The organism is Echinicola arenosa, from assembly GCF_014841125.1.
Taxonomy (GTDB): Bacteria; Bacteroidota; Bacteroidia; order Cytophagales; family Cyclobacteriaceae; genus Echinicola; species Echinicola arenosa.
This window is the reverse complement of the sequence record NZ_JACYTQ010000001.1, coordinates 980,415-1,095,757: the sequence shown is the minus strand read 5'-3', so window position 1 is coordinate 1,095,757 and position 115,343 is coordinate 980,415. Positions and strand designations below refer to the sequence as shown.

Annotated in this window: 84 protein-coding genes and 1 tRNA gene (1 of these 85 only partly in view); 57 read left to right on the top strand and 28 right to left on the bottom strand. The window is 40.1% G+C overall.

What is annotated here, in order from left to right:
• Positions 1-130: 130 nt before the first annotated feature.
• Complete coding sequence (locus IFO69_RS04090; RefSeq protein ID WP_192008577.1) at positions 131-2,299, top strand: bifunctional alpha,alpha-trehalose-phosphate synthase (UDP-forming)/trehalose-phosphatase; 2,169 nt, start codon at positions 131-133, stop codon at positions 2,297-2,299.
• A gap of 130 nt (positions 2,300-2,429) precedes the next feature.
• Positions 2,430-3,518, top strand: a complete 1,089-nt coding sequence (locus IFO69_RS04085) for a 6-bladed beta-propeller (protein ID WP_192008575.1) — start codon at positions 2,430-2,432, stop codon at positions 3,516-3,518.
• Positions 3,519-3,525: 7 nt separating this feature from the next.
• Here the strand turns inward: IFO69_RS04085 and IFO69_RS04080 are convergent, their stop codons facing one another.
• From IFO69_RS04080 to IFO69_RS04050, 7 genes are all read right to left on the bottom strand, one after another.
• Positions 3,526-7,662 (bottom strand): AAA family ATPase, encoded by a 4,137-nt coding sequence (locus IFO69_RS04080; protein WP_192008573.1) that lies wholly within the window; start codon positions 7,660-7,662, stop codon positions 3,526-3,528.
• A gap of 74 nt (positions 7,663-7,736) precedes the next feature.
• The gene (locus IFO69_RS04075; RefSeq protein ID WP_192008571.1) at positions 7,737-9,179 is read right to left on the bottom strand and encodes a sodium:solute symporter; all 1,443 of its coding nucleotides are present in this window, start codon (positions 9,177-9,179) and stop codon (positions 7,737-7,739) included.
• A gap of 2 nt (positions 9,180-9,181) precedes the next feature.
• Entirely contained in the window at positions 9,182-10,729 is a 1,548-nt protein-coding gene (locus tag IFO69_RS04070; RefSeq protein ID WP_192008569.1) for a glycoside hydrolase family 10 protein, read from the bottom strand.
• A 16-nt stretch (positions 10,730-10,745) separates the two neighbouring features.
• Entirely contained in the window at positions 10,746-11,570 is an 825-nt protein-coding gene (gene murQ / locus IFO69_RS04065) for an N-acetylmuramic acid 6-phosphate etherase (RefSeq protein ID WP_192008564.1), read from the bottom strand.
• Positions 11,571-11,577: 7 nt separating this feature from the next.
• The gene (locus IFO69_RS04060; RefSeq protein WP_192008559.1) at positions 11,578-12,438 is read right to left on the bottom strand and encodes an N-acetylglucosamine kinase; all 861 of its coding nucleotides are present in this window, start codon (positions 12,436-12,438) and stop codon (positions 11,578-11,580) included.
• Positions 12,439-12,568: 130 nt separating this feature from the next.
• Positions 12,569-13,453, bottom strand: coding sequence for an N-acetylmuramoyl-L-alanine amidase (locus tag IFO69_RS04055; protein WP_192008974.1), 885 nt, complete (start codon positions 13,451-13,453; stop codon positions 12,569-12,571).
• A 289-nt stretch (positions 13,454-13,742) separates the two neighbouring features.
• Entirely contained in the window at positions 13,743-14,378 is a 636-nt protein-coding gene (locus IFO69_RS04050) for a response regulator (RefSeq protein ID WP_192008557.1), read from the bottom strand.
• A 324-nt stretch (positions 14,379-14,702) separates the two neighbouring features.
• On the opposite strand from IFO69_RS04050, the gene IFO69_RS04045 reads away from it, so the two are divergent.
• The 9 genes from IFO69_RS04045 (at position 14,703) to IFO69_RS04005 (ending at position 32,177) form a co-directional block, all read left to right on the top strand.
• On the top strand, positions 14,703-15,374 hold the full coding sequence (locus tag IFO69_RS04045; RefSeq protein ID WP_192008555.1) for an N-acetylmuramoyl-L-alanine amidase: 672 nt from the start codon (positions 14,703-14,705) through the stop codon (positions 15,372-15,374).
• A gap of 288 nt (positions 15,375-15,662) precedes the next feature.
• Positions 15,663-18,911, top strand: a complete 3,249-nt coding sequence (locus IFO69_RS04040; protein ID WP_225443973.1) for a SusC/RagA family TonB-linked outer membrane protein — start codon at positions 15,663-15,665, stop codon at positions 18,909-18,911.
• Between the two features lie 11 nt (positions 18,912-18,922).
• On the top strand, positions 18,923-20,629 hold the full coding sequence (locus IFO69_RS04035) for a RagB/SusD family nutrient uptake outer membrane protein (protein ID WP_192008551.1): 1,707 nt from the start codon (positions 18,923-18,925) through the stop codon (positions 20,627-20,629).
• A 167-nt stretch (positions 20,630-20,796) separates the two neighbouring features.
• Positions 20,797-21,519: a polysaccharide deacetylase family protein gene (locus IFO69_RS04030; protein WP_192008549.1), complete on the top strand. Its 723-nt coding sequence runs from the start codon at positions 20,797-20,799 to the stop codon at positions 21,517-21,519.
• A gap of 8 nt (positions 21,520-21,527) precedes the next feature.
• A complete protein-coding gene (locus IFO69_RS04025; RefSeq protein ID WP_192008547.1) occupies positions 21,528-23,315 on the top strand; it encodes a glycoside hydrolase family 9 protein in 1,788 nt (595 codons plus the stop codon).
• 109 nt (positions 23,316-23,424) lie between these two features.
• Positions 23,425-26,379: a glycoside hydrolase family 3 N-terminal domain-containing protein gene (locus IFO69_RS04020; protein WP_192008545.1), complete on the top strand. Its 2,955-nt coding sequence runs from the start codon at positions 23,425-23,427 to the stop codon at positions 26,377-26,379.
• Positions 26,380-26,410: 31 nt separating this feature from the next.
• Positions 26,411-28,246, top strand: a complete 1,836-nt coding sequence (locus IFO69_RS04015) for an outer membrane protein assembly factor BamB family protein (protein ID WP_192008543.1) — start codon at positions 26,411-26,413, stop codon at positions 28,244-28,246.
• A 22-nt stretch (positions 28,247-28,268) separates the two neighbouring features.
• Positions 28,269-29,585: an exo-beta-N-acetylmuramidase NamZ family protein gene (locus IFO69_RS04010; protein WP_192008542.1), complete on the top strand. Its 1,317-nt coding sequence runs from the start codon at positions 28,269-28,271 to the stop codon at positions 29,583-29,585.
• A 366-nt stretch (positions 29,586-29,951) separates the two neighbouring features.
• A complete protein-coding gene (locus IFO69_RS04005; RefSeq protein WP_192008541.1) occupies positions 29,952-32,177 on the top strand; it encodes a heparin lyase I family protein in 2,226 nt (741 codons plus the stop codon).
• 60 nt (positions 32,178-32,237) lie between these two features.
• Here IFO69_RS04005 and IFO69_RS04000 read toward each other — a convergent pair whose 3' ends face one another.
• The 4 genes from IFO69_RS04000 to IFO69_RS03985 form a co-directional block, all read right to left on the bottom strand.
• Entirely contained in the window at positions 32,238-34,028 is a 1,791-nt protein-coding gene (locus IFO69_RS04000) for a glycoside hydrolase family 15 protein (RefSeq protein WP_192008537.1), read from the bottom strand.
• 196 nt (positions 34,029-34,224) lie between these two features.
• Positions 34,225-34,869 carry a 16S rRNA (guanine(527)-N(7))-methyltransferase RsmG gene (gene rsmG / locus IFO69_RS03995; protein WP_192008535.1) on the bottom strand — a complete coding sequence of 215 codons (645 nt, stop codon included), beginning with the start codon at positions 34,867-34,869 and terminating at the stop codon, positions 34,225-34,227.
• Between the two features lie 280 nt (positions 34,870-35,149).
• A complete protein-coding gene (locus IFO69_RS03990) occupies positions 35,150-35,761 on the bottom strand; it encodes an RNA polymerase sigma factor (protein WP_192008533.1) in 612 nt (203 codons plus the stop codon).
• Positions 35,752-36,882 (bottom strand): glycosyltransferase, encoded by a 1,131-nt coding sequence (locus IFO69_RS03985; RefSeq protein WP_192008531.1) that lies wholly within the window; start codon positions 36,880-36,882, stop codon positions 35,752-35,754. The genes IFO69_RS03990 and IFO69_RS03985 overlap by 10 nt, the downstream gene beginning before the upstream one ends.
• A 132-nt stretch (positions 36,883-37,014) precedes the next feature.
• Here IFO69_RS03985 and tgt point away from each other — a divergent pair, with 132 nt between their 5' ends.
• From tgt to IFO69_RS03970, 3 genes are read left to right on the top strand one after another with little or no spacing between them, the layout of a single operon-like run.
• Positions 37,015-38,145 carry a tRNA guanosine(34) transglycosylase Tgt gene (gene tgt / locus IFO69_RS03980; protein WP_192008529.1) on the top strand — a complete coding sequence of 377 codons (1,131 nt, stop codon included), beginning with the start codon at positions 37,015-37,017 and terminating at the stop codon, positions 38,143-38,145.
• Positions 38,145-39,218: an LptF/LptG family permease gene (locus IFO69_RS03975; protein WP_192008527.1), complete on the top strand. Its 1,074-nt coding sequence runs from the start codon at positions 38,145-38,147 to the stop codon at positions 39,216-39,218. The genes tgt and IFO69_RS03975 overlap by 1 nt, the downstream gene beginning before the upstream one ends.
• 5 nt (positions 39,219-39,223) lie before the next feature.
• Positions 39,224-40,144, top strand: a complete 921-nt coding sequence (locus IFO69_RS03970; protein WP_192008525.1) for a DMT family transporter — start codon at positions 39,224-39,226, stop codon at positions 40,142-40,144.
• A gap of 72 nt (positions 40,145-40,216) precedes the next feature.
• Here IFO69_RS03970 and IFO69_RS03965 read toward each other — a convergent pair whose 3' ends face one another.
• Both IFO69_RS03965 and ispE read right to left on the bottom strand, forming a co-directional pair.
• Positions 40,217-41,359, bottom strand: a complete 1,143-nt coding sequence (locus IFO69_RS03965; RefSeq protein ID WP_192008523.1) for a hypothetical protein — start codon at positions 41,357-41,359, stop codon at positions 40,217-40,219.
• Positions 41,360-41,811: 452 nt separating this feature from the next.
• Entirely contained in the window at positions 41,812-42,618 is an 807-nt protein-coding gene (gene ispE, locus IFO69_RS03960) for a 4-(cytidine 5'-diphospho)-2-C-methyl-D-erythritol kinase (protein ID WP_192008973.1), read from the bottom strand.
• 559 nt (positions 42,619-43,177) lie between these two features.
• Between ispE and ilvD the strand changes: the two genes are divergently transcribed.
• From ilvD to IFO69_RS21575, 9 genes are all read left to right on the top strand, one after another.
• The gene (gene ilvD, locus IFO69_RS03955) at positions 43,178-44,860 is read left to right on the top strand and encodes a dihydroxy-acid dehydratase (RefSeq protein WP_192008521.1); all 1,683 of its coding nucleotides are present in this window, start codon (positions 43,178-43,180) and stop codon (positions 44,858-44,860) included.
• 55 nt (positions 44,861-44,915) lie between these two features.
• Positions 44,916-46,610 (top strand): biosynthetic-type acetolactate synthase large subunit, encoded by a 1,695-nt coding sequence (gene ilvB / locus IFO69_RS03950; RefSeq protein ID WP_192008519.1) that lies wholly within the window; start codon positions 44,916-44,918, stop codon positions 46,608-46,610.
• A 10-nt stretch (positions 46,611-46,620) separates the two neighbouring features.
• Positions 46,621-47,124, top strand: a complete 504-nt coding sequence (ilvN, locus tag IFO69_RS03945; protein WP_192008513.1) for an acetolactate synthase small subunit — start codon at positions 46,621-46,623, stop codon at positions 47,122-47,124.
• A gap of 11 nt (positions 47,125-47,135) precedes the next feature.
• Complete coding sequence (ilvC, locus tag IFO69_RS03940) at positions 47,136-48,179, top strand: ketol-acid reductoisomerase (protein ID WP_192008508.1); 1,044 nt, start codon at positions 47,136-47,138, stop codon at positions 48,177-48,179.
• 169 nt (positions 48,180-48,348) lie between these two features.
• Positions 48,349-49,746, top strand: coding sequence for a 3-isopropylmalate dehydratase large subunit (gene leuC, locus IFO69_RS03935; protein WP_192008506.1), 1,398 nt, complete (start codon positions 48,349-48,351; stop codon positions 49,744-49,746).
• Between the two features lie 20 nt (positions 49,747-49,766).
• Positions 49,767-50,357: a 3-isopropylmalate dehydratase small subunit gene (gene leuD / locus IFO69_RS03930; RefSeq protein ID WP_192008504.1), complete on the top strand. Its 591-nt coding sequence runs from the start codon at positions 49,767-49,769 to the stop codon at positions 50,355-50,357.
• A 13-nt stretch (positions 50,358-50,370) separates the two neighbouring features.
• Entirely contained in the window at positions 50,371-51,954 is a 1,584-nt protein-coding gene (locus tag IFO69_RS03925) for an alpha-isopropylmalate synthase regulatory domain-containing protein (protein WP_192008502.1), read from the top strand.
• Positions 51,923-52,990 (top strand): 3-isopropylmalate dehydrogenase, encoded by a 1,068-nt coding sequence (leuB, locus tag IFO69_RS03920; RefSeq protein WP_192008500.1) that lies wholly within the window; start codon positions 51,923-51,925, stop codon positions 52,988-52,990. The genes IFO69_RS03925 and leuB overlap by 32 nt, the downstream gene beginning before the upstream one ends.
• Before the next feature lie 247 nt (positions 52,991-53,237).
• On the top strand, positions 53,238-53,546 hold the full coding sequence (locus tag IFO69_RS21575; protein ID WP_225443972.1) for a dihydrofolate reductase family protein: 309 nt from the start codon (positions 53,238-53,240) through the stop codon (positions 53,544-53,546).
• 209 nt (positions 53,547-53,755) lie between these two features.
• On the opposite strand, the gene IFO69_RS03910 is transcribed toward IFO69_RS21575, so the two are convergent.
• From IFO69_RS03910 to IFO69_RS03875, 8 genes are all read right to left on the bottom strand, one after another.
• Positions 53,756-54,574 carry an enoyl-ACP reductase FabI gene (locus IFO69_RS03910; protein WP_192008498.1) on the bottom strand — a complete coding sequence of 273 codons (819 nt, stop codon included), beginning with the start codon at positions 54,572-54,574 and terminating at the stop codon, positions 53,756-53,758.
• A 123-nt stretch (positions 54,575-54,697) separates the two neighbouring features.
• Entirely contained in the window at positions 54,698-56,347 is a 1,650-nt protein-coding gene (gene recN / locus IFO69_RS03905) for a DNA repair protein RecN (protein WP_192008496.1), read from the bottom strand.
• A 50-nt stretch (positions 56,348-56,397) separates the two neighbouring features.
• Positions 56,398-57,300 carry a type IX secretion system protein PorD gene (porD, locus tag IFO69_RS03900; RefSeq protein WP_192008494.1) on the bottom strand — a complete coding sequence of 301 codons (903 nt, stop codon included), beginning with the start codon at positions 57,298-57,300 and terminating at the stop codon, positions 56,398-56,400.
• 42 nt (positions 57,301-57,342) lie between these two features.
• Positions 57,343-58,557, bottom strand: coding sequence for a bifunctional phosphopantothenoylcysteine decarboxylase/phosphopantothenate--cysteine ligase CoaBC (gene coaBC, locus IFO69_RS03895; protein ID WP_192008492.1), 1,215 nt, complete (start codon positions 58,555-58,557; stop codon positions 57,343-57,345).
• Between the two features lie 9 nt (positions 58,558-58,566).
• A complete protein-coding gene (locus IFO69_RS03890) occupies positions 58,567-58,887 on the bottom strand; it encodes a DNA-directed RNA polymerase subunit omega (RefSeq protein ID WP_192008490.1) in 321 nt (106 codons plus the stop codon).
• A gap of 31 nt (positions 58,888-58,918) precedes the next feature.
• Positions 58,919-59,863 carry an outer membrane protein assembly factor BamD gene (locus IFO69_RS03885; protein ID WP_192008972.1) on the bottom strand — a complete coding sequence of 315 codons (945 nt, stop codon included), beginning with the start codon at positions 59,861-59,863 and terminating at the stop codon, positions 58,919-58,921.
• 70 nt (positions 59,864-59,933) lie between these two features.
• Positions 59,934-60,650: a T9SS type A sorting domain-containing protein gene (locus tag IFO69_RS03880; protein ID WP_192008488.1), complete on the bottom strand. Its 717-nt coding sequence runs from the start codon at positions 60,648-60,650 to the stop codon at positions 59,934-59,936.
• Between the two features lie 170 nt (positions 60,651-60,820).
• Positions 60,821-62,476, bottom strand: a complete 1,656-nt coding sequence (locus tag IFO69_RS03875; protein ID WP_192008486.1) for an OstA-like protein — start codon at positions 62,474-62,476, stop codon at positions 60,821-60,823.
• Positions 62,477-62,525: 49 nt separating this feature from the next.
• On the opposite strand from IFO69_RS03875, the gene tilS reads away from it, so the two are divergent.
• From tilS to IFO69_RS03850, 5 genes are all read left to right on the top strand, one after another.
• Positions 62,526-63,848, top strand: a complete 1,323-nt coding sequence (tilS, locus tag IFO69_RS03870) for a tRNA lysidine(34) synthetase TilS (RefSeq protein ID WP_192008484.1) — start codon at positions 62,526-62,528, stop codon at positions 63,846-63,848.
• Between the two features lie 6 nt (positions 63,849-63,854).
• Positions 63,855-64,370 (top strand): Crp/Fnr family transcriptional regulator, encoded by a 516-nt coding sequence (locus IFO69_RS03865; protein ID WP_192008479.1) that lies wholly within the window; start codon positions 63,855-63,857, stop codon positions 64,368-64,370.
• Between the two features lie 184 nt (positions 64,371-64,554).
• On the top strand, positions 64,555-65,493 hold the full coding sequence (mdh, locus tag IFO69_RS03860) for a malate dehydrogenase (protein ID WP_192008478.1): 939 nt from the start codon (positions 64,555-64,557) through the stop codon (positions 65,491-65,493).
• Positions 65,494-65,631: 138 nt separating this feature from the next.
• Positions 65,632-68,355, top strand: coding sequence for a hypothetical protein (locus IFO69_RS03855; protein ID WP_192008477.1), 2,724 nt, complete (start codon positions 65,632-65,634; stop codon positions 68,353-68,355).
• 77 nt (positions 68,356-68,432) lie between these two features.
• Positions 68,433-70,088: a mechanosensitive ion channel family protein gene (locus IFO69_RS03850; protein WP_225443971.1), complete on the top strand. Its 1,656-nt coding sequence runs from the start codon at positions 68,433-68,435 to the stop codon at positions 70,086-70,088.
• Position 70,089: 1 nt separating this feature from the next.
• Here IFO69_RS03850 and IFO69_RS03845 read toward each other — a convergent pair whose 3' ends face one another.
• On the bottom strand, positions 70,090-70,800 hold the full coding sequence (locus IFO69_RS03845; protein WP_192008474.1) for a VTT domain-containing protein: 711 nt from the start codon (positions 70,798-70,800) through the stop codon (positions 70,090-70,092).
• Positions 70,801-70,941: 141 nt separating this feature from the next.
• Here IFO69_RS03845 and IFO69_RS03840 point away from each other — a divergent pair, with 141 nt between their 5' ends.
• Together IFO69_RS03840 and IFO69_RS03835 are read left to right on the top strand one after the other, a co-directional pair.
• A complete protein-coding gene (locus IFO69_RS03840) occupies positions 70,942-71,493 on the top strand; it encodes a hypothetical protein (RefSeq protein ID WP_192008472.1) in 552 nt (183 codons plus the stop codon).
• Between the two features lie 127 nt (positions 71,494-71,620).
• On the top strand, positions 71,621-72,766 hold the full coding sequence (locus tag IFO69_RS03835; RefSeq protein ID WP_192008470.1) for a trans-sulfuration enzyme family protein: 1,146 nt from the start codon (positions 71,621-71,623) through the stop codon (positions 72,764-72,766).
• On the opposite strand, the gene IFO69_RS03830 is transcribed toward IFO69_RS03835, so the two are convergent.
• The 4 genes from IFO69_RS03830 to IFO69_RS03815 are packed head-to-tail and all read right to left on the bottom strand — an operon-like array spanning position 72,763 to position 80,522.
• Positions 72,763-73,602, bottom strand: coding sequence for a hypothetical protein (locus IFO69_RS03830; protein WP_192008468.1), 840 nt, complete (start codon positions 73,600-73,602; stop codon positions 72,763-72,765). The two genes, IFO69_RS03835 and IFO69_RS03830, sit on opposite strands and share 4 nt — an antisense overlap.
• Positions 73,603-73,608: 6 nt before the next feature.
• A complete protein-coding gene (locus IFO69_RS03825; RefSeq protein WP_192008466.1) occupies positions 73,609-74,565 on the bottom strand; it encodes a Smr/MutS family protein in 957 nt (318 codons plus the stop codon).
• Complete coding sequence (locus IFO69_RS03820) at positions 74,562-75,860, bottom strand: cryptochrome/photolyase family protein (protein ID WP_192008465.1); 1,299 nt, start codon at positions 75,858-75,860, stop codon at positions 74,562-74,564. The genes IFO69_RS03825 and IFO69_RS03820 overlap by 4 nt, the downstream gene beginning before the upstream one ends.
• A gap of 36 nt (positions 75,861-75,896) precedes the next feature.
• Positions 75,897-80,522, bottom strand: a complete 4,626-nt coding sequence (locus IFO69_RS03815) for a translocation/assembly module TamB domain-containing protein (RefSeq protein WP_192008463.1) — start codon at positions 80,520-80,522, stop codon at positions 75,897-75,899.
• Positions 80,523-80,528: 6 nt separating this feature from the next.
• On the opposite strand from IFO69_RS03815, the gene tsaD reads away from it, so the two are divergent.
• From tsaD to rpsA, 9 genes are all read left to right on the top strand, one after another.
• Positions 80,529-81,542 carry a tRNA (adenosine(37)-N6)-threonylcarbamoyltransferase complex transferase subunit TsaD gene (tsaD, locus tag IFO69_RS03810; RefSeq protein WP_192008461.1) on the top strand — a complete coding sequence of 338 codons (1,014 nt, stop codon included), beginning with the start codon at positions 80,529-80,531 and terminating at the stop codon, positions 81,540-81,542.
• 10 nt (positions 81,543-81,552) lie between these two features.
• Entirely contained in the window at positions 81,553-82,017 is a 465-nt protein-coding gene (gene smpB, locus IFO69_RS03805) for an SsrA-binding protein SmpB (protein WP_192008457.1), read from the top strand.
• A complete protein-coding gene (locus IFO69_RS03800; RefSeq protein ID WP_192008452.1) occupies positions 81,983-82,795 on the top strand; it encodes a C40 family peptidase in 813 nt (270 codons plus the stop codon). The genes smpB and IFO69_RS03800 overlap by 35 nt, the downstream gene beginning before the upstream one ends.
• A gap of 1 nt (position 82,796) precedes the next feature.
• Positions 82,797-83,312, top strand: a complete 516-nt coding sequence (locus IFO69_RS03795; protein ID WP_192008450.1) for an HNH endonuclease — start codon at positions 82,797-82,799, stop codon at positions 83,310-83,312.
• A gap of 96 nt (positions 83,313-83,408) precedes the next feature.
• Positions 83,409-84,725, top strand: a complete 1,317-nt coding sequence (locus IFO69_RS03790) for a gluconate:H+ symporter (RefSeq protein WP_192008448.1) — start codon at positions 83,409-83,411, stop codon at positions 84,723-84,725.
• Positions 84,726-84,788: 63 nt separating this feature from the next.
• Positions 84,789-85,250, top strand: coding sequence for a RidA family protein (locus IFO69_RS03785; protein WP_192008446.1), 462 nt, complete (start codon positions 84,789-84,791; stop codon positions 85,248-85,250).
• Entirely contained in the window at positions 85,250-86,371 is a 1,122-nt protein-coding gene (locus IFO69_RS03780; RefSeq protein WP_225443970.1) for a D-TA family PLP-dependent enzyme, read from the top strand. The genes IFO69_RS03785 and IFO69_RS03780 overlap by 1 nt, the downstream gene beginning before the upstream one ends.
• A gap of 82 nt (positions 86,372-86,453) precedes the next feature.
• Complete coding sequence (locus IFO69_RS03775) at positions 86,454-87,524, top strand: dipeptidase (protein WP_192008444.1); 1,071 nt, start codon at positions 86,454-86,456, stop codon at positions 87,522-87,524.
• 619 nt (positions 87,525-88,143) lie between these two features.
• On the top strand, positions 88,144-89,919 hold the full coding sequence (gene rpsA, locus IFO69_RS03770) for a 30S ribosomal protein S1 (RefSeq protein WP_192008442.1): 1,776 nt from the start codon (positions 88,144-88,146) through the stop codon (positions 89,917-89,919).
• 108 nt (positions 89,920-90,027) lie between these two features.
• On the opposite strand, the gene IFO69_RS03765 is transcribed toward rpsA, so the two are convergent.
• Positions 90,028-90,900: a DUF72 domain-containing protein gene (locus IFO69_RS03765; protein WP_192008440.1), complete on the bottom strand. Its 873-nt coding sequence runs from the start codon at positions 90,898-90,900 to the stop codon at positions 90,028-90,030.
• A 181-nt stretch (positions 90,901-91,081) separates the two neighbouring features.
• Positions 91,082-91,152: transfer RNA gene (locus tag IFO69_RS03760), tRNA-Cys, on the bottom strand.
• 370 nt (positions 91,153-91,522) lie between these two features.
• Here IFO69_RS03760 and IFO69_RS03755 point away from each other — a divergent pair.
• From IFO69_RS03755 to IFO69_RS03670, 18 genes are all read left to right on the top strand, one after another.
• Entirely contained in the window at positions 91,523-92,785 is a 1,263-nt protein-coding gene (locus IFO69_RS03755) for a c-type cytochrome (RefSeq protein WP_192008438.1), read from the top strand.
• Positions 92,786-92,824: 39 nt separating this feature from the next.
• Positions 92,825-95,914 (top strand): TAT-variant-translocated molybdopterin oxidoreductase, encoded by a 3,090-nt coding sequence (locus tag IFO69_RS03750; protein ID WP_192008436.1) that lies wholly within the window; start codon positions 92,825-92,827, stop codon positions 95,912-95,914.
• A gap of 18 nt (positions 95,915-95,932) precedes the next feature.
• Positions 95,933-97,297, top strand: coding sequence for an NrfD/PsrC family molybdoenzyme membrane anchor subunit (nrfD, locus tag IFO69_RS03745; RefSeq protein ID WP_192008428.1), 1,365 nt, complete (start codon positions 95,933-95,935; stop codon positions 97,295-97,297).
• On the top strand, positions 97,297-97,827 hold the full coding sequence (locus IFO69_RS03740) for a DUF3341 domain-containing protein (RefSeq protein WP_192008420.1): 531 nt from the start codon (positions 97,297-97,299) through the stop codon (positions 97,825-97,827). Before nrfD ends, IFO69_RS03740 begins: the two co-directional genes overlap by 1 nt.
• A 14-nt stretch (positions 97,828-97,841) precedes the next feature.
• Positions 97,842-98,468, top strand: a complete 627-nt coding sequence (locus tag IFO69_RS03735) for a c-type cytochrome (RefSeq protein ID WP_192008416.1) — start codon at positions 97,842-97,844, stop codon at positions 98,466-98,468.
• 2 nt (positions 98,469-98,470) lie between these two features.
• A complete protein-coding gene (locus IFO69_RS03730) occupies positions 98,471-99,868 on the top strand; it encodes a quinol:cytochrome C oxidoreductase (RefSeq protein ID WP_192008414.1) in 1,398 nt (465 codons plus the stop codon).
• Positions 99,869-99,889: 21 nt separating this feature from the next.
• On the top strand, positions 99,890-100,918 hold the full coding sequence (locus tag IFO69_RS03725) for a cytochrome c oxidase subunit II (protein ID WP_192008970.1): 1,029 nt from the start codon (positions 99,890-99,892) through the stop codon (positions 100,916-100,918).
• 27 nt (positions 100,919-100,945) lie between these two features.
• Positions 100,946-102,841 (top strand): cytochrome c oxidase subunit I, encoded by a 1,896-nt coding sequence (locus IFO69_RS03720; RefSeq protein WP_192008412.1) that lies wholly within the window; start codon positions 100,946-100,948, stop codon positions 102,839-102,841.
• On the top strand, positions 102,822-103,904 hold the full coding sequence (locus tag IFO69_RS03715) for a COX15/CtaA family protein (RefSeq protein WP_192008410.1): 1,083 nt from the start codon (positions 102,822-102,824) through the stop codon (positions 103,902-103,904). The genes IFO69_RS03720 and IFO69_RS03715 overlap by 20 nt, the downstream gene beginning before the upstream one ends.
• On the top strand, positions 103,901-104,806 hold the full coding sequence (gene cyoE / locus IFO69_RS03710) for a heme o synthase (RefSeq protein ID WP_192008408.1): 906 nt from the start codon (positions 103,901-103,903) through the stop codon (positions 104,804-104,806). Before IFO69_RS03715 ends, cyoE begins: the two co-directional genes overlap by 4 nt.
• Positions 104,806-105,387, top strand: a complete 582-nt coding sequence (locus IFO69_RS03705) for a cytochrome c oxidase subunit 3 (RefSeq protein WP_192008399.1) — start codon at positions 104,806-104,808, stop codon at positions 105,385-105,387. The genes cyoE and IFO69_RS03705 overlap by 1 nt, the downstream gene beginning before the upstream one ends.
• Before the next feature lie 26 nt (positions 105,388-105,413).
• A complete protein-coding gene (locus tag IFO69_RS03700) occupies positions 105,414-106,184 on the top strand; it encodes a cytochrome c oxidase subunit 3 (RefSeq protein ID WP_192008397.1) in 771 nt (256 codons plus the stop codon).
• A gap of 22 nt (positions 106,185-106,206) precedes the next feature.
• Positions 106,207-106,536: a cytochrome C oxidase subunit IV family protein gene (locus tag IFO69_RS03695; protein ID WP_192008396.1), complete on the top strand. Its 330-nt coding sequence runs from the start codon at positions 106,207-106,209 to the stop codon at positions 106,534-106,536.
• A 77-nt stretch (positions 106,537-106,613) separates the two neighbouring features.
• A complete protein-coding gene (locus IFO69_RS03690) occupies positions 106,614-107,282 on the top strand; it encodes an SCO family protein (protein WP_192008969.1) in 669 nt (222 codons plus the stop codon).
• Positions 107,269-107,823: a DUF420 domain-containing protein gene (locus tag IFO69_RS03685; protein ID WP_192008394.1), complete on the top strand. Its 555-nt coding sequence runs from the start codon at positions 107,269-107,271 to the stop codon at positions 107,821-107,823. Before IFO69_RS03690 ends, IFO69_RS03685 begins: the two co-directional genes overlap by 14 nt.
• Before the next feature lie 31 nt (positions 107,824-107,854).
• Positions 107,855-108,103: a hypothetical protein gene (locus IFO69_RS03680; protein WP_192008392.1), complete on the top strand. Its 249-nt coding sequence runs from the start codon at positions 107,855-107,857 to the stop codon at positions 108,101-108,103.
• 119 nt (positions 108,104-108,222) lie between these two features.
• A complete protein-coding gene (locus IFO69_RS03675) occupies positions 108,223-111,915 on the top strand; it encodes a sensor histidine kinase (protein ID WP_225443968.1) in 3,693 nt (1,230 codons plus the stop codon).
• A 75-nt stretch (positions 111,916-111,990) separates the two neighbouring features.
• Positions 111,991-115,343, top strand: the 5' portion of a protein-coding gene (locus IFO69_RS03670; protein ID WP_225443967.1) for a hypothetical protein. It continues 88 nt past the right edge of the window; 3,353 of the gene's 3,441 nt are visible here — the first part of the coding sequence; its start codon is at positions 111,991-111,993; its stop codon lies off the right edge, out of view.

Genomic DNA, 115,343 nt, shown 5'->3' with positions numbered 1-115,343 from the left:
GGATCTTAATCTTTTTTATTTGCTGAATTTTTAGTAGATTAGGATATAAAATTTTAGACAGATATTTTGTCAAATTCACACCGAAATACAGTTTGTCTTCTCTTCTTTTTAAGAAAATCAATAAATAATTATGGGAAAAACAATTATTGTGTCGAACAGGCTGCCTGTTAGTTTAAGGCATAAGAATGGAAAATTTGAATTTAAACCCAGTGCTGGAGGCCTCGCAACAGGCTTAGGGTCAATCTATAAGGAAGGAGAGAATATTTGGATAGGTTGGCCAGGAAATGATGTGGAAGATCCTGAGCAGAGAGCTGAAATAATCATTGAACTTCATGAGTTGAAAATGGCTCCGGTATTTCTCACCAGTGAGGATATAGAGCAGTTTTATGAAGGGTTCAGCAATGAGACACTTTGGCCCGCATTTCACTATTTTACCCAAAATATCAATTATGATGAGGAACATTGGGATGCTTATGTGCGGGTAAATGAAAAATTTTGTGATGCAATTTTGAAAAAGGCTAATCCTGATGATACCATTTGGGTGCACGATTATCAGTTGCTGCTTTTGCCCCAAATGTTAAGGGAGAAATTGCCACAAGCAACGATAGCATTTTTCCAACATATTCCGTTTCCTTCCTATGAGGTCATCAGAATGTTGCCTTGGAGACACCAGATCCTTTCAGGGATGTGTGGGGCAGATTTGATTGGCTTCCATACCTATGACGATATGCGTCACTTTCTCAGTGCCGTGGGAAGGATCATGGGACTTTCCAATGAAAGCGGCTATATCCAAGCAGAAAACAGGTTGATCAATGTGGATTCCTTTCCAATGGGGATTGATTATGAAAAATTTGCACAGTCAGCCAAATCCAGAAAGACGAAAAATATAGCGAAGAAATTCCTCGGTGTTTTGGATGAGCAGAAGTTGTTGCTTTCGATAGATCGCTTGGACTATTCCAAAGGGATTCCGCAAAGGATCAAGGCATTTGATCGGTTTTTGGAAGAGAATCCTGATTATCACGGTAAAGTATCCATGATCATGATAGTGGTTCCATCTCGGGCAAAGGTGAAATCTTACATGGAGCTCAAGGAAGAAATCGATACCCTGGTGGGACGAATCAACAGTGATTATTCTACCCTCAATTGGGTTCCTATTCATTATTTCTATAGAAGTTTTCCATTTGAAGAATTGAGTGCTTTTTACAGCATGTCCGATATTGGTCTGGTTACTCCTTTGCGTGATGGCATGAACTTGGTCTGCAAAGAGTTTGTCGCCAGCAAGGTCAACAATAAAGGGGTGCTGATATTATCAGAGATGGCCGGTGCCAGCAAGGAGCTGCAAGATGCCATCTTGGTTAACCCTAATAATAACAAAGGGGTTTCTGATGCGATCAAGCAGGCATTGACCATGGATGATAAAGAGCAAAAAGCCCGCATTTTGTCCATGCAGGACACCATTAAAAGGTATGATGTCTTTCAATGGGTAAAAGTATTCATGGACAGGCTTCAACACGTAAAGCAGAAACAATTTGACCTGCAATCCAAAGAAGTAGATGCGGAAGTGATGAGCGAGCTACATGGTTATTTTCAGGAGGCCAAGAAGCCCATATTGTTCCTGGACTATGACGGCACCTTAGTGGGCTTTAAAAGCAGGCCAGAGGATGCATTTCCGGACGATGAGTTAAAGCAGTTGATAACCAAGCTGACCAAGAAATCGCAGGTAGTAGTGATCAGTGGGAGAGACAAGGAAACTCTAGGGAAGTGGTTTAAAGGCCAAAAGGTAGACTTAATTGCGGAACATGGGGTTTGGTTGAAGAAAAATGGAGCCAAAGACTGGGCACCATATGCTGAGGTGGATAATCACTGGAAACCAGATATTCGCTCTGTCATGGAATATTATGTCCAACGTACTCCGGGCGCTTTTATAGAGGAAAAACACCATTCGTTGGTTTGGCATTATAGAAAAGTAGAAAGCGGATTGGGAGACTTAAGGATGCGGGAGCTTTTCAGTCACCTCAAATATATGGCCAGGGGGCATAACCTACAGGTATTGGAAGGGAACATGGTTTTGGAAATCAAACGCCCTGATATCAATAAAGGGCGTGCAGCCACCACTTTTATGAAGGGGCAAGAGTATGATTTTATTTTGGCCATCGGTGATGATTGGACTGATGAAGATACATTTAAGGCAATGCCTGATGGGGCTTACAGCATCCGGGTGGGATATAGCTACACCCAAGCCAATTACAATATCAAAGGGCCACGTGAAGTAAGGTATTTGCTGAATAAACTAACCTGATTTAATAAGTTTTAAATTTCAAAATAAGTTGACCTGAAAACAAATCTTCGTTTTTAGATCAACTTATTTTTTCGTTATACGGTCGGGTAGTTAATAATGATTTAGCGATCCTACTTTTAAATGTTTACCTATGAAATATAATGTGATCTTACTTTTAGTATCCTCAGTATTTTTATTTCAATGTCAACAGGAAACAAAAACAGAACAGGATATACCTGTAATCATCATTGATCATGATGAGAAAAAGGAACTGTCTCTGGAAGACTTTGCCGGTGATTACCGGGAAATTCCTTTGGAAATGACCGAAATGAGCTTCATCAAATACATCAATGATATTGCTGTATCCGATGAGCATCTTTATATTGATGATGTCAAAATTGGAATTTTACAGTTCAATAAAGAAGGGGAGTTTATAAAAGTCATTGGTAAAAAGGCTGAAGAGGGGCCTGAAACTTATGCATACCCCACCTCTATAGCCTTTGATGAAGAAGAAAAGGCTGTAATAATTGCGGATACTTATCGCTTTAAAGTATACAAATTCAATCTGGAGGGAAGGCTGATTGGAGAGACAGAAAAATTACCTGCTGAACCTATTTTTGTCAAAACTGCTCAGGATGGTTATTGGGCAGTAGCGGAAAAGTTTGTTACTGATGGTAGTGGTAACAGTAGATTTTATCGTGAAGCTGAAATTTACAGATTTGGTAATGATCTTGAAATCCTTCAAGAGTTTACGGTTGATCATTTAAGCTTGAAAAGTGCCTGGGGAGCGATGAGACGTCAGCCATCCTTAATAACTTATTCGGAATACGATTCTCTCAATTACTTTTATAATCCTATTTTACTCCCTTCTCGTGCCTATGTTGGGAAATTTGACCGTGACACCTTGTACCAAGCACAGGAAGATCGTCTTTTACCAAAAGTAAGGTTTGAGTTCTCCAGAGAGATTTGGGATGGAGAAATGAAAATTTTCCACATTAGAAATGCAATGGCTTATAAGCAGTATTATCTGGTCAGTTATGAATATAGAAGCACTCCCTACTTGTTTATTTATGACAGGTCCACCAAGGAAGGTAAAGTGGTGCAGGAGGGATTAAGTATACCTGGTCTGGAAGAGAAATACATGCCTCATTCAAAATCCAATGGCCAAATGTACTTGATTGTGCAAAGACCACCAAAACCCGGTGAGGCAGAACCCAATCCTTCAATCTTTCTATTTTGAGGCTTTCTTATGGCGTATTGATAGGAATATCGATCACAGCCAAAAAGCCTTTGCCCGGTTGACTTTCTATATCGAATTGGCCATTGAGCATTTGTACCTTCGCTTCTATACCATGAAGACCAAGGCCGGTCGCTACTTTTTCTTTATCCATACCTAGTCCATTGTCCTCAACAGTAATGTTCAAGCTGTCTTCGTGGTTGATCAGTTGCAAATAGAGGTTGCTGGCATGGGCATGCTTGACGGTGTTGTGAACCAACTCTTGGCAGATCCGATAAATGGTCAGTTCTATTTGCTCTGGAAGCCGGTCTTCCAAGCCTAAAATTTGTAAATGACCTTCCAATTTCCCTCCTAAATTGACCTGCTCCACAAGTGTCTGCAAGGCAGACGCTAAGCCAAACCTCCTGAGGGAAACTGGAGACATATTGTGTGCTATCCTTCTCACCTCATCAATAGCCTCGTCCATTTTATCCATGGTTTCTCTATAAAGCAATTGGGGAGTGTTAGTAGAAAGGTCCTCCTGGATACGGTTAAGACGCATTTTAATGGTGGACAGTAAAGAACCCAAACTATCGTGAAGATCACCGGCAATCCGCTTTCTTTCATCCTCTTGGGTTTGGATAAGGTCTTTGAGGTGGTTGTTTTTTTGCGCTTCTATCAGGGAAGATAGCCTTTGCTTTTCCTCCATTTCCTTTCGGATTTCCTCATTCAAGCGGAGGGTTTTTTCATGTGTCCGGGCATTTTCGATGATCATTCCTCCTTGATTGGCTACGATCCTGATCCATTTGATCAATTGGTCCTGGTACAGGTTTTTGACAAAATTGTTTTCCAAATAAACAACCATCGATAAATAGCCATTGATATTGATGGGGAGTATCATCAAGGATTGCACACCTTGTTTTCTCAGTGTGTTTATTTCGGAAAAACTGTTTTCCTTTTCTAGGTCATTGATGATGACAGAAGATTGGGACCTATGGGCCATTAGCATCAGCCCCGAAGGAACAAGGTGGTTTTCATTCAATGCCCCATTTCTCGGAAGTAGAGAGAGTTTAGCTACTTCAATGACTTCTCCATTGTTTTCAATCCACTCAATGGCCGTTTGGGTTGACCCGGAAATCCGTAAGAGCATGACCATTAATTTTTGGGTAAGCGGCTGGGATTCCAGATCACCACTTAATTCCCTTAATAAAGTCTCAACATCCGGAGTGACGGGAGTGAAAGAGTCATCCTGAAAAAGAAATTGATATTGCTGGATGATTTGGTTGGCCTTGGTTACTCCTTCCCAATTCCTAAAGGCCAATATAGCCTTTTCTAATTGTGATTTACCGTTGACTAAATCACTTTGTTCAAGGCAAAATTTGGCATAAAGTTCATGAGATAGTGCACTTTCATAAAAATTACCTTGTGCAGATGCAATGGCTTGGTGGAAATTCTCCTTGATAGCACTTTGTGGGGAATTATTAATCCTTGACCATTCTGCTTGCATTAGCAGATAGGTGGATTTATAGTTGTCAGGGGCGTGCGTTTGCCATTGATCCATCAAGTCTAAAATTGATTGGAGCTCTTCAAGTAAATAATTTCGAGATTCCTCGTTTTGTGGATTCCAGCTTTGACTGATAGATAAAAAGAGTAAGGTTAGATTAGCAGGAACCAAGGGAGAGCCTTCTTGCAATTTTCTATTTTGATGGGCTTCTCGAGCACATCTTAAGGAGTGTTCAAAATGACCAAACATAAAATAAAACCTGGCCCAAACATGATTTCTATAAAATCTTTCTTCCTGAATCGTGAGCTTGGCTGCAAGCCAGCTTGGCTGTTGTCTGGGTATAGAGAAAAATGGACTATCTCCAGTTAAGTATTTGATGAGACTTTTTTGGTAATGAGTAATATAGTAAGTCAATTCCATCCCTGGATAAGACTCTTCAAATTCAAAATTCAGCAAGGCTTTGATAGGTTGTCCGGAGATCAAATGCAGGTTGAAAAGGTGGGTTTTCAGAATGTAAAGGCCAATTAAATCACCGGAAGTCCTTCCTGCTTTCATGCCTTCATGGAGCAGTGGAGTACTGGCTTTGAATTCTTTTTTCCAAGGTTGGATATAAAAGGCGAAAACCCCATAAACCCTACATCGATATTGAAGGTCATTGAGCTCTTGATTGACTTGAAGGCCTTGAATACCTAATTCATAGCCTTTTTTTATATGGCCAGAGATTATGCTCATCCTACCGTAACTCACATAACCAATCGCTTTTACACCAGGTTCTTGGCTGCCCTTTGACCGGTAAATGATTTGTAATGCTGCCCAAGTCATCATGATGTCTGAAGTATGATGCAGCGCCATTCCTCCTACATATAAGAGTCTAAGTATGACGTTTTGGATGTTGGGCGGAGTATTGATAATCGCAGGAGAATCCATTAAGTCAGTTTGATCGATCAGTTGCGATAATCGGTCAATTTCCAATTGGAAGGCGAGTTCATCATGTGGCAAGTCTAGTCCCAACTCAGAAAGGATTTCCCGGAGGATAGTGACTACTTTTCTGTATCTTCCTAAATGGTTGTTAATGGTTATTTTAGGAATAAAGGTTTCAGCTCTTTTGATAGGATCAAGTAACCTTTCCAGAAGATTATCCAGATGAATTTCAGCAAGGTCGTATTCTCCTAAATGGTACTCGACCTTTGCCCGCTCCATAAAAGTTTCCCACATACGGTCTTTGACCATTTCTCGGGGAAGTTCACCAAAGAGATCTGCGCTTGTTTTTAGAAAATGCCGTGCCTGCTCAAAGGCTTGATCTTTTAGCTGGATCTTTCCGGCTTCCAGGTTAAGTTCTGCACATTTCAGGCTGTCTTCATTTTGTTTGACCAATTCTATCGCCTGATTAAAATGCTGGGCAGCTATTACTTTTTGGGTGGAATTTATATTGCCAGTAGAATCTGAAATGATTTGTTTACCTAATTTATAATGGATTTCCTTTTTTTGGCCTAAAGGAATTCCTTCATAAATTACCTCACCGATATGGGTTTCTGCAAATCGGAAGGTGTTTTCATGAATTTCTATCAATCCAGCGTCCAATGCTTCCTGAATGGCTTGTTCTAGACTGTGTTCGTTTTGAGAGAAAAGGGAAAGTAAGATATCATTTTTGAAATTCCCCATGCATGACACAATAGACAGCATCTGTAAGCTTGGTTCTGAAAGTTTTTCCAGTTTGGACCAGAGTATGTTCTGAGAATCTCTGCCTTGGTATTGCTGTTTGATCTTTTCCAGTTTTCCCTTCCAATGCTGATTTTCAAAGTAAATTAAATCGGTATTTTTCAGACTTTCCACCAGTACCTGTAAGTAGGACGGGTTTCCTTCGCTTAACTCGTAACAAATTTGGGTCAGCTCCCGAGTAGTGCTGTTACCAAGGATTTCTTCTAAGAAATACTCCGTTTGATTTTGATCAAGGCCTTTTAAAGAAACGATCTCCAAATGCTTCTTGTCATAGTTGAGAGACTCAATCAATTGATTGACCCGAAACATGTTTTCAGCGGATTCCCTACTCGCTCCTATCCACAAAAACTTGTGGGAAGGAAGGTGAAGGATCAAATAGTAAAGCAAATTCATGCCAGAACCATCAGCCCATTGGAGGTCATCACTGAAAAGCAATACAGGCTTTTGAAAGAAGTCACTTAGAAATTCAAAGAATATTCTAAAAAGGGTATAGAGCTGGTTTTCAACCTTTGGAACTGGAGAAGCGTTTGGTTCCGGAGATTTTCCAGCCAGAAGGCTTAATTCGGGTATATAGTCAAAGAGCAAGGGCAAATGTGCCCCTAGCTGGGTTTTCAATTCTTTGGAGAATTCCGAAAAGGCTGCCTTGTCCATTTGTTTATAGATTTTCCTGAGAAAATCTGCAATGCCCATCTTAAAGCCGACGTATGGGATATTACTTTGTTGTTGGTTATGCTTTAAATCCAAGACGAGGTAATTGGGCCTGTTTTGATGGAGAAACTGCTCCACAAGGTACGTTTTACCAGTACCTATTGGTCCTTTCAAGAGAATACCGCATAGGCGCTCATCTTTTCCAGACAGGATACGTTCAGCGTATCCATTCAGCTGAGAGATGAATTTTTTATTGCTGGGAGAAATATAATTTGATATTGGGGAAGCGTCTTTCATAAATCGTAATCACAAACGGGTAGGGTGATATTATTAAATATTCCCCAATACTCCTAACGCTTTACCCTAGGTCTTTAATTCTGTTTTCTTACCAACAGAAGTAGACCAAGAAAAGTCAAAGCACCATTTACCAACAAGATTTCAAATCCAAATTGGTATCCTCCAAACCATACACTAGAATAGCTGTCTAAAATATAGCTGATGATTGGGGCAGCAATGCAGACCCAAGGTACCCAATGGTCCTTTACCTTTAGCTTAGTTGTCAGGCCGAAAGCAAATAGTCCCAGTAGAGGGCCATAGGTAAATCCAGCAGCTTTGAATACGGCACTTACCACGCTGCTATTGTTAAGCATGTCGAAGAGGACAATGATAACAAAAATGAGAAAGGTAAAGCCAATATGAACCCCTAATCGAGTTGATTTTTGACTTTTTCCCTTTTTGGAGGGAAGGTTTAAAATGTCTACACAAAAGGATGTGGTGAGTGCAGTTAGGGCAGAATCAGCACTAGAAAATGCTGCCGCAATGATGCCCAAAAGGAAAGTGACTCCAGCTAAAATCCCAAAATGATTCAAAGCCAAAATTGGATAAAGCTCATCAGTGCTTTCAGGTATACTGATCCCATTTTTAGCTGCAAAATAATAAAGTAAAACACCCAGTGAAAGGAAAAACAGATTGGAAATAAAAAAGCTGACAGAGAACCAAAAGATGTTTTTCTGGGCTTCTTTTTGGTCCTTGCAGGTCAGGTTTTTCTGCATGACGTTTTGATCCAGACCATTCATCGTGATGGTAATGAATACTCCCGCCAAGAACATTTTAAAGAAGTTTTTGCTGGAAAGAGGATCCCACTCAAAGACGGTAGAAAGTGGGTTTTCTTTGATTACTCCTAAGAGCTCTCCGGCATTTAATTCCAATTGTTGACTAATGATGATGATGCTGATGATGACCGCCAATAATAAAAAGGTGGTTTGCAAGGTATCTGTCCAGACAATGGTTTTGATGCCCCCTTTGTAAGTGTAAAGCCAAATCAGTAAGGCTGTGGTAAAGACGGTGACGAAAAAAGGAATATTGAAAGCATCAAAAAAAGCAATTTGTAATACAGTAGCTGCTAAAAAAAGTCTAAAAGAAGCCCCAATGGTCTGGGAGACCAGAAAGATGACTGATCCAGAAATATACGCTTTTGGACCAAAACGGCTTTTGAGGTATTCATAAATGGAAATAAGTCTAAGCTTGTAGAATAAAGGGATTAAAATGATCGCAATGACGGCATATCCCACCATATTGCCCATTACAAACTGCAGGTAGTTCCAAGAAGAATTACCCACTTCCCCCGGGACAGAAATGAAAGTCACTCCTGATAGGGAAGCACCGACCATCCCAAATGCTACCAAGTACCACGGAGACTGGCGGTTGGCGGTGTAAAAAGTCAATTCATCGGTCTTTCTAGAGGTCAGGTAACTGATCAAAAGTAAGAGAAGAAAGTAGGAGGTGATTACTATAAAGACCAGACTTTGACTCATTTTTACTGGGTTTTGATAACTTTTCTTTTTCCTTTAGTGACAATCTTAATGGGACGGGAAGGTTCACTTTCATTATGAAGTCGATCTACTGCTGTAATGCAGTAAGTGTAGTTACTGCGCTTATTTACCAGATTATCCTTCCATTCTTGCAAAGCATAAGGCCCTTTTTGCACTGTACGATAAATCTTATTGGGATTTGAAGTGTCCACTTTTTCGTCCTCTTCGAATCTGTAAATTACAAAATAGGAAGCATCTCCATCGAGGTTTGCTTCCCAATTAAGCGTAATACCACTGGCAGGACTTCCTTTTGCCTTAACTGTTTGAACGGATTGTGGGGCTTGCTGGTCGATCCAAGGCATTTCTGGAGGAAGCGCTGGGTTTGGATAGGCTTTGGTCAATTGTGAATTGACATTTTCTTTGTTTCCTGCTATGGTTTTAGCACTGAAAAACATGCTGCCCTTGACTTCGGGAAAGGTTCTATTATATTGGATTTGATTGACCACTTCGTTTTTGTCTTCCCAGCCTTTTTGTCCTACTCTATAAACTCCTTGACCAATGTAGACATGGCGTCCATAGCTGTTTTCTGCCCACCATTTTACCAAAGTTTTGTATTCCGCCAATTCAAATCCAATATGCCAATATATTTGTGGAGTGACATAATCTATCCAGCCTTCTCTTAACCATTTGAGTACATCGGCATACAGGTCATCATAATTGGTTTGGCCCGCTCGGGTAGCTGATCCCAAGGGGTCTTTGTCTTGGTTTCTCCAGACTCCAAATGGACTGATCCCAAATTTCATCAATGGCTTTTCTGCTTTGATCCTTTTGGAAAGTTCTTCTACAAAATAATCTACATTGTACCTTCTCCAGTCTTCCAGGTCATCAAACCGCTTTCCGAAGTTGGCATAGGAGCTACTGTCAGGAAATGCTTCATTGGCAATTTTGTAGGGGTAAAAATAATCATCAAAGTGCACAGCATCCATATCATAGTGCTTAACCACTTCAATGATAGACTGCAACACAAACTCTTGGGCAGCTGGAATACCCGGATCATAATACCATTTGCCACCATATTGAACAAACCATTCAGGGTGTTGGACAAGGGGATGGTCAGCCGAAGGAATAAATTCTTTGTTATTGGATGCCCTATAGGGATTGAACCAACCATGAAACTCCATTCCTCTTTTTCTGGCTTCATTGATCATAAATTCCAGTGGGTTGTAATAAGGAGAAGGGGCTTCGCCCTGCTTGCCTGTAAGGTAGGCAGACCAAGGTTCATAACTGGAAGGATAGAAGGCATCCGCTGTTGGGCGGATCTGCATGATCACAGCATTCATTCCAGCAGCCTTAAGCGTATCCAACAATGCAACATACTCTGCTTGTTGCTGGGCTGCAGGCAAACCCTTTTGGCTAGGCCAATCAATGTTCTCTACAGTAGCGATCCATGCGGCGCGAAGTTCTCTTTTGGGAGCATCTTGGCTGATCACGGCATGGCTTATACCTAGGAATAGAAAGATTAGGGAAATAAGACTTTTGTGAAAATGAAGCATTGAGAAAGGATTCGTTTTATTTACTTTGATAAGCTTCTACAGCTTTTTTGACAGAACCATAAAGTGTCAAAAGCTTTAAGGCTGCTTGATAGTCCAGCTCTGGGATTTCTTCCATGACCATTCGTACACCTCTATCTACCAACTTGTTATTGCTGAGCTGCATATTGACCATTTTATTGCCTTTAACCTTGCCCAGTTTAATCATAAGACTGGTGCTGATCATGTTAAGCACCAGCTTTTGGGCAGTGCCTGCTTTCATTCGGGTACTTCCGGTGACGAACTCCGGGCCAACTTCTACTTCAATGGGGAAATCAGCAACCGATGAAATCAGGGCATCTTTATTACAACTGATACTTCCAGTAAGCACTCCGTTTTCTTGGGCTACTTGTAGGCCACCAAAAACATAAGGGGTTTTACCTGATGCTGCAATTCCGATCAAGGTGTCCTTTTCGTTAATCCCGAATTGTTTTAAGTCTTTCCATGCTTGGTTAGGATCATCTTCTGCTCCTTCCACAGCCGTCCTGATTGCGCTGTCCCCACCGGCAATTAGCCCTACGACCAGATTAGGGGAGGCGCCGTAAGTGGGAGGTATTTCAGATGCATCTAAAATTCCTAAGCGACCGGAGGTTCCTGCTCCGATATAGAATAACCTTCCCCCGGACTGCATTTTTTTACTTGAAGCATCAACCAGTTTTTTGATGTGGGGAATAATTTTTTGAACAGCCTTTGCAACTTTCTGATCTTCTTGGTTGATGTTTTTTAATAAGTCTACTGTTGACATTTCCTCCAAATTAGTATAGAGAGAGGAGGACTCAGTGGTGGGAATAACTTGGCTTGACATATTACGTTTACTTTATAGCTGGAACGGTTTGACAATGGTATTTGACCAGGCCGCTCATGGGATGTTGTACAATGCTTTTGATTTTGATTCCAAATTCAGCCGCCACTTCTTCTAGAAAATCACAGAAATGGTAAGCAATGGAACCTGTAAAGCTAATGGGTAAGTCCATGCTTTGTGGCCCGTAAGGAATTACATAATAGTCGAAAAACTTTCTGAAATTATCTTTAATGATGGCTTGGCAGGAGGGATTGTCTGCATGCTTTAACAAAAAAGGTGTGAATGATGCCAGAAAGCGGTTAGCTTGGGGTTTGTTATAAATTTTATCCAAGATCTGTCTGGTATCCATATCAAAGGTGGCATGGAAATCAGCGATGATCTCTGGATCCAGTTTTTGTTGAAGGATCAATGCGATCAGGTCTTTGCATAAAACAGTGCCACTGCCCCAGTCTGCCAAAATATATCCTAGGGAAGGGACATTGTTGATGATTTCATGGCCATCATATACGCAAGAATTGGCACCCGTACCCAAAATGCAGGTTATTCCTTTTTGATCTTGGAGAAGGCTTCTTGCTGCTCCTAAGATGTCACCATAAACTTCTGTAGGATATTTGACAGATATGACAGACTCGATTGCTGATTTGACTTGTTCTACCTTTACAGGAAGACCACACCCAGCTCCATAAAAGATGACTTTATCAACCTCCGAAGCAATGGGAGTAACTTCGTTTTTAATGATTTTAGCGATTTCTGCTTCCGTCAAAAAATAAGGGTTCAAGCCCTTGCATTGCACAGAGTTGATGGTTTTTCCCTCTTCATCTACTAACCTCCAGTCTGTTTTGGTAGATCCACTATCCGCAATTAATAGCATATTATCGAATTTATTTGGCAAAATGGGTGATTACACTACACTTCAGTATCACTTACGATACAAAGATGTTTCTAAATGATCCTTCAAGCATCCCTGAAAATAGGGATTTGATACAATCACTGTATTGTCTTTATAAGTACTTTTTATACAAATTATGGAGTATTCTTATATCGTTTTCTTTTAGTTCCCCACTTGTATCTGTTTGGATAAAGTGAATCTTAAAAGCCCTTATTGCTGAGCCCAGGTCACTGGTGTCATAGCCGATGATGCGTAAGGCTTCCTTAGGGTCAAAATGATCTGGAACAGTCTCCAGCATCACTGTTTCTGTGGTATAGGTTCCAGGTGCTGTAGGTACATCTATTTCCATCATTAGGTAATCATCATACCAAAGACCATATCCTTCTTCAGCCAATTTTTTCCATGGAAAATAAGCACTGGGATCCACTTTTCTGGCGGGAGCAATGTCGGCATGGCCAATGAAGTTGGCTGTAGGGATATTGTAATCCTCTTTGAGTCGCTTTAACAATCGAAGCAAGCTTTCAATTTGAGCTTCTGTAAATGGTTCTGAACCATTGTTATCCAACTCGATCCCTATGGACGAACTGTTTAGGTCAGTATCATGACCCCATTTGCCACGACCAGCATGCCACGAACGAAGATAGTCATTGAGCATCTGAACAATCTCTCCATCTTTGCTGACCACATAATGTGAACTAACTTGGGTACGGCTTAAGGTAAAAGTCTTAATGGTTTGTTCCAGGGAATCCTGGGCGGTGTGATGGATGATAACAAAATTGGGTTTTCGGATGCTGAAATTGGTAGTGCCTACCCAAAGGTCAGTAACATTGGTAGTGTCTCCTTCCTGCCTAACTTCAGGAATTTCAGCTATTTTTTGAGTTTGGGCTTTTACTTGTTTTTTGTGCTGCTTGTTTATGGCCCGATAGGGGTTCGGGGAGCAAGCATAGATGAAAACTGCTAAAGTCAAGACAAGACTTGGAAAGGAGATTCTGCGCATCACTGAAAAGGGGTTTGGGTGCGATTTACCATTGAAAAGATTTTTCAACTTAAATCGATCAATTAATATACAAATATCAAAAGATATTTGATGTCCTAAATCCCTGAAAATAGGGATTTAGCCATGAAGGGAATAGGTAGCGAGAGCTATAACGATTATAAAAAGTATAATAATATTTAGATACCAAGGAAAAGGATATTGTTCTAAAATAAAACAATATCACTGGGGCTGGTAGATTTATCCTATAATATCTGACTGAATTTCAATCACTAATGTTAGCTAGGATTAATTACCTGATTAATCCTTTTTTGTAGGCATTGTTAACCAGTTCGGCGGTGTTTTTTGCTTGGAGTTTATAGAGCAGATTTTTACGATGGGTTTCCACAGTGTTCTTACTGATGAAAAGTTGTTCGCCAATTTCCTGCGTGGTTAGACCATTGGCAATGCAGTTCAATACTTCCATTTCACGATCAGACAGTTTTTCATTGACTTGCATCTTCCCTGGCTTTTTCATAAAGCTGCTCAACAAAGTTTTGCTGACTTCCTCTCCTAGGTAAGTTCCCCCATTGTGAAGGGTTTGAATGGCTTCGATCAGATCTTTTTTTCCGGTATTTTTTAAGATATAACCTTGGGCACCAGTTTTAAGCATATCCGAAATAAAATGGCGGTCATTGTGCATGGATAAGCCAAGTACTTTTAAGGTTTTGTGTGATTTTAAGAGTTTTTTGGTGGCTTCCACACCATCCATAATAGGCATATTGATATCCATGATCACCAGATCAACAGGGCTGAGCTCACAATAGTCAATGGCCTCTTTTCCATTCATAGCTTCTCCGACTACTTTGATGCCAGGGATATCATATAACATGGCTTTGAGCCCGTCGATAAACATTTGGTGGTCGTCTGCAATTAAAACATTGATCATGGTGAGCGGGGTTAGGGTCAGTGCTGTATAGGATTAAATCGATATAATGATCTTTTGTGTTTGAATAAACTCCAATTTACTGGTTTTTAGAATAAAAATTACATCAATGGTGATTCTTTCAATAGATTAGTTAAGTGCTTTATTACGGATGAATGGAGGTTTAATGTAAAATAAAGCAGATTTTCGGATATTATACTGAAAACAATGAAACATTAAAATCACTGTTTTCAGGGATACAGAGAATTAAATTAATTTATCAGATTGACTTGGGAATAGAAAGCATATTGATGCTTTGGATAATTGTATAATTGTTAGCTTCACTAAATGGATAGTATTCACTTGAAAGTAGTATTGATTTTATTGAGCCTGATGTTTTTGGGTGCTTGCTCCAAAGCAACCTATCGGGTTTTTGATAAATCCATTCAGTATGATGCTGAGCGGAGAGCGCTTTCTTTAAAATATATGGAGGAGCATTATGGGATGGTTCAGGAAGAACCTACCATTGAACCAAAAATGATTGTATTGCATTGGACGGCAATTCCTGATTTAGAGAGGTCTTTTGATGCAATGAATCCAGTGCATCTGCCTGGGAGCAGAACCGGCATTGCAGCAGCCAGTGCCCTGAATGTTTCTTCCCACTATTTAGTTGATCGTGACGGAACGATTTTTCGCCAACTTCCAGATACTATTCTGGCGAGACATGTGATTGGTCTGAATCACTGTGCGATTGGGGTAGAGAATGTAGGGGGCGGAGATGCTCCATTGACGAATGCCCAGCTTAAGGCCAATGAACAGTTGGTCCGACACCTGAAAAGGAAATATGATATCCAATATGTAATAGGGCATTATGAATACACCACTTTTGAGGGGCATGAATTGTGGAAGGAAATAGATGAAGGCTATAGGACGGTAAAGACAGACCCTGGTGAAAAGTTTATGAAAAAGATCAGAAAGAGACTGGAAGATCTGGAGCTGAAAACACCTCCTTCCAAATAAGTTTGATGAAACGTGTTATCGAGCACAAAGGTCACAGAAGGTAATTTTTGTGGCCTGTTTTTTTATGTAACCCATTGGTATTTAGGCTTAAGGGTTTAATGGTGATTTGATAATATCCCTGTTTTCAGGGATGGAATCGCAGTATTTTTTAGAAAAATTTGACCATACAATAAAAGCGGAGTGCTTTGGGTGATTAGCAATAAGCCCAAAATCATTTCGAAAATCCAATGTCATTTTGCTTTTGTTGAGACAAATAATTCACTTAACTAATTATCTAAAATGTTAAACATGAAAAAACTTTTACGCTGTGTATTAGGAGCGATTTGTTTTCTCCTGTTCCATTTTCAAGTAGTGGCCCAGTCGGTAAATGTTTCCGGTACGGTCACCAGTGCAGAAGATGGAGCTACTTTACCTGGAGTAAGCATCTTGGTCAAAGGAACTACCAGAGGCGTTACGACCGACATTGATGGAGTCTATCACATCAATGTAGAGCAAGATGATGTGTTGGTTTTCAGTTTTATTGGGATGATTCCTCAGGAAGTCACTGTGGGATCAGCAAATACGATCGATGTGGCATTGGAGGCTGAAGCCAAGTCGCTTGAAGAGGTAGTGGTGGTAGGTTATGGTACACAAAAGCGGAGCGATTTGACCGGAGCAGTATCTACGGTTGACACAAAAGTACTTGAATCAAGACCGATTACGGATGTGGGTCGTGGACTTCAGGGAACCACTCCGGGCTTGACCATTACCACTCCTAGTGGGCAGATCGGGCAAAACCCATCTATCCGTTTGAGAGGAACTACAGGTACACTTAGTAATTCTGGAGGTGCCCAGCCTCTTATTTTGGTGGACAACGTGGAAGTTCCGAACCTACAATTGATCAACCCGGAGGATATAGAGTCAATCTCTGTATTGAAGGACGCTGCATCTGCTTCTATTTATGGTTCCAGAGGTGCTTGGGGGGTAATTTTGATCACCACCAAGACGGGTAAAAAGGGAGAAGCTCCTAAAGTGAGCTATTCCAATAACTTTTCTTGGGCTACACCCACTACTACACCAGAAGTGGCTTCCGCTGCTGATGGTGCTGAAATGGCGCTTACTGCCATTTCTAGAAGAAACCCTTCACAAGATTATATTTCCGCTGTGGGAATGAGAATAGACAGAGAGTCTATTGATCGGATTAGAGATTGGGATGCACAGTATGGCGGAATGAATCTAGGAAATGAAATGGTTTACGGAAGAGATTTTGAGGAGAGAGACGGAGCCCTTTACTTTTATAGGTCTTGGGATGCAGGAGACATGTTTATGAGAGATTGGACACCACAGCAAAAACATGATGTCTCCGTGTCTGGAGGAAGTGAAAAGACGAGCTATAGGCTTGGAGTAGGCTACTTGGGACAAAACGGTGTGCTCAAGGTGAATCCTGATGAATTTAATAGGTATTCTGTTGATCTAAGTGTAAATACTGCGGTCACTGATTGGATGGATATCAGGGGGAAAGTGCTCTACAGCAAAACGCAACTGACAAAGCCATTTTATTTTTCAAGTGATACTTACGATCCATGGTATTACCTGTTCAGATGGCAGAAAATATATCCCTATGGAACCTATGAAGGAGAACCTTTCAGAAGTGCACTTACTGAAGTGCAACAGGCTAAAATGAATGAAGAAAATACCTCTCTGAGCAGGATCAACCTAGGTACCACTATCCGTCCAATAAAAGGTTTAAGCATAGATGCCAACTATACTTATGATGGTAACAATTATCATGAACATCGTACGGGTGGTGTGGTATCTGGATATAATTTTTGGGCAGGACCTACCTTAGAAGCAGGTCCCTATACTAGTGCTTCCTATAACAGGGTAGAATACAGGTCCTCATGGAGCAATCGAAACGTAGGTAAGCTTTTTGGTACCTATGAGAAACAATTAGGCGATCATGCACTAAAGTTTATGGTAGGTGGAGATATAGAAGCTTATGAATATTGGTACCAAAGTTCTCAAAGAAGAGACCTAATGGACTTGGATAAGGGAGAACTGGCACTGGCTACCGGTGATCAGTTTGTTAGTGGGGATCGAAATCAATGGTCAACCGTGGGTGGCTTCGCAAGGGCTAACTACAATTATTTGGGTAAGTATTTCCTAGAGCTAAATGGTCGATATGACGGTTCCTCTAGACTTTCTCCGGCCAAACAATGGGCGTTTTTCCCTTCCATGTCTGCAGGTTATGTGATTACAGAGGAACCTTTCATGGAACCAGTCACAGATGTGATGTCATTTTTGAAGCTCAGGGCCTCATGGGGAGCTATTGGTAATCAAAATGCCTACCTAAGTGATATCTATAGGATCATGAGTTCCTATTCATCCGGATGGTTGGTAGGTAGTAATAATCAATTGACCACTGGAACACCTGGAGCGATCCCTACTTCATTAACTTGGGAAACGGTGACCACTTTGGATTTTGGTTTCGATACTCGTTTTTTCCAAGATAAGCTAGGGCTCACCTTTGACTGGTACCGCAGAACGACCAGTGACATGCATAGTGCCGGTGAGGTTTTGCCCTCAAGTTATGGTACCAGCGCTCCAAAGCAGAATTTTGGGGAGTTGCAAACCACGGGATGGGAATTGGCAATCGATTATAACCACTCCTTTTCAAATGGATTAAACCTATTTGCAACAGCCGTACTTTCTGATTTCAAAGAAAAAATCACTGAATATGCTGACAACACCAGTGTTTACTCTAACAGACCGGGAAGGGTAATAGGAGAGATCTGGGGCTATGAAACAGATCGATTGTTTACCGAAGACGATTTTCTGAAAGATGCCAATGGGGAATTTGTACTGGATAATGGTAAATATATTATGCAGGAAGGTATCGCAAACCAAGATATTTTTGAGGAAGGATGGTTCTTCTTTGGTCCAGGGGATGTGAAATACAAAGACCTCAATGGTGACGGAGAGATTAATTATGGCGCTAATACCGTGGATGATCATGGGGACTTGAAAGTGATCGGAAACACTACTCCTAGGTACCAATACGGCTTTAGGTTAGGTGGCGATTACAAGGGGATAGATTTCAGCTTCTTTGTTCAAGGCGTTGGAAAGAGAGATTTTTGGGCCAATGGTCCCATATTTATCCCCGGGTACAGACCTGGTGAAGCGTGGTACCAGCACCAATTGGATTACTGGACACCCGATAATCCAGATGCGTTTTATCCAACACCTTCGGATGCAGGACAGCAAGTTTCTCCAACAAACTTTCGACCTCAGACAAGGTATTTGCTAGACTTATCATACACCAGGTTGAAAAACGTGACTATTGGATACTCTTTGCCAAGCTCATTGATCAGCAGATTGAAGATAGATAAAGTAAGGGTGTATTTCAGTGGTGAAAACCTCTTTGAAATCGATAATCTGGACTTGCCGATCGATCCAGAGGTAGATTATACCAATGCTGGATTAAATGACCCAAACACGTTTGGTAGGGTTTATCCATATAGCAGAACCTTATCGTTCGGTTTACAGCTAACCTTATAATTGACTGAATTATGAAAACTAAAATATTAGCAATAGCAATAAGCTTGGTCACTTTGGTGGGATGCGATGAATTTCTTGAGAAGCCACCATTGGATCAGTTGACAGATGAGACGTATTGGATCAGTGAAAATAATGTACGGACATTTTCTTGGGGATTTTATACGGCTTATTTTGGAGGGTATGGTTCAGGCTATGCTTGGGGGAAATTTTTCTCCGGCCAAAGCCTGAATGATGACTTTGCACCAACCAATCCAGCCCAATTTCGACAAAATGTGCCAGCGACTTTTGGAAGTTGGTCATTTGCCTGGGTAAGAAAAGCCAATATCTACCTTCAAAGAATACAGACCGTTCCGATGGGTGAAGAAGCCATCAACCATTGGTCAGGAGTGGCTCGTTTTTTCAGGGCCATGGAGTACCATGATCTGGTGAATCAGTTTGGTGATGTGCCTTGGTACGATCATGAACTTGATGAAAACAACGAGGAAGATCTTTATAGACCTCGAGATCCCCGTGATTTTGTGATGGACAGGGTACTGGAAGATCTACAATTTGCTGCGGATAATGTTCGCCAAGAAGATGGAGAGCCAGGATTGACGGTCAACCGAGATGTGGTACTGGCCCTTATGTCCAGGATCATGCTTTACGAAGGTACTTGGCAAAAATACCATGAGAACAATTCAGAAAAGGCTAAAACCTATCTGGAAGCTGCAAAATGGGCAGCAAATGAATTGATCAATACAGGGAATTATTCCTTAGGAGATTATCGGACTGTTTTTAATTCTCTTAATCTGGCGGGAAATCCTGAAGTAATCCTATACAGACACTATGAGCCAGGTTTGATCACTCATGCACTGAATAGCTACAATAACAAAGAACCTCAAACAGGGGTTTCAAAAGATGCGGTAGAAAGTTATTTGGCCAGTGATGGGCTTCCTATTGGCTTATCTCCACTGTACCAAGGAGATCGAGGGATAGATAACGTGATGGCTAACCGAGATGGAAGGATTTACGGTACCTTGGTTAATGATGAATTGCGATTAAACGGAGTGATCTCCTATTACTCTACATCTGGTTATTCAACCCACAAATTCCTTAACGAAGAGATCAAAGATCTGCCAGAAGGTAGCTCTAACTTGAACTATACCGATTCTCCTGTATTGCGTTTTGGAGAAGTGTTGATGAATTATGCGGAAGCGGTTGCAGAATTGGCCACGGTAGGTGGACCTGCCATGACCCAAGGAGATTTGGATATGTCCATCAATGTTCTAAGGGATAGACCGGGAGTAAACTTACCTCACTTGACATTGGTTGGGAGTGAGCCTGGTGTCAATGGTGTGGCTTATGACGATCCAGAGAGAGATCCAAGTGTTCCTTCCTTGATTTGGGAAATCAGAAGAGAACGTAGAATTGAACTGATGATGGAAGGCTTTAGACTGGATGACTTGAAGCGTTGGGAGAAATTGGAGTATACGGATACAGAGGAGAATGTGGACATCAATAGAGGAGCTTGGATTGACAAAGCTGATTATCCTAACTTGCAAAGCAGTGTGACACTTTCGGATGGGGAGACAGGATATATCATTCCAGCCACTGCCGCAGCGTCACAGAGGAGATTTGAAGATCCTAAAGTTTATTTGGATCCTTTGCCACTTGACCAGATCACGCTCTATCAACAACACGGCGTGACCTTGGAGCAAAATCCAGGTTGGGAGCAATAAGAAATTCATTTAGTTGAATGTTTGTTAGGTATGCCCTTCTTTTCATTATGAAAAGAGGGGCATTTTTCAGATTTTTACTCAAAGTGGTTGATTTCAAAAATATATATGGAAAGGGTTTAAAAGTTGGATGCCTTCTTTTATTCTATCTATCCATAGTGATTGGAGTGATGGCTCAAACCGAAGAGACGTTCACTTACTCTTTTGGAGCGATTACTCGAGGAAATCAAAATCAAAAGCAAATCGCATTAGTCTTTACTGGTCATGAATACGCCGAAGGAGGAGAGTATATTTCAAAAATACTGAAAGAAAGCACAGTCAAAGCCTCCTTTTTCTTTACAGGAGATTTCTATAGAAACTCCAAATTCCAGACTCTGATAGATAAAATCAAAGAAGAGGGTCATTATCTAGGGGCTCATTCTGACCGACATTTGTTGTATTGTGCTTGGGGAAATAGAGATAGTCTTTTGGTTGACAAGGAAGAATTTATAAGTGATTTAGCAGCAAATTATAAGGAAATGCGCAAAAGAGGAATTCCTAAGTCAAATGCTCAATACTATCTCCCTTCGTATGAGTGGTACAATGATTCTATCAGTCAGTGGACTCACGATTGGGGCTTACAGTTGATTAACTTTACATCAGGTACAAGGTCAAATGCTGACTATACTGACCCAACAATGCCCAATTATGTGCCCAGCCAGAAGATATTTGAAAGCATAGTAGATTATGAACAATCAAATGGACTGAATGGATTCATATTATTGCTGCACATTGGGGTAGGCTCTAAGAGAGAAGATAAATTTTACATTCTTCTTCCTCGGTTGATCACAGAATTGGAAAATAAAGGTTACCGGTTTGTAAACATTGAAACATTATTGAACCCTAAGAAATAAGCCTGTTTATGTTATCCTTATTGATTTCCTTTTTGACTGTATTGAGTTGGGCAAGCACACCTTTTGAAGCGTCAGGGGAAGTTTATATTCGCTTGAACAAGATGGGGTATTTACCTGAGGAAGAGAAAATCGGTGTTGTTTTTTCTAAAACGCCTATAAAGGAGAAGTTTATTTTAATCAATGAAGGAACGGGTGAAACTGTTTTGACGATAAAACCTCAAAGGGACAAAACGGATGCTTGGGGAGACTTTTATTATTACACCGTTGATTTTTCAGAAGTGCAGCAAGAAGGAGTGTATTTTTTGCGAAGTAAAAACACCGTTATTCAATCTTCTTCTTTTCAAATCGGAGAGAAAGTCTATGCTCACCAACAAGAAACATTATTGGCTTTTATGAGACAGCAAAGGTGTGGCTATAACTCCACTTTGGATATGGTTTGCCATCAAAGAGATGGGCGGACATTTTTTGGTCCCATGCCAGACAGTACCTATATAGATGTCAGTGGAGGCTGGCACGATGCGGGGGATCAGTTAAAATATTTGATTACATCCAGCTATGCCACAGCCCATATGTTGCTGGCTTATGAAATGTACCCAGATCGTTTTGAAGACCAATTCAACGCCTTGGGGCAGCCAAGTAAAAATGGAATCCCAGATGTGCTGGATGAGGCCAAGTGGGGTTTGGACTGGATGCTCAAGATGCACCCTCAGCCGGATCAACTTTTTCATCAGGTGGCTGATGATAGAGACCATAAAGGATATAAAATCCCTGATCAGGATAATTCAGAATATGGTTGGGGAGCCAATAGTTATCGCCCAGTATATTTTGCAACAGGAGAGTCTCAAGGGCTTCAAAAATATAAAAGTGAGGCCACTGGTGTGGCCAATTTGGCGGGGAGAAGTGCGGCCGCTTTTGCTCTGGCAGCTAGAATTTGGAAAAACGATTTGAAGGATACTTTATTCGCTGCTACTTGTAGGAAGGCAGCTTTAAGCTTGTATGCTTTGGGAAGGAAGATGGAAGGATATCAGCAAGGTAATTCCTACAGCGCACCCTATCGATACAATGAGTCTACTTGGGCTGATGATATGGAATGGGGAGCTGCTGAGCTTTTCAAAACTACCCATGAGAATAAGTATCTTGATCAGGCTAAGTCTTATGCCCTGATAAGCAATACAGCAGATTCTTGGACGGTTGCTGACTCAGCAGATCATTACAGACTTTATCCTTTTATCAATTTGGGACATTATGTACTTCACGGTCTCGTAGATGACGATTTTAAAAGTAAGCTGGAAAACTATTACCTTCAAGGAATCCAATACACCATGGGCCGGGCTAAAATGAATCCTTTCGAAGTTGGAGTGCCTTTTATTTGGTGTTCCAATAACCTGATGACAGGCTTGATTACCCAGATAATCCTATATGAGAAAATGAGTGGTGACCAACAGTTCAATGCTTATTTAAGTAGCCAGAAAGATTGGCTGTTTGGAAGGAACCCTTGGGGAACAACGATGTTTACAGGAATGCCTGATTGGGAAAGTTCTCCAAAAGATGTTCATACCAGTTTATATGTTTTGCTGGGCTTAAAGGTGCCCGGTGGATTGGTAGATGGGCCTGTATATGCATCTATTTATAATAACCTTATTGGCTTGCACTTGGAAAATAAGGATGAGTTCGCGGCCTTTCAGAATGCTCATGTAGTGTATCACGATGATGTAGGAGATTACAGTACCAATGAGCCGACGATGGATGGTACTGCAGGGGCCATATTAATGATGACGCATTGGAGTGGAGATTAGCCTTTGACTTCTAGAAATGAAACTAAGGATTGACTCTTCAGAACAAATTGATTTCTAGATCAAAGCCAATTAATTGCTTAAAGAAAATAAAGATTAACCATAATATAGTATGAAATACGATTTATTAAAAAGAGGGATTTTAGCGGTGCTTCTGATAGGGCTAGCCTTTCAGGTGCTCGGACAGCAAGATTCGGTGACCACCAAAATTCCTTTTTTAAAAGAAAAAAGCCAATGGGCAGATTCTGTTTTTCAAACAATGAGTCCAGAAGAAAGAATTGCCCAGTTGATCATGATACCGGTCTATTCCAATAGGGACAGGGTGCATGAAGATTCCATCGCATCTTTAGTGGAAAGGTATAAGGTGGGCGGTTTGATATTTTTTCAGGGTGGACCAGGAAGGCAGGCCAGCATGACCAATCGCTACCAAAAGCTCAGTAAAGTACCATTGATGATATCCATCGATGCAGAGTGGGGCCTGGGTATGCGCTTGGATAGCACGATGAGTTTTCCCTATCAAATGGCATTAGGAGGTATAGAAGATGAAAGTTTGATCTATGAAATGGGAAGGGAAATAGCACGCCAATGCAAGCGAATTGGAGTGAATATCAATTTTGCACCAGTTGTAGATATTAACAATAATGCCAACAACCCTGTGATCGGTTTTCGCTCTTTTGGAGAAGACAAAGAGAACGTGACTTCTAAGGCCATGGCCTATATGGAAGGAATGCAGGATGAACATGTTTTGGCAAATGCTAAGCACTTTCCTGGGCATGGAGATACCAATGTGGACTCGCACAAGGGATTGCCTTTAATCAGTTTTTCAAGAGAAAGACTTGAAAACACAGAGTTGTATCCTTTCAGGAAACTGATGAAAAATGGGCTGGGAAGTGTTATGGTGGCTCATATGAGCATCCCTGTGTTGGATGACACACCTAATTTGGCTTCTACACTCTCTAAACCCATTGTGACGGACTTGCTCAAAGGAGAAATAGGGTATGAAGGTTTGGTCTTTACAGATGCCTTGAATATGCAAGGTGTGGCGAAGTTCTATCCTCCAGGCATTGTGGACGTGAAGGCATTGCTGGCTGGGAATGATATGTTGCTCAATACCATGGATGTGAAAACGACCATAGAAGAGGTAAAAAAGGCCATATCAAATGGTGAAATTACCCAAGAGGAATTGGATAAACGCGTCAAGAAGGTATTGCAAGCCAAAGCATGGTTGGGGCTGGATGATTGGAAGCCTGTGGAAATGGAAAATATTTTTGAAGACATCAATAGCTCCAAAGCGAAATACTTGAACAGACAATTGGTGGAGGCTTCAATGACCTTATTAAGAAATAAAGAAGAGGTTTTGCCTATTGAAGATCTGGCAGATGAGAAATTGGCTTTTGTTGCTTTAGGAACTGACAAAGAAACAGCCTTTCAAAGAGGGTTAAGCAGGTATGTAGAAGCCGACAAAATTATAGTTCCCAAGGAGGCTTCCATTGAAGAACTTCAAATGATCAAGGAATTGTTGGAAGGTTATAGCAAAGTGATTGTAGGTGTTCATGATTTGGGATTAAAGGCCAGTGTGAAAAATTTTGGGATCACGGCGGAGATGAATTTTTTCCTTAAAGAGCTGATCAAAGAGAAACCGACCATTGTTGCGGTTTTTGGTAATGTTTACAGTTTGGACAAATTTGAAGCGCTGGATCAGGCAGATGCAGTGATTGCTGCGTATCAAGAATCAGCACTGACGCAGGATGTGGCTTCCCAGATTATTTTCGGCGGGGTAGGAGCAAAGGGCAAATTGCCTGTAGCCGTCAATACAACGTTTGGATTGGGAGATGGCCTGAGTACTGAAGGAGGCTTAAGGTTTGCTTACGTAGAACCAGAGGCTGTTGGCATTGCAAACAAAGATTTGGATGGGATTGAAAGCTTGGTGAATGAGGCAATTCAGGAAGAGGCGATACCAGGAGCATCAGTACTGGTAGCAAAAGAGGGCAAAGTGATATACCGAAAGGCTTTTGGTTATCATACTTACAGGCAAGAAAAGGCTGTGGATATCAATGATTTGTATGATTTGGCTTCTGTAACCAAGATCAGTACTTCTTTGGCTGCTTTGATGCAGCTAAAGGGAGAGGATAGGTTTGACGAAAACCAAACATTGGGTACTTATTTGCCGATGGCTCGGGGAACAAATAAAGAAAATCTGGTTTACAAAGATATTCTTACCCATCAGGCGGGCTTGACTTCGTGGATAGCTTTTTGGAAAAGTACCGTTAGAAAAAACGGCTCTTTCAAATGGTTTACCTTCAAGAATCACCAAAGCAAGCGCTTCCCTATTAAAGTAGCCGATAGCGTGTATATTCATAGAAATTATGCCGATAAGATTTATAAAGAAATCATGAAATCTCCAGTCAGTGATGAAAAAAAATATGTGTACAGTGATCTCTCTTTTATCCTCGCTCCAAAAGTAGTGGAGGCCATCACAGGGCAGGATTTTGTAAGCTATCTTAAAGAAAATATTTACGATCACCTTGGAGCGAGTACACTGACCTTTAATCCTTATAAATACTATCCTGAAGAGCGCATTGTACCTACAGAATATGATAGCTTGTTTAGAAAGCAGATGCTTGCAGGAACAGTTCATGACGAAGGTGCTGCCATGTTGGGAGGGGTCAGTGGCCATGCTGGCCTTTTTGGAGACACCAATGATTTGGCCAAATTGATGCAGTTATACCTGAACGCTGGAACTTATGCAGGTGAAACATTGATCAAAGGAAATACAGTGAGTGATTTTGGAGAATGCCAATTCTGTCCTGATAATTATAGGGCGTTGGGCTTTGATCGACCATCTAAACCGGGTAATCCAAATGGAAATTCTGCAGCAAGTGCACCCGCTTCCAGTTTTGGTCATACGGGTTTCACGGGAACCTATGCTTGGATAGATCCTGAAAATCAACTCGTGTATATTTTCTTATCAAACCGAGTGCATCCGACTCGTGAGAATACAAAACTATATAAACTGAATACCCGCACCAATGTGATGGAGGTGGTGTATCAGGCCATGAAAAAGTAATCTACTAGATACACCATAAATAAACCTTATTATGAAAAAACTACTGGCATTACTGTTTGTAATGCAGTTCGGGGGCGTCTTTGCCCAAAATTTCAAGTTTGCCTTTGTTACGGATACACACATTAACGATGTGAATGATATTCCTAGTGAGGACTTGCGAAGGACGGTTGATGATATCAACACCTTTTCGGATTTGGACTTTGTGTTGCTTACGGGTGACATTACCGAAATGGGAACGGATTCGGAAATTAAGAAGGCCAAAGAAATCATCACTAAGTTGAATATCCCTTTTTACATCATTCCAGGAAATCACGATACGGGTTGGTCAGAATCTGGCGGGGTAAGCTTTATTCGTGAATTTGGTTATGACAAGTTTGTCTTTGAGCATGAAGGATATAAATTTATTGGGACCGCTTCCGGTCCTTACGTACGGATGTCCGACGGGCATATCCCTCGGGATGCGGTGGTTTGGGTGGACTCAGTCTTGGCAGCTACTCCCAAGGATCAGCGCATCATCAATGTCAACCATTATCCTCTGGACAATAGTTTGGACAATTGGTTTGAGTTGACAGATCGGTTAAAAGAATACAATACGCAATTTTCAATTTGCGGACATGGACACCGTAACAAGGACTATGATTTTGAAGGGATACCGGGTGTAATGGGTAGATCTAATCTCAGAGCAAAGGATAAAGTGGGAGGTTATAACATCGTGGAAATACATGAGGATACAGCTTATTTTTCAGAAAGAACGCCCGGCGTGGGGACCGATGATCCTTGGCGCAGTGTCGCTTTGGGGAAAAGAGACTTTAAGAATAATGTAGACTTTGATCGTCCAGATTATAGTATTAACCAGCAGTACGATCAGGTGAAAAAAAGATGGAGTTATCATTCAGATGCGAATGTGATTTCTACTCCTGCAGTGACCAAAGGCTTGGTGATATATGGTAATAGTACAGGTAAAGTGGAGGCCTTGTCCCAAGAAACAGGAAAGCTGGTTTGGTCCTATCAGACAGGGGGAGGAGTGTTTTCATCTCCCGCAGTTTTTAAGCATTTGGTCATTTTAGGTTCAGGAGATGGGTATGTCTACGCTTTTAATAGCAAAAATGGAAAATTGGCATGGAAGACTAAGGCTGATGCCTCAGTGCTGGGTAGTCCTATTGTTGATGGTGAAGAAGTTTATATTGGAAGTAGTGACGGGAAATTCAGGGCCCTGAATGCAAAAAGTGGAAAAGTGATTTGGGAATTTGAAGGCTTAGAAGGGCCGGTAGTAAGTAAGCCCTTGGTGTATGATGGAAAGATTTATTTTGGGGCTTGGGATAAGCATCTCTACGCATTGAATTTGGAAGATGGTAGTTTGGCTTGGAAATGGAACAATGGCTCTCCGAATAGAATGTATTCTCCAGCCATGTGTATTCCTGTGGCTTATGATGGTGTGGTCTATATCGTAGCTCCCGATCGTTACATTACCGCTTTGGAAGCTGATTCAGGAGAAACTTTATGGCGGAGCAATGAAGCCACTGTTAGGGAATCTATCGGGATTTCAGAAGATAAACAATGGGTGTACGGTAAGACCATGAATGATGAGATTGTAGCTTTCAGTACAGGTAGAGATAGGGCTGAACTCGCTTGGAAAGTGAATTGTGGATTTGGATATGAACACGTGCCTTCCATGATAATTGAAAAAGACGGGGCGGTATATTTCGGAACCAAAAACAGCAGGGTATATAGTATCGATCCAATTGAAAAAAACATTAATTGGGTACATAAAGTGGATAATTCCATGGCCAATACAGTCAATGTTATTGATGAACATGCTTTAGTGGTGGCAACGATGGACGGGAAAATTGAAATGCTGGATTTTTAAGATTTATAGAAAATTATTAATCATGAAAACAGAAAATAAGATGAGAATAAAATATAAGTTAAAAATATTTGTCCTGCTTTTAATGATGGGAGCTTTATTAGCCTCTTGTGGTGGTAAATCCCGTCAAGAGCAACAAGAGGAATCAGTGGAGAAAGAAAGCACTAAGCGGGTGGTGATTGGTGCGGAGCGGCTTTTTGAAGATGAGTTTTTTCCGTTAATCAGAGGGAAGAAAGTAGCTTTGATTACCAATCATACAGGTTTATTGCCTGACGGAAAGTACTTAGTGGATGTGCTTTATGAACGTGAAGATGTCGATTTAGCTTTGTTGTTCGGACCTGAGCATGGTATCAGGGGAGAGGAGGATACACATGTTGCTGATGGTACAGATAAAAGTACAGGGCTCCCGGTAATTTCTTTGTATGGAGAAGTCAGGAAGCCCACTCCTGAAATGTTAGCTGATGTAGAAGTTTTGATCTTTGATATTCAAGATGTTGGTGCTAGGTTTTATACCTATATCGCTACGATGATGCATGTTTTGGAAGCTGCTGCTGAGCAAGGAATACCTTATTTGGTACTGGACAGACCAAATGCTATAGGTGGTGTCTATGTGGATGGCCCGGTGGGTGATCATCAAATGGAACCTGTTACAGGAGTGGATCAGCTACCAGTAGTACATGGCATGACAGTGGGAGAATTGGCACATATGTTCAATGAAGAAAGGGGAAATAATGGCAAGGCAAAAGCCGACTTAACGGTCGTGAAAATGGAGAATTATACACGGGATATGTGGTACGATGAGACGGGGCTACCTTGGGTTAAGCCCTCTCCCAATATGTTGACATTGACTACCGCCGCTTTATATCCTATGACCTGTTTGCTAGAGGGAACGAATGTATCAGAGGCTAGAGGAACCCTGCATCCCTTTGAGCACATTGGAGCACCTTGGATTAAAGGAGATCAATTGGCACTGCAACTGAATAGCTATAACCTAGAAGGCGTGAATTTTACTTCTGCCAGTTTTGCGCCAGGAAAGATTGTAGATGGAATAGAAATTTACCCTCCTAAGTTCTTGGAAGATAATTGCTCGAGCGCCTTTATTGAACTGAAAAACAGAAGTGAATTTGCCTCATCAAAAGCGGCAGTTTATATGTTGGACGCACTGTACCGACTTTACCCAGAAGACTTGGAATGGAAGGAAGGTAGGATGGATCGTTTGTGGAAAACAAAGTCCGTCAGAGAAGGGATTATAGCCGGACAAAACCCTGAGGAAATCATTGCTGGTTGGAAAGAGGGCTTGGGTTATTTTGAAAGAGTAAGGAAGCAGTATTTGCTTTATTGATCATAGAAGAAGGGATTTTTCTATTTTTTTATGATCAATATCTAATGTTTATGTTTTATTTGCTTTTATATGTTGTTTATTACTGGTTTTGTTAATATTTTTTACAATTACTAATTCTTTCTTGAAATATAATTTTTTCATCTTTAAATTTAATAAAATGAATAAATAAGTCATTTAAATAAACTTGATTTATATTTTTTATTTTCACTTTGATAGTATGTGGTCGATGCATTTATTGATTTTATAAAATAATTGATTTTATGATGCTCCTTGGGCCGAGCAGGATCTCATTTCGTATGAGAAAGTAACTGATTCATATAGTTCATTTAAAATTATTTTTATACACTATTCTTAAATCTAAACTTTATGGCAATTCAAATAACGCCCGGGGAACCTGGTTCAGGATTTTTCGAGGTTAATGAAAAAGAATATCCTACTGGTAAATTCTTTTTATATAGGTCCGGTGATATCGTCACTGTCAATAGTTATGAAATGGGGTGTATGGCGGTATCTGCCCATTATTCAGAGTTTGAAGATGAAAATGGGGAGGCTTTTGAATCAGTTGATGAACTGATGGCGTATTTGAATGACGTCATTTTTGATGATGGAGGGTGTGGGATGGATGGATTAGAAATTGTAAAAGAACTTGAAGCCCTGCCTGAGGGGGAAAGGCTTAGTTATGAGTATTTAGATGATACTCCTCAAGTTGATTTCAGTGGCATGGATTTTTCACTGACAGGCAGTAAAATTAAACTGAATTTGGGTTATTTAGAGACCGAAGGAAATGTTTTGATCTATGATAGGAAAAGAATGTATGGTTCACATATAAAGCCGCTGGATGGAGATATAGTAGAGTACTATGATGCTGAAATTTCGTCTAATAGAGGTGAAGGGATCGTTTTTCATAGAGATTCAATAGCTCCCAATTTTCCAAATGGTTTTGTAAAAGAAGCTGGGGATTATATTGTTGATCAGCTTAATATTATAAAATATCAATTTTTCAGTAATGCATTTAAGCTTTATTCTATTTCAAATATTGTTGATTATGAAGCGATTGATATACATTATGGTATGTTGATCCATTATGATTTTAATCAAGATGTTTTAGAGAGAACTAAGGTTATTGATATTAGTGGTAATCAAAATGATGGAGTTTTAGAGTATAAGCTAGATGCAGAATGGATTCAAGAAGGTACTGGATATAAAATAAAATTGGGCAATAATGAGGATGCGGACCTAAGAAGCTATATTAGAATTCCAATTAGTGAAACATTACAAAGCATTTCCTATGATTTTTCTGTTTTAATTGAGGTTGGTAAAGGTTTTACTCTTGGGAATACTTTTTTTGGGAGCTATAGTTCTGGCAGTGGTAGGAATGGCTTCAGTTTGGGAACGGTGTCTGATGGTAGGTTAGAAATTAACCTTAATGAAGAAAGTCTAGGTAGTGAGGGAAGGGGTAGATCGGCATTACCAGATGGGGAATACCCTACAGATGGAAGTACCAAACGTTACGTGATTACTTTTGACGGCAAAAGTGTAAGGTTTTATATAGGTGGTTATATTAATAAAACCACCAAAATGCCTGAAGGGCTTTCTATTCAAAATAATGAGGATTGGTACTTGGGTAAAATTAACAATTCGATTGTTAGTGCTCAAACTATTATTAATAGGTTTGTTGTATGGAATAGGGTGTTGACAGATAAAGAAATCGTCCAAATGGAAAACCCTGGGTTTAGTGTAACACCTAGTGTTTTGAAATATTGTCCTTTTGAAACCATTATTACAAATGCCGATGAAGATGCCATTGGGACACAAGATTCTTGGATGAAAAGACAATGCTATGACGACCCTGGAGATATAATGGTGAGCGAAGACTTTGCTAGAAATGGTTCTACCAGTGGGCGGTTCCATTTGCAAAAAGGATTGTTATATGAAGGTTCAAAACACCGTACGGAATTACTTTCTTCTACAGGAATGGAGGAAAATATTGAAGATATGAAGAAGTGGATGAGTTTTTCGATCTATTTTCCAGAGGATTATTACATAGATGAATCCCATCAAATTGCTGAAGTAATTTATCAACTGCATGCGGGTCATGGTCAGTCACCTCCAATAAGTGTGAGGACTGAATATGATCATTTTTATTTACAAGTTTGTTTTGGAATGTTTAATGAAGAAATTGAGGAGGATGCAGAATTTAGAGACGAAATAAGAAGACAGTTTGATTTTGGAAAGATAAGTCCAGGTCATTGGCATGATTTTGTGTTTTATTTTGAATTGGATCAAGGAGATCAAGGGGTAGTGAAGTTGTGGTTTAATAGAGAACTTGTGGTGGATTATTACGGTGGTACAATGTATACCAATGATTTACAATATACACTTACATGGAAAGTAGGACTATATTGTGCTCAATGGGGGCATGAGCCTGATGAAACAGTACCTGAGGAAAGAGTACTGTATTACGATGATATAAGGATAGCTAACAATTCTTTACCTGATTACATTATGTTCCAAATAATGGATCCTGAAGGTGGAAAAGCTGTTTCAGGAATCGATTATTCTGGTCAGTCGGATATTAGTAATATTCTTTAACAATCGAATTAAAATTGTTATACTTAAAAATAAATCCCCGGAATTTCCCGGGGATTTATTTTATAAGAAATTAGGTTTATCTAATTTCTGTCCTATTCTATAGGCGGCATTCATAAGGCCAACGTGGCTATAAGCCTGAGGGAAATTACCCCATTGACTGCCAGTCTCTTGGTCTACATCTTCCGAGAACAACTGGAGGTGATTGCAATATTTGGTCAACGTTTCAAATCCTTCTACTGCCTCATCTAAGCGATTGACACAAGCCAATGCTTCAATGTACCAGAATGCACAGATGAGGAAAGTAGTTTCTGGCACACCAAAATCATCCATGTGTTTGTATCTGTAGAAAAGATAATCCTTTGCCAATAAGTCCTTTTCTAGCATCTTAAGGTGGTTGTTTGCCCTTTCAATATCATTTCCAAAATATCCCATAGTGATTAACTGCAATGTGCTAGCATCCATGTTTTTGGTGCCTATGGCTTGGGCATAAGCTTTCATTTCTGGTACATAACAAGCTTCTATTTTTTTGATTGCCTGTCCTTTTAGTCTTTCTGCTTTTACTTTAAGACTGTCATCGCCCAGTCTATCGGCAATTTTGATGGCGGCACATGATCCTGCCCAGTGGAAAATAAAAGTGTAGCAATGTTCTTGGGCCAAATTTCTGAATTCCCACAACCCCGCATCCTTTTCATTCATGGTTTCCTCGATCATATCCAGTAGGTTATGGATAAAAGGGGTAGAATGGCTTTTCTCAGATTCAATAAAACGCTTATCTGCATATAATGGCAATAAGCTAACCAACACTTGTCCATAAAGGTCATTTTGAATATGGGTATAAGCTTGATTGCCAAAGCGAACAGGTTGATTGCCAAGGTAGCCTGAAAGATTGCTCAGCTCCTCTTCCAAAAGTGCTGAGCCGGTAATAGAATAAAGAGGTTGGTAACGGCCATTTGCGTTAGTAGGTAAGTTTTGGATATACTCAAAATATCTCTCCAACTCCTGAAAGTGGCCTAAAGAGTTAAAAACATTGAGGGTATAATAACTGTCCCGTATCCAACAATATCTGTAATCCCAATTTCTGGTAGATCCTGGAGACTCTGGCAAGCTGGTGGTGGATGCAGCGATAATGGCACCAGTGTCTTCAAATTGATGGATTTTAAGCGCTAAAGCAGATCTTACCACTAGTTTTTGATAAAAATGAGGAATGCTGGTAGATTTGATCCATTCTCTCCAGTATTGGGTGGTCGCTTGTAAAAACCTTTCAGCGGTACTCTCTACAGGGGCTTCTAGGGGTTGACCGTAAGTGAAGAAAAGGTAAATGGGACGCTGTAGCCTAAAAGCCATATCCTCAATTATGTAATTTACCGAGCAGTTGGTTGTAAGCCTCACTTGTTGTTCTGCACCTAAATATTCAATATGGTTGCTGCTCATGGAAGGTTTCAGGGGAAGACTGCCTCTGTTCGTGACCGGTTTGCAGTTGATTTTAACTTTAGGTTCTCCTTTTAGTGGCTCAACCTTTCTAACTACCATCAATGGTTTGTGGTAACGATCAAAATTATGGAACCTTGGAGCAAAATCAGTCACTGAATAAGCTTCTTCGCCATTTCCCAAGGTAATGGTGGTCTTGAGAATATTTGTATTTTCTAGATATTCCTGATCAGAGGTAAAGGTTTGGTCTTCTGGTAAAATATTAAACTCACCACCTTTTTCCCGGTCAAGCATTCCACCGAAAATGAAATCACTGTCAAATCTTGGGAAGCAAAGCCAACTGATATTAGTGTCTTTTTCAATATGGGCGATGTAAGCACAGTTACCGATAAGCCCTGTGCCATAAAGATGTCTTTTTGTCATTTTGTTAAATTGAATGGTACAAAAAATGAGTGGCTTTTTGGGTTAGCTTTGAAGATAGTAAAAAAATGAAAAGGTAAAAACTTCAAAAGGTGCATTTCAGCGCATTTTTAATGCAAAAAGTAAGATTTAACAGATGTCTTGCGAAGAAAAAAATCCGATGCCCTTGTCTTGAGGAAAAAGCACCGGAAAATATGTTTCATCTTTTTCCCTCAAAAGGAACATAGACTACTTTTTTCGTTTCGAAGAATTCTTCCTTGAAGTAATCTTCAAGATGATAGGTGACATAGGAGATGTCCAATTCCTCCATTTCTTCATCTACTTCACCTCCCTTGAGATATAAAATGCCATTTTGGAATTCATTGAAATCTTCTTTTTTAAATTTTCCTTTCACCCAAGGGTAGAAATTGATCATTCTTGTAACAGCCCTGCTGACCACAAAGTCATACTTACGCAGCAGGGACTCAGCCCTTACTTGTTGGCCCTCGACATTGCTTAGTTTAAGTGTTTTGGCCACATCTTTCACTACAGTGATTTTCTTCCCAATGGAATCCACCAAGTGAAAATTGGTTTCAGGAAACATGATGGCCAGAGGAATTCCAGGAAAGCCACCGCCAGTGCCAATATCCAACACCCAAGTACCAGGTTCAAACTTCATTACCTTAGCAATTCCTAAGGAGTGGAGAACATGGTGCGTGTAGAAAGCGTCCATATCCTTTCTGCTGATGACGTTGATTTTCTGGTTCCAATCCCGATAAAGTTCTCCTAAAGCAGAAAACTGCTCTTTTTGTTTGTCGGAAATGTCTGGAAAATATTTTAAGATCAGGTCAAGTTCCTGGTTCATGCTGTATGTGATTTGGCCATAAAAACCCCCAAAGATACAGTTTTAGATTCATTCCTTTTCGAATAAGAGGAAAAGATGTTGCCACAGACTTAAAAGGAATAACACAGATATTTTTCTAGTATTCGATAGATTATTGAATAGTGGTAAAAATAAGAGGCTTTTAGAAATTAAATAGGGATGAAATAAAAGTTCCGGACTGCATATCCGAAACAACTAGAGGACATGCTGACAGTTATGCATGACCAAAATCTTGCTGTATCTAGCTTCTTATATCTACCATTTAAATATGTCTCTCCTTTCCTTGGGCGATTTCATAAAGAAGCTCTCTTGACCGGTGCAGCTGTGCTTTAACGGTTCCCAATGGTTTGTCGAGTTCTTGCGCTATTTCATCGTATGATAGCTCATCAAAGTATCTCAATTTGACCAGTTTTCTATACTTGGCTGGAAGTTTGTCCACAAAGATGCGGACCATCTCAATTCTTTGGCTTTTGATGAATTCATCCTGTGGATTGTTTTCGTCGTCTTCCACATCGATGTTCACGGAATTTCCTCCATCATCGGTCAAAGTATTGTTCAAGCTCATGGTCTTGAGTTTCTTCTTTCGGATAAAGTCAATGGTGTTATTGGTGGCAATTCTAAACAGCCAGGTACTAAAAGTGTAGTCTTTCTTAAACTTGTGTAGATTCCTGAAAGCTTTGGCAAATGCTTCCATGGTCAGGTCTTCAGCGTCATCTGCATCACGGATCATTTTCAAGATCATGAAGTAGACGGCCTTTTTATACCGTTTCATTAAAGTTGCATAAGCCTGCTGGTCTTTTTGGTCTACTGCTCTGTCTATTAAGTCAAAATCTTCTAGCGCTTTGTCTGAGAACCCTCTTTCGTTTATTTCCATCTAACTGTTTTTGATAGGTAACCTTTAGCCCCAATGATCCAAAAATAGCTTAAATACATTAAATCGAAAAACATCGTCCAGAACACTTTTCCATGTCCTTCGATTTTCTTGATCGCGCTGTTAATGGTTGAAAATTGAAGCAATGCCCGTATAACTATAATACTTACAATTGCTGCAATTGGTTCCCATTTTTGCGTAATACTCATCAAAGCTATGGCTGAAACCCAAAAAAACAAATGACTAATTGCATAAAGCCCTATTTTAATTTTGTCAGCGGCTCTATAATGCTTTCCGGTCTGAAAGTGACGCTTTTTCTGAATGTAGTATTCTTTGAAGGTTTTTTTAGGAGTTGATATGGTAATGCTCTCAGGATGTATCACTACAGCCGTGTTGTTTCTTTTGGCGTATTTGTTGACAAAAAGGTCATCGTCTCCTCCAAGAATCTGCCACAGACCCTTGAATGCCTTTTTCTCCATAAAGAACCCTCGGCGGTAGGCCAAGTTTCGGCCAACTCCCATAAAGGGTGCCTTCCAGAGTGCAAAAGAAAAATATTGAATAGCCGTGAACCAAGTTTCATATTGGATCAAAGCATTGAGAAAGCCCTTTGCTTTTTCATAGCCTCCATAGCCCAGTGCAAAAATTTTATTTTCATTTCTGATGGGCTTTGTCATTTGTGAAATCCAATTTTCAGAGACTGGAATACAGTCTGCATCAGTAAGCAGCAATACATCATATTTGGCTACTTTGATACCTAAGGTCAATGCATATTTCTTAGGGGTAACATGGTCTGGGGTATAGTCTACTGTTACCGTTCTTAGTCCTGGGTATTGACTCATCAAGCCCTCCAATAGAAAACGGGTGTTGTCAAATGACCGGTCGTTGATCACCAGGATTTCAAATTTCGGATATTTTTGTTTGGACAGTTCAGGAATCAGTTTTTTAAGGTTTTCTTCCTCATTCCTAGCCGCAATGATGATACTAACTCCCTCTTGGTTGATATCTGTGTTGTTGGATTCTTTTCGATGATAAAAAAAGCTTAGCCTGCCGTAGATGAAGCAAAGGTAGATGGTTTGTATAGAAGTAGCGGCTCCAAAAATGAGCCACAGGATATTGATGATCATGTGTTGTTTGATTTCGAGGCAAAGATAAAATCAAAAACAGCAACTCTTTTAAGGATAAGCTTATATTTTTGTGCTGAATTTGATAACTAAATCATAACAAGGTCGTTTTACCTTGTTTGAAACTGATGATGAATGAAGTTTATTCTCGAAAATAAAGACGAAAAGAGCAAAGCGAGAGCGGGAGTGGTCAAAACAGACCATGGTGATATTCAGACTCCTATTTTTATGCCAGTAGGGACAGCGGGTTCGGTGAAGGCCGTTCATCAGAGAGAGCTCACTTACGATATCAAAGCGCAGATTATTTTGGGCAATACCTATCATCTTTACCTCAGGCCGGGTATTGATATTCTGGAAAAGGCAGGAGGGCTTCATAAATTCAATGGTTGGAACAAGCCAATTTTGACTGACAGTGGAGGTTATCAAGTTTTTTCCTTGGCTGGAACAAGAAAAATTACAGAAGAAGGCGTGCTTTTTAAATCACATATTGATGGCTCCAAGCACAAGTTTACCCCTGAAAATGTAATGGACATCCAAAGAAGCATCGGGGCAGATATTATTATGGCATTTGATGAGTGTACACCATATCCTTGTGAATTTGGTTATGCCAGGGAATCCATGGAAATGACACATCGATGGTTGAAGCGATGCATTGACAGGGTGGATAGCACAGAAGGTAAATATGGCTATGCACAAACCCTTTTTCCTATCGTGCAGGGAAGTGTATACAAAGACTTAAGAAAGCAGTCAGCCGAATTTGTAGCTTCCTGTGAAAGAGATGGCAATGCGATTGGCGGGCTCTCCGTGGGCGAGCCTGCGGAAATGATGTATGAGATGACTGAATTGGTGACGGATATTTTGCCAATTGACAAGCCTAGATACCTCATGGGAGTAGGTACACCAGCCAATATTTTAGAATGTATAGCCTTAGGGGTGGACATGTTTGATTGTGTTATGCCAACCAGAAATGCCAGAAATGGTATGCTGTTCACTTCAGAGGGCATCATGAATATGAGGAATGAAAAATGGAAAGATGATTTTTCACCGATTGATCCCAATATCAATAGTTATGTGAGTAATTTTTACTCCAAAGCCTACCTTAGGCATCTTACTATTAGTAAAGAAATCTTGGCAGCCCAGATCGCAAGTATTCATAATTTGAGTTTTTACCTTTGGTTGGTAGGTGAAGCGCGAGAGAAAATCAAAGCGGGAGAGTTTGCAGCTTGGAAAGATATGATGGTCGAAAAAGTAAGCAAAAGATTATAATGAAATTATTGGATACACTGATCATAAAGGATTTTCTCAAAACCTACTTTTTTGTGGTTTTGATGCTGATCATGATTGTCTTGGTGTTGGACTTTACCGAGAAGAATGATGAGTTTATCAGGAATAATGTGCCATCAGGGGAGATTGTAAAGTATATGTTCAACTATGGCCTGTATTTGAATAATCTGCTTACGCCTATTACGGTATTTATTTCGGTGATTTTTATTACTTCCCGAATGGCTGGACGAACGGAGATTATTGCTGTTTTGAGCAGCGGTGTTAGTTTTTTGAGAATGTTAAGGCCTTTTTTGGTTGGTGCTTCGATGATTGCTCTAGCCAGCTTTTTGCTCAACGGCTGGGTTTTGCCAAAGGCTACAGCAGGTGTTTATGAATTCAAGAGGGAATACTTGGAAGACGATAGTCAATATAATTATCAAAATCTCCATGTTAAGGTGGCTCCGGACGTTTACGCTTATATTTCCAGATATTATACCGGGCCCAAAACGGGTTATTCCTTTACCTTGGAGCACATTGAAGATGGGAAGTTGCTGTCAAAGCTGTCTGCTGACAGAATTGTGTGGGATACAGCGACTAACGCCTGGGAAGTGAGAAACTGGAAACTTAGGGTGTTGGAAGATATGGGAGAGGAGTATTCTGTTGGTGAGCGGATGGATACTGTATTGTCCATCACGCCCAATGACTTTGATTTGCCTCCGAATCACCATGAAACCCTAAATCTTCCAGAGTTAAGCAGACAAATTAAAGTATTGGAAGATCGTGGGGCAGATAATGTGAGTTTCTATAAAATTGAACGTTATGTACGTTTTATGTCGCCTTTTGCGGCTATTATCTTGACCTTTATTGGGGTGATTGTTTCTTCCAAAAAGACAAGAGGAGGGTCAGGTTTTAAAATTGCTCTGGGCTTTTTGTTGGCGTTTATATATATCATATTGTTTTTACTGTCCAGAACTTTTGCAGAAGCTGGTACTCCTTATCCGGTATTGGCAGTTTGGTTGCCCAATATTGTATTTGCAATAACAGGTTTGATCATGTATAAAACCGTTCCCCGTTAAACCCGATGCTAGGGTCAGTTTTCAAGGACTATTTGATGCTTCACCTCATTGTGTTGATTTGGGGTTTCACGGCTATTCTAGGTCTGCTAATCAGCATACCTGCAGTTGAAATTGTGTTTTACAGAACTCTTATCGCTACCCTGATATTGGGTGTGCTTTTTGTTTTAAAGGGGAGAAGAGTCATCATTCCTAAAAAAGAATTGGCCAAAGTTCTTGGGACAGGTGCATTAATAGGGCTCCATTGGATTTTGTTTTTTGGAGCGGCGAGAGTTTCCACCGCATCAGTTTGTTTGGCGGGAATGGCCACTTGTTCATTATGGACTGCGTTTATAGAACCTTGGGTTAACCATTCCAAAATTAAATGGTATGAGGTGATGCTGGGACTTGTTGTCTTAGTGGGGCTTTATGTAATCTTCAGGTTTGAAATTAAGTATTGGGAAGGGCTGGTGATGGCCGTGGGGTCAGCTTTCTTGGGAGCATGCTTTACAGTAAGCAATGGTCGGCTGACAAAAAAACATTCTCCCTATTTAATTACATTCTATGAAATGATGGGGGCGTGTATTTTTACTGCTTTGTTTATGCCGTTTTATGTAATGTTCTTTGCTGAAGACGGGCAAATACGACTAGGCTTAAGTAGTAATGATTGGTTTTGGTTGTTGTTATTAAGTGGCGTCTGTACAGTTTACGCCTTTTCAGTATCTGTAGAATTGATGAAAAGATTAACTGTTTTTGTGATTAACCTTACGGTTAACTTAGAGCCGGTTTATGGGATTGTTTTGGCGGTGTTGATTTTTGGAGAAAAGGAACAGATGACATCAGGTTTTTATCTAGGTACTTTGATTATACTTGTTTCTGTTTTTCTTTATCCGGTATTTAATTTCATATACAAAAGGAGGAAACAAAAGCAGCTATTGAGGATGCAGTAACTCCAAACTGCTTTCGAGGATATATAAACTTAATAAGTATGAAGTGCCTTTTTGAATTTGATTTTATACAGACTAGCTTAATTTCCTCCTTTTAATTTTGTTTACAGTGTTCCAAACTGTTTGAGAGGAATTCTTTGTCATCATGTTTATTGATTGTACCATGTTTAAGTGTTGCAGCTTTTTTTCCCAAACAAATGTCAGGAAACTGGTGGCTATTAAAAAGACAAAAACAAACATTAAAGCCTCCCAAACAGAGGCTATTTGAATGGTAGGGAAGATGATAAGGATCATGTTTCCAATCACAAAGTAAGAAAAAGTAGATGACCCCAGGAAATTGATATTATTACTTAGTTTCCCTTTTATTAATAAATTGGATAAATAAGAAAAAATAATGATAAGGCAAGTTATATTTAGTCCATAAAGGTAATATAAGATGTTGTTTTTAAATCGATAAGCCCTTGGGTCAACAATGTTTTCCACGTATTCAACAAAACCGATATTAAAAATTGTAATTGAGGTGGCGACGATTGAGCCGATCATAATAATTGCAATAATGGTTTTTGTTGAGGGTGTTGAAACTTTGTTCAACAGAAAATCAGCAAATAGCATTCCACAAACGATTAAGGTGATGCCATGAAATATAGATGGCCCCCAGTCCCTTCCTATGCCTAATAAAACTCCTCCTATAAAATTAAAGGGAGAAGAAAGTTCAACTGTTTTTGCTATAATAAAGTAGTCGATTGTCCAAATAGCTCCAACTAAACCTAGCAACCCCCAAAAACCTAATTTGTGTCTAAGCTTTAGGATAGGGATACATAAAAGAAGCCAGAAAAAATACATGACGAAAATGTTGGAGTATGAAGTTGATTTTAGTAATAGAGCACTTCCCATAAGTCCGGATATACTCTTTTTTCCTACTAAAAAGGTTACTATTGAAAGAAGAACAAATACTAAATAACAAAGGAATGACCTGTAAATAAGTTTAGAGAAAATGGCATTTCCTTTTGATTTATATCTGTTATAATAAATGAATTCAGCCATTATACCAAAAAGTATAATCAGCGATGGAGTAGCGGATCTCGTTATAAAACTGATACTGCTAATACCTTCTTGTCCAATTACTTCCTCTAAGTTAAGAGCTAGAATTGCATGTGAAATAAGAGCAAATGTAACGGTGAAGAACCTATATTTATCCAGATAGTCTATCCTGTTCATGTATTCAATAGTTATATAATAATTATATCAAAAAGTAAAATTATTCAGGGAGGGAGTATTGTTTCTATTGACTATTGAATCAAATATAAGGTTAAGATTTTTTGAATTCAAAATGCAGAAAAAATATTTTAAAATTCAATAAATTTAATATTTAAAGATATTTCAGATATTTAAATCTTACTACACAAAATATAACGTTTCATTTAAAATTTAAGTAAAAATTTAAATAATTATGTTTTTGGAGAATTTTAGTGCAAGACTTAGATAGTCAATAAGACCTGTTTATGAGGTGGTGTTTAACTTATGATCAGTTGAAATAAAAATGAATGATTTGGAAGCTTTGTGACTTTGTTTTCAGTCAATTATAATATTAAAAATGAATAAATAATTTTCCGTAGATATTTAAATGCCTCTTCTAAATAGTTATGTGTTAAGATTGAATATTGAACATTCTATAGCTCTCCCTCAAATCTAAAATACTCTTTTGGCCAACTACTTTGTTCAGGCTCATTATCAAATAAGCCAAATACCGTTGATCCAGATCCTGACATGGCGGCATAGAAAGCTCCTTGTTGATAAAGTTGGGCCTTAATTTCCGCAATTTCAGGATACTTGTTGAATATGCTGCTCTCAAAATCATTGACCAGTCTTTCTTTCCATAAGGAGCGATCAGCCAACGTTTCTTTTAATTCATATTGTGGGAGTTGAGGGTGCACTCCTTCATAGGCCTCTTTGGTGCCAATGTGGATTTGAGGATTAACTAAAGCAATCCAGCATCCATTGAGGTCAAGATTTACTTCTTCCAATAATTCACCTCTTCCTTTAGCGATTTTGGGTTTGTTTTCAATAAAAAATGGACAGTCACTGCCAAGTTCTGCCGCGTAATCTTCCAAAAACCAATCTTCAAGGTGAAGGTCAAATAGGTTATTCATCATAGATAATGCAAAAGCTGCATCAGCAGACCCACCACCTAGCCCGGCCCCCATCGGAATAGCTTTGTGTAAATGGATATCAATATTGGGAAGTTCATTGAAGTCTTTTCTGAGAAGTTTGAGTGCCTTTAAAATGAGGTTGTCTTTCTCTTTGCCAGGAATGGTCAGTCCAGTACCTGTGAATTTTGTCTTATTTGATAAGGTGATTTCAAGGGCGTCGCACAAAGGAACCGGAAACATACAGGTTTCGATTTCGTGATAGCCATCCTTTCTTTTTTCAATAATGGAAAGTCCTAAATTTATTTTTGCGTTTGGGAATTGTATCATAGAAATCATAAAAGAAGTATTGATGCAAAACTATTAAAATAGGCGTATTAATTTTGGTTCTTTTTAAGGATTCTTGTGTTAATGTTTGTTGGTTGTTTTAAAAAATGTCTAAAAAGTTGGTTTTAGTCATTGTTTAGCCTGTTTTTTTTAACAAAAATTTAAAAAAAAATAAAATCAGAAGAAAATTCTGAAATTTAGATAAATAATTTTTTTATGAAACATAAAAGAGGGTATTGCATAAAAAATCCACTAAAATCTCGTGTTGATTTCAGGATAGACAATAGTTTAATTTTTGATTCATTTTAAAAAAAGAAATAAAATATTGTAAGTGTCAAATTAGGGTTTTACTTTTGTTAAGCATTTAAAATTAAACAGAAAAGGATACCACTAAACACTTTAAAAGCATGTCAAGAATAGTCAGCGTCATTAACCTAGTTATTATTCTCATTTTCAATTGTAAATGAGGCGCTAGACTATTGTAGAACATCCATAAAGCAATAAAGTGCCTCATACCATGAGGCACTTTTTTTTATAAGGCGATAACAGAATTAGATATATAATGAGTGATTTAAAAAAATATAGTTGGGAAATAAGCGATAACCAGGAGCATCCGGCAGGGATGGCCATGCTTTACGCTACAGGATTGAGTGATGAAAAGATGAAACAGCCTTTTGTAGGGGTCGCTAGTTGTGGTTATGAAAGTAATCCATGTAACATGCACTTGAACAGTTTCGCCGAAGAAATCAAAGCTTCGACCAACAAGTCTGATTTAGCAGGATTTATATTCAATACCATCGGCATTTCCGATGGTATTTCTATGGGTACTGCAGGGATGAGTTATAGCCTTCCTTCAAGAGAAGTAATTGCTGATTCTGTCGAGTCATTTATTTTAGGACACTCATTTGATGGAGTGGTTACTATTCCTGGTTGTGACAAGAATATGCCGGGTGTTGTGATGGGAATGTTAAGGGTGAATCGTCCAAGCATCATGGTTTTTGGTGGCACTATTCGCTCTGGACATTACAAAGGAGAAAAATTGAATATTGTTTCTGCATTTGAGGCATATGGCAAAAAGATCAACGGCCAGATATCGGATGAGGATTATATGGGTGTGATCAAAAATGCATGTCCTGGTGCAGGGGCGTGTGGTGGTATGTATACAGCTAATACCATGTCCTCAGCTATTGAGGCCATGGGGCTTTCACTGCCATTTAGTTCTTCTTACCCTGCGACTTCTAAAGAGAAGCGTGAGGAATGTAAGAACATGGGGAAATATATCAAGCAGCTCTTGGCTCTAGATATAAAGCCAAAGGATATTGTAACCAAGAAGAGTATAGAGAATGCTGTGAGGGTAACTGTAGCTCTTGGGGGAAGTACCAATGCCGCCTTACACATATTGGCCATTGCTAAAACTGCTGGTGTAGATTTTACTTTGGAAGATTTTAAGCAAATTAATGCTGAAACACCAGTTTTGGGTGATTTTAAGCCAAGTGGTAAGTTTATGATGGAAGACCTTTACGATATGGGGGGGCTGCCTGCCTTCTTGAAGTACTTCTTGAATGAAGGGTTACTTCATGGAGATTGCATGACTGTTACTGGTAAAACAATGGCAGAAAACTTAGAAGGTATCGAGCCAGTGAAGACATCCAAAGAGAGTGTGATCCATCCATTAGATAATCCAATCAAGGAAACAGGACACTTGTGTGTGCTTCATGGAAACCTTGCACCAGAAGGGGCGGTTGCCAAAATTTCTGGTAAAGAAGGTAAATCATTTACAGGCACAGCCAGGGTGTTCAACAGTGAAGTTGAGGCCAATGAGGCTATGAAAAATAAGAAAGTGCAGAAGGGGGATGTTGTAGTTATTCGTTTTGTTGGGCCAAAAGGTGGGCCAGGGATGCCAGAAATGTTAAAACCCACAGCCATTATCATTGGTGCTGGACTTGGTTCAGATGTGGCTTTGATTACAGATGGTAGGTTTTCCGGCGGTACACATGGTTTTGTAGTCGGGCACGTCACTCCTGAGGCATATATGGGAGGACCTATTGGTTTGATCCAGGATGGAGATACGATCACTATTGATGCAGAGACTTTAGAACTTAACGTGGACGTAAGTGATGAAGTGTTTGCCGAAAGAAAGAAAAGCTGGAAGAATAAGGATTTAAGCCATCTTCAAGGTACTTTAAAGAAATACAGTCAATTGGTGTCTACTGCTTCAGAGGGTTGTGTTACAGACAAGGGGTAAGGCAATAGACCACCAAATAGAAGGAAGAAGAACCTCAAATATAATTTAATTACACATGAAAGATTCGAGAATCAGAGGAGCTGAGATCGTAATCAAATCTTTGGTAGCTGAAAATTCCGAATATATTTTCGGTTATCCAGGAGGTGCCATCATGCCAGTTTATGATGCACTCTATGATTACGCGGACCAAATCAAGCATGTACTGACAAGACATGAACAGGGAGCAATCCATGCAGCGCAAGGTTATGCGCGAGTCTCTGGAAAAGTCGGAGTCTGTATGGCTACTTCAGGGCCAGGCGCTACTAACCTGATCACAGGGATAGCAGATGCCATGATTGATAGTACTCCTCTGGTCTGCATTACGGGACAAGTGGCTTCGCCTTTGCTGGGAACGGATGCATTTCAGGAAACTGACGTGGTGGGTTTTTCCATGCCAGGAACTAAATGGAACATCCAAGTAAGAAGGGTAGAAGACATAGCACCGGCTATAGCCAAAGGTTTTCATATTGCTAGATCAGGGAGACCGGGGCCTGTATTGATAGATATTACCAAGGATGCTCAAAATGCCTTAGGAGAGTTTAATTATGTGCCTTGTCTGGGGATCAGGTCTTATCGTCCTTATCCAAAGGTCAATGAAAATAGCGTTGCGAAAGCAGCAGAAATAATCAACCAAGCTAAAAGACCCTATGTGCTCTATGGCCAAGGGGTAGTAATAGGTAAAGCAGAAGAAGAGCTCAAAGCATTCTTAGACAAAAGTGGTATTCCTGCAGCTTGTACCTTATTAGGATCGGGAGCTTTGGATGAAGATCATCCACAGTATGTAGGGAAATTGGGGATGCATGGTAACTATGCCCCAAATATGCTGACCAACAAATGTGATGTCTTGATTGCAATAGGAATGCGTTTTGATGATCGGGTAACCGGAGACCTGAAACGTTATGCCAAACAAGCTAAGGTGATTCACTTGGAGCTAGACAATGCGGAGATTAACAAGAATGTAAAGTGCGAAGTGTCTATACTTGGCGATTGCAAGGAAAGTTTACCTTTGCTGACTGAAAAACTGAAAGAGAAGTCTCATCAGGACTGGTTGGGTGAGTTTAGAAAGTTGGAAGAGAAAGAGAAAAGTGCGGTAGTTTCCCTGGACTTATTGCCTACTAAAACTGGCCTGACTATGGGTGAGGTAATCCGCTATGTGAACGATTTCAAAAAGGATGATGCCATTTTGGTAACTGACGTTGGACAGCATCAAATGATAGCATGGAGATACTTTAAGTATAAAACTACTAGAACTCAGGTGACTTCCGGAGGTTTGGGAACGATGGGCTTTAGTTTGCCTGCTGCATTGGGGGCACAATTGGCTGATCTAAATCGCCAAGTGATTTGTGTAGTCGGTGATGGAGGTATACAGATGACTATTCAGGAATTTGGTACCATTATGCAAACTCAAAGTCCTGTAAAGATTGTTTTGTTGAACAACAATTTCTTAGGTATGGTAAGACAATGGCAGCAGTTGTTCTTTGATAAGCGCTATTCGTTTACAGAACTTGATAATCCTGATTTCGTCAAGATTGCCGAAGCTTACAATATGAAAGCTTCTAAGGTAACGGAAAGGGATAATCTTAGAGATACTGTAGCAGAAATGATGGTGCATGACGGTCCTTATTTTCTTGAGGTAGTCGTAGAAAAAGAGGACAATGTGTTCCCTATGATTCCTACAGGATGTTCAGTAGAAGAAGTGAGATTAAGCTAAGCCACATTTTATGAATCGTTATACAATATCCCTTTTTACGGAAAACTTCATAGGTATTCTTAATCGAGTAACTTTGATTTTTACGAGAAGAGGTGTGAATATAGATGCCCTTACTGCTTCTGAAAGTAAGGAAGATGGTGTGCACAGGATCACCATAGAAGTGACCACGACTGAAGAGCAGGTCATTCAGATTGTAAAGCAAACTGAAAAAATAATTGACGTCATCAAGTCCTTTTATTATAAGGACGACGAGGTCGTTTACCAAGAGATTGCACTTTACAAAATTCCTATCAGCAGTCTTGATCCGGGCTTGGAAAAAGTCATTAGGCAATACAATGCAAGGATCATTTCAGCAGAGAAAGAGTTTGTAGTGATCGAAATGACAGGCCACAAAGAAGACACTAAAGCGCTGCTGGAAATTTTGAAGGATTTCAGTATCCTTGAATTTGCCAGATCAGGCAGAGTGGCGGTGGCCAAACCAATGGGAACAATTGAACAATACTTAAATAATTAAAATTAGAAACAATGAAACTGAAATTCGGAACAGTTGAAGAAGATGTAGTAACAAGAGAAGAATTTCCTCTTGAGAAAGCCAGAGAAGTACTTAAAGACGAAGTGATTGCTGTATTGGGCTATGGTGTACAAGGTCCAGGTCAAGCACTTAACTTGAAAGATAATGGTTTTAATGTAATCGTTGGTCAGCGTAAAGGTTCCAAAACTTGGGACAAAGCAGTAGCTGACGGTTGGGTACCTGGTGAGACGCTTTTTGAATTGGAAGAAGCCTGTGAAAAAGGTACTATCCTTCAGTTCTTGCTTTCTGATGCAGGTCAGATCGCCCTTTGGCCAACTGTAAAGAAGCACCTTTCTCCAGGGAAGGCTCTGTATTTCTCTCACGGTTTCGGCGTGACTTACAATGACCAAACTGGCATCATTCCTCCAAAGGATGTTGATGTGATTTTGGTAGCCCCTAAGGGGTCTGGTACTTCTTTAAGAAGAATGTTCGTAGAAGGTAGAGGTTTGAACTCTTCTTTCGCGATCTACCAAGATGCTACTGGTAAAGCTAGAGAAAGAGTGATTGCTTTAGGTATCGGAGTAGGTTCTGGTTACTTATTTGAAACTGATTTCTACAGAGAAGTGACTTCTGACTTAACTGGTGAGAGAGGTACCTTGATGGGAGCTATCCAAGGAATCTTTGCAGCTCAGTACGAAGTATTGAGAGAAAACGGTCACTCTCCTTCTGAGGCTTTCAACGAGACTGTTGAAGAATTGACTCAGAGTTTGATGCCATTGGTTGCTGAGAACGGTATGGACTGGATGTATGCTAACTGTTCTACTACTGCACAAAGAGGTGCTTTGGATTGGTGGAAGCCGTTCAGAGATGCGTCTAAACCAGTATTCGAAGATCTTTACAAAAGCGTTAAAGATGGTAAGGAAGCTGCTAAATCTATCGAGTCTAACAGTAAGTCTGACTACAGAGTGAAGCTGGAAGAAGAGTTGAAGGAGCTGAGAGAGTCTGAAATGTGGCAAGCTGGTGCTACTGTTCGTAAACTGAGACCAGAGAACAATTAATATTACTTTAAAGGAAAGTCTCTGGAATAAAATGAACGATATGATTGTTTAAAAGTTAAATAGAGACTTTCCCTAATTCCGATTAAAAATCGGGACGGGAGGAATAGGAGAAAGAGATCACTCTGGTTCCTATTCCTTCTGAAGTTTAAGATGATTGATAACAGAAGCGATGGAAAAGAAAACATTATTTGACAAAGTATGGGACGCTCACGTAGTGAAGTCAGTCCCTGATGGACCTGATGTGTTTTTCATAGATAAACACTTTATCCATGAAGTAACCAGCCCGGTCGCCTTCCTTAACCTAGAAAAAAGAGGCAACAAAGTTCTCTTCCCCGAGAGAACGGTAGCCACCCCTGATCACAACGTTCCCACCATCGATCAGGACAAGACTATCAAAGATAAACTTTCTCGCATGCAGGTAGAAAAGCTGCGTGAAAACTGTAAGAAATACGGCATTGAATTACACGATCTGGGTACAGATCATCACGGTATTGTTCACGTAATTGGACCGGAATTGGGTATCACCCAGCCTGGTATGACCATTGTATGTGGAGATAGCCACACTTCTACACACGGTGCATTTGGAGCGATTGCTTTCGGTATCGGTACTTCCGAAGTTGAAATGGTATTTGCATCACAGTGTATCATGCAGTCCAAGCCTAAGCGTATGAGAATTACTGTGGATGGCGAGCTGCACAAAGGTGTTACTTCCAAAGACATCATTCTTTATATCATCTCTAAAATCTCTGCCAGTGGTGGTACTGGTTACTTCATTGAATATGCCGGTTCGGCTATTCAAAGCTTAAGCATGGAGGCAAGGATGACCATCTGTAATATGAGTATTGAAATGGGTGCTCGTGGAGGTTTGATTGCTCCTGATGAAACGACATTTAATTACCTTAAAGGAAAAGAGCATGCTCCCAAAGGTGAAGATTGGGACAAAGCTTTAGCTTACTGGAAGACGCTCAAAACCGATGAAGGTGCTGAGTTTGATATTGAGTATGCATATGATGCTGCTGATATTGAACCAATGATTACCTATGGCACCAATCCTGGTATGGGGATCAAGATCAAGGACAATATCCCTACTACTGAAGGTATGGAAGGTAGCAATAAGAAATCCTATATCAAATCACTTGATTATATGGGATTTGCACCAGGAGAGCCAATCAAAGGAAAGAAAATTGATTATGTTTTCGTTGGTAGCTGTACTAACGGAAGAATTGAAGATATCCGCGCTGTAGCTGAGTTTGTGAAAGGCAAAAAGAAGGCGGATAATATTACGGCTTGGATAGTTCCTGGTTCTAGAGAGGTGGAAAAGCAGGCCATCGCAGAAGGTCTAGTAGACGTTTTGGAAGAAGCTGGGTTTAAACTAAGACAGCCGGGTTGTTCTGCTTGTCTGGCCATGAATGATGATAAGATTCCAGCTGGAAAGTATGCAGTATCTACTTCCAATAGGAACTTCGAAGGTCGTCAAGGGCCTGGAGCAAGAACCCTTTTGGCTTCTCCTTTGACTGTGGCAGCAGTAGCCATTACTGGTGAAGTAACCGATCCACGCGAAGTATAATCATCTAAAATCGATCAAAAATGGCTTACGATAAGTTTAATATATTAAAAAGCACCGTGGTTCCTTTGCCAACAGAAAATGTGGACACGGATCAGATAATTCCAGCTAGATTCTTAAAGGCAACAGAAAGAGAAGGTTTTGGAGATAATCTTTTCAGGGATTGGAGATATGATAGTGAAGGAAATCCTAAGGCGGATTTCGTGCTTAATGACGCTACTTACTCTGGTAAGGTGTTGGTGGCAGGAAAGAACTTCGGTTCAGGATCAAGTAGGGAGCATGCTGCTTGGGCCATCTATGACTATGGCTTCAGATGTGTGGTTTCTAGCTTCTTTGCGGATATCTTCAAAAATAACTCTCTGAACATTGGAATACTACCTGTAACGGTGACTCCTGAATTTTTGGATGAAATCTTTGCCGAAGTAGAGAAAGATCCGAGCACGGAAGTAGAAGTGGATATCAGTACACAGACCATCACGTTGTTGAGCACTGGTAGATCAGAATCGTTTGATATCAATTCCTACAAAAAGGAAAATATGAAAAATGGTTTTGATGATATCGATTATCTATTGAACATCAAAGAAGATATCGTTGCTTTTGAAGCAAGCAAATAATAACTAAAGAGACATGCGTCTTCATAAGAAAATAGAAATCATGGATACCACACTGAGGGATGGTGAACAGACCTCAGGTGTATCCTTTTTGCCTTCTGAAAAGCTTCAGATAGCCAAGCTGCTATTGGAGGAATTGAAGGTAGACAGGATAGAGGTAGCATCTGCCAGGGTTTCTGAGGGGGAGCTGGAAGGGGTGAAGAAAATCACGCATTGGGCTTCTGAAAAAGGATACTTGGATAGGGTGGAGGTTTTGGGCTTTGTGGACACGCCCGCCTCAGTGGACTGGTTGGTTTTGTCGGGAGCTAAAGTATTGAACCTTCTGACCAAAGGGTCACTCAATCACCTTACCTACCAACTAAAGAAAACTCCTGAGCAGCACTTTGCTGATATTGCCAAATGCATTGAATGTGCTACATCAAAAGGAATAGCGGTAAATGTGTACTTGGAAGATTGGAGTAGTGGGATGCGTAAGTCCAAGGATTACACCATAAGTTTAATTGACTTTTTGGTGAGTCAAGAGGTGAAGCGAATTATGCTTCCTGATACTTTAGGACTTCTAAAGCCTGAAGAAGTAAGGACTTTTGTGAAGGAGGTTACCAGTAAATATCCAGATATCCATTTTGACTTTCATGCGCACAATGATTACGATCTCTCTGTAGCCAATGTATTGGAAGCTGTAAATCATGGGATTTCCGGAATTCACAGTACCATCAATGGCTTGGGCGAACGAGCTGGAAATGCACCCTTGGAGAGTATCGTAGCCAGTATCACGGATTTCACAGATTTTAAGTTGAATGTTCAGGAGAACAAAATCTATCGGATCAGCAAGTTGGTAGAGCAGTTTTCTGGACTTCATATACCCTCAAACAAACCAGTAGTCGGTGAGAATGTCTTTACCCAAACAGCAGGAATTCATGCTGATGGAGACAACAAGAAAAACCTTTACTACAATGATTTGCTTCCAGAACGTTTCGGAAGAACAAGGAAGTATGCATTAGGGAAAACATCAGGTAAAGCCAATATTCTAAAAAATCTGATGGAGCTAGGGATTTCCCTAGAGCCTGAGGAGCTTAGCAAAGTGACCCAAAAGATCATTGAATTAGGCGATCGCAAAGAAAGGGTTACAACGGAGGATTTGCCTTATATCATTTCGGATGTTTTACAGAACAACAGTATCAAAAAAGATATCCTCATTGAAGGATATCATATGACCCATTCCAAAGGACTTAAGCCAACGGTGCAATTAAGGCTAAAGGTGAAAGACCAATTTTATGAAGCACATGCTTCAGGAAATGGGCAGTTTGATTCTTTTATGCTGGCATTGCATAAAATATACAAGTCACTCAATAAAACTTTGCCCAAGTTGACGGATTTTAGTGTAAGTATTCCTCCTGGAGGAAAAACAGATGCTTTTGTAGAAACTGTAATCACTTGGGACTATGGAAGGATTATCAAGACCAAAGGTCTTGATAGTGACCAGACTGTGGCGGCAATGATGGCCACGGAAAAAATGCTAAACATCATTGAACAAATGAATATCGGAAAAACAGAAAATACGAACTTATATGGAAATGAATTTAGCGCTACTGCCAGGTGATGGCATTGGCCCTGAAGTAATCGATCAGGCTGTGAAAGTGGTCAAAGCCGTAGGAAAGAAATTTGGCCATACCATAACTTTTAAAGAAGCCATTGTGGGAGCGGCAGCTATTGATGCTACTGGTAACCCATACCCAGATGAAACACATGAAGTTTGTGTGCAATCTGATGCAGTTCTTTTTGGAGCAATAGGTGACCCAAAGTATGATAATGACCCCAAGGCTAAAGTTAGACCTGAGCAGGGTTTATTGGCTATGAGAAAGAAATTGGGGCTGTTCTCTAACGTTCGACCTACTTTTACTTTTCCTTCATTGATCCATAAATCTCCTTTAAAGAAGGACCGTATTGAAGGTACTGATTTTGTGTTTTTGAGAGAGCTCACAGGAGGTATTTATTTTGGTGAGCCAAGAGGTAGAAATGAGCAAGGTACCAAGGCTTTTGATACCAATGTTTACACCAAAGAAGAGATCACTCGACTAGCAAGAATGGGCTTTGAATTTGCTCAGAAAAGAAGAAAGTTGCTTACCTGTGTGGATAAAGCCAACGTTTTGGCTACTTCCAGACTTTGGAGAGAAACAGTGCAGGAATTGGAACCAGAGTATCCAGATGTAAAAGTAGAGTATGAATTTGTGGATGCAGTAGCGATGAGGTTGATCCAATGGCCTAAGGCTTATGATGTGTTGATCACCGAAAACTTGTTCGGTGATATTTTGACAGATGAGGCCAGTGTTATCTCGGGCTCTATGGGATTGATGCCTTCTGCCTCATTAGGTACAGATGTCAAATTGTTTGAACCGATTCATGGTTCTTACCCTCAAGCGGCCGGCAAAGATATCGCCAATCCATTGGCAACTGTGCTTTCTGCTGCGATGATGTTCGAATATGCTTTTGATTTGAAAGAAGAAGCAAAAGCCATTTCTGATGCAGTTAACCTTTCTTTAGCTGAAGGAATAGTGACAGAGGACATTGCAGAAGGAGAGAAGGCGTATAAAACGTCAGAAGTTGGTGACTGGTTGGCAGAACAGATTTTAAAATAACGATTTTGCCATTGATATGATTAGTTGAAGACGGAGTCCAAATGGACTCCGTTTTTTGTTTTAGCCTTGTGGTTACAATATAGCAGATTCCAGATCTTATGAATTGAGCAATGGGTCATTTACTGTCAATTTTAAAAGTTTGAACTCAGGAGTCTTTTTGTTTTACAATAGATGGTTGTAATATTGAACATATGGACTGAAAAGCTTCAAAAATGGAAAGAAAAGTAATTCTCTATATCGCTTGAGCGTGGACGGCTTTATTGCCAAGGATGAGGATGATATTGACTTTTTGTCAAAGGTTGAGGTGCCTGGAGAGGATTATGGGTGCGAAGACTTTCAGGGAAATGTTGACACGCTTATTTGGGGAAGAAAGACTTATGACAAATTACTTTCTTTTGGAATCCCATTTCCTCATAAGAATAAGAAGTGTTATGTTTTGTACAAGACGGTTTCCGGAAAAAATGAAGATCTTGAATTTTATGGAGGGAGTTTAACTGAATTGGTTACAACTCTGAAAGGAAAAGAAGGAAAGCATACTTGTTGTGATGGAGGGTGAGAAGTGGTATTCAGCCTATTAAAGAAAAAATTGATAGATAAAATGGTGGTCTCTGTTATTCCTTATCTAGTGGAAAATGGAGTGAGGCTCTTTAAAGATGGTAGACCAGAGCAAGGTATTAAATTAATCAAAAGCATAGCATACCCTTCTGGATTGATACAGCTATGGTATGATATGAAATGAAAAAAGCCCCCTGGGGAGCTTTTTTATTATTTTTGATCGACAAGTTTTTCCATAATCTCCTCGGAGATACCGGTGCACGAATAACCTCCATCATGATAAAGGTTTTGCATGGTGACCATTCTGGTATAGTCAGAGAACATCGTTACAATATATTCTGCACAAGCTTCAGCAGAAGCGTTTCCTAGTGGAGACAATGACTCGGCGAAATTGAAGAAAGAACTGAATCCTCCAATGCCAGATCCTGCAGTGGTCACAGTAGGAGATTGGGAGATTGTATTGACCCTTACTTTTTTGTTTTTACCAAATCTGTATCCAAAACCTCTGGCAATACTCTCCAAAAGTGCTTTGGCATCGGCCATATCCGTATAGAAAGGGTAAACTCTTTGTGCTGCGATATATGAAAGCCCAACGATAGAACCCCATTCGTTCATGATGTCCATCTTTTCGGCTACCTGCATCATTTTGTGGAAAGATAATGCTGAAATATCATAGGATTTCATGGCCCAATCATAGTTAAGGTCACCATATTCCCTTCCTTTTCGGATGTTTGGGGACATTCCGATAGAGTGAAGAAGGAAGTCGAAGTTATCACCAAGATATTCTTTGGCTTCCGAATAAAGTTTTTCGATATCTTCTACCGAAGTGGCATCAGCTGGGATTACGATAGTGTCACATTCCTTTGCCAGTTCGTTGATGGCGCCCATTCTCATAGCGATTGGGGCATTGGTAAGGACAAATTTAGCTCCCTGCTCTTTTGCCTTAAGAGCGGTTTTCCAGGCTATGGAATTTTCATCCAAAGCGCCTGTAATAATTCCTTTTTTTCCTTTCAGTAGATTCTCAGGCATGATATGTTTTTTAATTGATTTCGCTTATTAGTCCGTAAAAATAAATAAAATTTTACCCAAACAGATGAGATTGTATTGATAAATCTGTTTTTGACATCTCTAATGTGTTGTGATACAGTGATATCACTTTAATAAATCCATGGCGCTTTTTAGGGCACTTTCTGACGGATTGGCTCCCGCAATCATTTTTGCAATTTCCAAAACCCGTTCTTCATCGTCCAAAGTTTTGATTTTACTGATCGTTTTATGGGCACTGTTATCTTTAAAGACAAAATAATGTTTGTCTCCTTTGGCTGCTACTTGCGGTAAATGACTAATGCAGATAACTTGATGCTCTTGAGCAATTTGCTGCATCATCAAGACCATTTGTAAAGCGACTTCTCCAGAAATGCCTGTGTCGATTTCATCAAAAATCAAGGTTGGAAGGGCAACTTTATCTGCCATAATATATTTGATGGCAAACATCAATCTGGAGAATTCTCCACCGGAAGCCACCTGCTTGATGGGCTGAGGCTTAATGCCTTTATTGGCAGAGAATAAGATTTCAATGTGATCAATGCCGCTAGGGTTTGGCTCGGAAATATGATGGGAAATGTCAAGCTTGGCATTTTCCATTCCGAGTTGGGCCAATAGGCTTGTGATTTGTCCTGAAAAATCATTAAAGCTTTTTTGACGTTTCTGAGAAAGTTTCTCTGCGGCAATAGTCAGTTCATTCCAAGCCTTTTCTGTGACTTTTTGTAAGCCTTCCAACTCCTCATCAAGGTTGTCTATTTGGAACGCTTTGTCTGCCAATTCTTTTTCAAGATCGATTAGCTCCTCCACGGTCTGCAGACCATGCTTTTTTTGCAATTGATAAATTTTACTTAGTCTTTCTCGGATTTCTGCCAGCTTATCAAAATCCACTTCTATTTTGCTGTCTTCATCCTCCAATGAAGCAGCGATGTCATCAACTTCAATACAAATACTATTAAATCTTTCTTTTAATTCATCAAAACGATGGCTGTACTTACTTAGGTTTTGAATGACTTGATTGACTTGCATGAGCACATTGGCTGCACCCAACTCTTCACCATTTAATAATTGAAGGCTTTCATTGATTTTTGATTTGATGTCTTCGGCATTGTCAAGAATTTCTTGTTCATTCTCAAGTTCTTCTTGTTCACCTTTTTGAAGCTGTAGAGTTGAAAGTTCTTCTAATTGGAACTGATTGAAGTCAGCTTCTTTTCTGAGTTCAGCGGCTTCATGAGAAAGCTTTTCAAACGCCTTTTTCGCTTTTTTATAGGTTTTGTAAGCATCGCTATACTTTGCTTTTTCTGTTTTTGTCTGGGCAAAAGCATCAATTAAGCTCAGTTGATATTCACCTGCTCCCAACATGAGATTATCATGCTGAGAGTGGATGTCCATAAGCGCTTTACCCAATGTCTTTAGAATTTCCAGTCTAACGGGCGTGTCATTGACAAATGCCCGGCTCTTTCCTGAAGGAGCGATTTCCCTTCTGATAATACATGGAGTTTCGAAATCAAGGTCTTCCTCTTCAAAAAAAGTCTCTAATCCATAGTTTCCAATCTCAAAGACACCTTCAATGATACATTTTTTGGAATTATCAAATAATGCTTTCGTATCTGCCCTATTTCCTAAAAGCAGTCCAAGAGCACCTAGCATGATGGATTTACCAGCTCCTGTTTCGCCCGTAATCATATTCAGCGCAGAAGAGGGCGCCATTTCCAAAGTTTCTATTAAAGCATAATTAGAGATGCTCAGGTTCTTTAGCATACAGTAAAATCGGTTTTCTTTGATTTGGGGTAAAAGTAATCAAAAACCAGCTATCCTTTTAGGATGTCATTGTATTTTCTGGCATTGTTAGGGTCTACTTTTAGTAGAATGCTCACCGCCTGTTCTTTGATCTCATCGGGAGCATTTTTAAGAATTTTGCTGATCTCATCAGATTTAGCATCCATAAAGGTAATGGTCAGGATACTGTTAGGTTGGGTTCTGTTTACCTCTTCCAGTTTTTTCAATGCTTCCAGGATGTTCTGATAGGCTTCCGCTGGCTTTTTGGTAAGTTGATCCATTCCTAAACGGTGCATCAGGTAGTAAGCGTCCCTAACAGGTCTGGTTACTTGGGCGCTGTAGAGCTCGTCGATCAACCAATAACGGTTTCTTTTATTACTTGGGTTTTGCTCCCAGCCCGGGCGGGAAGATTGCTGCGCATTGGAAACGATATTATTGGCAATTTCAAAATAAGGCTCACCTCCTTCTGGAGCAAAAGTGTCGTAATCAATGCCAATGACTATATAGGCATAATAGGCAAGCAAGGAAGTGATTTCACTTAAATGAGAATATCTGTTAAATTCCATTGGTTGGGACTCCAAAAACTCGAAGCTCCAATTTCGATCCACAAAATTAAAGGCCAAGCTTTCATAGCTGGATCCATAGACTGGCCTTACGGCTTGGATCTGAACAGTTGCTTCAAAGAAACCGACCTGGGGCATATCATTGATCGTTACCAGCATGTTCCCTTTGATTCTTTCTTCAGGATCAAATTGGTCATTGGTCCAGCTTCTTCCATTGAGGAATTGCTCGAAGGAGTTTTTCATCTGGTCAAAGATGTCTTTATTCTGGGTTCTCGCCCGGTCACTGTTGATCGTTACGGTAAAGTTGAGTTCTTGTGCACTTACTTTTGAAGTAAGGATAATGAAAAAGAATAAAGATAATTTGAATCTCATAGGTACTTGGTATTGCTTTAAAGTTAAAAAATAAACTTGGAATCAAATTTTCTTAAGCAATTGTTTTTTTAGGGTGTCAACTATCAGTTTAGCGATGTCGGTTTTGGGTAAGAGGACAGACACAACCTTCTCTCCCGTTCTGAGGTAAATGGTTATCTTATTTGTATCATGCTTAAAGCCCGATCCACGGTCTCTCATAGAATTGAGCACGATCATGTCAAGGTTCTTCTTCCTTAATTTGGCTAGAGCATTCTCCTCTTCTTGTTGTGTCTCCAATGCAAACCCAACATGGGTTTGGTTCGAAGCTTTTCGTTCTCCCAAGCTAGCGGCAATGTCCACATTCTTCTTTAGAGTGATGGTCATTCTTTCGTCTGACTTTTTAATCTTTTCACTAGCAGGTTCCATAGGAGCATAGTCTGCTACTGCTGCGGCAAAGATACAGATATCGTTTACTTCATGATGTGACAGTGACTCACCGAACATTTCCTGAGCACTAGTGACAGGTATGGTGCGGATATTAGGGTGGTTTACTTTAGACTGGCTTGGTCCAAGGATCAAGGTAATGGAAGCTCCCCTTTTGGCGAGGTTTTCTGCCAAGGCAATGCCCATTTTTCCACTGGAATGATTTCCAATAAACCTCACAGGGTCTATGGCTTCTTGTGTTGGTCCTGCAGTAATCAAAACTTTTTTACCGGTAAAATCATTTTGATTAGTGCCGAAATGCTTTCTGACGTAATCAAGGATGTTTTCTGGCTCCATCATTCTGCCTTGTCCGCTTAAGCCACTAGCAAGCTCACCACTTTCAGCTTCTAATATGACATTGCCATATTCTTGAACTTTAGTTAAATTGATCTTAACGGAAGGATGTTGGTACATGTCCAAGTCCATTGCTGGAGCTAACATGACAGGGCAGCGGGCAGAAAGATAAGTGGCAGTGAGCAAATTATCTGAGTTGCCATTGGCAAGTTTAGATAAGGAGCTGGCGCTTAAAGGAGCAATTAGAAAAAGATCAGCCCACAGTCCTAGTTCTACATGATTATTCCATTCACCGGTTTCGTTTTTGTGAAACTGATGATAGACAGGTCTCTTGGAAAGTGTCGAAAGTGTAAGGGGGGTAATAAAACCAAGAGCTGAAGTGCTCATTATAATTTGCACTTCAGCTCCTTCTTTGACCAATAATCTGGTCAAGTGAGCTGCTTTATAGGCGGCAATGCTACCTGTTACGCCAAGTAATATTCTCTTGCCTTGCAGCTCCATAGTTTGATTTTAAAGTTCTTCTTCGCTGTTTTCCTCTGGGCGACGGAAATGTACTTTTCCTTCAATGAATTCCTCCATAGCCAAAGTAGATGGCTTAGGCATTCTTTCATAGAATTTAGAAATTTCGATTTGCTCTTTGTTCTCAAATACTTCTTCCAAGTTGTCTACAGTGGAAGCGAATTCAGAAAGTTTGTTGTTTAATTCTTCTTTTGTGTCCAAAGAAATCTGTTTGGCTCTTTGAGAAACAACATGAAGAGACTCATACAAGTTACCTGAGATTTCAGCGACCTTGTCAAGGTCTCTTGTGATGATTGAAGGATTAACTGCCATATTGATATTGATTTATTTGCTTTGGAATTGATTAATTGGTGCCTTCCGGAGTTGCTGTTGGTGTTACTGATTGCTCAGTTTCTTTTTCTTCTGCTTCTCTTTTGGCTTTTGAAGCCTGTTCTAACTTCCTGATTTCATCGTACTGCTTTTTCAGACTTTGGTGCTCAGAAAGCTCCGATTTAGTTTTTTCAACAAGCGTATTGACTTCATTATTATAAAGACTCTTTGGGAATTTTCTTTTGAAGTTGTCACCGAATTCAAGTGCTTGGTTTAGGCGTTCTTCTTTTTTGGTGAAAATACTTCTTTCTGCATAGGCACTGCTTACTTCGACAAGTTTGTAAGCCAATTCTTCATTGTGCTCACTGTTAGGATAGGTCTTGGCAAAGTTTTGGAAGTTGACAATGCATGCAAGGTAGAATTGGCCAGGGAAAAGCCCTTCTGTCAATCGGTAATACATTTGGGCTTCCTCGTATGCTTTTTTCTCAAATCTTTCCTGTAAATCATTGATCATGGTCATAGCCCTTTCATAGGAGTCCGACTGCGGGAATCGATTGATAAATTGCTGGATGGCCGCTACTGCTTCTCTACTACTTTTTTGATCCAGATTGTAGTCTGGAGCGTCCATGTAAAGGGAATAAGCATGCATGAAAAGGGCTTCCTCTGCCATTGGACTACGGCTATAGCTTTCAAAGAAAGTGTTGAAATAGCTTGCCGCTTCAATGTATCTTTTCAACCTAAAATGAGCATAGGCATAATTGAACTGTGCCAATTCTGACTTTTCACTTCCCCTAATAACCGGCAAAACCTTATCATAGAGAATAATGGCTTTGTTATATTCTCCTTCCTGGTAATATTCGTTCGCGGCGGTATATAGTTCGTCCCAGTTGGTGCTTTTTTCAAGTTTATAGAACCTGCCACAGGCACCAAGTGCGATAACCACTACTAGAAGTAATGTATGCTTAATTGTCTTCTTCATCATTTTCAATCTGCAAATATAAGGGAATTTGATTCTGTATCAAAGTTACTTTAAGGGTATGTGAGGGAGCTTATTTTTTGACAACGAGCTTTTTGGTAACAATATTTTTACCATCAACTATTAAAGTATAAAAATAAACCCCGGGATTAAAGTCACTCACATTAATAAGGAGTGTTTTCTGCTGAGGGGAAAGGGTGAGCTCTTCAATAGGGTTTCCAATAAAGCTATTGATGAGCAATTTGATCTTTGCATCAGGATTTTTAATTTGATAATCTATTTGAGCAATTTTATTACTTGGGTTGGGGTAAACACTGCCAAATGAAATGTCTTTATGATTGACTTCTTCTTCATCTTGCGGTGCGAATATTTCGTAAACCCCTTCAATAATGAATACATCTCTTAAGTTTTCTACATTAGAGAAATGTAAATCAAAAGTACCCTTGGTTTCTGTTATGCCTGAGTGAAATTCAATGTACAGATCTGTATATACTTCTCCTGGCTCTAGGTGGATTTTTATTTTAGCCAAATCTTTTCTTGGGTCAAAACATACATCGCCTAAACAGATCTTGATATCTTGTGAAGATCCAATTTGCCCGCGCATAAATTTCAAAACGTAGTCATTGGCTTTGTCTGAATCATTTTGAAGAATGACGGATTTTCTTTGGGTATTGTTGATTTTTCCGGTGAATTGGGTTTTATCACTCAGTACGCGCACCTGTCTAGCCTCAGCAGTGGAAAGCTGAAATAAGATAAAAATTATGGTGAAAAGCGATAAAAAATTTTTCATGTAAATGTTATGCCAATATGATGTTTGTTTAAATGTGGGTATTCCTAAATCTTATACGTATAAAAATACCGATAAGATTCGTTCTTTTAAAGGAATGGCGGTTAAAAAATGTTAAGCCTTGTGAAATTTTTTTTAAGCGGTTTCGTTTTGCTCTGATGGCTTGGTCAAGTTTAGGGTTTTTTGGATGTATTGGACTCTTTTTCAACCCATTCGTTTATGATAGTTTGTATTTCGTCTTCGTCGGGATAAGGGATTCTGATGTTGGGCTCATTAAAAAGATTCTTACGATTTTCGTCTTTTTTACTTGGGGTTCGCCACATGTTGATCATTTCCATGGACGGCTTTTCTTCGATTCTCCAAACAAAACCTTCCAGCATGGTGTTTTCTTCTTTTAGCAGGTGAGGGGGGATGAAAGAAGCCTCGGGGTTGATGGTGTGGTTGATGCTGGAAACATTCCCTTTTTCAAAGTGCATGATAATTTTACCGCACAGCAAAGTATTTACCCCTTGTAATGTGGTGTCATTTTCGAGAGCGAAATACAGAGATTCTCCATTCCCCTCAACATCGAGTTTTGTCATTTCACCTTCTGCAAAAAAACCGGTCATTTCACGGCCTTTGATTTGGTTGAAATTGGCAATCGTGTCAGAGGTGATAGCGAATGCATTGTCTTTCAAGAAGGCACGGTCAATGTCTTCATTGGCAATCAGAAAGTGGATGCTATCAGCTGATATTTGGCTTTTATTATTCCATAGAAGTGGGTCCCCGTAAAGATAAATTGTGGAATCGGAATAAATATAGACGGTAGAATCTGCTCTGCCTGAAAGCTCTCCTTTGATAAGTCGGGTATTGGGAAAAGCGAGCATTCTTCTTTCCTCAACTAGTTCGCTGTCTTTGCTGATAAGCGTGTCCGCGGTCATAAACAGAGTGTCCGATTCAAAATATTTTTGAACCAAGGCTTTACCATATACCTCAGAGTATTTTTCTTCTTCCCAATATTTGCCGAAATCTCCAAAAACCTCAATATTTCGTTCTTTGTTGAAAATACTAACATCTTCTTTGGCTTCATAGTATTTCTTGTTTTCATCATAAAAGAGTTCTTTGCCAATAACGCGGCTGGTTTCATTTTCCACATCTCCTTCGTAGAAGCGAAAAAGCTTGTTTTGTGTGTCGTAGAAGCTGCCTTTTTGGGCGTTGAGCTCATCTCCTTTGGTGGAGAGTATATTGGTTAGACCTTCTGTTTCTGCAGTTTTTGGTTCGGTATAGTAGAACAATGTGTTTGATTTTAAGGTGTACTCGGGGTTGACCAAAATGACATTGTCTCTGAAAGTAATCTTTTCTATTTGGGTTTCGTACCTGCCTGTTTGGCTGGTCAGAACATTGGTGGAATCAACCACTTTTCCTGAGTTGAAATAGTCGGCTATTCCTGTTTTTCTATTGTAGTCAAGAAAGTCTGTATACAGCGTGGTGGAGCTTTTCTTAAAAACTACATTATCCCTAATTTTGACAAGCTGAGTATTGCCATCGTAATCGGCATACCTGCTGGTGCTGGTCACTGTATCTTTTGGATTATCGATTTTTACATGACCAAAAAGTTTTGCTTTGTTTTCTTTTTCATAAAAATAAGCAGAGTCGCAGTGGATGATGGTGCCTTGGTGATTCATAATCACGTTATCAATAAGCCTTTGAATGGCTCCTGCTGCCTGCAACCGGTCTGCTTGGACAATTTGAATTGTTCTGGTGGTTCCTTGGTTTTGGGCTTGAGCAACTTTTAGACTCAAAGTCAAAAAAAGGAATATATATAGGTATGTGAAATTCTTTTTTAGCATTCTAATTTTAATCAACGACAAAATTAATCAAAAATGGTATTTTTGGTTTATGCTTGAGCAGTTTATCAGTCATATACGGACAAAAAAGCTTTTGGATACCGATAAGCAATATCTTTTGGCCATCAGTGGGGGGATAGACAGTGTGGGGCTGGCCAGGTTGTTAAAGAAATCGGCTATACCTTTTCGAATGGCTCATTGCAACTTTGGCCTGAGAGGGGAGGAAAGCGATGGTGATGAGTTGTTTGTCAGAGAGCTGGCTCAAGAGTTGGGGGTGGAGATTTCAGTGAAGAGATTTGAAACTAAAGTACATGCTTCTGAAAAGGGTGTCTCTACTCAGATGGCAGCCAGATACTTAAGGTATAATTGGTTTGAGCAACTCCTTGAAGAGTTCGATTTGGACGGTGTAGTGGTAGCCCATCATGCTGATGATCAGCTGGAGACTGTGCTGCTCAATTTGCTTCGAGGAACCGGTATTGAAGGCATTTATGGAATGTCCGAAATTCGGGATTACATCATTCGTCCGCTTTTGCCTTTCAGTAGAGATGATATTGAGAACTTTGCAGTGAAAGAGCGGTTTGATTGGAGAGAAGACAGTTCTAATAGCGAAAGTACTTACAAAAGAAATTTTCTACGTAACGAGGTTTTGCCATTGATCAAGCGTCATGATGTGTCTTTTGAAGGAAATCTTCGACAAAGTTTTGATCGCTTAAAGGATACAGGCAAAGCGTTTTTTCATTTGTTTGATGCGTGGAAAAAAGTTCATGTCAAGATGGATGGAGAGATACAGTTTCTGGAAAAGGATGGGCTCAAACAGGTTCCCGGAAGAAAATCACTGCTTTACTATTGGTTGAGGGATTATGGGTTCAATAATGCTCAAGTAGACGATATCTTAGATGTCTTGTGGTGTGGAGAAGTAGGGCAGCGTTTTGAGTCCGAGTTATTTATGGTTAATGTGGATCGTGAGTATTTGATTTTGGGCAAGAAAGTAAAAGATTTTGAAGAAGTACTCCTGGAAAAGACAGACTTGGAATTGTCATTTGCTGAAAAGGTCTATGATATTTTGATCTTGCCTATTGGTAGCTCATTGGATATACGGTCGGAAAATGCCATGTTGGATAGGGATAGCTTAAAATTTCCTTTGCTTTTAAGGAAATGGAGGGAAGGAGATCGTTTTAGGCCTTTGGGGATGAGGAAGTTTAAAAAAATCAGTGATTTTTTGATAGATTTGAAAGTACCCATGATCATCAAGAAAGATGTGAAGGTACTTTGCGATGCTGATGGTGAGGTGGTTTGGGTTTTGGGCTACCGCGTAGATGATCGGTTTAAGATTACTCCAGTCACCAAGGAGGTAATGTATTTTAAATTAAAATAGAGGAACATGCTTAACCCTTTTAAGAGAACATATACCGAGGGAGAATTAAAGATTTTTGAATTTTTAGCCAATACCCAGTTTTTTAATACGCTCAGACATTCGGAGATGTATCGATTTATGCCGGCTATCCACCACAGAAAATACCAAAAGGACGAGGTGGTGTTTTTTAGGAATGACCCGAGCCAAGCGCTATATATTGTAAAAAGTGGCATGGTATCATTGAATGTGGATATTAAGGATAATTTTGAAACCATTTTGAGGGTTAGGCCGGGTACAGCCTTTGGGGAAAATGCATTGCTGGACAATGCCAAAAGGATATACACAGCCATGGTAGATTCGGAGGAAGCAGAACTGATGGTGATTCCAAATTATGCCATGAAAGAAGTTTTTGATAGTAGCCCTAAGATCAAAGCCAAGATGCTTACTTCACTAGCGGCCTTTTACAATACCAACAACCACAGACTGTTTTCTTCCTATAGAAGTTCCTTTGGTTTCTTTAACTTAGGCCAAATGTTTGAGTGAGTTTGACTTGGCCAAAAACCAAAAAGGGCCTTGGTTTTTCAGAAGTGTCTGATTTACGATTTTGAAGGCGAAAAGGCAGCGAAATACCTCAACTAATCAAGGGATTGCTTTATAAAATAGGCTTTCTTTAATATCTTAGCGGAGCTTTTCAAAAGTTCAATAAAATTATAAAAAATCATAAATCATGACTAAAGTAACCGTAGTTGGTGCCGGTAATGTTGGGGCAACTTGCGCTGATGTTTTGGCATACAGAGAAATCGCCGAAGAGATCGTATTGGTAGATATCAAAGAAGGTGTAGCAGAAGGCAAAGCGCTTGATATTTGGCAAAAAGCTCCTATCAATGCTTATGACAGCAGAACAGTGGGAAGCACTAACGACTATACTAAAACCGCTAATTCGGATGTAGTGGTAATCACTTCAGGTCTTCCTCGTAAGCCAGGGATGACACGTGACGATTTGATCGAAACCAATGCTGGCATTGTGAAGTCTGTTACTGAAAATGTTATCAAACATTCTCCAGACGCAATTATCATCATCGTTTCTAACCCTCTTGATGTGATGACTTTCCAAGCACACATCACTTCTAAGTTGCCACGTACCAAAGTAATCGGTATGGCCGGTATTTTGGATACTGCAAGGTATAGGGCATTTATCGCAGAAGAGTTAAATATTTCTCCTAAAGAAATCCAGGCGATTTTGATGGGTGGACACGGTGACACCATGGTGCCACTTCCAAGATACACTACCGTAGCAGGTATTCCTGTGACTGAACTGATCGAAAAAGACAAGCTGGATGCGATCATCGAAAGAACCAAATTCGGTGGTGGAGAATTGGTGAAATTGATGGGGACTTCAGCATGGTATGCTCCAGGATCTGCAGCAGCTCAAATGGTGGAAGCCATCGTTAAAAACCAAAAAAGAGTATTCCCAGTGTGTATCAAATTGGAAGGTGAGTACGGAATTGATGACTGTTACTTAGGTGTACCAGTTATTTTGGGTAAAAACGGTATTGAGAAAGTGATCGAACTTGATCTAAATGAAGAAGAAAAAGCGTTGTTGGAAACTTCCAGATCTCATGTAAAAGAGGTGATGTCTGTATTGGAGAACCTTGCGACAAAGTAATTTCTTTTTGATCTAAAAAGATACAAATCCCGGCCTCAGGTCGGGATTTTTGTTTTTGGCTGGATTATAATTTGAAAGTACAAAAGCTTGTTTTTATTTTACGTTTATATGTAAATCAAAATATTTGCCTACTAGAGTATGTTGAAGCGTTTATTGGTAGTTTTACTGATTGTGATTTTGGGGGTGGCAGCTTACCTTTTCTATAGTTCAAGAGCTTTTACGGAAGAGTTAGATGCTGTTGATTTGGTTTCGGACGAAGCCATTTTTGTATTTGAAACGGATGAGCCTGTTCAGGTTTGGAACCAATTGGTGAGTCAGCCTATTTGGAAAAGGTTATCGGCGGTACCTTCCTTAAAGGGAGTGGAAAAGCAGCTGGTGATGTTGGATAGCCTTACCGGAAGATCGGGGAAATTGGAGAGTTCTTTAAGCGGCAACCAGTTTGTGGTTTCTTTACATCCAACAGCCAAGTCAGAGTTTGATTTTTTGTTTTTGACTGCTTTTAAGGACAAAAATCAAAACGATTTTATTAATTCCATCAAAAACAGGGTGGACGCCTCTAGCTTAAATACAAGGAACTATAGTGGAGAAACCATTTACGAGTATAATGACCAAGAGCAGCAGACAAGGCTGTCCTATGCCATGCTGGAGAATGTGGTGGTTGCTAGTTACAATTCATTTTTGATCGAAGAAGCCATTCGTTACCTCAAATCCGAAAATTTGAGGAGTTTTAAAGATGCTTATCGAGAACTGTACGACTCCAAGCCTAAACCAAAGGATGGTCTGGGGATTTTTAGAATAGGAAGCCAAGGAGTCGCCACTTTTGTCAAAGGAATTGTCAAAAACGAGAATTTGGATTTTATCAATAACTTTTCCCAACTCCAACTATCAGCTAATCTCGAACTGAAATTTGCGGAGAACAAGGTGTTTTTGGACGGTTTTACTTTTTATAAGGATGGGGACAAAATGGACTTTGCTAATGACAAGCGTGGAGGGGGAAGTCTTTTTAGTAATTATATTTCCAATAGAACAGCCATATACTATCAGTACAATATCAATGAAAGTGAGCAGGTAGAGGCCTTGCATAATTATGCTTTTGAACCAAAAAATACCTTTAAAGGGGATGTGGACAAGTATGTGATTGGAAAGGGTTTTTTGGAGGGGTTGTCTGGAGAGATTGGCTTTATGATTTTGGAAGAACTGCCCAATATGGAGATGGATAAGGTCCTGATCATGAAGACAGCTGATCTTGAAGCACAGATGGGATTATTGAAATCTTTTAGTTTAGCATTGAGTGAGGGAGATTCATCTGAATTGATCAATGACTATTATAAGGAAAATGAAGTGTTTCAGATAAATCAACCCGAATTTCCTGCACACCTTTTTAATGGCCAGTTTAAAGGATTTACGCGCACCTACATTACCCAATATGATGACATGGTCGTAATGGCCAATAATATGAAAGCAATTAAGGTTTTTGTGGATGATATCTACAATGACAATACTTGGGGAAGATCATTGAACCAAAGACGTTTCTTGGATGGAGTATCCAAAAATGCCGGTTTTAATTTTATTATCAATATCCCTAGGTTCTGGAATACCCTTCTGGATGATAGTTCACCGGACTGGCAAGCGCTATTCCAGAAATATGCACCTCAACTTAAGTCCATTGACTTGATGGCTTTGCAGCTTAGTGAAGTGGGCAGCAATCAATATGTGAACTTAGAATTGGGCTATAACCTGAATCCAATCAAGTCTGTCCAGGATATACTGTTGACAGAAAGCATGGGCTTGCGTTTTAGTGAAAACCTGATTTATGGCCCAAAAGCCATAGAGAACTTCAATGACAGAAGCACAGACTTTGTGGTTCAAGATGAAATGAACAATATCCACTTTTTCAATGACGAAGGAGAAAGGATTTTTGACAGGGGGCTTGAAGGAAAAATTGTCAGTGATATTTTTCAAATTGATTATTATAAGAACGGGAAATTGCAGATAGTATTTGCTACGGAAAATGCAATTTATGCATTTGACCGATTGGGAGAGGCGTTGCCGGGGTACCCTATCCGGTTGCTGAATGACGGAGCCATTACTCATATGAATTTGGTAGATTATAACAATACTAAAAATTACCGGTATTTTGTGGCGGCTTCAAATGGTGATCTGTATTTGTTCGATAAAAAAGGAAATAACTTAGAAGGGTGGACACCTAGGAAGACTTCTGGAAAATTAGCGACTGCCCCATCCCATTATAGGCTTTCAGGAATAGGGGATTATATGGTAGCCATGAATCAAAACGGAGAATTGTACATTATGAATAGGCGCGGGGAATTACAGACGGGAGGTCCTGTTAATTTAGGGGAAGGAGTTTCTACCGATTATGTTTTGTTACAAAGAGGAGATCAAGGAGAATCGCAGTTGGCGACCATTTCAGCGGAGGGAGAAGTGGTTCGTGTTAATTTTAATGGTGAGCTCACTTTTCGGAACCAGCTCTTAAGGCCAGATAAAAGCCCTAAATTTAATTTAATAAAGGATCAGTTAGGTGACCAATACTTACTTGTTATTCATGAGTTTAATAGTGTTTCGGTGATGAGCAGTGAAATGGAGGTGCTTTTTGAAAAGAATATGACCTCAGAAGATCTCGACTTCCAGTTTTTCTCTTTTGGATCCGACAAAAATATTTTTGTCATCACGGACCAAGTACAAGAGTTCATTTATCTCTATAACCTCAATGGTGAATTGCTCAATACCAGACCAATCAATGGTAGGGGAGAGATAGAAGTAAAGTATTCAGGAAGTAAGAATGAATACAGTATCTATGCGATTCATCAAAATCAATTTGCGACTTATAAGCTGCCCTTATGATTGGCTGTGGGATCAAGTCGCATAAATGTGTAGTTTTGTCAAATATTCAACATAGATCAATTATTATGAGGTTTCGAATGAAGCTTTTCCTCCTTGGAATAGCGTTTGTTTTTACCAATAATCTTTTTGGGCGGCAGGCCATGGTTGAAGATCCCCTTCAATCTATTAGTGATACAGTTTCTTATTTAAACTTGTCTTCACCTTACCATACCACCTTGACTTTCTTTCATAACTTGGAAGAGGAGAATTATAAGCCCGGTTTAGCTGCCAAGACTTTGGGCGGCTATGAAATGGACACAGATAATGCCATTAAACAGGTGGTCAAATTGAAGCAGATCTTTGATGGGAGAGGGGTGTATGTGGATATGGATGATGTCCCCAACGAAACTCAATATGCTGATTCTGCTCATAGCTACCAACAAAAATTCTATTTTGACACCCATAGGCTTCCGCAGATATTTTTGGAAAAGGTAGGGGATGATTGGAAGTTTTCCCGCTTTACAGTATCTCAAATTAATGAGATACACAAAGAGACTTATCCTTACGGTACAGATAAACTTCTGAATTTATTGCCAAAGATTGGGCAGCAGAAATATTTCGGGCTGCACTTATGGCAATTGTTTGGGATATTTATTTTGCTCCTGTTTGTTTTTACGGCCCATAAGCTTTTTACCTTCATTGTAGATAGGGGTCTTTTTCATGCTTCTAAAAGTGTGGGGTATAAGCATGTGGCTGAGAAGTATTTACTGCCTGTCGCTAGGGTAATCAGTATTTATTTTATTGTGTTGCTGATGGATATTTTTATCCGTGTCTTGCAGTTGCCCATCGAAATCGTTTCTTGGATTGCTTTGTTATTGAATGCAGCTAAGCCTTTTATTATCACCATAGTTTTCTATAAGCTGGCGGATTTGCTTTCTGCGTATTTTGAAAGGCAAGCTGACAAGACAGAATCCAATTTGGATGACCAGTTAGTGCCTTTAGCTAGAAAGACCTTAAAGGCTTTTGTGATAGTAATTGGTTCCCTTTTTATTTTGAAGGAGGGTTTACAAGTGGATATTTGGCCTTTTTTGACAGGTCTATCTATTGGTGGTTTGGCCTTTGCTTTGGCCGCCCAAGATACCATAAAGAATTTCTTTGGCTCGGTAATGATTTTTATTGACAAGCCATTTCAAGTGGGAGACTGGATTACCAGTGGAGATGTGGATGGTACTGTTGAAGAAGTTGGTTTTAGGTCGACCAGGGTCAGGACTTTTAGGAATTCCCTGATGTACATTCCAAATGGTCGCATAGCCGATGCTACAATTGATAATCATGGCTTGAGACAATATCGAAGGTTCTACTCAACCATTACGGTTACTTACGACACACCTCCTGAGTTGATCAATGTTTTTGTAGATGGTTTGAGGGAAATTGTGAAAAGCCACCCCAAGACCAGAAAAGATTATTACAATGTCTACTTTAACAACATGTCCGCATTCAGTTTGGATGTCATGTTTTATGTGTTTTTCGAGGTGCCCACTTGGGGAGATGAGCTACAGGCTAGACATGAGGTGTTGATCCAAATTGTGAAATTGGCCAAGGAGCTAGGGGTCAATTTTGCATTCCCTACCCAAACCTTGCATATGGAAACATTCCCGGAAAAGAAAGGACTGTCTCCTGTTTATGAAGATAACATCGATACTTATAAGAAAAGGTTGGATGCGTTTATCCAAAAGGAGATGCATAAGAAGTAAGCTAGGTTTTGGAGCGGTCTGACCTAAAAAAACGGATAATTCCCCAAATGCTTAGGAAAAGCAATACTAAGAAAAGGAAGCCTTCAAAGCTTCCTTTTTTATTTGACAGGGCTTCTAAAATTGATTCAGCCATAACTCCAATTCCAAAGGCCATTAAGGTTCTGGGAAGCATGCCGAAAAGTCCATAAACCAAGACATTTTTCCAACCTGTTCGGAGTAAGGCAAAGAGCAAATTGGAAAGGGCGAAAGGAATAACAGGACTGATCCTGACAAAGAATATTAAAGTGCCCATTTTGTTTCTTTTTCCTCTCACTACTTGGGCAGCTTTTGGGTAATTTTCTAAAAGGATGCCCAAGCTGTTATGGTCTACTTTTAGCCCGACAAAGTAGCCTAAAAGGCTGGCCAGAGAATAGGCAATAACCAAAAAAGGAAAGGCAGTCCAACTCCAAAAAAGACCAGTGATTATAGCCAATAATGTGGTAGGGCATAAAGCGAATCCCATCATGACGCTGCCGATTAATATAAGCCCTAAGCCGCCAAAGAAGTGGGGCACCATCAAGGGAGATGTGTCTGATTCGTAAAGAAAACTCAGCAAAAGAGAGCTTCCAATAATGGGTATGATCATCACCCATAGCAGGGCAAAGGCCATGGCTGGGCTATCTTTATAAATTAACTTTAAGCGATTGAAAAGGCTGATACTTTGAAGGGGCATTTTTGAGTCAGATCTACGCCGAAATTAGATAATTTATTTTATTTGCTTCTAATTTTACCTTTTTAGAATTCTGGGCATATGTTTTGATTTGGACTAAAAGATCTTTGCTTTTGTCAATTTAACCTTAACACTTTTTGATCCATGAAAAAAGAAATAAGCTTACTGCTATTATTGATGTTGTTTGCCACATCAGCCTTTTCACAACAAAAAGATAAAGTCCTCATTACTTTAAATGGAGTGAATGCATTTGCTTCGAAAACTGAAATTCTCCAACAATTTGGAGAGCCCATTGCCATTACCAAACCAGACTATGAATGTGGTTTTTTGTCTTCGGATGAACAAGGGGAGGTCTTTTATTCTTTGGAGTATGATGGTTTCACATGGACGGGAAATGGGAAGCGAGACTATGTTTTGGAAGAATTAAAAATAGGAAAGGTAGATAGCTTATTGATTAAGTTCCAAGGTGAATTGGTAAGCCAAAATACAAGCAGTGAGAAGTTGTTAGAAATAGTGGGTAATTTAGAGGTAAGTGTTGATAAGAGCAAAGGAGGGCGTAATGAATGGTTTAAGTCGACCTTGAAGAATAAGGGAGTGGAGGTGTTTTGCATCACGGTTCCTTTATATGATGATGCTTATCATTTTTATTTTGTAGATGACCGATTGGATTTGATAGCGTATTGGTCCCCTTATTGATTTGGGTTTGCAAGATTGTCTCTTTGGTTCTGATGTGTTTTTTTGGATTTTTTAGGAAAGAGAACGGTAAATTTGTTTTCTTTGGTTGAAGTTCAAGAGCAAAAAAGCAGAAAAGACGAATTATACTATGAAATTTGGAACGAAAGTAATTCATGCAGGCGTAGAGCCTGATCCATCTACTGGTGCCATCATGACACCGATATTTCAGACTTCCACTTATGTACAAAAGTCTCCTGGTCAGCATAAGGGCTATGAGTATTCCAGAACCCATAACCCTACTCGGACAGCCCTTCAAAATAGCATCGCTGCTTTGGAAAATGGGAAGCATGGTTTGTGTTTTTCTTCCGGGTTAGGGGCGATTGATGCCGTTATTAAACTTTTAAGTCCAGGTGATGAAGTGATCAGTACCAATGATCTTTATGGTGGATCTTACAGGATTTTCACCAAGGTCTTTGCTAAATATGGGATCAAATTTCATTTCGTACCTATGGATGATCCAACTTCCATAGAAAAGTACATCAATGACAATACTCGCCTGATTTGGGCGGAAACGCCTACCAATCCCATGATGAACATCGTAGATATCAAAGGTTTGGCGGCCATAGCCCAAAAACATGATGTTTTGCTAGGTGTAGACAATACTTTTGCAACCCCCTATTTGCAAAATCCGCTTGACCTTGGCGCAGATTTGGTCATGCACTCAGTCACCAAGTATTTAGCTGGTCACTCTGATGTAGTGATGGGAGCACTGGTAGTGAACAATGATAAGTTGGCGGAGGACTTGGCGTTTATTCAAAATTCATGTGGAGCAACTCCCGGACCTCAAGATTGCTTTTTGGTGTTGAGAGGAATCAAGACACTACACTTGAGAATGGAAAGGCATTGTCAAAATGGAAAAACTATTGCAGGTTACCTAAGGAACCACCCTAAAGTGGACAAGGTCTTTTGGCCAGGTTTTGAAGACCATCCAAATCACGATATTGCAGTTGAACAAATGAGGGGTTTTGGAGGCATGATTTCTTTTAGCACCATTGGAGATAAACTGGAGGATGCCATGACGGTTTTGGAGAATCTTCATTATTTCTCTCTTGCAGAATCTTTGGGGGGAGTGGAATCCCTGTGCGGCCATCCTGCTTCGATGACCCATGCCAGCATTCCAAAAGCAGAAAGGGAAAAGGTTGGGTTGACCGATTCGTTGATTCGCCTAAGTGTAGGGGTGGAAGATGCAGAAGATCTTAAAAATGATTTGGCCGCTGCGCTGGGTAAAATCTAACCTAAAATATCAGAAAAGAGATGTTGACATTGGCTAACCACTTTGGTGGTTAGCTTTTTTTTGTTGCTTTTCAGTGAATTGATCAGCGCTTGATATTTCTTGGATGGTAGTTCTTCTTTTATAGAAAGAGTGTAAGTCAAATGTTGTAAAAAAAGGTGGTTTTGGTACCACTTGTAGAGAAGCTGACTGAGGTTATTCATATGTTTGTGCACCAATTCTGTGAATGTAGCATTCAGGCCAGAAACAATTCTAACATTTTCTAAGGTGATGATTTCCTGAAGACCTTCATAAATATCTTTAATCTCCTTAGCTTCCAGTTTTTTTTCGCTGTCAAATTTGAAGAATTCCAATTCCTCATTGATGATCTGGATTGTGGAGGTATTGATCATCAAAGGTCTTAAATTTTTACTGTGTTCAAAGGCCTCCCTGTAAAGCTCTTCCCATATATTCAAGGGAGTGGCCATGATGACATCATAAGCTTCGGTGTAAATGTTTTTCTTGTCTCTCAGAAGTTCTCTTTCATAAGAGGAAAAGTTAGTTTGCACCTTAATGGATTCTGCTACAAGAGCTTCTTGAATCAATTTGATGTGAAGGACTTTTTTGAGGCTTTTAAATAGTTCTTTATAAGGACCGAAAAGTTGAAATTTTAGCTTCTTTTCATTAAAGTGGATTCTGCTAAGCAAGTCAATGTATATCTCCAGAAAGATCAGTTTTTCTTCGAGCTCAATTGCCTTTTTTGACTTGAATAACTTGGTCAAGGAATAAAACAGTTTTTTGGCCAAAGTGTACTGTTGGTCGAAGAGCTGAAAGATGGGAGAGACTTGTTGAACCTGCATAGTTTTCTAGTTTATACGTACAAGAGTAGCACCATATCCAAACCGGCTCTTTTGGGTATCCTGAAAATACTTAATATTTTCCAATTGGCTCAGGTATTTATGGATTTCTTTTCTCAGTACACCGTTGCCCAGTCCATGGATAAAAGTGATTTCATCCATGCCTGATGCGATAGCATAATTAAGGTTCTTTTCAAAGGTCTCCATCTGTAGCTTGAGCATCTCGGTATTGCTCATAAACTCATACTCCTCAGTCAATTTTTCTATATGCAAGTCAATCTGTTTCTCTGGTCTTTTGAACTGCTTTGAGGTGACTTCTTCGGCTTTTCCCTCGTTGAGCGATTTGTTCAACTGTTGAATGTCCAGCGTTTTTACTTGTTGGTCAATCGCAAATAAGTAGCCTTTTTTTCCAGTTATAGGTGCGGTACTTTGACTTTTGAAGAATGAGGAAGCTTTGAATTTTACCTTTTTTTCAAATGGGGGAAGCGTTTTTTCCGCTTGATGGTTTATAGGGATAAACTGGAGGAAAAGGATGGGCCACTTTTCAAACTGAGGAATGGATTTTTCATCCATTTTTTTTGAAGTTTTAGCAGCAATGGTTCCTGAATCCAACGTTTTGGAGTTGTCTCCAAAAACTTCCGAAGCGACAAATATATAATCCTTTTCACTGTTGTTGATCAGATGAAGGCTAAGGTCTTTGTCATTTATGGGGACATAGCTAAGGTATAAACCAGCGTCCATTTGAGGGCTCTTAACAGCCTTTAAAGGGGCCTCTTTACCTGATGAGATTTTTTCTTCTCCGAAATATTGCTTTTCGGTTTCATGGATGACCACCACCTCATTTTTCATGGCTGGAATCCGGAAACCATCTTCGATTTCTATTTCAATCCTACCGCTTCCGGAAATTTTGGTGATGGTACCTTCTTCGTTTCCGTGCAACAAGCGCACTTTGTCTCCTATATTCATTTTTCTAATGCTGATTTGTAAGTTTTTAGTGCTCGCTCACGAGCCATTTTATGGTCTACTATTGGATCAGGGTATTGGTCACTGCCATATTCTTTGACCCATTTTTTAATATATTTTAAGTCTTTGTCAAACTTTTTGACTTGAGATGATGGGTTGAAAATCCTAAAATAGGGTTGGGCATCCGTTCCAGTTCCTGCAGCCCATTGCCAGTTGCCATTGTTGGAGGCCAATTCGTAATCCAGTAATTTCTTTGCAAAATACGCTTCTCCCCAACGCCAGTCAATTAAAAGATGTTTGGTTAAGAAACTTGCCACAATCATTCTGACCCGATTATGCATATGGCCGGTTTGGTTGAGCTCCCTCATGCCAGCATCAACAATCGGATAACCTGTCTGGCCTTCACACCATTTATAGAATTCCTCTTCATTGTTTCTCCAAGGAATTTGATCATATTTTGATTTAAAGGATTCTTCTATTACTTGGGGATTGTGATAAAGTATCATCATAAAAAACTCCCTCCAGATCAATTCGCTTAGGAAAACCTCATTTAATTTTTTGACCTCGAGGGCTAACTTCCGTACACTGATGGTGCCAAAGCGGAGATGAATACCCAGTCTTGAAGTATGATCAAGTGCTGGGATATCCCGGTTTTGGTCATAGGCTTTTATAAGCTCCTTGTCAATTTCCAATGCGGGAAGCTGTATGTCTGTAGCTTCAAAACCTAGCTCTTTGAGCTCTGGAAGGTCTTGAGGATCGGTTTGATAAAGCTTTTTGAAATTGACCTGATGAAGAGAAGGAGGGTTTGCATTGAATTTTTGTAGCCATGTATTTTTATATGGGGTGTAAACTTTGTAAAAGCTTCCGCTTTCATTCAAGATTTCATCTTTTTCAAAGATCACTTGGTCCTTAAAGTCAAAGAAATCTATTTTTTGATCTTTTAGAAGCTTCTCAACGGCCTTGTCTCGAGAAATAGCATAAGGTTCATAATCCCTGTTGGTATAAACGTTTTGGATGTCGTATTGCTCTATAAGGGTTTTAAAAACCTCTACGGGTTTTCCAATCTTGGTTAAAATAGAAGAACCATTATCTTGGAGTGATTGGTTGACTTTCTGTAGTTCTTGGAGAATAAACTCTACCCTGGCGTCTTTTTTATCTTCCAGCTCATCTAAAATTTGGGAATCAAAAATAAAAACCGGAAGGACATTTTCTTCATTTTGACAGGCATAATAGAGTGCTGTATTATCTTCAAGCCTAAGGTCTCTTCTCATCCAAAAGAGTGTGATTTTTTCCTTCATATTTCAAGTTTGTTTACCTTAGAATCAAAAAGTCCTTTAATTGTTTGGAGAAGCAAGTTTATTTTCATCTTTTGGCTTAGCATCAATGATATTGATCTTTATTGAATCAGCAGGACTGATAGGGTCTGGCGCTGTAGGTGTAGAGTTGTTTTGGTAATCGTACCGCAAAAAATCATCTGTGTCATTAATCAGTAATTTTTCTTTTTTACTTCTTCCAATATTTTGGAACAACTCCTTTAAAGAGCTAAAAAGCAAAGTCTGGGATACAGAAACACCATAGGTATTTACCCTGTCCGTAATATTTAAAGTGGAAGTGAAGGAATTGAAATTGTTTCTATTGTAAATTCTAATTCTGTACCTGCCATCGTCCGTGATGAGGTATTCAGCTTGCCAATCCCCTGCAATACTGCTGAAATCCGCATTGCCTTGTGGATCTGTGAAGCTCCCGTCACGGGTTACCCTTAATCTTCCATCCAAGAATGTGTAAGCCACCCTGAGCTGAAAAGTCTCTAAAGCGGTATTATCCAAAGACGCAAGATCAATGTTGATTTCGAGGTTTTGGTCAACTTGTGATATCAAGGCATTTAGCTGGGAAGAAACCAACTGGCTGAGGTTGGAGAAGCCAATTCCAGCACTGTTAAATTGCCCTTCAGGAGAGAACCTTCTTAGCATGATCAAGGAGAAAACCTGTCTGTTTTTTTCCTGCTCATCATTGGCAATTCGGTTTTTGAAAGCGGAAATGGTGGTTTGGCTTTCACCATCAGGAAACTCTGAAAAGTCAAAATCAAAGTTGATGTCAGGAGTAAGCAGCGGTCCATCCAAGTCCATAATTACTTTAACAGGATACCTCCTGTACAGTTGTGAATTATCAAATTCTGAATTGGAAGTTTGTGTGTTTTGTAAACTGGTCAGGGAAACATTCTCTTCATAGGTAGCTTTGATGTTCATTACTCCCCCGTAAGGGTCGCCGTACCATGAGATCCTTCCTCCCGGTAGAATTTCAAATTGACGGTTGATGATATTGTAAAGGGAGAAATTGTATTTGGCATCCACGATTTCATAATCGCCGGTCATGCTAAAATTGCCTTGCGTGTCAATATTGAGATTCAGAACTCCTCTTCCTCTCCCTTGGATATTTTCGCCTGTACGAGGATCGATTTGAATTTCAGTGTAAGCATCAGGCGTGACATCCAATACAAAATTCATTCGGACATTATCTATTTCCAGTTTTTCTACAGCCTCTTCAATTTGAATTTCCCTAGTGGTATCTCTTACATTAATAATGTTGATAAATTCTTCTTGGGCTTGACCTTCTGATTCTCCTATTGGGATATAAATTTTGGTGTTAGGTCTTGTTGTGGCGTTTGCTGTAATGTCGAGGTTGCTGGCCGCTCCGAAGATTTCTAATTTTCCACTGGCATAGGCAGTTCCGTAAAAGAGATCATTGTCACGTGAAGAAGTATTGAGGACTTGAAAATTATTTAAATCTGATGAAATATCCAGAACAAAGTTTTTAAAACCATCATGGGCAATTCCTCCATTCATTCTAGCCGTGTTGCCTTGGATATCAGTAATATTTAGGCCTTTGAAACTAATTTCATTCGGAGTGAAATTGATGTTCCCATCAACGGTATAGTAGGTGTTTAGGTAATTGACCTTGACCCCACCACCTGTCAGTTTTCCTATGCCTCTTACGTTAGGTTGTTTTAGGGTGCCTGTCATCTCGATGTTTCCAGAAACAGTTCCTCCAAATTCAGTTAAATAATCAGAAAGGAAGGGTTCCAATATATCCAGTTTGGTATTTTCGAAATTACCTTCTAAGGCTAACTGATCATCATTTGTATTGAGAAAACCAGTGATTTCAACTGTTTTTTGATCATCCCTGTAATTGGTGAGGTTCAGGTTAACTTTTTCGTTTTCAAAATAGGTGGCAGCTTCCAAGTTTCCAATGAGAAAATTGTTGATACGCAAGCTGTCCAGCGTGATACTGCCATAAGAGCCAGCTCTTTCTGAAAAATTGTTGAAAGCAAATATGCCATTGGCGGTGCCTTGATACTGTTTGGTATCAAAAGTATTGAGAAAATCCAAGTTGACATCATTGATCTCAAAACTGAGGATTTCTTCAGGGTTTTCATTAATTCGCCCGTTTAAAGCCAGGAACTGTCCATCATTGGAGAGCTTCAAATTATCAAAATCTATTTGCCCTTCTGAGATGACAATTGAATTATCTTCATCAAACTCCCAGTAATTTTCCAGTATTTTAATATCTGAAGGAGCGAAAACTATTGATGTTTGAGAGGGAGACAATTGAATCTCACTTTGGATCTGTGCATAACTATCAGTCTTAAGCTGGTCTATGCCTAGGTTGAAATCAATGGCAGATTCATCCCAAATGGCCTCCATACTGAGATTGTTGAAGACCACGTCTTGCGTAAGCTGCTGCTCTTTGGAGTTGATGTAAAAAGCAGCCAGTACTTCCCTTGAATTTCTGATTTTGGAAGTGTTAAAATCCAGATCATTTTCGAGAAAGATTTTGCTGTCATATTGAATAGTGTCAATCCCTGAGTAGAAGTTGAAAATGGTGTTTTCTACAGTTTGGTAAAAAGCTCCTTCAACAGAGGTGTTTTTTGAAATATAAAGGGATGGCACAAAGAGCTGTACAATAGGATTGATATCGTTTAGACTCATGTTAATGTCCAAGTTATATTCATTGAGTCCTTCCAATTTGTCTGGCTTTTTCTCGATGTCTGTGTTGGTGATTATGGCCAGGTAGTCATCAAGTAAGTATTGAATGTCTCTATAAACTTCTTTGGCCTGAAACTTTCCTGATATACTTGCTACTAGTAAATCAGAATTGAGGGAAATCATTCTCGTTTCTTCAGCAAAGACTGATTGAAAGAAGAAATTGTCAATAGCAAGGTTCCTTCCCTGATGGCTGATCAAAAGGTCTCTAAAGCGAGCGATTCCTTCTACTTTATCCAAATCTGTACCCTTGGTGTCCAACTCTACTCCACCACTTACAAAGAATTCTTTTTCTGTTAAATGAAGATTTTGCAGAAAGACGGTGTCAAGTTTGGCAGAAAGTCTCGCAGAATCTTTTCCATTTCTAAGGTCTAAAATGCCATCAAGACTCATTTTTAAATTGGGGTCTTTAATAGTTAGCCTTCCTTTAAAAAGGTCCTTGCCATAGGTGGCATTGGTGGTAATTTCTGTGTAATTGTACTGGTTGATACCTACTTTGCTTACTTTTGCGTCCAACTCCAATAAGGCCGTTTCCAATGTGGTACCTGTTCCTCGGAGGTTTCCTTTGAGAGAGATTCTTTGGTAGGTCTCACGGTCTTCCATGATTCGTCCTAAATCCAGGTTGTTGACCGTTAATTGTCCATAATATCTCGGACTATTGTCATCTATCAGGTAATTTAGTTTTCCAGCTACGGTGCCTATTTGTGTTCTGAATTCTCCCTTGGCTTGGAATCTGGTCAGGTAGCCGTTGAAGTCAGTGTCGAAGTGAATGTCCCGGAATTTACTGATTTCTTTACGGGACTTTTCATTCAAATAAGGAGCTAAATCCGTACTTGTGACACTGGAATTGACCAGGGAAAGTTGGAAAAAGGTACTGTCTACCTTGGGAAGGCCATCTATTTTGAATTGGCCAAATAATGCGCTCCTTTCACCAAATCTAATCAAAAGCTCCTCAGAATACAGGTCGCTGACTTTTCCCTTGATGGCTCCGCTGAGGAAAATACGGTCGTCAAAATCAGGGATTTTATCCGTGAAATATTTAAGGTCTTTGATGTCTAGTATGGACTCGTCCAATATCGCAGATATAGTCACTTGGTTGTTGAAATCGCTGAGCGATTTTATGTTCTCGTAACTAAATTTTAAATAGTTTTTGACGATGGTTTCATTGGATTTGAAAAACAAATCCTTGAATTCCATGGCTTGTCCAGAATAAGAGAAGTTGGCCAACAGCTGTTGGAATTCCATGCCAGAAGTGGCTTCCAAACCTCTTAGGTACCTAATGTCAAAGGAGATTTTTCCGTCCTTGGAAAGAAAATCCCTTGCTCCGCCTATCAAGTTTCTGAAACGGAGCCTAGTATAATCAAAGCCATCATCTATAGGTGTTTTTCTTAGGTCAAAAATATCCAATGACGTTCCTTCAAATGACATCCGGTCTATGGAGAATTGACTGGTACTGGCTGTTTTTTGTTTCTTGCGCTTGCCTAAAAAGCCATTGATTTGGTTGATGAACAAGGAAATATTGGGTAGGTCTTCATCGGGATGAGTCAGGAAACGGAGTTGGCCTCCTTTAAGTTGGATTTCATCCAAGCCAGGTTCATTACTGTCCAAAAGCCCTCTGAGTGAAAAGTCAATATAAACATCCTGAAAATCTGCCATTAAGCTGTCCTTTGGATCGTGAACAGTCAGCCCCTTAAGGTTGATGGCATCCCACCATCGTATATTGACTTTTTGAATTTTTGTTTCAAATCCAGTGTTCTTGCTCAACTGCTCCGCTAAAAACTGGGTGGCAGAGGTTTGAATCGAAGGAATTTGCAGGGCAATGGCGGCCAAGATGATAATTAGAAGGAGAAATACTGCTACACGAAGCATTCCCCTCAAAGCTTTCTGCAAAAATTCCGTAACTTTCGATTTCTTTTCCAAAGGATTATGAAGAATATTAATATACTCGCAATTGAGTCCTCCTGTGATGAGACTTCCGCGTCTATTATATCTGACGGCAAAATACTTAATAATATTGTCGCCACGCAATCGGTTCATGAAAAATATGGGGGGGTGGTTCCTGAATTGGCATCCCGTGCGCATCAGCAACACCTGATTCCAGTGATCCATGAGGCAATAGAAAGTTCTGGTTTGAAAAAAGAAGACTTGTCTGCTGTGGGATTTACAAGAGGGCCAGGCTTGATGGGGTCCTTGATGGTAGGGGTTTCCTTTGCCAAGTCTTTTGCCTATTCTTTGGGCATTCCTTTGATCGATGTGAACCACATGCAAGCGCATATTTTGGCTCATTTCATAGATGACCCCAAGCCAAGTTTTCCATTTATCTGTCTAACGGTAAGTGGAGGCCATACCCAGTTGGTGTTGGTGAAGGACTACCTGGAGATGGAAGTAATTGGGGAGACCTTGGATGATGCGGTAGGAGAGGCCTTTGATAAGACTGCTAAATTGTTGGGTTTACCTTATCCTGGAGGTCCGATGATCGATAAATATGCCAAAGAAGGAAATCCGGGGGCTTATAAGTTTCCACTGTCGGAAATGCCAGGTCTGAATTATTCTTTCAGTGGCATCAAAACGGCTGTCCTATATTTTTTAAGGGATCAGTTGAAAGTTAATTCATCGTTTATTGATGAAAATATGGTAGATATTTGTGCTTCTGTGCAGCATACTTTAATCAAGATGCTGATGCAAAAGCTGAAGCGGGCAGCAAGGGAATATAAAGTCAAAGACATTGCTATTGCCGGTGGCGTTTCTGCTAATTCAGGGTTAAGGAGTGAGTTGGGAAACCTGGCAAAAGAATTGAGCTGGAAAGTTTATATCCCAAAATTTGAGTATTGCACAGACAATGCCGCTATGATCGCCATGGCTGCACACTACAAATACCTCAAAGGAGAGTTTTGTGGGCTTGATGTCAGCCCAATGGCAAAAATGAAATTAGGAAAATAAGTAAATAGTAATGGCCAAGGAGAATAGGTTTAGTAAAACCATCAATATAAAAAATAGGAAAGCAAGTTTTGAATTTGAATTTCTGGATACCTATGTGGCAGGTTTGTCTCTAGTAGGAACTGAAATCAAGTCCATCAGAGAAGGGAAAGTTTCTTTGAAGGAAGCATATTGTTATTTTAGAAGGGGAGAGCTTTTTGTCAAACAAATGCATATTTCTCCTTATTCCCAAGCAGCACACTTCAATCATGATGCAGTTAGGGAGCGTAAACTATTGCTTAATAAAAGAGAGCTTGATAAATTAGAAAGTAAATTAACAGAGAAAGGGCTTTCTATCATTCCGGTTCGTATATTTATCAATAACAAGGGTTTAGCTAAACTGGAAATTGCCCTGGGTAGAGGTAAAAAACTTCATGACAAACGTCAGGACATAAAGAAAAAAGATGCAAAAAGAGAACTTGACAAAATGGCCTATTGATGAGAAATATGGAATATGCAGGCTAAGTTTAATAAGTGTGTATCAAGAGCCTAGACCGGGTGCCGGTTTATTAACACAGATACTTTTTGGAGAGACTTATGAGGTGGAGGAAGCAACCCCTGATCGTAAATGGCTCAAAGTAAAGGTAGAGGCTGATGGTGTCGTGGGCTGGATGCCAGCAGCCCAGTATGAGGCCGTATCTGAGGAAGCGTATAATTTTTATAAGGATGAGGATTTTCAAGTGGTGACTTCCCCTCTCTCGTCAATCAAGTTCAAGGGAGACCTCCTTTATATTTTACCAGGAAGTAGTTTACATATAGGTTCCAGTGAATTGTTTGATATGGATGGAACCATTGATTTTAAAGGAAATTCAAGACATTATAAGGACAAGGCCACTGGGGAAGAACTGGTGTCCCTTGCCAAGATGTTCATTAATGTGCCCTTTCTGTCTGGCGGAAGGGGCTTTTTTGGAATTGGGTCTGGGAGTTTTATCCAGCTTGTTTACAAGATTGGAGGCTATAAGGCTCCAAAGTATATCTCCCAATTTGTGGAAGCGGGAAAAGAAATAGATTATCGCGAAATCCAGCTGGGTGATGTGTTAATATTTGGAAATAACAAAGATATTCCGCATCATGCAGGAATATATATTGGTGACAGTCAGGTGATTCATGTGAAAGGCAAGGTAAGAGTAGATAAAGTAAAACTTGATGGAACCAAGATGACCAAAAACAATTCTCCTTTATATCAGGTTTTGAAAATCAGGAGATTAATGAAATAAGATGGAAAAGAAGGTATTGGTGCTCAACTTAGATCATACGCCTGTGGCAGTGGTAACAGTTCAGAAAGCGATGGTGCTCTCTATTCTGGAGAAGGTTAGCATTTTGGCCGATTACCCTTTTCTAAGTATTAGAACAGTGGACCAAGAATTTAAGTATCCTGCGGTAGTTAGGTTGGACGAATACAAAAATGTTCCTTACAGAGGTGTTTTGCTGAACCGGGGCAATTTATTCAAAAGGGATAATAATGAGTGCCAATATTGTGGTTCACAGAAACATTTGACAATAGATCATGTGGTTCCTCGTTCCAAAGGAGGTAAAAGTAGCTGGACTAATTTGATTACAGCTTGCCACCGATGTAATGTGCAGAAAGGGGACAAAACTCCTGAGGAAGTAGGCTTTTTGATGAAAAGACGACCTTTTAAACCATCCCTATCCTATTTTTTATCAGAATATGCGGAGAAAAATGCAGAAGAATGGATGCCATTTTTAGAAGTGAGGACTGTTCAGAGTGATTGAGAAATCTACATTGTTTTGATTGATTAATAATGATTTAGACCATTGTTTCACGGATTAATTTTTATATTGGTTTTTTAACCAAAATCCAACCTATCTGTGACCATATTATTTGTGCTGCTTAGCATAATGCTCTTAGTTTTGCTTATTGTTTGGGCAAAGATCAATCCTTTTATCGCTTTTCTGATTACCTCCATTACCGCTGGTTTTTTGCTGGGTATCCCTGCTCAGGATATTGCGGCTTCTGTTCAAAAAGGAATGGGTAATCTTTTAGGTGATTTGATTATCATCATCACCATGGGGGCGATGTTGGGGAAATTGGTAGCAGAAAGAGGAGCAGCCCAAAGGATAGCGGATTTTCTGATGAGAATTTTCGGAAAGAAATACATCCATTGGGCCATGATGCTAACTGGCCTGGTGGTTGGAATCCCGTTGTTTTATAATGTAGGTTTTGTTTTATTAGTGCCTTTGGTTTTTACTGTTGCCTACCAATACAAGCTTCCAGCGGTTTTTGTGGGGATGCCCTTATTGGCGGCTTTGTCCGTGACCCACGGTTTTTTGCCTCCTCATCCGTCACCTGCGGCCTTGGTGGCACAGTTTGATGCAAACATGGGGCTTACCTTATTATATGGGATCATTATAGCTGTGCCTACCATTTTGGTTGCAGGACCTATATTTTCCCAAATGTTAAAAAAGATTCCTTCCAATCCGCTAGAGACTTTTCGTGCCAATACTAAGCCCAAAGAAGAATTGCCAGGAACATTCAATAGTTTCTTTTCTGCTCTTTTGCCTGTAGTTTTATTAATTAGCACTACGGTTTTGACCCTTCAAGTGCCGCAAGATTACGCCTTATATCCTTATATTATATTTGTTTCTGATCCAGGCATGGTAATGTTGATCTCCCTCCTTGTGGCTACATTTACTTTGGGCTTAAAGATGGAAGTGGGAATGAAGGATTTGATGGACATCTATGTGGTAGCCGTCAAAGATGTTTCAATGATCATCTTGATTATAGCAGGAGCGGGAGCATTAAAGCAAGTCTTGATGGATAGTGGTGTAAGCCAAGTTATTGCGGATTCCTTAGAAGGATGGGATGTTCATCCTTTGGTATTGGCATGGACGATTACTGCGGTAATCAGGGTTTGTGTAGGTTCAGCTACCGTAGCTGGCTTAACAACTGCCGGTATCATCGCGCCGCTTATACATGGTACTGGCGTAGATCCTAATCTAGTTGTGTTGGCCATCGGTGCAGGAAGCCTGATGTTTTCACATTTTAATGATGCAGGTTTTTGGATGTATAAGGAGTTTTTTAATGTCAGCATCAAAGATACAATCAAGTCTTGGTCAGTGATGGAGACCATTGTAGCTGTGGTTGGGTTATTTGGGGTCATGTTATTGGATTGGATATTGTTTTGAGTTTGAAGTAAATTGGAAAATGGAAGATGCTGGTAAAAGGTATCACCAATAAAACATAGTAAAATGTCAGCAGAAGAGAATTTTAATAAGTTAGAATTGAATTTGCCTCCCGCACCCAAGCCTTTGGGAGTTTACAAGCCTTGTTTAATAGATGGTAAATATTTGTATTTGTCAGGCCATGGAACCGTCAAGGATGATGGGAATTTGATTATGGGGAGGATTGGGCAAGAACTGGATATTGAACAAGGTAAATTGGCCGCCAGACAGGTTGGGCTTGCCATGCTTTCTACCATAAGAGCTAATTTGGGGAGCCTCAATAAAGTCAAGAGAGTGATCAAAGTACTGGGGATGGTAAACTGTGTGCCTGAATTTGAGAGACATCCATATGTCATTAATGGCTGTAGCGAGCTTTTTGCAGCCGTTTGGGGAGAGGAAAATGGTATTGGGGTCAGAAGTGCTGTAGGATTTGGTTCCCTGCCCGATAACATTCCAGTGGAGGTTGAAGCCGTTTTTGAACTACACTGATGATGTTGGAAGACTCACAAGATTGGTATACTGTAAAAGGTATAGAGACGATAGATTCACCGGCCTTGCTAGTTTACCCTAAACGAGTAAGGAATAATATCAAGCAGCTAAAATCCATGGTCTCTGATCCTGAAAGACTGCAGCCCCATGTCAAGACATTTAAATGTAGGGAGGTCGTGGACATGCTTATGGAGGATGGGATCTCTAAGTTCAAATGTGCGACGATAGCCGAGGCAGAGATGCTGGCCATGGCAGGAGCCAGTGAGGTTCTGATCGCTTATCCAATGGTGGGGCCAAAAGTTAACCGCATGATCAAGCTGGTTTTGGCTTACCAGGATACGCAATTTTCATGTTTGGTAGATTGTCCGGAACAAGCTCAGCATTTATCAGATCATACGTATCAAGCCGATGTATATCTTCGGATATATGTTGATTTAAATGTGGGCACCAATAGGACTGGGATCGCTCCGGATGGAGGCGCTATGGATCTGTATGACTTTTGTAAAACGACGAGTCACTTGATCACCATGGGATTACATATTTATGATGGCCATATCAGGCAGTTGGATTTAGAGAAGAGAAAAGAGAAGTGTGACCAGGCCTTTGAGCCAGTCAACAGGTTGATCAGAACCATTAAGGAAAAGTATGGTAAGGATTTTAATGTCATAGCAGGTGGTACACCCACTTTTCCGGTTCATAAGGACAGGGAAGGTGTGATTTGTAGTCCTGGTACTTTTGCTTATTGGGACAAAGGATATCATGATGCCTTGCCTGAGCAACAGTTTGAATATGCGGCAGTGTTGCTTTGCAGGGTGATTTCCAGACCAGCACCGAATCTAATTTGTTTGGATTTGGGATATAAGTCGATTGCTTCTGAGGGGACTTTGGAAAGCAGGACTTGGTTTTTAGAACATCCAAAATGGAAGATTTTGAGTCATCATGAAGAACATATGGTGGTGGATATTGGAGAGGATTATTTGGTAGTAGGCCAAGTAGTCTATGCGATTCCTAATCATATTTGCCCGACTGTAGCGATGTATGATAAAGTTTTGACCGTAATGGAAGGGCGTCTGACTGGCTGTTGGAAGACCTTATCTAGAAAAAGAAAAATTAATATTTAGGGAAGATTTAGACTTGATACTGAATTTATTGTTTCTCTAATTTGAAATCAATTTTGATCGAGTGCTCCAATAACTAAAGAAAATGTTTACCATAGATGCCCATTTGGATTTAAGTATGAATGCCTTGGAATGGAACAGGGATTTGACACAGTCGGTTGATTCAATCAATGCTCGAGAAAAAGGGCAAAATGATAAACCAGATAGAGGAAATGCCACCGTATCATTACCAGAATTACGGAAAGGCAATGTAGGGCTGGTGGTCGCTACTCAAATAGCCAGGTATGTATCTGCTGATAATCCTTTGCCAGGTTGGCACTCTCCCGCTCAGGCTTGGGCACAAACGCAAGGTCAGCTGGCTTGGTATAAAGCCATGGAAGAGGTTGGAGAAATGGTCCAAGTGAAGGATCTGGAAGGCCTTGAGCGCCACCTTGATCATTGGCTAGACGGGCCATCAAATGAGAAGAAGCCTGTTGGGTATATATTGTCGCTTGAAGGGGCAGATTCGATTGTTGATCTGAGCTATCTCGAAAAAGCCTATGACTATGGCTTGAGAGCGCTTGGCCCAGCCCACTATGGTCCAGGAAGATATGCGCAGGGAACTGATGCGATAGGTTTTATGGGTAAGGAGGGACGAGAACTTCTAAAAGAGATGGAGCGTCTTAATATTATTTTAGACGCAACGCACCTTTGTGATGATAGTTTTTGGGAAGCAATGGATCACTTTAGTGGCCATGTGTGGGCCAGTCACAACAACTGTAGGGCATTGGTAAACCACAATAGGCAGTTTAGTGATGAGCAAATTAAAGAACTCGTATCAAGAGGAGCGGTGATTGGCGGGGCTCTGGATGCTTGGATGATGGTTCCAGGTTGGGTGAGGGGAAAGTCCACTCCTTCGGAAACAGGCTGCAACTTAGAGGTCATGTTGGATCATTTGGATCACATCTGCCAGCTAGCAGGAAATGCAGATCATATTGGTATTGGAACGGATTTGGATGGTGCTTTTGGAAAGGAGCAATGCCCCTATGATCTGGAGACTATTTCAGATATACAAAAAATCCCTAGCTTGTTAAAGACAAGAGGTTATTCGGAGGCTGACATAAAAAAAGTCATGCACGGAAATTGGCTCAGATTTTTAAGGCAAGCTTGGGGTTGAGGATAGTCCTGGTTCACCGAGAACAATTTTAGGTGGAATTTGAACGCAATTAAAAATTTGCTGAATTATCAAATTTAGTACATTTGATTTTACTGACTTTAATAGGCTTCTATGTTTTTGAAATAATACCAACACCATAGTTTCAGGTTTTAATGCTGGTGTATGGGCGTTTATTTCGTTCTATACTGGATTATTATCGATTGAAGGGGTTGGGTTTGATATCAAAAGAGGAGTATTTGAAGTCCTGGGGTTTTATCCACTTTAAGTATTTGTATGAATTAGTTTTCCTTAAAGGGGGCGAACCGGTGATGTATAAATAACTGATTTTTTGTTGGTAATTTTTAAGTATAAGGAGTGATGCATCTTCGGGTAATTTTGAATTTCTTAAAATACTTTCTAGGTAAGGTATTGAGAATCAGTTGCTGTTTATGAGAAGTGACCATGAATCCTATTCTAATTTTTTCAATTCAAATTGTTTGATGTTCTAAAAAATCAGTACCTTTGCAGTCCGTTCGGGTGGACGGTTTTCATCTTGCTTACAAGTAAGGAGGGAAATTCATAACTAAAAACCTCAGCCTGAAGACTCTAGGGCTGTTGAAAGTCAGAGTCATTTACTAATATGTCTAACAAAGAAGATTTTAACTGGGACAAGTTCGAAACCAAAGGTTTTGGTGAAGGTTACACTTCTGCCGAGAGAGCAGAGATGGAAAAACTTTATGACCAAACCTTGACTGAAATCAGTGAGAAGGAAGTAATCAAAGGTACTGTAGTAGGTGTCAATGATAAGGATGTGATCATCAACATTGGTTTTAAATCTGATGGTTTGGTGCCAAGAACTGAATTCCGTGACCTTCCTGATCTTAAGATCGGTGACGAAGTAGAACTTTTCATTGAAGAGCAAGAAAATGCATTGGGTCAATTGGTTCTTTCTAGAAAGAAAGCCAAAATGGTACGTGCATGGCAAGACATCGAAGATGCACTTGAATTTGATAATGTGATCGAGGGTCTTGTGAAAAGAAGAACCAAAGGTGGTTTGATCGTAGATATCTACGGTGTAGAAGCCTTCTTGCCAGGTTCTCAAATTGACGTGAAGCCTATCAGAGACTTTGATGTTTATGTAGGTAAGAAAATGGAAGTGAAAGTGGTTAAAATTAACCACGCTAACGATAACGTTGTTGTTTCTCACAAAGTATTGATCGAGAAAGATCTAGAGAAGCAAAAAGCAGAAATCCTAAACAACCTAGAGAAAGGTCAGGTATTAGAAGGTGTGATCAAGAACATGACCAACTTCGGTGTATTCATCGATTTGGGTGGTGTAGATGGTCTACTTCACATTACAGACATCTCTTGGGGCAGAATCAACCATCCAGAAGAAGTGCTTAACCTTGACGACAAAGTTCAGATCGTGGTACTTGACTTTGATGATGACAAGAAACGTATTTCTTTGGGTATGAAGCAGCTTACTGCTCATCCTTGGGATTCTCTTTCTGCTGAGTTGGAAGTTGGTTCTAAAGTGAAGGGTAAAATTGTTAACGTTGCTGATTATGGTGCATTCCTTGAATTGGCTCCAGGCGTTGAAGGTTTGATCCACGTTTCTGAGATGTCTTGGTCTCAGCACTTGAGAAACCCTGCTGACTTTGTTAAAGTAGGTGACGAAATCGAAGCAGTAGTACTTACTCTTGACAAGGAAGACAGAAAAATGTCTCTTGGTATCAAGCAATTGACTGAAGATCCATGGACTAAGCAAGACATGGTGACTAAGTACGCTGTAAGCACTAAGCACAAAGGCGTGGTAAGAAACTTGACTAACTTCGGATTGTTCCTTGAGCTTGAAGAAGGTATCGACGGTCTTGTACACGTTTCTGACCTTTCTTGGACCAAGAAAATCAAACACCCATCTGAGTACGTTAAGGTAGGGGATGAATTAGAAGTAATCGTTCTTGAACTTGATGTTGATAACAGAAGATTGGCCCTAGGTCATAAGCAATTGGAAGAGAATCCATGGGATACTTTCGAAGGTATCTTCCCAGTAGGTTCTGTTCACAAGTGTACTGTTGTTTCTAAAAACGACAAAGGTGCGGTTCTAGAGCTTCCTTACGGATTGGAAGGATTCGCTACTATCAAAAACCTAGAGAAAGAAGATGGTTCTCAAGTAGAAGTTGGAGAGTCTCTTGACTTCAGAGTAACTGAATTCTCTAAGGATGATAAGCGTATCGTTCTTTCTCATACTGCTACTTTCAAAGAAGAAGCTATTCCTGCTGCTAAGCCAGCCGCTAAGAAAGCTGCTCCTAAGAAGAAAGCTGCCGGTACTGAGCCTCAGGAGAAATCTACTCTTGGAGATCTAGATGCTCTTTCTGCTTTGAAAGAGAAAATGGAAGGTGGAGACAAAAAATAAGCGTAAGCTTATTCCGCTATAAAAGTAAAAGCATCCGCCACGGCGGATGCTTTTTTGTTTTTGCAGTAAGTTGATTTTTTATATGGATTTAAGTCGTGATATAAATCGCTATTGGTCCTCGTTGGGGATCTTTAAATCCAGATTAAATTGCTTGTTCAGTTTTTTGATAAGGTAAGCAGAAAGTAAAGGGGATTCCTTTTCAATGTTTTGATGTACAAAAAAGTAGAGTTTTTGCAGTCCCATCTCTCTCCAGCTGATGATTCTTTCCATCCAATCATCCAATCGGCTGTAATCGCTCTCAGCATTGGCTCCAACATAACGAATAAATGCAGTGTCATTAGTAAGTCTCATATGGAGCATGTCCCTCCTACCTGCTGTATCAACAACAATATTGGCCCGATTGTTTTCAACCAAAAGATTACAATATTTATTCAAAACCTCTTCATTGGCAAACCACTCTGCATTTCTCAATTCCAAGGCCAGTGGGATTTCGGGGGGGAATTCATTGACAAACTTCTCTACCCTGTCAAAATCCTTTGGTTTGAAATTATCATGCATTTGAAGAAATGCCATGCCCAGCTTGTCTTCAAAATTGGCAATGGAATCTGCGAAGGCCATGACAGGTTCCTGAACATTGATCAGGCGCTTGAAGTGGCTGACAGAATTAGGGATTTTAGGAAAGAATTTAAACCCTTCAGGTGTTTTGTCAGCCCAAGTCCTTACTTGTTCTATGCTGGGTGAACTGTAGAAAGTAGCATTGAGCTCAATAGAGTTGAATTGTTTGGAGTAATAAGTCAGCTCGTCTTTGGTGCCTCTTGGGTAGAACCCCTTTAGGTCAGACCTGTTCCATTTGGCGCATCCCACATATACTTCAAAGGGCTTGTCTGATTTATATTTATTGAGGATTTTTTTTGTTTCCGGATGGTCTTCCGGTAATGTAAAATCTATGGATGAAGGATCTTCAACACTTCCGAATTTCATGGTTTGGTCTTTTAAGTTTTATGGACCATTAATTTAAGAAAAATATGGAAAGAATAAATGTTCTTCTTGGTCAAGGTTGTCCGATAAACCACAGGGATGAAAGGAGTGTTGTTGCTGGAACGTTAAGGAAGATTGAGCTAAAAATAGAAAAAGCATCGTCATGTCGGATGCTTTTTGAGTGAGGTCGAGAGCGGATTCGAACCGCTGTACAAGGTTTTGCAGACCTCTGCCTAGCCACTCGGCCACTCGACCATCTGAATTGAGATGCAAATGTATAGATATTCTGATTTTATCCAAAATTGTTGAATTAAAATTTTAGTAATTTTTATTTCAATTCGTCAAACCATTTCAATCAGGTGAGCTTCGATATTGCAAATTGGCTGCCGATATACAGTTGAAATAAAACTAATTGCTTGAAACAAGTTATTTATAAAGGTTCTAAATAGAAATTCAAAAATAAGTTAAGGCTTTAAAACGCTGTTTTTCAGTATTATAGGTGGTTTTTAAACTTTGAGACAATTTGGTTGAAGCATATTATACGGGTTTGAAAAATAGAAGTTGGGTAGTACATTTGTGGGGAGTTTTAAAAACCGTGAAATAAACTGATTAAAGAGTTATAAATATGTCAATCAAACGCTCATTATTAAGTGTTCCGTTCAGATTTTGCAACATGGCGTTGATTTTTTTCCTTTTGATAGGAATAAATGCTTTTGCTGCTGACCCTGAAGTATCTGATAGTGATGAAGCCGTCAAGGCCGGTGAATCACTATTCAACGCCAACTGTAAGACCTGCCACAAGCTAGATCAAAAGTTCACGGGCCCTGCGCTAAGAGGGGTAAGTGACCGAAGAGATATAGCCTGGATTCAGTCATTTGTGAAAAACTCACAAAAAGTGATCCAGAGCGGTGATCCAACTGCTACTGCTCTTTTTGCGGAATTTAACAATACGGTGATGCCTGCTCACCAATTCTTAAGTGACGACGACGTAATGAACTTGTTGTCTTATATAGAATTTGGTGGTAAGGAAGAAGCTGCGGCTACTCCCGCTGAAGGAGCTGCTGGCGCTGCAACAGCAACAGGAGGTGTTCCAAGCGAATACCTAACCATTATTTTAGCGGTTTTAGTGGTTGTGTTATTGTTGATCCTAATTGTTTTGGGACTGATTGTTTCCGTGTTGACCAAATACTTGAACAAACAGCCTCTTGAGGAAGATGACAAAGAGTTTATCAACCAAAAGACAGATCTTAAGAAAGTATTCAGAAGTGATGCTTTCATAATCATTATCACAGCGATAGTTATAGCTCTTGTAGCAAAAACAGCAATTGACGGCTTGTTCTCAGTAGGTGTACAACAAGGTTACCAGCCTACTCAGCCTATTGCTTTCTCTCACAAGCTACACGCTGGCGATAAAGAGATTCCATGTCAATACTGTCACACTGGAGTTGAGATCGGAAGGTCTGCAAATATTCCTTCTCCTAACATTTGTATGAACTGCCATATGCACATTCAGAATGTGGAGGGTAAAGAAGGTGTATCCACTGAGATTCAGAAAATATACGATGCAATAGATAATGATCAGCCGATAGAGTGGGTAAGGGTTCATAACCTACCTGATTTGGCATATTTCAATCACTCGCAACACGTGAAAGTGGGCCAGATTGAATGTCAAACTTGTCACGGTCCTATAGAGGAGATGGAAGTAGTAGGCCAGCACAGTGCCTTGACTATGGGATGGTGTATTGACTGTCACAGAAAGACAGACATCCAAACTGCTGGTAATGAGTACTACGATAAGTTGGTACAGTTGCACGCTGAGTCTAAATCAAAAGATGCCCTTAAGGTGAAGGACATCGGAGGCCTAGAATGTGCTAAGTGCCACTATTAATTGAAAAATCTTTAAGAACATTCTTTTCTTTAATATAAAATGAAAGAAAATAAAAAGACATACTGGAAGGGATTAGAACAGTTGACAAACGATCCGGAATTTGTAAAAAATGCTGATCGCGAATTTCCTGAGTACCTTCCTATAAGCGGACAAGAAGAAGGAGGATCTTCTAGAAGAGACTTCCTAAAACTAATGGGTTTCAGTCTTGCAGCAGCATCATTGGCAGCTTGTGAGGCGCCAGTTAGAAAAGCTATTCCTTATGTGAACAAGCCAGCTGATGTAAACCCTTCCGTACCCAATTATTACGCGTCTACATTTGTAAGCGGAGGTGATTATGCTTCTGTAGTGGTGAAGACCAGAGAAGGTAGACCTATTAAAATCGATGGTAACAAGTTGTCTCCAATCACACAAGGTGGTGTAAATGCCATCGTGGAAGCCTCCGTGCTGTCGCTTTATGACAAAGAAAGACTTACTGGACCCTATAAAGGTGGCCAACTTTCAGACTGGGCAACAGTAGATAAGGAAGTGGCCGCAAAGCTAAAATCGGCCGGCAATGTTAAGATCGTAACCAACACCATTTTATCTCCATCAACTGAGAAGGCTATCCAAGCGCTTTCAGAATCAGTAGGAGGTGCAGAGGTCGTTACTTATGATGCTGCTTCTACTTATGGTATCACCAAGGCGAATGAAATGTATTATGGTGCCAATGTGCTTCCTAGTTATCATTTCGAAAAGGCTGATGTGATTGTAAGTTTTGGTGCTGACTTCCTAGGAACTTGGATTTCACCGATTGAATTTGCTAAAGGATATTCAAAAGGAAGAAAGATATCTACAGAGCATCCGGTGATGTCAAGACATTATCAGTTTGAATCTAATCTTTCCCTTACCGGTGCTAATGCTGACTATAGAACACCAATCAGAGCTTCTCAGAGTGGGTTGGCAGTTTTAGCACTTTATAATTTGATTGCCAAAAAAGCTGGAGCAGCTACTGTAAGAGCCGCAGCCGTTGAGGTGGAGCACTTGAGCAAAGCAGCCAATGAATTATGGGCCAGCAAAGGAAAGTCATTGGTCGTTTCCGGATCCAATGACCCTAATGTCCAAGTGATTGTAAACGCTATCAATGAACTACTTGAAAGCAATAATTCGACCATAAGCTATACCAAATCTGCTAACTTCAAGAAGGGTAGTGACGCCAATATGGCCAAGTTTACTGCTGACCTTGCTGCTGGAAGAGTAGGTGGTGTGATTTTCTATAACTGTAATCCAGTTTATGATTATCCTCAAGGTGAAACATTAGGGCAGGCAATAGCTAAAGCAAAAGTTTCAGTGTCTACTAACCAGACCATGAATGAAACTTCATCTTTGGTTCAGTACATTGCCCCAGATCATCATTATTTGGAATCATGGAATGATTTCAATCCTAAGGCTGGAGAATACAGTTTGTCCCAACCAGCTATTTCTCCTCTTTTTGATACCAGACAAGCACAAGAATCTTTCTTGACTTGGGCTGGCGTTTCCACTAACTATTATGATTTCCTTCAGGATAGCTGGAAAGTACTTTTCAACGGTCAATCAGAAGTCAGTACTTTCCAAGAATTCTGGGATAGAGCATTATATAACGGTGTATATTCTACGCCATTGGCATCTGAAGCTGCAGATTTGACGGCTGTTGGGGATGTTAATGCTGCCGCTGCTGCTGTTGGGAAAGCTTATACCGCTTCCAATACCGGAGCAGAGTTGGTGATTTATCAGAAAGTAGGAATGGGTGACGGTACTTTTGCAAACAACCCTTGGTTGCAAGAGATGTCCGATCCAATCACCAAAGCTACTTGGGATAATTACTTGACTGTTTCTCAAAAATGGGCCAATGAAAATGGTCTTAAAATGTTTGAAGGGGAAACCAAGAAAGCAAAAATTACAGTAAATGGTAAGTCGCTTATCGTTCCTGTATTGGTTCAGCCTGGACAAGCAGATGGAACCATCGGTTTGGCTCTAGGGTATGGACGTACGAAGGCTGGTAGAGTGGCCAACGGCGTAGGTGTTAACGCTTACCAATTGTTGGATGTCACTAAAGGCTTTGTAAACTATGACATTACTTCAGGAGTATCTATTGAGATTACTGCTGATAGTTATAAAATCGGACAAACGCAGACACACCAAACTTATATGAACCGTGAAAACGTGATTCAAGAGTCTGTTTTGTCAGAATATAAAAAGGATCCTTCCGCAGGCCGTGTTCATCCTGAAATTTACAAGGATGGTGAGTTTGTAAAACCTTCCAAAATCTCACTTTGGAATGGTCATAAGTATAGCCAACACCACTGGGGCTTAGCAATTGACATGAACTCATGTATCGGTTGTGGAGCTTGTACTATTGCTTGTCAAGTGGAGAACAATGTGGCAGTAGTAGGTAAACAAGAGGTGTTGAACAGAAGAGAGATGGCTTGGATCAGAATTGACCGTTACTACAGCTCAGATGCTGAGGCGGGAGATTTGGATGGTTTGGAAAAAGCTTCTGATAATCCTGAAGTAACCTTCCAGCCTATGATGTGCCAGCACTGTAACAACGCTCCTTGTGAGACCGTTTGTCCTGTGGCTGCAACTACGCACAGTTCTGAAGGTCTTAACCAGATGACTTATAACAGATGTATCGGTACTCGTTATTGTGCCAACAACTGTCCTTATAAAGTAAGAAGATTTAACTGGTTCAAATACCACGACAATAAAGATTTCGCTACAGTCAATGTGGCTCAAAACGATGATCTTGGTAAGATGGTACTTAACCCTGACGTGACTGTTAGAGCTAGAGGGGTTATGGAAAAATGTAGTTTGTGTGTGCAGCGAATCCAATCGGGTAAATTAGCCGCGAAGCGTGAGAAAAGAAAGATACAGGATGGAGAAGTGACTACTGCTTGTGCCGTGGCTTGTCCTACTGACGCATTGGTATTCGGTGATATGAACGATCCTAATAGCCAAGTTTCACAATTGTTGAAGATCAAGGAGAATACAACTTCAGCAGTGAAAGAGGTGAATGAGGAAAGAGCTTACCACGTATTGGAGGAAATCAACGTGAGCCCAAATGTGTGGTACTTCACCAAGATTAGAAATAAGGACAAAAAAGAAGCGTAAATAATAATTTTATAAGATATGCAGGTTACTTCATCCGTACGCGAGCCGTTAGTTACGGGCGGTAAAACTTACAAAGACGTTACCCATGACGTTGCCAGACAGGTAGAAGGCAAGCCAACAATTGGCTGGCTTTTGGGTTTGGCCGTATCAATAGGCGTTTTGTTATTGGGATTCATTGCGGTGGCTGCCACTGTTTGGGAAGGTATCGGTATGTGGGGATTGAACAAAACTGTCGGTTGGGCATGGGATATCACCAACTTCGTATGGTGGGTAGGTATCGGTCACGCGGGTACTTTGATTTCCGCCGTACTTTTACTTTTCAGACAAAAATGGAGAACATCTATTAACCGTGCAGCAGAAGCGATGACGATCTTCGCTGTAATCTGTGCAGCGATGTTCCCGGTACTACACATGGGGAGACCTTGGTTAGGAGCTTACTGGGCATTGCCTCTTCCTAACGTCTTTGGTTCTCTTTGGGTTAACTTTAACTCTCCACTCCTTTGGGACGTATTTGCGATCTCTACTTATTTCTCGGTTTCGTTGGTATTCTGGTACATTGGTTTGATCCCGGATTTTGCTACCATCAGAGATAGAGCAACTGGAATCAGAAAGACCATATATGGAGCATTGAGTTTTGGTTGGGATGGTGCTGCAAAAACTTGGATGAGATATGAATCTGTTTCTTTGATCTTGGCAGGTTTGGCCACACCACTTGTACTTTCTGTACACACTATTGTATCCTTTGACTTTGCGACTTCAGTTATCCCCGGATGGCATACCACGATCTTCCCTCCTTACTTTGTGGCGGGAGCGATCTTCTCTGGTTTTGCCATGGTATTGACCTTGATGATCATCACAAGGAAAGTATTTAAACTGGAAGACTATATTACAATGGTACACATCGAGTTGATGAACATTGTAATTATCATAACAGGGTCGATCGTAGGTATCGCTTATATTACGGAATTCTTTATCGCTTGGTATTCTGGAGTAGCTGCTGAACAATATGCCTTTATTAACCGTGCTTTTGGACCATATTGGTGGGCTTACTGGTCAATGATGACTTGTAACGTGATTTCACCTCAACTTTTCTGGTTCAAGAAAATTAGAACCTCCATTGTATTTACTTTTGCACTTTCATTGGTGGTAAACATCGGTATGTGGTTCGAACGATTTGTAATTATTGTAACCTCACTTCACAGGGACTTCTTGCCATCTTCATGGGCCATGTTCTACCCAACTTGGGCAGATGTTGGAGTTTACCTGTTCACCTTTGGTTTATTCTTTACCTTGTTCTTGTTATTTGCCAAGTTCTTCCCGGTAATCAACATGGCTGAGGTGAAATCAGTATTAAAGTCTTCATCTGAAAAAGTAAATAAATAATGGAAAGAGATACGAATTTTATCCTCGGTATTTATGATGATGAGGATGTGTTAAAAGACGCAGTAACCAAGGTGAGGGATAGTGGCGTGAAGATTCACGAAGTATATACCCCTTATCCTGTTCACGGTCTTGAAGATGTGTTGGGATATAGAAGAAGTAGGTTGCCAATCGCTGCCTTTTTGTTCGGAATGCTGGGTACTTGCCTTGCCCTGACCATGCAGTTGTTGATGATGGCTGTTGACTGGCCAATGATCATTGGTGGTAAAGATCACGCTCCGATTCCTGATTTTATCCCTGTAACCTTCGAATTGACCGTACTTTTGGCTTCATTCGGAATGGTGGGTGTTTTCATGATCAGCAGTAACCTTAAGCCATGGGGACAACCAAGAATTTTTGACCTAAGAAGTACAGATGACAAGCATGTGATGGCGATTGATATTGCGAACAATGCCAGTATCGAAGAAGCTAAAATCAAAGAAGTGTTACAGTCTTCAGGAGCTTCAGAAGTGAATAATAAAAGTTTTGAATAGGTAACGTTTAAGATATGAAAATTATTAAGTCCATATATTTAGTTGCGCTTTCTGCTGCTTCATTGGGAGTAGTATCTTGCGGAGCTTCAGGGGAGAACCAGGGGCTGGAATATGCTCCTCAAATGTATCACTCTGTCGCTTATGAACCACTTACCCAAATTCAAAACGAAGAAGCTGGAAGCTGGTTGTCCAATAGAGAAGATGGTAAAGGTGAATTTTACAACAGTAACGTTCACAATCCTCATAACATGAACATGAGAGAACCAGTGCCAAACACGGTTCCTAGAAATCAATATGGAATGCTTCCTTATAGACTGAAAGTAGCAGATCTTACTGGTGCTGACAGTGTTCAAAATCCTATAGAAGTATCAGAGGATGTATTGAAAGAGGGAGAGCATACTTATATGCAATATTGCTTGCCATGCCATGGACCTGCAGGTCAGGGTGATGGTAAAGTAGGCGAAGTAATTGGTGGTGTCGCTAACCTAACAGGTGGTGCTTACATCAACCTTACAGAAGGACACATTTTCCATGTAATTACGCACGGAAAAGGTAGAATGGGAGCTCATGCTTCTCAGATCACTCCGGAAAGAAGATGGAAGATTGTTCACTATGTTAAACAAGTAATTCAGAAACAATAATAATGGCGCACGTTACAAATTTTAACCTGGATCAAAAATTTGACTTCACGGCTGCTCTGAAGAAGTCCATCATGCTGATGGGAGGTATTGGAGCAATCTTGTTAGTCATTGGAATCTTCACTTCTATGGGAGGTGGGGAACACGGACACGAAGCGGCCGGTCATGGAACTGAACATGTAGAAGCTCCTGCTGATCACGGCGATCATGCGGCTGAGGCTGGACATGCAGAGGAAAGTGATCATCATGCTGAAGCTGCTCATGAAGATGAAGGACATGGTGGATACCACTGGTCTAAACGTTTCTTCGCCAATCTTTGGATTAACAATGTGTATTTTGCAGGAATCGCCATTATTGGTGTCTTTTTCTTTGCCATTCAATATGCAGCACAAGCTGGATGGGCTACTGCAATCTTAAGAGTAATGATCTCTTTTGGCAACTGGTTGCCTTTTGCAGCGATTTTGATGATCGTAACGTACTTTATTGCAGGACATGATCTGTTCCACTGGACACATCATGATCTTTTTGTAGAAGGTGGTGCTCATTATGACAAAATCATTGATGGAAAAGGTGGATTCTTTTACTGGCCTTTGGCAAAAGGTAGCTTCCCGATTTTCTGGGTAGCAAGAATGGTAATCTTCTTTGGTTTGTGGATCTTCTTCTTCAACAAATTGAAGAACCTTTCTTTCCAAGAAGATTTGAATGGGGGAACTAGCTATTGGTATAATATTAGAAAATGGTCAGCTATTTTCTTGGTAATCTTCGCCGTTTCTTCTTCTATCAGTGCTTGGGACTGGGTGATGTCAATTGATACACACTGGTTCTCTACACTTTTTGGATGGTATGTATTTGCCTCTTGGTTTGTAGCAGGGCTTTCCTCTATTACTTTGGTGACCATTATGCTGAAAGAGAGAGGTTATTTGGAAATGTTCAATGAAAACCACCTTCACGATTTAGGTAAGTTTGTATTTGGATTCTCCATCTTCTGGACTTATTTGTGGTTCTCTCAGTTCCTATTGATCTATTACGCCAACATTCCTGAGGAATCTGTTTACTTCATCGAAAGATTGAGCAGCGATAAATATGGTGCTTTTATCTTTGTTAACTTGATCATGAACTTCGTATTGCCGTTCTTGGTGTTGATGACTAGAGATGCCAAAAGACACACTATATTCTTAAAGGTAGTTTGTACTTTGATTATCATTGGCCACTGGGTTGACTTCTTCTTGATGGTTCAACCAGGTACCTTAGGACATAACGGTGGGGTTGGTTTCATGGAGATTGGCATGTTTATGTTGTATGGATCAGTGGTTATTATGGTTGTGTTGACAGGTCTTTCTAAGAAAAACCTGATCGCTAAGAACCACCCAATGTTGGAGGAAACTTATCATCATCACATTTAATACGTATCCGAAAAAGATAGAATTATGGGATTTCTTATTGCACTAGGTGTTTTAATATTAGTATCCATCATATGGATGGTGTACAGGATACAATCTTTGGTTTCTGTAGTTAAAGGTTCTGACAAGAAAACTGCTACAGGAAGCAACAAAATCAACGCTGCCTTGTTTATCCTTTTCTTATTGGGTGCTGGTGGTTTGATGTTTTGGTATTCCATCAAAGAATTTGATAATTATACCCTGCCGATTGCCTCTGAGCATGGAGTGGTGACTGATAAGCTGTTTTGGATAACCATGGCCGTTACTGGAGTGGTATTTATCATCACACATATATTGCTTTTCTGGTTCAGCTATACTTACCAATACAAAGAGGATAAAAGAGCTTCTTTTTATCCAGACAACAACAAGTTGGAGATCATTTGGACTTTGGTCCCTGCATTGGTTTTGACTGTTTTAATTGTTTCGGGATGGAAAGCTTGGACGGACATTACTGCTCCTGCGCCTGAAAATGCGCATGTAGTGGAAGTAATGGGATATCAATTTGCTTGGGAATTCAGATACCCTGGGAAGGACAATCAGTTAGGAAGCTATGACTACCGATTGATCAATCCTTCTAACTCTCGTGGTGTGGATTTCACTGACAAGAATTCGTTGGATGATTTTCCTGCGCAGAAAATCGTCATTCCTAAAGGAGAGCCTGTGCTTTTCAAAATCAGATCTAGAGATGTATTGCACTCAGTGTTTGCTCCTCATATGAGATTGAAAATGGATGCTGTTCCTGGGATGCCTACTCGATTTTGGTTTGTTCCTACCAAAACTACTGCTGAAATGAGAGCAGAGCTTAAGGATGAAGAATTCGTTTACGAATTGGCTTGTACTGAAGTATGTGGTGGTGGTCACTTCTCCATGAGAAGAGAGATTGAAGTAGTGGAGCCAGCAGAGTACCAAAAGTGGATGGCTGAGCAACAAACATTTATTGAAATGGACCCTGAATTGATTGCTGACGCTCCTGCTGAGATCAAGGAGTTGGCTCAGATTCAAATCGGTGAATAAGATATAAATTGATATAATAAAATAATTATGGCAGTAGCTAACATATCATCACACGGTACTACGGCACATGATCATCACGATGATCATGCACATAGTGATAATTTTATCACTAAGTATATCTTTAGTACCGACCATAAAATGATCGGTAAGCAGTTTTTGGTTACCGGTATTGTATGGGCACTAATCGGTGGTTTCCTTTCCATCCTGTTTAGGTTACAGTTAGGTTTTCCTGAAATGGATATGACTTTCCTTAAGCCGATTTTAGGTGGATGGATCGACGAAAGCGGAAGATTGGATCAAAACTTTTACTTAGCCTTGGTGACCATGCACGGAACCATCATGGTGTTCTTTGTATTGACAGCTGGTCTGAGTGGTACATTCTCTAATTACTTGATTCCACTTCAGATTGGTGCTAGAGACATGGCTTCTGGATTTATGAACATGCTTTCTTACTGGTTCTTCTTTATGGCTGGTTTGATCATGTTTATTTCCTTGTTTATTTCTACTGGTCCTGCTGGTGGTGGTTGGGTGATATATCCTCCTTTGTCTGCTTTGCAGCAGGCCATTCCAGGTTCAGGTCTAGGAATGACCCTTTGGTTGGTGTCTATGGTGTTCTTTATTGCTTCTCAGTTGTTGGGTGGTATCAACTATATCACTACTGTCATTAACTTGAGAACAAAGGGAATGTCTTTCTCTAGACTTCCTTTGACCATTTGGTCATTCTTCTTGACTGCAGTGATTGGACTATTGTCTTTCCCTGTACTATTTGCTGCGGCATTGTTATTGGTATTTGATAGAAGTTTCGGTACTTCTTTCTACCTATCTGATATTTATATTGGTGGTGAGGCATTGCCAAATACTGGAGGTAGTGCCGTATTATTCCAGCACTTATTCTGGTTCCTAGGTCACCCAGAAGTATACATCGTATTGCTTCCTGCATTAGGAATTACTTCTGAAGTAATTGCAACCAATTCTAGAAAGCCAATCTTCGGTTACAAAGCCATGATCCTTTCCATGTTGGGCATTACTGTATTGTCTTTCGTGGTGTGGGCTCACCATATGTTCGTGTCAGGAATGAACCCATTCTTGGGATCTATCTTTATGTTCTTGACATTGATTATTGCGGTGCCTTCAGCTGTAAAAGTATTTAACTACCTGACTACTCTTTGGAGAGGCAACTTGGTATTTACGCCAGCGATGCTTTTCTCTATCGGTTTGGTGTCTTTCTTTATCTCTGGAGGTCTTACCGGTATTTTCTTGGGTAACTCTGCGGTGGATATTCAGCTTCACGATACATATTTCGTAGTGGCTCACTTCCACTTGGTAATGGGGTCTGCTTCTTTCTTTGGGTTGATGGCAGGTGTGTACCACTGGTTCCCTAAGATGTTTGGAAGAATGATGGATGCCAAATTAGGTTATATCCACTTCTGGTTGACGTTCGTGGGAGTCTATATGGTGTTCTTCCCAATGCACTACATCGGTATTGCGGGATTCCCTAGAAGATACTATAGCTGGACGAACTTTAACTTTGCTGACATGTATACAGACTTGAACATGTTTGTATCCGTAGCAGCGATCATTACTTTCGGTTCTCAGTTTATTTTCTTGTTCAACTTCTTCTACAGCATGTACAGAGGAAGAAGAGCACCTCAAAACCCATGGAAATCCAACACTTTGGAGTGGACTACTCCGGTGGAGCCTGGGCATGGTAACTGGCCTGGAGAAATCCCAACGGTTTACAGATGGCCATATGATTACTCTAAGCCAGGTGCAAAAGATGACTTCATACCTCAAACTGTGCCATTGTCTTCAACTCCAGAGTCTAACTTGCCTCACGAAGCAGAGCAAGTGAAATTGGAGAAAGAAATCATGGCCGAAGAGGGTGGAGATGTCCTTGTAGCTAATGAATCAAAAGACGCTTAAAAATATTAGCAGCTTTCGCAGGGTCAGTTTGATCACTGTGATCGCTGTTTATTTCTTGATTTTGGTCGGAGGGATTGTTCGCAGTTCCGGTTCCGGAATGGGATGCCCAGACTGGCCAAAATGCTTCGGGTGTTGGGTGCCTCCAACGGATGTCAGTCAACTTCCCGAAAATTATCAAGAAGTTTATCTCAACAAAAGGTTAGAGAAAAACGAAAGGTTTGTCAAAATGCTTCATGCCTTGGGCTTCCATGAGAAGGCTGAGGAAATCAAGCATGATAAAGCAATACTTATCGAAGGTGAGTTTAATGCGACAAAGACCTGGATCGAATACTTGAATAGGCTTACCGGAGCGATTATTGGCTTATTGGTGATAGCCACTTTCCTATATTCATGGAAATTGCGAAATGAAGATAAGTTACTGCCTCTTCTTTCTTTCCTGAATTTGGTGTTGGTTATTTTCCAAGGCTGGATTGGTTCCATAGTGGTATCGACCAATCTCCTTCACTGGATGATTACGGTACACATGATTTTGGCTTTATTGATTGTATGTTTATTGCTTTATGTTCACTATAGGGCATACAAACTGAATCATGTTATAAAGCTGAAGACTGATAAGCCTTCTCATTTGTTTGTAGTATTAGTCATTGGTTTTGTACTGATGATGTTACAAGTTGTCTGGGGAACACAGGTAAGAGAGCAGGTGGATATGGTGGCCATGAAATTTGGTAACCTTTTCCGGGCAGAGTGGATTGATCATTTGGGAATAGATTTCCTTATTCACAGATCATTCTCTTTACTCTTATTGGGCATTCACCTTTGGTTTATTTATAAAGTATATAGGCTTTCTTATCGGAAGTCAAGTATATTGAAATGGTCACAAATAATGGTGGTTTTGATCTTTTTTGAAATCATCACAGGAGCTGGAATGGCCTACTTTGGTATTCCAGCCTTCTTGCAGCCTGTCCACTTATTGGTGGGATCCTTGATCATCGGGGTGCAATTTGTGGTCTTATTACAATTGAGAGATCAAAAGAAAGTAGTGTTAAATACATCCAAATCATGAGGACAGTTAATTTATCTGAAGCGTCCTTCATAGAGAGTATAATCATTCGAAGTAAAGCTTATTATGAACTGATTAAGTTCCGGCTTTCTGCTTTGGTTACCTTCTCTGCTGTTTTCGGATTTGTTTTGGGAGACAGTGGCGTAATGTTTTCTTGGGGAAAGTTCTTTGCTTTGATGGTCGGAGGTTTTCTGATCAGTGGAGCTTCTGGAGCTGCCAATGAGATTTTGGAGAGAGATTATGATAAATTGATGAAGAGGACACAAAACAGACCTCTTCCATTGAACATTATCTCTGTCAATGAAGCGTATTGGTTTGCCGTAGTTTTGGCTTTGATAGGGATTAGTGTCTTATGGTTCTTCACCAACCCTCTTACTACAGGTTTGGGCGTGCTGAGCATGATCCTTTATGCTTTTGTTTACACTCCTCTAAAGAGAGTGGGTCCAATAGCTGTATTTGTAGGAGCTATTCCTGGGGCCATGCCTCCGTTGCTGGGATGGACCGCTGCCACTGGAGCCATTACCTATGAGGCCTTGATTATCTTCGGTATTCAATTTATCTGGCAATTCCCACATTTTTGGGCTATTGCTTGGGTAAGTGATGAGGATTATAAAAAAGCTGGATTCAAGTTGCTTCCTTCAGGAGGTAGAAAGGATTTGAATACGGCGATCCAAATTATGATATATACCCTGTTTTTATTGCCTTTGGGTTTATTGCCAAGTTATTTTGGTTTGACAGGTTTGAATTCAGGAATTGTAGCTACCGTTTGCGGATCTTTGTTTTTGGCACAAACTTTTTCTTTAATGAGAGATTGTTCCAGAAAGTCAGCACTGAAAATAATGTTCGGCTCATTCCTGTACCTGCCAATAGTGCAGATTGCTTATTTATTAGATAAAATACCATAATGGAAGAGAAGTTAGCATACATAGAGGAGGCGGAGCAACCTATTGCCATGCACCCGAAGAAGTTTGCCTTGTGGTTATTTATCGTGAGTGTGGTCATGATATTTGCAGCTTTAACCAGTGCATTTATTGTAAGGCAGGGAGAAGGAAATTGGTTAGATTATGATTTGCCTCAAATACTTTGGTTTACCTCAGGTATTATTTTACTGAGCAGTGCCAGTCTGCATTGGGCTTACGTTTCAGCAAAAAATGATCAGCTCACCAATCTCAAAGTGGCTTTGTCCGTCACAACTGTTTTAGGGATAGCGTTCTTGATCGGTCAGTGGTACAGTTGGGTTGCCTTGGTGGAAAGAGATGTTTATTTTGTGGGGAATCCAGCAGGTTCATTTATGTATGTACTGACAGGATTGCACGCAGCGCACTTGATAAGCGGTGTGATATTTCTAATTATTGTATTAATTTCGTCCTTTAGATATAAAATTCATTCCCAGAGGATGAATACCATGGAAATGTGTGCTACTTATTGGCACTTTCTGGGTGGGCTCTGGATCTATCTATTTGTGTTTTTATTATTGAATCATTAAGAATATTAAGTTAAAATCTAGATTATATGTCATCGACTGCAATTGAAATCAACTCCAAGAGAGGAACCTGGGGTGGTGGAAATGAGCCTTTAAAGGCCAGCTACGGAAAGCTCATGATGTGGTTTTTCCTTCTTTCCGACATCTTTACTTTTGCTGCTTTCTTGATCACTTATGGTGCGATCAGAGTAAGTTATCCAGCCTTTGAAGGCCCTGTTCATGATTTTGTCAGTTCTAATGAGTACTGGCCTATTCCAGAAATGATTTTCAATGCCGTGCCATTTCTGCATGGTGTTCATGCTCCCTTGGTATTTGTAGGTATCATGACATTTATCTTGATTATGTCTTCTGTTACGATGGTATTGGCAGTAGAGGCAGGTCATAGAAATGATAGACAGGATGTCGTGAAGTGGATGCTTTGGACCATGCTAGGTGGAATTACTTTCTTGAGCTGTCAGGCTTGGGAATGGTCTCACTTTATCCATGGAACTGATGCAGGTACAATGATGACTTATGTCAATACATTTGGCGAAACCGTGAAAGAAGTAGTTTTCGGGGCTAACTTGCATGTCAATGAATATGGTCCGGCTCCTTTTGCACAGTTGTTCTTCTTCATTACTGGTTTCCACGGATTCCACGTAACCATTGGTGTAGTGCTACTTTTCTTGGCTTTTTATCAGGCAGCTGTAGGTATCTACGAAAGAAGAGGTCACTACGAAATGATTGAAAAAATTGGTCTATACTGGCACTTTGTAGATTTGGTGTGGGTATTTGTATTTACCTTCTACTACCTTGTCTAACTAACAATAATATTCAATAGCTATGTCATTACACGAAAATAACAGTACATTGGAGGTATTGCCTCGCAATAAAGAGAAGATCAAGAAAATATGGAAGACAGCTTTGATCCTTTTGGTGATCACTTCCGTAGAATTCTTGTTGGCTTTTACCATGGAAAGGGGAATGTTATTGTTCGCCATATTCATTGGACTTACCTTGGTGAAAGCAGCCTATATCATGATGGAATTCATGCACTTGAAAGATGAGTCAAAGACCTTGTTTTGGTCTATTATGCTTCCTTTGATCTTTTTGGTTTGGTTGCTAATAGCGCTATCTAAAGAAGGTGCTGACATCTTTATGTATAGATGGTAAAAAATCCATAAAATATTTACAATAAAAGTAGGTTGGAAGGAATGCTTCCAACCTACTTTTTTGTTTGTAGAGGAGATATGAAAGTGGTAAGAGTATTACAGATTATGGTGCTCATCTGTATCTTGATGGTGCCTGTGCTGATTGTGTTGTTTCTTCGGAATTTTGGAGAAAATGAATATGATATTCCTGTACTTTATGAAAAAGGGGTAGAGGATCCTTTTGGGGATTGTAACTTTAATTCTGAAGGGCAGCATTATATTCCAGAGTTTAGTTTTGTAGCTCAGGACAGTAGCGTAGTGGGTAGAGCTGATATGGAAGGTAAAGTGACTGTAGTTGACTTTTTCTTTTCCACCTGTCCTAGCATTTGTCCTGTTATGTCACTGGAAATGGAGAGGGTTCAGGATGCTTTTCGTAACGAAAGTAAGGTGCAGCTTTATTCGATAAGTATAGATCCGGATTACGACACCCCCAAAGTGCTTTCCGAATATGCAGAGCTTCATGCTGCGAGACCTGATAAATGGTTTTTTCTTAATGGTCCCAAACAGGAAGTTTATGATTTGGCCCGTTGTGGCTTTATTTTGCCTACTGTTGATGGAGAAGGTGTAGCAGAAGACTTTGTTCATAGTGATAAATTGGCGCTTATAGACGAGGAAGGAAGGATTAGGGGGTACTATAGTGGCACCAATCGAGAGGATGTGGACTTGCTGATTTTAGAGACTAAAATATTATTACATGGAAAAGAATAGCATTTCATCCCCAAAAGAGGAAAAAGGGGTTTATAGAGTAATTACCATCATATCTATTATAATTCCAGTGGTGGTAGCGATATTGTTATTTATGCCTTCTAAGCTTGATCTGGCCAGTGAATGGGTTTATTTTCTACCACATCTCAATGCAATTATTAACTTTACTGCTAGCTTAGCATTGATTGCTGGGCTGGTCTTTATCAAAAATAAGAAGATCAGTTATCATAGGATTTGCATGACGACAGCTTTTGGCTTAGGGGCTATATTCTTGGTTTCTTATGTGATTTACCATGCATCTGCTGAAAGCACAAGCTTTGGTGGGGAGGGTTTGTTACGAACGGTTTACTTTGTTATTTTGCTCACACATATTGTATTGGCTGCGGTAGCATTGTTTCCTATTCTTTTGGCGTATTATTATGGCACCAAAGGTATGGTGGAGAAGCATCGGAAAATTGTACGGTATGCTTATCCTATTTGGCTCTATGTCACCATTAGTGGGGTGATTGTTTACTTAATGATCAGTCCTTACTATTCACATTAAACTAAAACAAGTATCCAGTCGTTGAATGGTTATGAAATCTTTTATTCATAAAATTTATTTGATTATTCTATTAATAGTTGTGCCGCAGACCTTCAGCTTGGCGCAATGTGCCATGTGCCGGGCCTCTGTGGAAAATAATGTTTCCAATGGAGATACCACAGTGGGAGCCGGTTTGAATATGGGGATTCTTTACTTGTTTGTGGCTCCTTATTTACTGGCTGCGGTAATTGGTTTTTTGTGGTATAGGAATTCACGAAAGAAAAAGGTGGTGCCGGCTTGATAAGTTAATTAAGGAAAGCAAAGTTTGAAATTAGACTTTGCTTTTTTACTTTTAATACTATTGTGAGGTGAAGTATGCTTAAGAAAAGAAGGCTAATAATCATTTTTATTATAATCCTGATGGCAGCAGTGCTGGCATTGAATTTTTTTTCGGGTAGATCTAATTCTAATTTAGATGAACTTGCTATTCAGCAAATAGAAACTAAAATCAGGGATGTAGCTAAAGAGTTTGATGATGATTACATTCAGCTCTTAATGAACAATAGACCTGATAAGCAAGTCTCTTTTTCAACCTTAAATTTCGATTTTAAACATCCCTTTTATTTATATAGTGATGAGGGGAAACTGCTCTATTGGTCTGATAATTCTATGATTCCCGATTTTAAGGATTTTAGAACTGGTGTAAATTATAGGTCTTATCAATTGATCGATAACCAAAAAGGCACTTATTTTTCCAGAGTAAGGACTATCCCTAGGAATGGTCAAAAATACGTAATGGTACAAGTCTATTCGCTTTACGATAAAGTGGAGATAGATAACGAGTACTTACATGCAGGATACAATGATAATGTTTTTGGAAATGACCGCTTTATTTTAGCAAGTGATCCTATAAGTGATTATAAACAGATTCAAGGTAAAGATGGAATATATTATTTCTCCATTTCATTACGCAGTGGATACAAGCCTGTAGGGCATGGCTCCAATACGACCTTGTTATTGTTTTTCTTTTCCTTAACAGGCTTGGTGTTTATCCTAGGTGGTGATTTTGTGATGAAGTTATGGAAGAGAGGAAGGAGAAAGCTGGGGCTTCTGTATGCTTTATTTATCTTGGTGAGCGTAAGGGCAATGATGTTGGTGTTTCATTTTCCTCAGGACTATTTTGAGGTACCACTATTTGATCCATCCTATTACGCTTCTTCCATGCTCAACCCAAGCCTTGGTGATTTGTTATTAAATGTGATGGCTTCTGTTATTATTCTGGCTATGATTATTAGTTTATTGGGCAGAAGAGAAGTGATTGTCGTTTTTGCAAAAGTTAGGAAAAGGTATTATGAATGGTTTTTCTATTTGTTGGCCTATTCGCTTTCAACTGTTTTTTTGTTTTTGTTTTTTAAACTTTTTACCAATATTTCCAATAACTCCCAATGGAATCTAAATATTCTTGATGTTCCTACTTTTGATTATTTCAAAGCCATCAGTATCATAATTTTGTTTTTGGGCGGTGCGGCATATTTACTTTTTACCATCATGTCCATCAATTTGGTTTTTTATCAGGCAAGGGCGAAACGAGCCTATGCGCTGAAAATACTGATACTGTTTTCAATTCCATTCTTGGCTGTTTCAGCCTATTTTGACTTTATCTACCTAGTGGTTTTTCTGGCTCATTTTATACTGCTAGTAGCTATCATCACTTTTGAGCTTTATGACAATGTACTGAAGTTACAGCTGAATACTTTTTTGACATTCTTCTTTGGCTGCCTAATGGGGGCGGTTATCACAGGAGCGGCATCTTATCAGGATTTTAGGAAAAGGGAAATTCACTCCAAAGAAAAAGTGGCCGAACAGGTCATCATGGAAAATGATGCTATGGCCGAATTCCTACTCAGGGATGTGATCGATAGACTGAAAGAAGATCTATTTATTAAAAACAAAATGGTAGATCCATCAAGGTCTAAGGAACCCATTGAACAAAAAATCAGGAAAATCTACATCTCCAATTACTTCGATCAGTATGATTTGAAAGTGATGATTTTTAATGTCAAAGGTGAAAATGTTCTGAACAGGGAAAGTGAAGCGGTGTTGGATGACTATAGGTTTAGGTACATGAACAGTGATTATGCCATCAGTGCTGTTCCAGGCTTATATTTTGTCAAAGGTAATGAGGGGATAGAGGGTAATAAATTTTACACTTTTGTACCGATGTTCAAAAATGGAGATTTCATTGGTACCATATTATTGGAATTGATCCAGAGAAGAATTCAGTCCAATAGTGTCTTTCCCAAACTTTTGATGGACAAGAAGTACATGGACGATATCCAGAGCGAAAGTTTTGACTATGCTGTTTTTAGGGATAATATTCTTCAATTCAGTGTAGGGGCATTTAATTATCGAAGTCCTGTGGTGGTGGGCTTACTGGAAAACGATAACCTTTATACAACCGGTGTTTTTAGGAATGGATATCACCATTTTGGCGTTCGAAACCAGTCAAAAACAATTCTTGTTTCCAGTCCAATTTACCCCTACAATTATATTTTAGCAGATGTTTCCTTCTTTTTCGTCAGCTACATTGCCTGTACGCTCTTCTTTATCATGGCCTATGCCTTGATCACAGGAGTGGGGAAGGTACAGTTCAATTATGCCACCAAACTTCAGTTCTATCTCAATTTTGCTTTTTTTGTTCCCATGTTGGTCATCAGTGCGATTTCAATTGGGCTCTTGAGCAAATCTTATTTGGAGGACTTGCACAGGCAATATTTTGAAAAGGCAGGAATTATCAGGGATAACCTGGCCCAGTATATGGAAGACGAAAACCAGGGAACAATGAACTTGGATGATTTCTTGGCCGAGGTCTATCGACTGGCGAGTACCACTGCAACAGATATTAATGTTTATCTGCCTTCGGGAATGCTTATGGCGACTAATCAGCCCAATATCTTTGAGAAGAAGGTCTTGACAAAGTACCTGAATCCAGAAGCATATGCAGAAGTTTTGGAGGCACAGAACAATAGGATTATTCTAGAGGAGCAAGTGGGAGAGTTGAAATACAAAACTGTTTATCTCGCCCTTAGGGATGTGGAGCGACAAAATATTTCGGGGATTATTGCCATCCCATTCTTTGAATCTGAAGAGGATCTTAATGTCCTGATTGTGGATGTTTTCAGTACGATTATCAATATTTTTGTGGCCATATTTATTGTGTTTTTGATTGTTTCGTTTTTCATGTCCAAGACTTTGACAGATCCATTTAAGCTGCTTACCCAAAAGTTAAAGACAACAAATCTGGAGGACAATGAACCGATGTTTTGGCCGATTAAGGATGAGATTGGCTTGTTGGTGAAAGAATACAATAACATGTTATTTAAGTTGGAAGCGAGTCGGAAAGTATTGGCATTAAATGAAAAGGAATCAGCTTGGAGAGAAATGGCCAAGCAGGTAGCCCATGAGATCAAAAACCCATTGACACCGATGAAACTCACCTTGCAGCATATGTTGAGGTTGCAGGCCGCAGGACGTTTGGATGATCCCGAAAAGCTTAAAAAGCCGATCAACAACATGATTCATCAGGTGGATACGTTGAGTGATATTGCGACCTCTTTTTCGACATTTGCTAAAATGCCACTGCCTAAGAATGAACTGATGGACTTTGAAGTGGTGGTGACAAAAGCGGTGGAGTTGTTCAATAACAATGAAACAGCAGAAGTGAATTTTTATGATCAGGTGAATGCCAATTTGAAAGTGATGGGGGATGACAAGCTTTTTGGACGAGTGATCTCCAATTTGATTATAAATGGCATTCAGGCTGTGGAAGAAGATAAAAAAGCGGTAATTGATGTAGTACTCACAGCAGAAAACGGCTGGACCCGACTGGAGGTAAAAGATAATGGACGAGGTATTCCAGAGGAGTTTAGAGAAAAGATTTTTATTCCAAACTTCAGTACCAAGAGTGAAGGCTCAGGCTTGGGACTGGCCATTGCCAAAAGAGGCGTTGAAACAGCGGGTGGCAATATCTGGTTTGAGACAGAATTGGACAAGGGTACTTCTTTCTTTTTGGCCTTTCCACTTGCCAATGTGCCATCTCATTCGTCTTCTTAAAGAGCTATTTCTGAAGGAATGAGTGTTTGGTGTAGAAATAGAAGCATAACTTTTTTAGCAATACTTTATGGGTTGATGCTTGGTCTTGTGCTACCTGGAAAAGCGCAGGATAGGGTATGCAAATGGGTACCCACAAAAGGCGCTCAGGATTCCTTGGTTTTTCAACTTGATTCATTGACTGCACTGGAAAGCTCTATCATTGTTTATTTTTCCAACGAAGAAGCAATTACCTGGGATTATAATTCTACCACAGGGCATTTGACCATAAGAAATAAGGAGGCTTTCCCCGATTCATTGGAAGTTTGTTATCAGCGTTTTCCTTTTAGCTTTCATCAAACATTTGCAAAGAGAACCTTGGAGGAGGACTATGATTCCATGGCCTATTTCAAGTCCAAAAAGGAAATACAAGCGGAGGTTTTTGATTTTAGAGAAGAGATTTTTCCAGATACCAAACTGAATAAATCCGGAAGTCTTACCCGGGGAATTTCCTTCGGGAACACCCAAAATGTCTTTGTGAATTCTTCTTTGAATTTACAGATGGATGGTGAGCTGACTGATGATTTATTTATTAGGGCGAGTATCACCGACCAGAATGTCCCTTTCCAGCCGGAAGGAAATACCCAGCAGATCCAGGATTTTGACAATGTGTTGGTGGAGTTATATAATGATAATTTCAGTCTAAAAGCAGGAGATGTCGTTTTTCAGCAACGGGAGTCTTCATTTTTGCGGTATTATAAGAATGTTCAGGGACTTCAGTTTACGTCTGATTACCAAGTTAATGATACTTGGAAAGCATCCACACAAGTAGGGGCATCCATCGCCAAGGGGAAATTTAGCTCAGTCATCATGGAAGTGCAGGAAGGTGTTTTGGGGCCTTACAGGGTGCCTGGGCCTGAAAATGAACGCTATGTGATCATAATGGCCAACTCGGAAAAAGTCTTTCTGGACGGCAAGCAGCTTCAGCGGGGATTTAACCAAGACTATGTCATTGATTATAACCAAGGTCAAATCACCTTTACTGCCAATGTGCTCATTACCCAATATTCCAGGGTAAGGGTGGACTATGAATATGCGGAGCGGAATTTTACCCGATCCATCATTACAGCCAACCACATTCAGAAAAGTGATAAAGCCAGCTTTTATGTCAACTATTACAAAGAGCAGGATAACCGGAACCGCCCCCTTTTTTATGATTTTTCTGATAAGGACAAACAGCTTTTGGCATCAGTGGGTGACAATGTCAATGCTGCAGCTATACCCAGAGTGGATAGTGTGGCCTTTGACCCAAAGAGAATTCTGTATAGAAAAGTAGCAACAATGGATTTGCAAGGAAAGCCAGTGACTTATTATGAGTATTCGACTGATAAGGAAGAAGCCCACTTCAATGTAACTTTTACGGAAGTAGGGGAGGGAAATGGCAATTACAGGCGGAAAGAACAGTTGGCCAATGGCTTTGTATATGAATATATTCCTCCTTTAGATGATCAACTGCAGGGTAATTACACCTTATATTCGATTTTGCCAGCTCCCAATAAGAAACAGATGATGACCATGGGGGGAGAGGTGATACTGGGAGAGTATGAAAAGGCATATGGAGAAGCAGCCTTTTCCAATCAGGACCAAAACCTATTTTCTGATCTGGGCAATGAGGATGATAAGGGCTTTGGAGTGAAGACTGGTTTGGTGTCAACAGGAAGAAAAGTGAATGGATTGGAAGGATACCAATTGAAAGCAGCGACGGAATTGGAGTACAACTCCATGGATTTTCGGTTCATTGACCGTTTACGATATATTGAGTTTGACAGGGATTGGGGCTTGATGCAGGCAGATTTAGATACCCCTGCCAGTGAAAAGCTGGTGATGGCAAATATCGGTATGTCCAAAGACGCGGCCAATGAATTTTCCTATCAAGTCAATTTCAGAAACAGGGGAGATCAGCTACAAGGGACCCAACAAAGGGCAAGGTATTACCAGCAGTTGGGCAATAGGGTTTTTACCGGGCAGAACTTGTTTCTGCTGAATAGTGACCTACCCGAAACCGAATCGGATTGGCTACGATATGATGCAGAGGTTTTTTATAAGTCAAAAGTTTTGGTACCAGGCTATCAGTTTAATGTAGATAGAAATCAGATTAGAGATACCGAGCAGGATTCCGTGATCAGCAGTGCCATGAATTACCTTTCCCATCAATTTTATATTAAGTCCAATGATACTCTACCTTATAGTTTTTTTGCGGATGTCAGCTGGCGGGAAGACCGATTTCCAATAGCTGGCGAAATGCTTCCGGACACTAAGGCCTTTACCACCAACTATGGACTGCAACACCGGTTTGGTCAACATGATGTGAAAGGAACATTTACCTACCGTAAGCTCGAGCACCTGAGAGAAGGCTTGGGGAATGAAAGCACAGTGATGGGACGATTGGATTACCAAAGCGCTTTATGGGACAATAACTTCAGGAATGAGCTTAGCTATGCCATTGGCAATGGACGGGAGCTGAAAAGGGAGTTTGTCTACTTACCCGTTCCCACAGGAGAAGGGACTCACACTTGGCGTGATGACAATGAGGATGGAGTGCAGCAGCTCAATGAATTCTACCTGGCCATAAACCCAGAAGAGAAAAACTATATCAAAGTATTTACCCCAACTGATGAGTATATCCAAGCCTACACCACTTTGTTCAATTATCGCCTTAATGTCCGTTTTCCGGATCAGTGGGGAGAAGAGGCTGGTCTAAAACGGGGACTGTATAAATTCTCCAACACAACCAGTTGGAACGTGGAGAAGAAAATTACTTCCACTGGTTTTTGGGATCGGGTGAGCCCCTTTTCGACTGGAATTGCCGAGGATGACCTGGTTTCTCTGAGGCATGTGTTTCGGTCAACATTGTTTTTTAATCGTACTTCAGCACTTTATGGTTTTGATTTGGGTTTCTTCCAAAGCAGGAACAAACAGTTACTTACTGGGGGCTTTGAGGAAGCCCAACAAGAAGACTGGCGGTTAAATACACGGATGAATTTCAATAAAAGCATCAACCTGAGAATGGTCTTTACCAATGGAGAACGAGTGGCTGCCTCGAATTATTTGGACAACCGTAATTATCATGTCAACCAGTATGGCTTTGGCCCGGAGATTACTTGGCAGCCTTCTACTTTTTTTAGAGCGACCACCAATTATCGCTATACCCATAAACTCAATATCCAGAATGAGGAATATGATGAAGTAGCAGGCCTCCATGAATTGGCTGCTGAGCTGCGCTATGCCAGGGCCATCAAGACCACCATCAATGCCTTACTCAAATACACCCAAATCGATTATAACGGACAGGCCAATTCGCCAGTGGGCTATGAGATGCTTGAGGCGCTGACCAATGGGAGCAATGTAAGCTGGAGTGTCAATTGGGTCCAAAAGATAGGCGAAGGGCTTCA

Coding starts and splice junctions, on each gene's coding strand:
- IFO69_RS04090 (WP_192008577.1), top strand. CDS start 131: ATGGGAAAAACAATTATTGTGTCGAACAGGCTGCCTGTTAGTTTAAGG.
- IFO69_RS04085 (WP_192008575.1), top strand. CDS start 2,430: ATGAAATATAATGTGATCTTACTTTTAGTATCCTCAGTATTTTTATTT.
- IFO69_RS04080 (WP_192008573.1), bottom strand. CDS start 7,662: ATGAAAGACGCTTCCCCAATATCAAATTATATTTCTCCCAGCAATAAA.
- IFO69_RS04075 (WP_192008571.1), bottom strand. CDS start 9,179: ATGAGTCAAAGTCTGGTCTTTATAGTAATCACCTCCTACTTTCTTCTC.
- IFO69_RS04070 (WP_192008569.1), bottom strand. CDS start 10,729: ATGCTTCATTTTCACAAAAGTCTTATTTCCCTAATCTTTCTATTCCTA.
- murQ (WP_192008564.1), bottom strand. CDS start 11,570: ATGTCAAGCCAAGTTATTCCCACCACTGAGTCCTCCTCTCTCTATACT.
- IFO69_RS04060 (WP_192008559.1), bottom strand. CDS start 12,438: ATGCTATTAATTGCGGATAGTGGATCTACCAAAACAGACTGGAGGTTA.
- IFO69_RS04055 (WP_192008974.1), bottom strand. CDS start 13,453: ATGCGCAGAATCTCCTTTCCAAGTCTTGTCTTGACTTTAGCAGTTTTC.
- IFO69_RS04050 (WP_192008557.1), bottom strand. CDS start 14,378: ATGATCAATGTTTTAATTGCAGACGACCACCAAATGTTTATCGACGGG.
- IFO69_RS04045 (WP_192008555.1), top strand. CDS start 14,703: ATGGATAGTATTCACTTGAAAGTAGTATTGATTTTATTGAGCCTGATG.
- IFO69_RS04040 (WP_225443973.1), top strand. CDS start 15,663: ATGAAAAAACTTTTACGCTGTGTATTAGGAGCGATTTGTTTTCTCCTG.
- IFO69_RS04035 (WP_192008551.1), top strand. CDS start 18,923: ATGAAAACTAAAATATTAGCAATAGCAATAAGCTTGGTCACTTTGGTG.
- IFO69_RS04030 (WP_192008549.1), top strand. CDS start 20,797: ATGGCTCAAACCGAAGAGACGTTCACTTACTCTTTTGGAGCGATTACT.
- IFO69_RS04025 (WP_192008547.1), top strand. CDS start 21,528: ATGTTATCCTTATTGATTTCCTTTTTGACTGTATTGAGTTGGGCAAGC.
- IFO69_RS04020 (WP_192008545.1), top strand. CDS start 23,425: ATGAAATACGATTTATTAAAAAGAGGGATTTTAGCGGTGCTTCTGATA.
- IFO69_RS04015 (WP_192008543.1), top strand. CDS start 26,411: ATGAAAAAACTACTGGCATTACTGTTTGTAATGCAGTTCGGGGGCGTC.
- IFO69_RS04010 (WP_192008542.1), top strand. CDS start 28,269: ATGAAAACAGAAAATAAGATGAGAATAAAATATAAGTTAAAAATATTT.
- IFO69_RS04005 (WP_192008541.1), top strand. CDS start 29,952: ATGGCAATTCAAATAACGCCCGGGGAACCTGGTTCAGGATTTTTCGAG.
- IFO69_RS04000 (WP_192008537.1), bottom strand. CDS start 34,028: ATGACAAAAAGACATCTTTATGGCACAGGGCTTATCGGTAACTGTGCT.
- rsmG (WP_192008535.1), bottom strand. CDS start 34,869: ATGAACCAGGAACTTGACCTGATCTTAAAATATTTTCCAGACATTTCC.
- IFO69_RS03990 (WP_192008533.1), bottom strand. CDS start 35,761: ATGGAAATAAACGAAAGAGGGTTCTCAGACAAAGCGCTAGAAGATTTT.
- IFO69_RS03985 (WP_192008531.1), bottom strand. CDS start 36,882: ATGATCATCAATATCCTGTGGCTCATTTTTGGAGCCGCTACTTCTATA.
- tgt (WP_192008529.1), top strand. CDS start 37,015: ATGAAGTTTATTCTCGAAAATAAAGACGAAAAGAGCAAAGCGAGAGCG.
- IFO69_RS03975 (WP_192008527.1), top strand. CDS start 38,145: ATGAAATTATTGGATACACTGATCATAAAGGATTTTCTCAAAACCTAC.
- IFO69_RS03970 (WP_192008525.1), top strand. CDS start 39,224: ATGCTAGGGTCAGTTTTCAAGGACTATTTGATGCTTCACCTCATTGTG.
- IFO69_RS03965 (WP_192008523.1), bottom strand. CDS start 41,359: ATGAACAGGATAGACTATCTGGATAAATATAGGTTCTTCACCGTTACA.
- ispE (WP_192008973.1), bottom strand. CDS start 42,618: ATGATACAATTCCCAAACGCAAAAATAAATTTAGGACTTTCCATTATT.
- ilvD (WP_192008521.1), top strand. CDS start 43,178: ATGAGTGATTTAAAAAAATATAGTTGGGAAATAAGCGATAACCAGGAG.
- ilvB (WP_192008519.1), top strand. CDS start 44,916: ATGAAAGATTCGAGAATCAGAGGAGCTGAGATCGTAATCAAATCTTTG.
- ilvN (WP_192008513.1), top strand. CDS start 46,621: ATGAATCGTTATACAATATCCCTTTTTACGGAAAACTTCATAGGTATT.
- ilvC (WP_192008508.1), top strand. CDS start 47,136: ATGAAACTGAAATTCGGAACAGTTGAAGAAGATGTAGTAACAAGAGAA.
- leuC (WP_192008506.1), top strand. CDS start 48,349: ATGGAAAAGAAAACATTATTTGACAAAGTATGGGACGCTCACGTAGTG.
- leuD (WP_192008504.1), top strand. CDS start 49,767: ATGGCTTACGATAAGTTTAATATATTAAAAAGCACCGTGGTTCCTTTG.
- IFO69_RS03925 (WP_192008502.1), top strand. CDS start 50,371: ATGCGTCTTCATAAGAAAATAGAAATCATGGATACCACACTGAGGGAT.
- leuB (WP_192008500.1), top strand. CDS start 51,923: ATGGAAATGAATTTAGCGCTACTGCCAGGTGATGGCATTGGCCCTGAA.
- IFO69_RS03910 (WP_192008498.1), bottom strand. CDS start 54,574: ATGCCTGAGAATCTACTGAAAGGAAAAAAAGGAATTATTACAGGCGCT.
- recN (WP_192008496.1), bottom strand. CDS start 56,347: ATGCTAAAGAACCTGAGCATCTCTAATTATGCTTTAATAGAAACTTTG.
- porD (WP_192008494.1), bottom strand. CDS start 57,300: ATGAGATTCAAATTATCTTTATTCTTTTTCATTATCCTTACTTCAAAA.
- coaBC (WP_192008492.1), bottom strand. CDS start 58,557: ATGGAGCTGCAAGGCAAGAGAATATTACTTGGCGTAACAGGTAGCATT.
- IFO69_RS03890 (WP_192008490.1), bottom strand. CDS start 58,887: ATGGCAGTTAATCCTTCAATCATCACAAGAGACCTTGACAAGGTCGCT.
- IFO69_RS03885 (WP_192008972.1), bottom strand. CDS start 59,863: ATGAAGAAGACAATTAAGCATACATTACTTCTAGTAGTGGTTATCGCA.
- IFO69_RS03880 (WP_192008488.1), bottom strand. CDS start 60,650: ATGAAAAATTTTTTATCGCTTTTCACCATAATTTTTATCTTATTTCAG.
- IFO69_RS03875 (WP_192008486.1), bottom strand. CDS start 62,476: ATGCTAAAAAAGAATTTCACATACCTATATATATTCCTTTTTTTGACT.
- tilS (WP_192008484.1), top strand. CDS start 62,526: ATGCTTGAGCAGTTTATCAGTCATATACGGACAAAAAAGCTTTTGGAT.
- IFO69_RS03865 (WP_192008479.1), top strand. CDS start 63,855: ATGCTTAACCCTTTTAAGAGAACATATACCGAGGGAGAATTAAAGATT.
- mdh (WP_192008478.1), top strand. CDS start 64,555: ATGACTAAAGTAACCGTAGTTGGTGCCGGTAATGTTGGGGCAACTTGC.
- IFO69_RS03855 (WP_192008477.1), top strand. CDS start 65,632: ATGTTGAAGCGTTTATTGGTAGTTTTACTGATTGTGATTTTGGGGGTG.
- IFO69_RS03850 (WP_225443971.1), top strand. CDS start 68,433: ATGAAGCTTTTCCTCCTTGGAATAGCGTTTGTTTTTACCAATAATCTT.
- IFO69_RS03845 (WP_192008474.1), bottom strand. CDS start 70,800: ATGCCCCTTCAAAGTATCAGCCTTTTCAATCGCTTAAAGTTAATTTAT.
- IFO69_RS03840 (WP_192008472.1), top strand. CDS start 70,942: ATGAAAAAAGAAATAAGCTTACTGCTATTATTGATGTTGTTTGCCACA.
- IFO69_RS03835 (WP_192008470.1), top strand. CDS start 71,621: ATGAAATTTGGAACGAAAGTAATTCATGCAGGCGTAGAGCCTGATCCA.
- IFO69_RS03830 (WP_192008468.1), bottom strand. CDS start 73,602: ATGCAGGTTCAACAAGTCTCTCCCATCTTTCAGCTCTTCGACCAACAG.
- IFO69_RS03825 (WP_192008466.1), bottom strand. CDS start 74,565: ATGAATATAGGAGACAAAGTGCGCTTGTTGCACGGAAACGAAGAAGGT.
- IFO69_RS03820 (WP_192008465.1), bottom strand. CDS start 75,860: ATGAAGGAAAAAATCACACTCTTTTGGATGAGAAGAGACCTTAGGCTT.
- tsaD (WP_192008461.1), top strand. CDS start 80,529: ATGAAGAATATTAATATACTCGCAATTGAGTCCTCCTGTGATGAGACT.
- smpB (WP_192008457.1), top strand. CDS start 81,553: ATGGCCAAGGAGAATAGGTTTAGTAAAACCATCAATATAAAAAATAGG.
- IFO69_RS03800 (WP_192008452.1), top strand. CDS start 81,983: ATGCAAAAAGAGAACTTGACAAAATGGCCTATTGATGAGAAATATGGA.
- IFO69_RS03795 (WP_192008450.1), top strand. CDS start 82,797: ATGGAAAAGAAGGTATTGGTGCTCAACTTAGATCATACGCCTGTGGCA.
- IFO69_RS03785 (WP_192008446.1), top strand. CDS start 84,789: ATGTCAGCAGAAGAGAATTTTAATAAGTTAGAATTGAATTTGCCTCCC.
- IFO69_RS03780 (WP_225443970.1), top strand. CDS start 85,250: ATGATGTTGGAAGACTCACAAGATTGGTATACTGTAAAAGGTATAGAG.
- IFO69_RS03775 (WP_192008444.1), top strand. CDS start 86,454: ATGTTTACCATAGATGCCCATTTGGATTTAAGTATGAATGCCTTGGAA.
- rpsA (WP_192008442.1), top strand. CDS start 88,144: ATGTCTAACAAAGAAGATTTTAACTGGGACAAGTTCGAAACCAAAGGT.
- IFO69_RS03765 (WP_192008440.1), bottom strand. CDS start 90,900: ATGAAATTCGGAAGTGTTGAAGATCCTTCATCCATAGATTTTACATTA.
- IFO69_RS03755 (WP_192008438.1), top strand. CDS start 91,523: ATGTCAATCAAACGCTCATTATTAAGTGTTCCGTTCAGATTTTGCAAC.
- IFO69_RS03750 (WP_192008436.1), top strand. CDS start 92,825: ATGAAAGAAAATAAAAAGACATACTGGAAGGGATTAGAACAGTTGACA.
- nrfD (WP_192008428.1), top strand. CDS start 95,933: ATGCAGGTTACTTCATCCGTACGCGAGCCGTTAGTTACGGGCGGTAAA.
- IFO69_RS03740 (WP_192008420.1), top strand. CDS start 97,297: ATGGAAAGAGATACGAATTTTATCCTCGGTATTTATGATGATGAGGAT.
- IFO69_RS03735 (WP_192008416.1), top strand. CDS start 97,842: ATGAAAATTATTAAGTCCATATATTTAGTTGCGCTTTCTGCTGCTTCA.
- IFO69_RS03730 (WP_192008414.1), top strand. CDS start 98,471: ATGGCGCACGTTACAAATTTTAACCTGGATCAAAAATTTGACTTCACG.
- IFO69_RS03720 (WP_192008412.1), top strand. CDS start 100,946: ATGGCAGTAGCTAACATATCATCACACGGTACTACGGCACATGATCAT.
- IFO69_RS03715 (WP_192008410.1), top strand. CDS start 102,822: ATGAATCAAAAGACGCTTAAAAATATTAGCAGCTTTCGCAGGGTCAGT.
- cyoE (WP_192008408.1), top strand. CDS start 103,901: ATGAGGACAGTTAATTTATCTGAAGCGTCCTTCATAGAGAGTATAATC.
- IFO69_RS03705 (WP_192008399.1), top strand. CDS start 104,806: ATGGAAGAGAAGTTAGCATACATAGAGGAGGCGGAGCAACCTATTGCC.
- IFO69_RS03700 (WP_192008397.1), top strand. CDS start 105,414: ATGTCATCGACTGCAATTGAAATCAACTCCAAGAGAGGAACCTGGGGT.
- IFO69_RS03695 (WP_192008396.1), top strand. CDS start 106,207: ATGTCATTACACGAAAATAACAGTACATTGGAGGTATTGCCTCGCAAT.
- IFO69_RS03690 (WP_192008969.1), top strand. CDS start 106,614: ATGAAAGTGGTAAGAGTATTACAGATTATGGTGCTCATCTGTATCTTG.
- IFO69_RS03685 (WP_192008394.1), top strand. CDS start 107,269: ATGGAAAAGAATAGCATTTCATCCCCAAAAGAGGAAAAAGGGGTTTAT.
- IFO69_RS03680 (WP_192008392.1), top strand. CDS start 107,855: ATGAAATCTTTTATTCATAAAATTTATTTGATTATTCTATTAATAGTT.
- IFO69_RS03675 (WP_225443968.1), top strand. CDS start 108,223: ATGGCAGCAGTGCTGGCATTGAATTTTTTTTCGGGTAGATCTAATTCT.